This window comes from Paraburkholderia gardini (genome assembly GCF_907164545.1).
GTDB lineage: Bacteria > Pseudomonadota > Gammaproteobacteria > Burkholderiales > Burkholderiaceae > Paraburkholderia > Paraburkholderia gardini.
Genome location: NZ_CAJQZB010000024.1, coordinates 1 through 93,859 on the forward strand (window position 1 = coordinate 1; position 93,859 = coordinate 93,859).

Annotated in this window: 85 protein-coding genes; 48 read left to right on the forward strand and 37 right to left on the reverse strand. The window is 64.3% G+C overall.

The window, feature by feature from the left end; translation table 11 throughout:
* Positions 1-23 precede the first annotated feature (23 nt).
* Entirely contained in the window at positions 24-218 is a 195-nt protein-coding gene (locus tag LPA37_RS17160) for a zinc-finger domain-containing protein (RefSeq protein ID WP_090528136.1), read from the reverse strand.
* A 73-nt stretch (positions 219-291) separates the two neighbouring features.
* A complete protein-coding gene (locus LPA37_RS17165; protein ID WP_228983743.1) occupies positions 292-1,212 on the reverse strand; it encodes a branched-chain amino acid transaminase in 921 nt (306 codons plus the stop codon).
* Positions 1,213-1,522: 310 nt separating this feature from the next.
* Here LPA37_RS17165 and LPA37_RS17170 point away from each other — a divergent pair, with 310 nt between their 5' ends.
* From LPA37_RS17170 to LPA37_RS17210, 9 genes are all read left to right on the forward strand, one after another.
* Positions 1,523-2,269 carry an AzlC family ABC transporter permease gene (locus LPA37_RS17170; protein WP_228983737.1) on the forward strand — a complete coding sequence of 249 codons (747 nt, stop codon included), beginning with the start codon at positions 1,523-1,525 and terminating at the stop codon, positions 2,267-2,269.
* Positions 2,266-2,589, forward strand: a complete 324-nt coding sequence (locus LPA37_RS17175; protein WP_228983734.1) for an AzlD domain-containing protein — start codon at positions 2,266-2,268, stop codon at positions 2,587-2,589. Before LPA37_RS17170 ends, LPA37_RS17175 begins: the two co-directional genes overlap by 4 nt.
* A 219-nt stretch (positions 2,590-2,808) precedes the next feature.
* Positions 2,809-4,002, forward strand: coding sequence for a phosphoglycerate kinase (locus LPA37_RS17180; protein ID WP_228983731.1), 1,194 nt, complete (start codon positions 2,809-2,811; stop codon positions 4,000-4,002).
* Positions 4,003-4,420: 418 nt separating this feature from the next.
* A complete protein-coding gene (pyk, locus tag LPA37_RS17185; protein WP_228983730.1) occupies positions 4,421-5,857 on the forward strand; it encodes a pyruvate kinase in 1,437 nt (478 codons plus the stop codon).
* A gap of 176 nt (positions 5,858-6,033) precedes the next feature.
* Positions 6,034-7,098: a class II fructose-bisphosphate aldolase gene (fba, locus tag LPA37_RS17190; RefSeq protein ID WP_228983727.1), complete on the forward strand. Its 1,065-nt coding sequence runs from the start codon at positions 6,034-6,036 to the stop codon at positions 7,096-7,098.
* 131 nt (positions 7,099-7,229) lie between these two features.
* On the forward strand, positions 7,230-8,120 hold the full coding sequence (locus LPA37_RS17195; protein ID WP_228983726.1) for a phosphoribosylaminoimidazolesuccinocarboxamide synthase: 891 nt from the start codon (positions 7,230-7,232) through the stop codon (positions 8,118-8,120).
* Between the two features lie 30 nt (positions 8,121-8,150).
* A complete protein-coding gene (purE, locus tag LPA37_RS17200) occupies positions 8,151-8,669 on the forward strand; it encodes a 5-(carboxyamino)imidazole ribonucleotide mutase (RefSeq protein ID WP_228983725.1) in 519 nt (172 codons plus the stop codon).
* A gap of 86 nt (positions 8,670-8,755) precedes the next feature.
* Entirely contained in the window at positions 8,756-9,952 is a 1,197-nt protein-coding gene (locus LPA37_RS17205) for a 5-(carboxyamino)imidazole ribonucleotide synthase (protein ID WP_228983723.1), read from the forward strand.
* A 13-nt stretch (positions 9,953-9,965) separates the two neighbouring features.
* The gene (locus tag LPA37_RS17210) at positions 9,966-11,039 is read left to right on the forward strand and encodes an L-threonylcarbamoyladenylate synthase (RefSeq protein ID WP_228983720.1); all 1,074 of its coding nucleotides are present in this window, start codon (positions 9,966-9,968) and stop codon (positions 11,037-11,039) included.
* A gap of 67 nt (positions 11,040-11,106) precedes the next feature.
* On the opposite strand, the gene LPA37_RS17215 is transcribed toward LPA37_RS17210, so the two are convergent.
* Entirely contained in the window at positions 11,107-12,291 is a 1,185-nt protein-coding gene (locus tag LPA37_RS17215; protein ID WP_228983719.1) for an SGNH/GDSL hydrolase family protein, read from the reverse strand.
* A 170-nt stretch (positions 12,292-12,461) separates the two neighbouring features.
* Positions 12,462-14,003, reverse strand: coding sequence for a D-alanyl-D-alanine carboxypeptidase/D-alanyl-D-alanine endopeptidase (dacB, locus tag LPA37_RS17220; RefSeq protein WP_228983747.1), 1,542 nt, complete (start codon positions 14,001-14,003; stop codon positions 12,462-12,464).
* Between the two features lie 447 nt (positions 14,004-14,450).
* On the opposite strand from dacB, the gene LPA37_RS17225 reads away from it, so the two are divergent.
* The 7 genes from LPA37_RS17225 (at position 14,451) to LPA37_RS17255 (ending at position 21,077) form a co-directional block, all read left to right on the forward strand.
* Entirely contained in the window at positions 14,451-15,113 is a 663-nt protein-coding gene (locus LPA37_RS17225; protein ID WP_228983716.1) for a response regulator, read from the forward strand.
* A gap of 4 nt (positions 15,114-15,117) precedes the next feature.
* Complete coding sequence (locus tag LPA37_RS17230; RefSeq protein WP_228983712.1) at positions 15,118-16,419, forward strand: ATP-binding protein; 1,302 nt, start codon at positions 15,118-15,120, stop codon at positions 16,417-16,419.
* Between the two features lie 255 nt (positions 16,420-16,674).
* Positions 16,675-18,171, forward strand: coding sequence for a DegQ family serine endoprotease (locus LPA37_RS17235; RefSeq protein WP_228983711.1), 1,497 nt, complete (start codon positions 16,675-16,677; stop codon positions 18,169-18,171).
* 172 nt (positions 18,172-18,343) lie between these two features.
* Positions 18,344-18,838 (forward strand): carboxypeptidase regulatory-like domain-containing protein, encoded by a 495-nt coding sequence (locus LPA37_RS17240; RefSeq protein ID WP_228983710.1) that lies wholly within the window; start codon positions 18,344-18,346, stop codon positions 18,836-18,838.
* A 305-nt stretch (positions 18,839-19,143) separates the two neighbouring features.
* Positions 19,144-19,521: a DUF427 domain-containing protein gene (locus LPA37_RS17245; RefSeq protein ID WP_407672548.1), complete on the forward strand. Its 378-nt coding sequence runs from the start codon at positions 19,144-19,146 to the stop codon at positions 19,519-19,521.
* 32 nt (positions 19,522-19,553) lie between these two features.
* A complete protein-coding gene (locus LPA37_RS17250; RefSeq protein ID WP_228983709.1) occupies positions 19,554-20,300 on the forward strand; it encodes a CoxG family protein in 747 nt (248 codons plus the stop codon).
* Positions 20,301-20,432: 132 nt separating this feature from the next.
* Positions 20,433-21,077 carry a cysteine hydrolase family protein gene (locus LPA37_RS17255; RefSeq protein WP_229013192.1) on the forward strand — a complete coding sequence of 215 codons (645 nt, stop codon included), beginning with the start codon at positions 20,433-20,435 and terminating at the stop codon, positions 21,075-21,077.
* Positions 21,078-21,192: 115 nt separating this feature from the next.
* On the opposite strand, the gene LPA37_RS17260 is transcribed toward LPA37_RS17255, so the two are convergent.
* A complete protein-coding gene (locus tag LPA37_RS17260; RefSeq protein WP_228983704.1) occupies positions 21,193-21,840 on the reverse strand; it encodes a TetR family transcriptional regulator in 648 nt (215 codons plus the stop codon).
* Positions 21,841-22,283: 443 nt separating this feature from the next.
* Between LPA37_RS17260 and LPA37_RS17265 the strand changes: the two genes are divergently transcribed.
* From LPA37_RS17265 to LPA37_RS17275, 3 genes are read left to right on the forward strand one after another with little or no spacing between them, the layout of a single operon-like run.
* Positions 22,284-23,516: an efflux RND transporter periplasmic adaptor subunit gene (locus LPA37_RS17265; protein WP_228983702.1), complete on the forward strand. Its 1,233-nt coding sequence runs from the start codon at positions 22,284-22,286 to the stop codon at positions 23,514-23,516.
* 15 nt (positions 23,517-23,531) lie between these two features.
* The gene (locus LPA37_RS17270; protein ID WP_228983701.1) at positions 23,532-26,738 is read left to right on the forward strand and encodes an efflux RND transporter permease subunit; all 3,207 of its coding nucleotides are present in this window, start codon (positions 23,532-23,534) and stop codon (positions 26,736-26,738) included.
* A gap of 1 nt (position 26,739) precedes the next feature.
* On the forward strand, positions 26,740-28,263 hold the full coding sequence (locus LPA37_RS17275; RefSeq protein ID WP_228983699.1) for an efflux transporter outer membrane subunit: 1,524 nt from the start codon (positions 26,740-26,742) through the stop codon (positions 28,261-28,263).
* Between the two features lie 197 nt (positions 28,264-28,460).
* Here LPA37_RS17275 and LPA37_RS17280 read toward each other — a convergent pair whose 3' ends face one another.
* On the reverse strand, positions 28,461-29,897 hold the full coding sequence (locus tag LPA37_RS17280; protein ID WP_229013193.1) for a nucleobase:cation symporter-2 family protein: 1,437 nt from the start codon (positions 29,895-29,897) through the stop codon (positions 28,461-28,463).
* Positions 29,898-30,276: 379 nt separating this feature from the next.
* Here LPA37_RS17280 and LPA37_RS17285 point away from each other — a divergent pair, with 379 nt between their 5' ends.
* From LPA37_RS17285 to fghA, 3 genes are all read left to right on the forward strand, one after another.
* The gene (locus tag LPA37_RS17285; RefSeq protein WP_228983696.1) at positions 30,277-31,707 is read left to right on the forward strand and encodes a xylulokinase; all 1,431 of its coding nucleotides are present in this window, start codon (positions 30,277-30,279) and stop codon (positions 31,705-31,707) included.
* A gap of 67 nt (positions 31,708-31,774) precedes the next feature.
* The gene (locus tag LPA37_RS17290; protein ID WP_228984165.1) at positions 31,775-32,881 is read left to right on the forward strand and encodes an S-(hydroxymethyl)glutathione dehydrogenase/class III alcohol dehydrogenase; all 1,107 of its coding nucleotides are present in this window, start codon (positions 31,775-31,777) and stop codon (positions 32,879-32,881) included.
* A 16-nt stretch (positions 32,882-32,897) separates the two neighbouring features.
* The gene (gene fghA / locus LPA37_RS17295) at positions 32,898-33,743 is read left to right on the forward strand and encodes an S-formylglutathione hydrolase (RefSeq protein WP_229013194.1); all 846 of its coding nucleotides are present in this window, start codon (positions 32,898-32,900) and stop codon (positions 33,741-33,743) included.
* A 77-nt stretch (positions 33,744-33,820) separates the two neighbouring features.
* Here fghA and LPA37_RS17300 read toward each other — a convergent pair whose 3' ends face one another.
* The 3 genes from LPA37_RS17300 to LPA37_RS17310 are packed head-to-tail and all read right to left on the reverse strand — an operon-like array spanning position 33,821 to position 36,463.
* The gene (locus tag LPA37_RS17300) at positions 33,821-34,603 is read right to left on the reverse strand and encodes a metal ABC transporter permease (protein ID WP_228976825.1); all 783 of its coding nucleotides are present in this window, start codon (positions 34,601-34,603) and stop codon (positions 33,821-33,823) included.
* Entirely contained in the window at positions 34,596-35,519 is a 924-nt protein-coding gene (locus LPA37_RS17305; RefSeq protein WP_228976826.1) for an ABC transporter ATP-binding protein, read from the reverse strand. Before LPA37_RS17305 ends, LPA37_RS17300 begins: the two co-directional genes overlap by 8 nt.
* Entirely contained in the window at positions 35,516-36,463 is a 948-nt protein-coding gene (locus LPA37_RS17310; RefSeq protein WP_407672549.1) for a metal ABC transporter solute-binding protein, read from the reverse strand. Before LPA37_RS17310 ends, LPA37_RS17305 begins: the two co-directional genes overlap by 4 nt.
* A 381-nt stretch (positions 36,464-36,844) precedes the next feature.
* Here LPA37_RS17310 and LPA37_RS17315 point away from each other — a divergent pair, with 381 nt between their 5' ends.
* The 6 genes from LPA37_RS17315 to LPA37_RS17340 all read left to right on the forward strand — a co-directional run bounded on the left by LPA37_RS17315 (position 36,845) and on the right by LPA37_RS17340 (position 42,787).
* Entirely contained in the window at positions 36,845-37,627 is a 783-nt protein-coding gene (locus tag LPA37_RS17315; RefSeq protein ID WP_229013195.1) for an L-iditol 2-dehydrogenase, read from the forward strand.
* 67 nt (positions 37,628-37,694) lie between these two features.
* Positions 37,695-39,017 carry an ABC transporter substrate-binding protein gene (locus LPA37_RS17320; RefSeq protein ID WP_228976830.1) on the forward strand — a complete coding sequence of 441 codons (1,323 nt, stop codon included), beginning with the start codon at positions 37,695-37,697 and terminating at the stop codon, positions 39,015-39,017.
* Between the two features lie 113 nt (positions 39,018-39,130).
* The gene (locus tag LPA37_RS17325; protein ID WP_407672545.1) at positions 39,131-40,066 is read left to right on the forward strand and encodes a carbohydrate ABC transporter permease; all 936 of its coding nucleotides are present in this window, start codon (positions 39,131-39,133) and stop codon (positions 40,064-40,066) included.
* A complete protein-coding gene (locus LPA37_RS17330) occupies positions 40,063-40,926 on the forward strand; it encodes a carbohydrate ABC transporter permease (RefSeq protein WP_407672546.1) in 864 nt (287 codons plus the stop codon). Before LPA37_RS17325 ends, LPA37_RS17330 begins: the two co-directional genes overlap by 4 nt.
* The gene (locus LPA37_RS17335) at positions 40,923-41,612 is read left to right on the forward strand and encodes an HAD family hydrolase (RefSeq protein WP_228976834.1); all 690 of its coding nucleotides are present in this window, start codon (positions 40,923-40,925) and stop codon (positions 41,610-41,612) included. Before LPA37_RS17330 ends, LPA37_RS17335 begins: the two co-directional genes overlap by 4 nt.
* A 65-nt stretch (positions 41,613-41,677) precedes the next feature.
* Positions 41,678-42,787: an ABC transporter ATP-binding protein gene (locus LPA37_RS17340; RefSeq protein ID WP_229013196.1), complete on the forward strand. Its 1,110-nt coding sequence runs from the start codon at positions 41,678-41,680 to the stop codon at positions 42,785-42,787.
* Positions 42,788-42,899: 112 nt separating this feature from the next.
* Here the strand turns inward: LPA37_RS17340 and LPA37_RS17345 are convergent, their stop codons facing one another.
* The 3 genes from LPA37_RS17345 to dalD all read right to left on the reverse strand — a co-directional run bounded on the left by LPA37_RS17345 (position 42,900) and on the right by dalD (position 47,049).
* A complete protein-coding gene (locus LPA37_RS17345; RefSeq protein ID WP_228976839.1) occupies positions 42,900-43,883 on the reverse strand; it encodes a sugar-binding transcriptional regulator in 984 nt (327 codons plus the stop codon).
* Positions 43,884-44,027: 144 nt separating this feature from the next.
* Positions 44,028-45,509, reverse strand: a complete 1,482-nt coding sequence (gene xylB / locus LPA37_RS17350) for a xylulokinase (protein ID WP_229013197.1) — start codon at positions 45,507-45,509, stop codon at positions 44,028-44,030.
* A 145-nt stretch (positions 45,510-45,654) separates the two neighbouring features.
* Positions 45,655-47,049: a D-arabinitol 4-dehydrogenase gene (gene dalD, locus LPA37_RS17355; protein WP_229013198.1), complete on the reverse strand. Its 1,395-nt coding sequence runs from the start codon at positions 47,047-47,049 to the stop codon at positions 45,655-45,657.
* A gap of 683 nt (positions 47,050-47,732) precedes the next feature.
* On the opposite strand from dalD, the gene LPA37_RS17360 reads away from it, so the two are divergent.
* A complete protein-coding gene (locus LPA37_RS17360; RefSeq protein WP_228976845.1) occupies positions 47,733-48,665 on the forward strand; it encodes an AraC family transcriptional regulator in 933 nt (310 codons plus the stop codon).
* 85 nt (positions 48,666-48,750) lie between these two features.
* Here LPA37_RS17360 and kynA read toward each other — a convergent pair whose 3' ends face one another.
* The 3 genes from kynA to kynB all read right to left on the reverse strand — a co-directional run bounded on the left by kynA (position 48,751) and on the right by kynB (position 51,648).
* The gene (gene kynA / locus LPA37_RS17365) at positions 48,751-49,677 is read right to left on the reverse strand and encodes a tryptophan 2,3-dioxygenase (RefSeq protein ID WP_229013199.1); all 927 of its coding nucleotides are present in this window, start codon (positions 49,675-49,677) and stop codon (positions 48,751-48,753) included.
* 10 nt (positions 49,678-49,687) lie between these two features.
* Entirely contained in the window at positions 49,688-50,938 is a 1,251-nt protein-coding gene (gene kynU / locus LPA37_RS17370; RefSeq protein ID WP_228976849.1) for a kynureninase, read from the reverse strand.
* A gap of 74 nt (positions 50,939-51,012) precedes the next feature.
* Complete coding sequence (kynB, locus tag LPA37_RS17375) at positions 51,013-51,648, reverse strand: arylformamidase (protein ID WP_229013200.1); 636 nt, start codon at positions 51,646-51,648, stop codon at positions 51,013-51,015.
* A 130-nt stretch (positions 51,649-51,778) separates the two neighbouring features.
* Between kynB and LPA37_RS17380 the strand changes: the two genes are divergently transcribed.
* On the forward strand, positions 51,779-52,288 hold the full coding sequence (locus LPA37_RS17380; RefSeq protein ID WP_228976853.1) for an Lrp/AsnC family transcriptional regulator: 510 nt from the start codon (positions 51,779-51,781) through the stop codon (positions 52,286-52,288).
* A gap of 102 nt (positions 52,289-52,390) precedes the next feature.
* Here LPA37_RS17380 and LPA37_RS17385 read toward each other — a convergent pair whose 3' ends face one another.
* Entirely contained in the window at positions 52,391-52,900 is a 510-nt protein-coding gene (locus LPA37_RS17385) for a flavin reductase family protein (protein ID WP_228976854.1), read from the reverse strand.
* Between the two features lie 242 nt (positions 52,901-53,142).
* On the opposite strand from LPA37_RS17385, the gene msrA reads away from it, so the two are divergent.
* Positions 53,143-53,691, forward strand: coding sequence for a peptide-methionine (S)-S-oxide reductase MsrA (gene msrA / locus LPA37_RS17390; protein WP_228976856.1), 549 nt, complete (start codon positions 53,143-53,145; stop codon positions 53,689-53,691).
* A gap of 58 nt (positions 53,692-53,749) precedes the next feature.
* Here the strand turns inward: msrA and LPA37_RS17395 are convergent, their stop codons facing one another.
* Both LPA37_RS17395 and pdxH read right to left on the reverse strand, forming a co-directional pair.
* The gene (locus LPA37_RS17395; protein WP_228976858.1) at positions 53,750-54,964 is read right to left on the reverse strand and encodes an SAM-dependent methyltransferase; all 1,215 of its coding nucleotides are present in this window, start codon (positions 54,962-54,964) and stop codon (positions 53,750-53,752) included.
* A gap of 150 nt (positions 54,965-55,114) precedes the next feature.
* Positions 55,115-55,753, reverse strand: coding sequence for a pyridoxamine 5'-phosphate oxidase (pdxH, locus tag LPA37_RS17400; RefSeq protein ID WP_228976860.1), 639 nt, complete (start codon positions 55,751-55,753; stop codon positions 55,115-55,117).
* A 299-nt stretch (positions 55,754-56,052) separates the two neighbouring features.
* Between pdxH and tcdA the strand changes: the two genes are divergently transcribed.
* Entirely contained in the window at positions 56,053-56,934 is an 882-nt protein-coding gene (tcdA, locus tag LPA37_RS17405) for a tRNA cyclic N6-threonylcarbamoyladenosine(37) synthase TcdA (RefSeq protein WP_228976862.1), read from the forward strand.
* A 105-nt stretch (positions 56,935-57,039) separates the two neighbouring features.
* Here the strand turns inward: tcdA and trxA are convergent, their stop codons facing one another.
* Positions 57,040-57,888 carry a thioredoxin gene (gene trxA / locus LPA37_RS17410; protein WP_228976863.1) on the reverse strand — a complete coding sequence of 283 codons (849 nt, stop codon included), beginning with the start codon at positions 57,886-57,888 and terminating at the stop codon, positions 57,040-57,042.
* Positions 57,889-57,954: 66 nt separating this feature from the next.
* Positions 57,955-58,836, reverse strand: a complete 882-nt coding sequence (locus LPA37_RS17415) for a pirin family protein (protein WP_229013201.1) — start codon at positions 58,834-58,836, stop codon at positions 57,955-57,957.
* Positions 58,837-59,075: 239 nt separating this feature from the next.
* Between LPA37_RS17415 and LPA37_RS17420 the strand changes: the two genes are divergently transcribed.
* On the forward strand, positions 59,076-59,957 hold the full coding sequence (locus tag LPA37_RS17420; protein WP_229013202.1) for an EamA family transporter: 882 nt from the start codon (positions 59,076-59,078) through the stop codon (positions 59,955-59,957).
* Positions 59,958-60,068: 111 nt separating this feature from the next.
* Here the strand turns inward: LPA37_RS17420 and LPA37_RS17425 are convergent, their stop codons facing one another.
* Positions 60,069-61,601 carry an N-acetylmuramoyl-L-alanine amidase gene (locus tag LPA37_RS17425; protein WP_229013203.1) on the reverse strand — a complete coding sequence of 511 codons (1,533 nt, stop codon included), beginning with the start codon at positions 61,599-61,601 and terminating at the stop codon, positions 60,069-60,071.
* On the reverse strand, positions 61,583-62,140 hold the full coding sequence (gene tsaE / locus LPA37_RS17430) for a tRNA (adenosine(37)-N6)-threonylcarbamoyltransferase complex ATPase subunit type 1 TsaE (RefSeq protein ID WP_228976870.1): 558 nt from the start codon (positions 62,138-62,140) through the stop codon (positions 61,583-61,585). Before tsaE ends, LPA37_RS17425 begins: the two co-directional genes overlap by 19 nt.
* A 17-nt stretch (positions 62,141-62,157) precedes the next feature.
* On the opposite strand from tsaE, the gene queG reads away from it, so the two are divergent.
* The 3 genes from queG (at position 62,158) to xerD (ending at position 64,951) form a co-directional block, all read left to right on the forward strand.
* Positions 62,158-63,423, forward strand: coding sequence for a tRNA epoxyqueuosine(34) reductase QueG (gene queG, locus LPA37_RS17435; RefSeq protein WP_228976871.1), 1,266 nt, complete (start codon positions 62,158-62,160; stop codon positions 63,421-63,423).
* 89 nt (positions 63,424-63,512) lie between these two features.
* Complete coding sequence (locus LPA37_RS17440) at positions 63,513-63,983, forward strand: methylated-DNA--[protein]-cysteine S-methyltransferase (RefSeq protein WP_229013204.1); 471 nt, start codon at positions 63,513-63,515, stop codon at positions 63,981-63,983.
* A 32-nt stretch (positions 63,984-64,015) separates the two neighbouring features.
* The gene (gene xerD / locus LPA37_RS17445) at positions 64,016-64,951 is read left to right on the forward strand and encodes a site-specific tyrosine recombinase XerD (RefSeq protein WP_228977155.1); all 936 of its coding nucleotides are present in this window, start codon (positions 64,016-64,018) and stop codon (positions 64,949-64,951) included.
* Between the two features lie 16 nt (positions 64,952-64,967).
* Here xerD and LPA37_RS17450 read toward each other — a convergent pair whose 3' ends face one another.
* Complete coding sequence (locus tag LPA37_RS17450; protein WP_229013205.1) at positions 64,968-66,602, reverse strand: class I adenylate-forming enzyme family protein; 1,635 nt, start codon at positions 66,600-66,602, stop codon at positions 64,968-64,970.
* A gap of 68 nt (positions 66,603-66,670) precedes the next feature.
* Between LPA37_RS17450 and ybaK the strand changes: the two genes are divergently transcribed.
* Positions 66,671-67,162, forward strand: coding sequence for a Cys-tRNA(Pro) deacylase (ybaK, locus tag LPA37_RS17455; RefSeq protein ID WP_229013206.1), 492 nt, complete (start codon positions 66,671-66,673; stop codon positions 67,160-67,162).
* A gap of 145 nt (positions 67,163-67,307) precedes the next feature.
* A complete protein-coding gene (gene plsY, locus LPA37_RS17460; protein ID WP_229013207.1) occupies positions 67,308-67,946 on the forward strand; it encodes a glycerol-3-phosphate 1-O-acyltransferase PlsY in 639 nt (212 codons plus the stop codon).
* Between the two features lie 71 nt (positions 67,947-68,017).
* Here plsY and LPA37_RS17465 read toward each other — a convergent pair whose 3' ends face one another.
* Complete coding sequence (locus LPA37_RS17465; protein ID WP_228976878.1) at positions 68,018-68,503, reverse strand: YajQ family cyclic di-GMP-binding protein; 486 nt, start codon at positions 68,501-68,503, stop codon at positions 68,018-68,020.
* 249 nt (positions 68,504-68,752) lie between these two features.
* Between LPA37_RS17465 and murB the strand changes: the two genes are divergently transcribed.
* Positions 68,753-69,793 (forward strand): UDP-N-acetylmuramate dehydrogenase, encoded by a 1,041-nt coding sequence (gene murB, locus LPA37_RS17470; RefSeq protein ID WP_228976880.1) that lies wholly within the window; start codon positions 68,753-68,755, stop codon positions 69,791-69,793.
* Positions 69,794-70,008: 215 nt separating this feature from the next.
* Here murB and LPA37_RS17475 read toward each other — a convergent pair whose 3' ends face one another.
* Positions 70,009-71,235 carry an argininosuccinate synthase gene (locus LPA37_RS17475; RefSeq protein WP_228976882.1) on the reverse strand — a complete coding sequence of 409 codons (1,227 nt, stop codon included), beginning with the start codon at positions 71,233-71,235 and terminating at the stop codon, positions 70,009-70,011.
* Between the two features lie 117 nt (positions 71,236-71,352).
* Complete coding sequence (gene argF, locus LPA37_RS17480; protein WP_228976885.1) at positions 71,353-72,282, reverse strand: ornithine carbamoyltransferase; 930 nt, start codon at positions 72,280-72,282, stop codon at positions 71,353-71,355.
* 424 nt (positions 72,283-72,706) lie between these two features.
* On the opposite strand from argF, the gene LPA37_RS17485 reads away from it, so the two are divergent.
* The gene (locus LPA37_RS17485) at positions 72,707-73,048 is read left to right on the forward strand and encodes a DUF3579 domain-containing protein (RefSeq protein ID WP_228976887.1); all 342 of its coding nucleotides are present in this window, start codon (positions 72,707-72,709) and stop codon (positions 73,046-73,048) included.
* A gap of 256 nt (positions 73,049-73,304) precedes the next feature.
* Here LPA37_RS17485 and rpsT read toward each other — a convergent pair whose 3' ends face one another.
* Positions 73,305-73,583 carry a 30S ribosomal protein S20 gene (gene rpsT, locus LPA37_RS17490; RefSeq protein ID WP_228976889.1) on the reverse strand — a complete coding sequence of 93 codons (279 nt, stop codon included), beginning with the start codon at positions 73,581-73,583 and terminating at the stop codon, positions 73,305-73,307.
* A gap of 597 nt (positions 73,584-74,180) precedes the next feature.
* Between rpsT and murJ the strand changes: the two genes are divergently transcribed.
* Positions 74,181-75,731: a murein biosynthesis integral membrane protein MurJ gene (murJ, locus tag LPA37_RS17495; protein WP_228976890.1), complete on the forward strand. Its 1,551-nt coding sequence runs from the start codon at positions 74,181-74,183 to the stop codon at positions 75,729-75,731.
* The gene (locus LPA37_RS17500) at positions 75,728-76,579 is read left to right on the forward strand and encodes a SirB1 family protein (protein WP_228976893.1); all 852 of its coding nucleotides are present in this window, start codon (positions 75,728-75,730) and stop codon (positions 76,577-76,579) included. Before murJ ends, LPA37_RS17500 begins: the two co-directional genes overlap by 4 nt.
* Positions 76,580-76,697: 118 nt before the next feature.
* Here LPA37_RS17500 and LPA37_RS17505 read toward each other — a convergent pair whose 3' ends face one another.
* The 5 genes from LPA37_RS17505 to lpxK all read right to left on the reverse strand — a co-directional run bounded on the left by LPA37_RS17505 (position 76,698) and on the right by lpxK (position 80,709).
* Positions 76,698-77,456, reverse strand: coding sequence for a 3-hydroxyacyl-CoA dehydrogenase (locus LPA37_RS17505; RefSeq protein WP_229013208.1), 759 nt, complete (start codon positions 77,454-77,456; stop codon positions 76,698-76,700).
* Between the two features lie 184 nt (positions 77,457-77,640).
* Positions 77,641-78,303: an adenylate kinase gene (gene adk, locus LPA37_RS17510; RefSeq protein ID WP_228976896.1), complete on the reverse strand. Its 663-nt coding sequence runs from the start codon at positions 78,301-78,303 to the stop codon at positions 77,641-77,643.
* A 229-nt stretch (positions 78,304-78,532) separates the two neighbouring features.
* On the reverse strand, positions 78,533-79,342 hold the full coding sequence (gene kdsB / locus LPA37_RS17515; protein WP_228976898.1) for a 3-deoxy-manno-octulosonate cytidylyltransferase: 810 nt from the start codon (positions 79,340-79,342) through the stop codon (positions 78,533-78,535).
* A 163-nt stretch (positions 79,343-79,505) separates the two neighbouring features.
* Positions 79,506-79,712 (reverse strand): Trm112 family protein, encoded by a 207-nt coding sequence (locus LPA37_RS17520; RefSeq protein ID WP_228976900.1) that lies wholly within the window; start codon positions 79,710-79,712, stop codon positions 79,506-79,508.
* Positions 79,693-80,709, reverse strand: a complete 1,017-nt coding sequence (gene lpxK, locus LPA37_RS17525; protein WP_228976901.1) for a tetraacyldisaccharide 4'-kinase — start codon at positions 80,707-80,709, stop codon at positions 79,693-79,695. Before lpxK ends, LPA37_RS17520 begins: the two co-directional genes overlap by 20 nt.
* A 565-nt stretch (positions 80,710-81,274) precedes the next feature.
* On the opposite strand from lpxK, the gene xseA reads away from it, so the two are divergent.
* The 3 genes from xseA to LPA37_RS17540 all read left to right on the forward strand — a co-directional run bounded on the left by xseA (position 81,275) and on the right by LPA37_RS17540 (position 84,419).
* Positions 81,275-82,654, forward strand: coding sequence for an exodeoxyribonuclease VII large subunit (xseA, locus tag LPA37_RS17530; RefSeq protein WP_228977157.1), 1,380 nt, complete (start codon positions 81,275-81,277; stop codon positions 82,652-82,654).
* Positions 82,655-82,838: 184 nt separating this feature from the next.
* Positions 82,839-83,417, forward strand: coding sequence for a superoxide dismutase (sodB, locus tag LPA37_RS17535; protein ID WP_228976902.1), 579 nt, complete (start codon positions 82,839-82,841; stop codon positions 83,415-83,417).
* A gap of 189 nt (positions 83,418-83,606) precedes the next feature.
* The gene (locus LPA37_RS17540) at positions 83,607-84,419 is read left to right on the forward strand and encodes an alpha/beta fold hydrolase (protein ID WP_229013209.1); all 813 of its coding nucleotides are present in this window, start codon (positions 83,607-83,609) and stop codon (positions 84,417-84,419) included.
* A gap of 70 nt (positions 84,420-84,489) precedes the next feature.
* Here the strand turns inward: LPA37_RS17540 and clpP are convergent, their stop codons facing one another.
* Positions 84,490-85,140: an ATP-dependent Clp endopeptidase proteolytic subunit ClpP gene (gene clpP, locus LPA37_RS17545; RefSeq protein ID WP_228976904.1), complete on the reverse strand. Its 651-nt coding sequence runs from the start codon at positions 85,138-85,140 to the stop codon at positions 84,490-84,492.
* A gap of 203 nt (positions 85,141-85,343) precedes the next feature.
* Here clpP and LPA37_RS17550 point away from each other — a divergent pair, with 203 nt between their 5' ends.
* Positions 85,344-86,291 (forward strand): sigma-70 family RNA polymerase sigma factor, encoded by a 948-nt coding sequence (locus LPA37_RS17550; RefSeq protein ID WP_228976906.1) that lies wholly within the window; start codon positions 85,344-85,346, stop codon positions 86,289-86,291.
* A gap of 44 nt (positions 86,292-86,335) precedes the next feature.
* Here LPA37_RS17550 and LPA37_RS17555 read toward each other — a convergent pair whose 3' ends face one another.
* From LPA37_RS17555 to LPA37_RS17565, 3 genes are all read right to left on the reverse strand, one after another.
* Positions 86,336-87,610, reverse strand: a complete 1,275-nt coding sequence (locus tag LPA37_RS17555) for an EAL domain-containing protein (protein ID WP_228977162.1) — start codon at positions 87,608-87,610, stop codon at positions 86,336-86,338.
* Positions 87,611-87,882: 272 nt separating this feature from the next.
* Positions 87,883-89,319, reverse strand: a complete 1,437-nt coding sequence (gene mdtD, locus LPA37_RS17560; protein ID WP_229013210.1) for a multidrug transporter subunit MdtD — start codon at positions 89,317-89,319, stop codon at positions 87,883-87,885.
* Positions 89,320-89,498: 179 nt separating this feature from the next.
* A complete protein-coding gene (locus LPA37_RS17565; RefSeq protein WP_229013211.1) occupies positions 89,499-90,905 on the reverse strand; it encodes an aminotransferase-like domain-containing protein in 1,407 nt (468 codons plus the stop codon).
* A gap of 156 nt (positions 90,906-91,061) precedes the next feature.
* On the opposite strand from LPA37_RS17565, the gene LPA37_RS17570 reads away from it, so the two are divergent.
* Complete coding sequence (locus LPA37_RS17570; protein ID WP_228976911.1) at positions 91,062-91,397, forward strand: DUF2917 domain-containing protein; 336 nt, start codon at positions 91,062-91,064, stop codon at positions 91,395-91,397.
* A 162-nt stretch (positions 91,398-91,559) separates the two neighbouring features.
* On the opposite strand, the gene LPA37_RS17575 is transcribed toward LPA37_RS17570, so the two are convergent.
* A complete protein-coding gene (locus tag LPA37_RS17575) occupies positions 91,560-92,306 on the reverse strand; it encodes a GntR family transcriptional regulator (RefSeq protein WP_229013212.1) in 747 nt (248 codons plus the stop codon).
* Positions 92,307-92,519: 213 nt separating this feature from the next.
* Between LPA37_RS17575 and LPA37_RS17580 the strand changes: the two genes are divergently transcribed.
* Positions 92,520-93,365 carry an aldo/keto reductase gene (locus tag LPA37_RS17580; RefSeq protein ID WP_228976915.1) on the forward strand — a complete coding sequence of 282 codons (846 nt, stop codon included), beginning with the start codon at positions 92,520-92,522 and terminating at the stop codon, positions 93,363-93,365.
* The last annotated feature ends 494 nt before the right edge of the window (positions 93,366-93,859 follow it).

Here is a 93,859-nt window from a genome sequence, read left to right on the forward strand (position 1 = left end):
TGTCAGCCGCAATGCGGGCGTGCTCAGTGGCCTTTGACCACTTCGCCGGCGCGCAGCTTGTAGCGCGTGCCGCAATACGGGCAGCGTGCTTCGCCGTGCGTGACGTCGATGAAGACGCGCGGATGCGTGCTCCAGCGCGGCATCGACGGATTCGGGCAATACGCCGGCAGGTCTTTGGCCGACAGTTCGACCAGCGGCATTTCCTTGATTTCACTCATGAGGACGTTCTCTTTGTATTCGGATGAAAACGCGGCGCGCGATGCGCAGCCCGCGCAGGCAGTGAACGAAGGCTTAAACCCTGGTCAGCCAGTTCGCGTACTTCGTGCTCTTGCCGTTCACGATGTCGAAGAAGCCGGATTGCAGCTTTTCCGTGATCGGACCGCGCGCGCCCGCACCGATCGTGCGGTTATCGAGTTCGCGGATCGGCGTGACTTCGGCGGCCGTGCCGGTGAAGAACGCTTCGTCGCAGGTGTAGACCTCGTCGCGCGTGATGCGCTTTTCGATCACCTCGATGCCGGCGTCTTTCGCCAGCGTGATGACGGTGTCGCGCGTGATGCCGTCGAGGCACGACGACAGATCCGGCGTGTACAGCTTGCCGTTGTTCACGAGGAAGAAGTTTTCGCCCGAACCTTCCGACACGTAGCCGTCCACGTCGAGCAGCAGCGCTTCGTCGTAGCCGTCGGCGGTGGCTTCCTGGTTCGCGAGGATCGAGTTCACGTACCAGCCCGACGCCTTCGCGCGCACCATCGACACGTTCACATGATGGCGCGTGAACGACGACGTCTTCACGCGGATGCCCTTTTTCAGGCCGTCTTCACCGAGGTAAGCGCCCCACGGCCACGCGGCGATCGCGACGTGGATCGTGTTGCCCTTCGCCGACACGCCGAGCTTTTCCGAGCCGACCCAGATGATCGGGCGCAGATAGCACGATTCCAGCTTGTTCTCGCGGACGACTTCGCGCTGCGCGGCGGCGAGCGTTTCGTGGTCGAACGGGACGTCCATCTGGAAGATCTTCGCGGAATTCAGAAGACGCTTCGTGTGTTCCTGCAGGCGGAAGATCGCGGTGCCGCTGTCCGTCTTGTAGGCGCGCACGCCTTCAAAGACGCCCATGCCGTAGTGCAGCGTGTGCGTGAGGACGTGGATTTTGGCATCGCGCCAGTCGATGAGCTTGCCATCCATCCAGATCTTGCCGTCGCGGTCGGCCATTGACATACGATTCTCCAGGCGGTGCGTAATGAGGTATTCGGGGTGCCACAGCGACGACCCGGCCGGAACGCGCGGCGCAGGCTTACGGCAGGCGTAAGCCGGAATGCGTGGCGCGGAAAGCCAAAACACAGATCCGTCAAGCGGCGAAGTCCGTTATTTTAGCGTCTTTTGCACACGGAACGGGCATTCAGCCACCTTACGGACGCTATAATTCTGCGCACACATAAATCAGTTCCGGATGCGCCGGCGGAAGTTTTCCGACAGGCTGTGTCTTTTCTGCTGCGGCGGCGCATCGCGCGCCGGCCTGCCTCGTCCAATGTCTGCTCGCCTCTCTGAAGTTGATCGCCAGGCCTTTCGCCTGGGCCTGCGCGACTATTCGCCCACGCTCATGGCGATATTTTCATGGGGGCTCGTGACCGGCATCGCGATGAGCAAGTCCGTGCTGACGCTGCCCCAGGCGCTCGGCATGTCGGTGGCGGTGTATGCGGGTTCGTCGCAACTGGCGGTGCTGCCGCTCTTCGCCGCGAAGCTGCCGGTCTGGACGATCCTGCTCACCGCCGCGATGGTCAACACCCGCTTCGTGATCTTCAGCGCGGGTCTCGCGCCGCATTTCTCGTATCTGCCGCTGTGGCGGCGCATGCTGATCGGCTATTTCAACGGCGACATCATCTATCTGCTGTTCCAGAAGAAGAGCTTTCCGACCGGCTTCCAGCCTGGCAAGGAGGCGTATTTCTGGGGCATGGCGATTGCCAGCTGGGCGTCGTGGCAGGTCTCGTCGGCGATCGGCATCCTGCTCGCGAGCCTCTTCCCGGACAACTGGGGGCTCGGGCTCGCCGGCACGCTCGTGCTGCTGCCGATCATGGTGTCGGCGATCGTCACGCGTTCGACGGCGGTCGCGGTCGGCATCGCGGGTGTCGTTTCGCTGCTGGCGGTCGACCTGCCGTACCGGCTCGCGCTGCCGCTCGCGGTCATCACCGCGATCATCGCGGGCAGCATCACCGATTCGATCGTCGAGCGCGCCGACCTGCGCCGCATCCGCCAGCGCGCGGGAGATTCCCGATGACCACCACACAGATCTGGCTCGCCATTCTCGGCATGACGTTCGTCACCGCGGTGACGCGCGCGATGTTCCTGATCGGCGGCGAGCGAACGGTCCTGCCGGAGCGCGTGCAGCGCATGTTGCGCTACGCGCCGGCCGCCGCGCTGGCGGCGGTCGTGCTGCCCGACGTGGTGGAAACCAGCAACGGGCTGTCCTTCGGGCTGTCGAATCACGAGTTCTACGCCACGCTCGCCGGGCTCGGCTGGTATCTGTGGCGGCGCAGCATGATCGGCACGATTGTCGCCGGCATGGCAGTGTTCACCGTCCTGCGACTTGTTGCCTAGTGTCCGGACGTGGGAAATGCTGCGATGCCGCATCGCGTGACGTCCGCCCAAATGCTGGAGATTCGCAGCCACACGTCCAGGAACGTCACCGGTATCGGTTAAAATAGCCGTCTTCCGGATCACTGCGCGAAGCCGCGGCCGATGCCGCCGGCCCTGTCCTCATCATGTCGGGCAGGTTGCATTGTCCACCGCCTTCCAATCAACCCGCATCCCGACACCATGACCCAAGTGAAGCGTCTCACCGATCTGATCGCCGAAGGCAAGCTTGCCGGCCAACGCGTTTTCATCCGCGCCGATCTGAACGTGCCGCAGGACGATCACGGCAACATCACCGAAGACACCCGCATCCGCGCGTCGGTGCCCGCTATCCGCGACGCACTGGATGCCGGCGCGGCCGTCATGGTCACCTCGCACCTTGGCCGCCCGACGGAAGGCGAACTGAAGCCGGAAGACTCGCTCGCGCCGGTCGCGACGCGCCTCGGCGAACTGCTCGGCCGCGATGTGCCGCTCGTCGCGAACTGGGTGGAAAACGGCGTGAACGTCGCGCCGGGCCAGGTCGTGCTGCTCGAGAACTGCCGCGTCAACAAGGGCGAAAAGAAGAATTCCGACGAGCTCGCGCAGAAGATGGCGAAGCTCTGCGACATCTACGTCAACGACGCGTTCGGCACCGCGCATCGCGCCGAAGCCACCACGTACGGCATCGCGAAATACGCGCCGGTTGCGTGCGCGGGTCCGCTGCTCGCGGCTGAACTCGACGCGCTCGGCAAGGCGCTCGGCGCGCCGAAGCGTCCGCTGGTGGCGATCGTCGCCGGCTCCAAGGTGTCGACCAAACTCACCATTCTCGATTCGCTCGCCGGCAAGGTCGACCAGCTGATCGTCGGCGGCGGCATCGCGAACACGTTCATGCTGGCGGCGGGGCTGAAGATCGGCAAGTCGCTCGCCGAAGCGGATCTCGTCAACAATGCGAAGGCGATCATCGATGCCGCGAAGGCACGTGGCGCTTCGGTGCCGATCCCGACGGACGTCGTCACCGCGAAGGAATTCTCGCCGACGGCGAAGGCCGAAGTGAAGGCCGTGGCCGACGTAGAGGACGACGACCTGATCCTCGACATCGGCCCGGACACCGCGAAGGCGCTGGCCGCTCAACTGGAAAAGGCCGGCACGATCGTCTGGAACGGCCCGGTCGGCGTGTTCGAATTCGACCAGTTCGGCAACGGCACGAAGACGCTCGCTGATGCGATCGCGAAGTCGCCGGCGTTCTCGATTGCCGGCGGCGGCGACACGCTCGCGGCGATCGCCAAATACGGCATCCACGACAAGGTCAGCTATATCTCGACAGGCGGAGGCGCCTTCCTCGAGTTCCTCGAAGGCAAGACACTGCCCGCCGTCGAAATCCTGGAATCGCGGGCTTAACGTGGCAACGCGCTCCCCGACGAAATCAGCAAAAGGCCGGCCCACGCCGCGCACGACAGCCGCAGGGGAGCGCAGCGCGCGCTCCAGCAGCAAGCCGCTGGCATCGGCTCCGGCGCCAGCAGGCGCGCCGCACCAGCCAGCGGTGCAGGACCCCGCAGATGTTCTTGCGGTAACGGCGCAGCACAAACGCGCGCCAGCACAAACTGCGGCACCCGACACTGCCGCGCAGGCCGAATCCGGCACGCAGGCACCGCAGGCACAAGACACCGCGACATCGGCCACGCCCGATGCGCAACGCTCAAACAAAGCGACGCCAGCTCCAGCCGGCGCGCAACCCCCGGCAGCCGCTCGCGCGGCAACGCCAACGAATCCGACTCGCAGCGCTCAATCCAGCGAACCCATCCAGACGAGGAGACTCATGCATCGCGCCACCAAGATTGTCGCCACCATCGGCCCGGCTTCCAGTACGCAGGAAATCCTGCTGCAAATGATTCAGGCCGGATGCGATGTGGTGCGGCTCAACTTCTCGCACGGCACCGCCGACGACCATCGCCAACGCGCTGAGTTCGTCCGTGAGGTCGCGCGCAAGGCTGGCCGCGAAGTCGCCATCATGGCTGACCTGCAAGGCCCGAAGATCCGCGTGGGCAAGTTTGAGAACGGCAAGACCACGCTGATCGCCGGCAATTCATTCATCCTCGATTCCGCGTGCGAACTCGGCAACGACGACCGCGTCGGCCTCGACTACAAGGATCTGCCGCGCGACCTGAAACCGGGCGACGTGCTGCTGCTCAACGACGGCCTGATCGTCCTGAACGTCACGCGCGTGCTCGGCACCGAGATTCACACCACGGTGAAGATCGGCGGCGACCTGTCCAACAACAAGGGCATCAACCGCCAGGGCGGCGGCCTCACGGCGCCGGCGCTGACCGAAAAGGACATGGAAGACATCAAGACGGCCATGTCGCTCGGCGCGGATTTTGTCGCGGTATCGTTCCCGAAGAACGCCACCGACATGGAAATGGCCCGCCAGCTCGCCAATATCGCGGGCGCGCCTTACGGCATCAAGCCGAAGATGATCGCGAAGATCGAGCGTGCCGAAGCCATTCCGGCGCTGCAGGGCATCCTCGACGCGTCGGACGGCATCATGGTCGCGCGCGGCGATCTGGCCGTGGAAGTGGGCAATGCCGCAGTCCCGGCGCTGCAAAAGCGCATGATCCGTATGGCGCGCGAGTCGAACAAGTTCGTCATCACCGCCACGCAGATGATGGAATCGATGATCCACGCACCGGTGCCGACGCGCGCCGAGGTGTCGGACGTCGCGAACGCGGTGCTGGACGGCACGGATGCCGTGATGCTGTCGGCGGAATCGGCGGCGGGCAAGTATCCGGTGCAGACCATCGAAACGATGGCCGCGATCTGCGTGGAAGCCGAGAAGTCGGAAAACTCGGAACTGGACAAGGATTTCCTCGACCGGACGTTCACGCGTATCGACCAGTCGATCGCGATGGGTGCGCTCTTCACGGCGTTCCACCTCGGCGCGAAGGCGATCGTCGCGCTGACCGAATCGGGGTCGACCGCGCTGTGGATGTCGCGTCACTGGACGCACGTGCCGATCTTCGCGCTCACGCCGCGCACCGGCAGCGAGCGCGCGATGGCGCTGTACCGCAACGTGACGTCGCTGCATCTCGACACCAACACCGACCGCGACACGGCGCTCGCGCAGGCGCTCGAAGTGGTGGTCAGCAAGGGCTACGCATCGCATGGCGACATGGTGGTGCTGACGGTCGGCGAGCCGATGGGACAGGCCGGCGGAACGAACACACTGAAAATCGTGCGGGTGGGTGAACCGTACTGATCAGACTGGATGTATGCCCATCGGCGCGGCGGACAGGCCGCGTTCCCGGGAGAGGCGGCGCGCCCCTGAGCCCACGCTCAGGGAAGGCACGCACGGGAATGCGGCTTGCTTCGCGATAAAATCTCAAAAATTAGATGCCGACGGCACAGGTTTCGTTTCAATTAAGGAGTTTCACCATGCCTCTCGTATCAATGCGTCAGTTGCTGGACCATGCCGCCGAAAACGGTTATGGCCTCCCGGCATTCAACGTGAACAACCTGGAACAGGTGCAGGCGATCATGGCGGCGGCGGACAAGGTCGGCGCGCCGGTCATCATGCAGGCGTCGGCGGGCGCCCGGAAGTATGCCGGTGAGCCATTCCTGCGCCATCTGATCGAAGCGGCCGTCGAGTCATATCCGCATATTCCGGTTGTGATGCACCAGGATCACGGGCAGTCGCCGGCCGTGTGCATGGCGGCCATGCGCAGTGGTTTTACGAGTGTGATGATGGACGGTTCGCTCGAGGCGGACGGCAAATCGGTGGCGTCGTATGAATACAATGTCGATGTGTCGCGCAAGGTCGTGGAGATGGCGCACTCGATCGGCGTGACGGTCGAAGCCGAACTGGGCGTGCTCGGCTCGCTCGAAACGATGAAGGGCGACAAGGAAGACGGCCACGGCGCGGAAGGCACGATGACCCGCGAACAGCTGCTGACCGACGTCGAGCAGGCCGCCGATTTCGTGAAGCTCACGCAGTGCGACGCACTGGCGATCGCGATCGGTACCTCCCACGGCGCGTACAAGTTCACGAAGAAGCCGACGGGCGATATCCTGTCGATTCAGCGCATCAAGGAAATTCACCAGCGCATTCCGAATACGCACCTGGTGATGCACGGTTCGTCGTCGGTGCCGCAGGAACTGCTCGCGGAAATCCGCGAATTCGGCGGCGACATGAAGGAAACCTACGGCGTGCCGGTCGAAGAAATTCAGGAAGGCATCCGTAACGGCGTGCGCAAGATCAATATCGATACGGACCTGCGTCTCGCGATCACCGGCGCGATCCGCCGTGCGATGGCCGAAAACCCGTCGAAGTTCGACCCGCGCGACTACCTGAAGCCGGCGCGTGAAGCCGCCACGAAGGTGTGCGTGGATCGCTACGTGGCGTTCGGCTGCGAAGGCCAGGCCGCTAAAATCAAGCCGCTGTCGCTCGACAGGATGGCGGAGAAGTACAGGTCGGGCGACCTCCGGCAGGTGGTCCGCTAGGCTGTCCGTTCAGCACTGACCTGGTCATCCGGCCAGGTTGTTGTCAGATCGCCGTTCCCGCATGATCCGGGGAACGGCGTTTCCCTTTTGTTCCGGTCTCATTTTTGCCCTATTTCTAGCGAACTACGACGATGTCTACCCTTTACGAATCCACGCTCCGCTCGCTGCCGCTGCTCGGCCGCGGCAAGGTCCGCGACAACTACGCGGTGGGCAACGACCAGTTGCTGATCGTTACGACCGACCGTCTGTCGGCGTTCGACGTCATCATGGGCGAGCCGATTCCCAACAAGGGGCGCGTGCTGAACCAGATGGCCAACTTCTGGTTCGACAAGCTGAAGCACATCGTCCCGAATCACCTGACCGGCGTCGAGCCGGAAACGGTCGTCGCAGCGGACGAAGTCGAGCAGGTCAAGGGCCGCGCGGTTGTCGTCAGGCGTCTCGAGCCGATCCTGGTCGAAGCGGTGGTGCGCGGCTATCTGGCCGGCAGCGGCTGGAAAGACTACCAGGCAACGGGCGCCGTGTGCGGCGTCGAACTGCCGCCGGGCCTGCAAAACGCGCAGAAGCTGCCCGAGCCGATCTTCACGCCGGCAGCCAAGGCCGAAATGGGCCACCATGACGAGAACATCACGTACAACGAGATGGAACGCCGCATCGGCACCGAACTGTCGGCCACGATCCGCGACATCTCGATCCGGTTGTACAAGGAAGCCGCTGAATTCGCGGCCACGCGCGGCATCATCATCGCCGACACGAAGTTCGAATTCGGTCTCGACAACCACGGCAAGCTGTATCTGATGGATGAGGCGCTGACGGCCGATTCGTCGCGCTTCTGGCCGGCCGACCAGTATCAGGTCGGCACGAATCCGCCGTCGTTCGACAAGCAGTTCGTGCGCGACTGGCTCGAAACGCAGTCGTGGAAGAAAGAGCCGCCGGCGCCGAAGCTGCCCGACGACGTTGTCGCGAAGACGGGCGAAAAGTATCAGGAAGCGCTCGAACGCCTGACCGGGCAGAAGCTCGCCTGACGCCTCAGTCCCGATAAGGAAGTTCGTACGATGAGCGAAGCACAGACCGCCCACACGCACGCCGCGCCGCTCGTTGGCGTGCTGATGGGCTCCAGTTCCGATTGGGACATCATGAAACACGCTGTCGCGCTCCTTCAGGAGTTCGGCGTGCCCTACGAAGCGAAGGTCGTTTCGGCGCACCGTATGCCCGACGAGATGTTCGACTACGCGGAGCGTGCGCGCGAGCGCGGCCTGCGCGCGATCATCGCGGGTGCGGGCGGCGCCGCGCACCTGCCCGGCATGCTGGCCGCCAAGACCACGGTGCCGGTGCTGGGCGTGCCGGTCGCGAGCAAGTATCTGAAGGGCGTCGATTCGCTGCACTCGATCGTCCAGATGCCGAAGGGCGTGCCGGTCGCGACGTTTGCGATCGGCGAAGCCGGCGCGGCGAACGCGGCGCTTTTTGCTGTTTCGATCCTGAGCGTGAGCTCGCCTGAGTATGCGGACAAGCTTGCTGCATTCCGCGTGCGTCAGAACGAAGCTGCACATGCAATGGTATTGCCCGCGCTGTAAGCGCGAACCGATGTTTCCTGCCTGACCCCGGCCGTTGCGCATCAGATCCCTGGCTGCCTGCGCTGCGGCCGCTGCCGACCACTGAGATGAATTCAGATAACACACCGGTTTCACCGATTCTGCCTGGCGCCTGGCTGGGCATGGTCGGCGGCGGCCAGCTTGGCCGCATGTTCTGCTTTGCCGCACAGGCGATGGGGTATCGCGTCGCCGTGCTCGATCCGGACGAGAGCAGTCCGGCGGGCGCCGTCGCGGACCGGCATCTGCGCGCGGCGTACGACGACGAAGCGTCGCTGACCGAACTCGCCCGCCTCTGTGCGGCCGTTTCGACCGAGTTCGAGAACGTGCCCGCCGCGAGCCTCGATTTCCTCGCGCGTTATACGTTCGTCAGCCCGGCTGGCCGGTGTGTCGCGGTCGCCCAGGACCGCATTGCAGAGAAGCGTTTTATCGCCGCCGCGGGCGTGGCGGTCGCGCCGCATGTGGCGATCGAGTCGTCGGCCGCGCTCGAAGCGATCGAAGACGCGAAGCTCGAAGCCGTGCTGCCTGGTATTCTCAAGACAGCGCGGCTCGGTTACGACGGCAAGGGCCAGATTCGCGTGCGCAACGCCGGGGAAGTGCGCGAGGCGCATGCGTCGCTCGGTGGCGTGGCGTGTGTGCTGGAAAAACGGCTGCCGCTGAAGTTCGAGGTCTCGGCGCTGATCGCCCGCGGCGCGAACGGGACATCGGCGGTCTATCCGCTCGCGCAGAATACGCATCGCGACGGCGTGCTGTCGCACACGATCGTGCCGGCGCCGGACGCGAGCCCTTCGCTTGTCGAGCAGGCCCAGCAGGCCGCGTTGCAGATCGCCGCGAAGCTGGGTTACGTCGGCGTGCTGTGCGTCGAGTTTTTCATTCTGGAAGATGGCTCGCTGGTCGCGAACGAGATGGCGCCGCGTCCGCACAATTCAGGTCACTACACCGTCGACGCCTGCGCGACCAGCCAGTTCGAACAGCAGGTTCGGGCGATGACGGGCATGCCGCTCGGCGACACGCGCCAGCATTCACCGGCCGCGATGCTGAATATCCTCGGCGATGTCTGGTTCAAGGACGGTCCGAAGCGCGCCGCAGTCACGCCGCCCTGGCACGAAGTGGCGGCGATGCCGGCGGCGCGGCTGCATCTGTACGGCAAGGAAGAGGCGCGGCCGGGTCGCAAGATGGGCCACGTGAACTTCACCGCCGCGACGCTCGAAGAAGCACGCACGGCGGCGCGTGACTGTGCGCGCCTGTTGCACATCATCAAGAGCTGAGATCGCAGTCACGATGCTGGATCAACCGAAATCGCCGGATCAGGGCGTGCTGCCCGTCAGCGAGGCAGACATCGCGAACGCCGCGGCGTTGCTCGACGCGGGGGAACTCGTCGCGTTTCCGACGGAGACCGTCTATGGCCTCGGCGGCGATGCCGAAAGCGCGGATGCAGTCGCGCGTATTTACGCCGCGAAGGGACGGCCGGCGAATCACCCGGTCATCGTGCATCTCGCGCCAGGCGGCGATCCACGCTACTGGGTCGAGCACCTGCCTCCCGAAGCGCAACGGCTGATCGATGCGTTCTGGCCGGGTCCGCTCACGCTGATCCTGAAACGCGCGGCGCATATTCCGTCGGCGGTGAGTGGCGGGCAGGATTCGGTCGGGCTGCGTTGCCCGTCGCATCCGGTGGCACAGGCGCTGCTCGCCGCATTCAGCGCGCTGCGGGGTGGGCACGGTGGCGTCGCGGCGCCGTCGGCGAACCGGTTCGGTCATGTCAGTCCAACAACCGCGCAGCACGTGCGTGAGGAATTCGGTGATTCGATTCACGTGCTCGACGGCGGGTCGTCGGAAGTCGGCATCGAGTCGACGATTCTCGATCTTTCGCGTGGTTTTCCGGCGCTGCTGCGACCGGGCCGGGTAACGCCGCAGGATATCGCCGACGTGCTGGGCGAGATGCCGCGTCTTCCGGATGGTTCGGATGCCACGGCACCGCGCGCGTCGGGCACACTCAAGGCGCACTACGCGCCGCGCACGCCGCTCGCGCTGCTGCCGTTCGAAGCGCTGGAACCGATGCTCGAAGCACGTGCGACGGACGAGCGTGTGGCACTTGTCGCGCGAGTCTCGCGCGCCGGGAACTGGGCCGACGCTGACGGCGTGCATTTCGTCGCCGCGCCGGAAGATCCGCATGTTTACGCACGCGAACTGTACAGCCTGCTGCGGGCGCTGGATCGCGCGGACGTGTCGCGGATCCTGATCGAGAAGCTGCCGGATACGATCGAATGGATCGCGGTCAACGACCGGCTGGGCCGGGCCGCCGCGGCGTTCGAGGCGCAGGTCTGGACGCCCCGGTCCCACTCGTCGAACCAGTAAAAATGCCCGGCGCAACCGGGCCGGACATGATCGATCGGCAAGCGTGCCGATTGCTATTCCAGGACCATCACTTGCCGATGCCGTGCTGAGCGATTGCCTGCTCGACGGTCTGCGCGAACAGTGCATGCAGGTGCGTGGACGGATGGACTGAATCGGCAAACATGTACGTCTGATCCGCGCCGGCCACCGTGTAGGTTTGCGGCGAGCAGAACAGCGACGAACCAAACGAGCTGCCGAAGTCCGCGGCGGACTGACCCGGAGCGAGCACGCTCGGGTTTTGCTGGGCATAGGCCGTTGCCGACGCTTCCATCTTGCTCAGGGCACAACCCGTATCGGTGTTCGACACCGTGAAGCCCAGCGACTGGTAACTGGCGACCGACTGGTCGAGCCACGTGTACGCACTCACCAGAATCACCTGCGGGACATTGCCCAGATACTGTTTCAGCGCGTTGTTGTATGGCACGGTGAGCGAATCGAACAGCCCCTGGCCGGTCGGGCCGCTCTGCACACCTTCAGGCGTTGCCTTGAGATCGGGCACGTCGGACACGACCACGTGCGTCGCGCCCTTCGAAAGGATCAGTTGAACCGCGCCGACGAACTGCTGCGCGGCCAGGGTCATGCCGTCAGACGCTTGCTGCTGTGCCGCTGCCAGATCCGAGGGCTGGAGCGTGCCAGCCTGAACCGCCGCGGCCGTTTTCTGGATGACCGTGGCCCAGTAGAAAATGTCGTTCGCGCCGCCGTTGATCAGCACCAGCTGGTTCGCATTGAACGAGCCGTGTTGCGCGATGTATTGATTGACCTGGTCGGTGACCGGTACCGTGGTGGCCTGTGCGTAGGAAGGCAGTGGCGGGCTCGCATAGCCGATGCCCGGCTGCGTGCCGACGCGCGAACCACCCTGCGCATAACCCATGCCGCCCGTCGCGACCAGCGGCTGGCCGAAGCCGCCCTGGTTCGCGGCCGTTAGCGTATCGCCGTAGTACTCGGCAACCTTTTGCGTCCAGATTTCGCCCGGATTCGTCGTAAAACGGCCGCCGCCGAAATTGCCCTGAATGGCCGGCGCATACGTACCCACATCCGACAGGCTGTCGCCAAACGACACCACCTGCAGCTTCACACCGCCCGGCGGCGTGCTGCTCGCATTGTTGTCGCCGCCACCGCCACCGCAGGCGGCGAGCAATGCAAATGCCGCGCTCGCGATCGCGCACTGCGCGATCCGCGCGAATCCCCGATGTCCGATTTCGTTGTGCTTCATTTCGACTTCTTCTCCTCGAGCCCTGTCGTTGTCGTTTGATTGCATCGCGCGACGCAGGGCGGCGCGCGATGTGTGTCCTCGTGCGATTGTTTGAACCTGCGCGATGAACATTGTCCGACAGCGTACACGCTACCCGTGTAGGGGACGAACGGCTTCCGTAGAAGAATCCCTCAATGCCTGCCGCGCGAATGCGGGTTTTTCCTGGGCTTTGCACGGGGTGCGTCAGAGATATCTGACATCGGCCTGGACGGTCCCTGATAGATCCATTCCAGTAGTGCGTCGTGCGCGGCACGCGCGGCTTCGGCGTGCGGATCGTTGATGATGCTCACGACGACGTAGCTCGTGCCATCCGAAGAAGCCACATAGCCCGCGATCGCACGCACGTCGCGCAGCGTGCCGGTCTTGATGTGCGCGTTGCCGTTGACGGGCTGGCCGGTCAGGCGATTGCGCATCGTGCCGTCGACACCGGCAATCGGCAGTGAATCGACGAACACCTGGGCGACGGGGCTCGCGTTAGCCGACTGGAGGAGGTCCGCGAGCGAGATCGCCGGGATATGCTCATCCCGTGACAGACCCGAACCGTTTTCGAGCTGCAGATATTCGGTGGGCAGCGCGCTGCGATGCATGAACGTATCGATGGCGTCGACGGATTTTTCCGGCGTCGCGGGCGGCTTGTCGATCACCGCGCCGATCGTCAGGAACAGGTTGCGCGCCATCGTGTTGTTGCTGAACTTGTTGATGTCGCGAACGATGTCCGACAGCACGGGCCCGTGGTGAACGGCGACCTGTCTTGCCGTGACCGGCACGGCGCCTTCGCGTGTCGTGCCGTGGAACGTACCGCCGGTTTGCTGCCACAGCGCGAGAAAGCCGCCCGCGAAAAACGCGCTGTGGTCGAGCACGGCGACATTGACCGTGCGGTCGCCGCAGCGCACCGGGAAGTCGCCGCTAAACGTCGCGTTGACGGTGCCGTCCGGCATCGGCGTCACCGTCGGCGTAACGGCGGTCAGGTCGCCGCGGCACGGGCCGTTCGTCGCGCGCAGCTGGTTGTCGATCCGCAGTTGCGCGAGCGCGGGCAGCACGTCGATGGCAACGGTGCCGTCGGGCGAAGGCGACAACGAGAACGACAGCGACTTGAACGCGTACAGCAGCGGATCGGGGCCGACGTTGTACGGTGCGGTGGTGTCGTCGTCGAAGGGCGGCAGATCACGGGTCGACACATCGAAGAAACGCTTGTCGAGCACAAGCGCGCCGTCGATGCCGTTGATGCCCGAATTGCGGATCTTCTGCACGAGATCGATCAGTTCTTCAGGCACGAGCTTCGGGTCGCCGGTGCCCTGTATGTAGAGATCGCCGTGCAGCACGCCGTTGCCGTCAACGGTGCCATCCGCGAAAGCGCTCGTGCGCCAGCGATAGTCCGGGCCGAGAATCGAGAGGCCCGCGTAGGTCGTGACGAGCTTCATCGTCGAGGCGGGCATCATTGGTTTGCCCGCGTTGAGCGCGAGGATCGGCGTGCGGTCGCCGATCTTTTCGACGACCACGCTCACCGACGAAAGCGGCACGTGCGCGCGTGCGAGTCCGGCCATGACCGACGGCGGCAGCACCGTCGTGACGTTGACCGCGGGGTGCTTCGCCTTCGTGCGCGCGAAGGCGGGCGTGGGCGCCGCGACGCACGCGAGCGTCAGCCCGAGCACGGCGGCGCATGCGAAGCTCATGCGCGGCGAGCGGATGGTGCTTGCCACGCCCACGGCAGACGTCGGGCTTGCGCGCGACACGTGACGGAGGCCGGAACGCGAGACGGTCTCCGCTGCGCCCGGGCGGCATGACGTAGCGGTATCACGGGATGGAGCACGGCGCGGCGAAAGGCTGCGCGCAAATTCGAGGAGAAAAGCGGTCGTCATGCGAGAGAGTTGGGGTGAAGGCTTTTGTAAGGCTGTGTGTCGCGACATGCGGGCGGCCGGTCGAACAGCGAGCCGCGCGGCGTCGCGTAAAAGCGCTCATTGTAGAGACAAGCCGGGGTGCTGCGCGAAACGCCGGCATTACGCTGCCATCGCGACTGCTCGCGCTTCGCCCACGCGACGGAAGATAGAATGCGTGTTCACAAGGCGTGACTGAAACACAACTGAACCACGACCGAACCAGAAAACGTCAGGACGGGTGCCATGCGGATACTGCTTGTCGAAGATGACCGGATGATCGCGGAAGGCGTGCGCAAGGCGCTGCGCGGCGAAGGTTTTGCCGTCGACTGGGTGCAGGACGGCGAAGCCGCGCTCACCGCCGTCTCGGGCGAGCCCTACGATCTGGTGCTGCTCGACCTCGGCTTGCCGAAGCGCGACGGCCTCGACGTGTTGCGCACGCTGCGCTCGCGCGGCCTCGCGCTGCCGGTGCTGATCGTCACCGCGCGCGATGCCGTCGCCGATCGCGTCAAGGGCCTCGACGCGGGCGCGGACGACTACCTCGTCAAACCGTTCGATCTCGACGAACTCGGCGCGCGCATGCGCGCGTTGATCCGTCGCCAGTCGGGCCGTAGCGATTCGACGATCCGTCACGGTCTGCTCACGCTCGACCCGGCGTCGCATCAGGTCACGCTCGAAGGCGCGCCGGTTGCGCTTTCGGCACGTGAATTCGCACTGCTCGAAGCGCTGATCGCGCGTCCGGGCGCCGTGCTGTCGAAGAGCCAGCTCGAAGAAAAAATGTACGGATGGGGTGAGGAAATCGGCAGCAACACCGTCGAGGTCTATATTCATGCGCTGCGCAAGAAGCTCGGCGCGGATCTGATCCGCAACGTGCGCGGCCTCGGCTACATGCTCGCGAAGGAAGCCTGAACCGATGCGCTCGATTCGCCGTCAATTGCTCTTCTGGCTGCTCGCGATCGTGCTCACGGGCGTGTGCATCGCAGGCTGGCTCATCTATCGTCAGGCACTCGCCGAAGCGAACGAGCTCTTCGATTACCAGTTGCAGGAAATCGCCGGTGCATTGCCGTCAGAGTCGTTCTCGCAGGTGCTCGGCACACGCGATACCGGCGAGGAAGGCATCGTGCTTCAGATCTGGAATCGCAACGGCGTGCTGATGTATTACTCGACGCCGCGCGCGCCGCTTTCGCCGCGCGCCGAACTCGGGTTTTCGACGCAACGTACCGAGCGCGGCGACTGGCGTGTGTACGGCGCGATCGTCGGCGACAACGTCGTGCAGCTGGCGCAGCCGCTCTCGGTGCGAAACCGGCTCGCCGCGAACGTCGCGCTGCGAACGCTGTGGCCGCTGATCGTGCTGTTGCCGCTGCTCGGCGTTGCGGTGTGGGTCGTCGTCGGTCGCGGGCTGAAGCCGTTGCGGCGCGTGGCGGGCGCGCTCGACACGCGTCATCCCGAAGCGCTCGATCCGCTGCCTGACCAGCGTCTGCCGCTCGAAGTGCAACCGCTCGTGCGCGCGCTCAACGGACTGCTCGCGCGCCTTTCCGCCGCGCTCGATACGCAGAAAGCGTTCGTCGCCGACGCCGCGCATGAACTGCGCACGCCGCTCGCCGCCGTGCAGATCCAGACACAGCTTGTAGCCCGCGCGCGCGACGACGACACGCGTCACGAAGCGCTTGTCGATCTGCAGGCTGGCGTGACGCGCGCGACCCGTCTTGCGGAACAACTGCTCGCGCTCGCCCGCGCGGAACCCGATGGACACGCGGTGACGACTGCCTTCGATCTGCACGCGGTGCTCGACGAGTGCGTGGCGTCCCGCGTGCCGCTCGCGCAGCAGCGCAACATCGATCTCGGCATCGAGGCGACCACGCCGGCGTCGGTGACCGGCGAACCCGAAGCACTGCGCGTGATGCTCAACAACCTGCTCGACAACGCGACGAAATACACGCCAGAAGGCGGACGTGTCGACGTGAGCCTGAAGGTCGAGGAGGGACATCCCGTCGTGCGCATCGCGGATACCGGCCCGGGTATTCCTGTCGAAGAACGCGGCCGCGTGTTCGACCGTTTCTACCGCGTCGGCGCGGGTGTCGATCGTGTGCGCAGCGATATCGCGGGGAGCGGCCTTGGGCTTGCGATTGTCAGACGCATCGCGCTTCAGCATCACGCCGACGTGACGCTCGGCGAATCCGTTTCCGGCGGGCTGCTCGTGACAGTGCGGTTCTGACGGGCGCGTCTGGTCGACCGCGGTGCATGGGACCAGCGTAACGCGCATGGGGCCGGAGTAAGCGCTGAAGCGCCAACTCCGCCCGACACGCGAACTCTGGTCGACCGCGGTGCATGGGACCAGAGTAACGCGCTGAAGCGCGAACTCTGGTCGACAAAAAGGTTGTGCGGCCTTTTTCGAAATTAAGACTCCTTTAAGTGACGCCGCGTACGCTTCAAATCATTCAGAAGCGCACCTCTTTGTCAGGAGTACACGATGCAAGCGAAGACCCTCAAACGTAGCGCCGTCGCGATGGCGGTCGCAGTGGCACTGTCGGCGGGTTATGTGGCCGGTCACCGGAACGTGGCGCCGCCTGAAGTCATCGCGCCGGCGCAAGCTGCAATGATGCCCGCTGAAGCGGCCGCCAAAACCGGTATCCCGGATTTCTCCGGTCTCGTGGAAACCTACGGCCCGGCCGTCGTCAATATCAGCGCGAAGCACGTGGTTAAACACGTCGCGCAGCGCGGCGGCGGTAACGCCGGACAATTGCCGATCGACCCGTCCGATCCGTTCTACCAGTTCTACAAGCACTTTTTCGGTGGCATCCCCGGCGGCCCGGGCGCAGGCGGCGACGATCAGCCCGATGCGCCGAGCGCGAGCCTCGGTTCAGGCTTTATCGTCAGCAGCGATGGTTACATCCTCACCAACGCGCACGTCGTGGATGGCGCAAACGTCGTCACCGTCAAGCTGACCGACAAGCGCGAGTTCAAGGCGAAGGTCGTCGGCTCGGACAAGCAGTCGGACGTCGCCGTGCTGAAGATCGATGCGACCAGTCTGCCGACCGTGAAGATCGGCGATCCGCGCCAGAGCAAGGTCGGCCAGTGGGTGGTCGCGATCGGGTCGCCATACGGTTTCGACAACACGGTGACCTCGGGCATCATCAGCGCGAAATCGCGTTCGCTGCCGAACGAAAACTACACGCCGTTCATCCAGACCGACGTGCCGGTGAACCCGGGCAATTCGGGCGGCCCGCTCTTTAACCTGCAAGGCGAAGTGATCGGCATCAACTCGATGATCTATTCGCAGACGGGCGGCTTCCAGGGCCTGTCGTTCGCGATCCCGATCAACGAGGCCATCAAGGTCAAGGACGATCTCGTCAAGACCGGCCACGTAAGCCGCGGACGCCTCGGCGTCGCGGTGCAGTCGATGAACCAGACGCTCGCTGATTCGTTCGGCATGAAGACGCCGCAAGGCGCACTGGTGAGCTCGGTCGATGCGAGCGGTCCGGCGGCGAAGGCCGGTCTGCAGCCGGGCGATGTGATCCTGTCGGTCAACGGCTCGCCGGTGGAGGATTCGGCGGATCTGCCCTCGCAGGTTGCGAGCATGAAGCCGGGCACGGTTGCCGACGTGCAGGTATGGCGCAACAAGGCGACGAAGGACCTGAAGGTGACGATCGGCGCGCTGTCGGATGAGAAGGTGGCATCGGCGGATACGCCGGCGCAGGAGCAGGGGCGTCTGGGTGTTGCGGTCCGCCCGCTCACGCCGCAGGAAAAGAGCGGCGCGTCGCTGACGCATGGCCTGCTGGTGCAGCAGGCGGACGGTCCCGCCGCGAGCGCTGGCGTTCAGCCGGGCGACGTGATCCTCGCGGTCAACGGCAACCCGGTGACGACCGTCGACCAGTTGAAGCAGATGGTGAAAAAAGCCGGCAATAGCATTGCGCTGCTGATCCAGCGCGACGATGCGCAGATCTTTGTGCCAGTCGACCTCGGCTGATGTAAGAACTACCGTCGCCGGTTTTTTCTCCGGCTCGTCGGCCCGCCGGTCCATTGACTTTCGGGCCGCAGCCACATCGCGGCTGCGGTGTTTCAACAGCGCCCGGATGTTTCCGGGCACGGAGCTTGCGGCCGACAGTTTTCAGCACGAACCATAACAAGGAGCGATGCACATGAAAACACAGTGTACTCAGCGAAGGATCCTCACCGCGGCGGTCGCGGTGGCCCTGACGCTCGGCACCGCGACCGGCGCGTTCGCACAGGCGAGCGGTACTACCGGCGGCACGACGACGGACACCACGAGTGCCGGCAACGCAAACGGTGGCGGCCTGCCGCAGATCCAGCAGCAGGGCGACGTGTCGTTTACGTCGGGCGGTGTCGGCCTGGATGAATCGAAGGCGTTGCGGGCTGCGCAAAGCCAGTGGCCGCTGTCGTTGCGCTTCACGGGTCCGGGCTCCGACTTCCTTGCCGATGTCGAGGTGAAGGTGGTCGATGCACACGGCGCCAGCGTGCTGGACACGAAGTCGCGCGGCCCCTATATGCTGGTCAGGCTGCGCCCGGGCCGCTACACGGTCCATGCCACCTACAAGGACCGCGAACAGAGCAAACCGGTTTCGGTGACGGGCAAGGGCACAGCGCGCGCGACGTTCTCCTGGAACACACAGTAACGTAGCGTTTTGTTGCGTTGCACAAACGTTGCATGGAAGTGCGCGAGGATACGCAAAGGCCGCGCAAGCCGCCGAAGTTTCGCCGATAATGAAGCCACGGGCACGCCCGTGGCTTTTTCGTTTCGAAGCCGCGCAGCCTGCCGGAAAACGCATGCGCGGCAAGCGGATCGGCGGCGGATAGCCGTGGTGCTAGCGCGGGTTTCCACCGCATCTCGGAGCTGGACATGATGGACGACGCCCCGGCAGGCAATGCAAGTCCCGACCCGGACGACGCTACCGGCAAACCGTCAGGCAAGGACCCGGGCTTGCCGGGCGCCGCGCACGGCAGCCAGGGCGGCGGTCATCGCGTCGACGTCGCCACCAACCGGCATCGTGTGCGGGTCATCCATCTCGGCGTGACCGTGGCCGATACGCAGGCGGCGCTGACCGTCTCCGAAACAGGCCTTCCGGACGTGTTCTATTTTCCGCGTGCCGACGTCAACATGGCGCGGCTTGACCGTTCCACGCACACCTCCCGATGTCCGTTCAAGGGCGAGGCGTCCTACTATCATCTGCTGACCGAAGAGGGCGTGGTCGAAAACGCCGTGTGGACGTACGAGACGCCCATCGAGGCCGTCCAGCAGATCAAGGGCTATCTGGCGTTTTACACATCGAAGGTGGACCGCATCGATCAGACGTCGTGATCGGGCAGTGAGAGGCTCATGGGGAGGCCGACATGGAACTGAACGACGCGTTGCGGATTCCGCTGGCACCATCGGATGTGTGGGAAGCGTTGCAGGATCTCGCGCTGTTGCGCGCGAGCCTCGACAACTGCGAGTCGTTTGCTCGCACGCCCGGCGGTGAATACGTACTGACGATGACGGTACCGCTCGGGCCGCTGCGCGCGCATTACGACGTTCGCGCGCATATCGTCAGTCCCGACGGCGTGGAGCCGGCAACCATGCACCGGATGCTCAACTTCAAGGCGCGCGCACAAGGAGTCGGCGCGCTGCGCGGGCAGATGGAAGTGCGGCTGCGCGCGGACGACCACTGGATCGTCGGCTCGAAACATCCGCATACACGCATCGACTATTCGGTCTGGGCGACGCTCACCGGGCCGCTCTCGCAATTGCCCGTCCGCCAGATCGAGAACGCGCTGCATGATCTCGCCGACACGTTTTTCACCGAGTTCTGCGAAGTCGTGCAGGCCAAGCACGGCATGAGGCCGAACCGCGTGCATGGCACACCGGCGCGGCGTCAGCATGTGTTCCTGCGGCCGGTCAACCTGAGCGCGCTGGCGCGCCGCGCGCGGCCGCATGACCACGGCGGCGCGCTTACCGGTCGCGCGGCGAGCACGATACTCGGTACGCGCGCGCATGACCATCAGCATGATCCGCATGCCGTGCCGAACTGGGCATGGGCGGGGATGATCTTCTTCGTTGCGGTGCTGCTGTATCTGGCGCGGTGGTTCAGCCAGAGTTAGCCGTTTCCCGCGGCGCGGCGGTTTTCACACCGCCGCTTTGCCCGGGGTATTTCGATTCGCGGTGAATAGCACAGTGACTGGCCACGTAACAGCGCGACTGGCGGCGAGCCATCGAGACAAAGGAGTGTTGCCATGACCACACCGCGCCGTGCCCTGATCGTTATCGACGTGCAGAACGAATACGTAACCGGCGACCTGCCGATCGAATATCCGCCGGTCGAAACTTCGCTCGCGAATATCGGCCGGGCGATCGATGCGGCGCATGCCGCTTCGGTGCCGGTGATTGTCGTGCAGAACCTGGCGCCGGCGACGTCGCCGATTTTCGCAACCGGCTCCGAGGGTGCCGCGCTGCATGCGGTGGTGACATCGCGCGGGTATGACCACCAGATCACGAAGTCGCTGCCGAGCGCCTTCGCCGGCACCGATCTGGCCGACTGGCTCACGCAGCATCAGATCGACACGTTGACCGTGACCGGCTACATGACGCACAACTGCGACGCGTCGACCATCAACCATGCCGTGCATGCCGGGCTGTCCGTCGAATTCCTGCACGACGCGACCGGTTCGGTGCCGTACGAGAACAGCGCGGGCTTCGCTAGCGCCGGGGATATTCATCGCGTGTTCTGCGTCGTGCTGCAGTCGCGCTTCGCGGCGGTGGCGAGCACGGATCAATGGATCGACGCACTATCCGGCGGCAAGCCGCTCGGGCGCGGTTCGATCTACGCGTCGAACCAGAAAGCGCGTATCACGCAAGCTTCGGTGGCCGCTCCCTCGTAAATCTCGCGTCATTTGCAAGCTGTGGCGTCGCGCATGAAAAAGGCGGAAACCGTGAAGTTTCCGCCTTTTGCATTTCGCCTTTTGCATTCCGCCTCGCGCAGGACGCGACAGGCCTTCAACCGTTCGCGCCGCTTCTGCGTAGCGCGGGGCTGGTCCGCAGCGAATCGAACAGCGCATGGACCATCGATTCGGCATGTTCACCGTAATCGAACGCGCCAGGCAGAAACAGCATGTCGTGCAACGATCCGCTGATAAACGAGTGAATCATCGCAGTCGCGCGCGCCACGTCGAGATCGGCGGGCAACTGGCCTTTCGAGATCGCGTTGCGCAGGCCGCCCCTGATACTTTCCAGCCCATCGCGCATGTTGTTCTGGCAGCGCGCCATCACGGGGCCCATGTCCGCGACGAATTCGCATTTCATGAACAGGATGTCGAACACGCGCCGGCGGCGCGGATCGTTCGCCGTGTCGCGCAGACACACGATGCAGATATCGATCAGGCGCCCGACCGGATCGGGTTCCTCGGGATCGAGCGATGCAGCCTTCAGTTCGTCGAGCGGCAGCAGCACGCGGTCGAACATTTCCGTGAAGAGATCGCCTTTGTTCGCGAAATGCCAGTAGATTGCGCCGCGCGTTACACCGGCGGTCTGCGCGATATCCGCGAGCGACGTGCGCGATACGCCTTTTTCGAAAAAAACCTGTTCTGCGGCATCGAGGATGCCGTTGCGCGTCTCCTGCGCTTCTTCCTTGGTTCGGCGAACCATAACTGTCTGTCCTGCGTATGCGAGAGTGCGGGTTGTCCCGAATGTTATTAAGTGCGGCTGATGACAATCCATTCAATAGTCCGGCTATCTGGGAATTGATCTTGCCGCAACGGCACGCGAGACGTTGTAAACGGTCTTTTACGTGCAATCATGAATGTATATATAATAGCACCCCATCGATCGGATAGCCCAAGCCGTGTCGACCGGTTAATATCCGACACTGTTGTCTTTAAAAACGCTTGCGAATCGTCCGGAAGGGCGTCGCAGTGCGGCATTTCCCGGTTTGGCGCGCTTCTGTCAGGACTCCGCCCAGGTTGGCCAGGATTGCATGTGGAGTTGTCAGGGCTATCGATCAGGCGTCTAACGACGCATGTGTGCGCCGTCGTCCCCGGGGTAGGGATGCGCGCACTTTTTCATTCTCAGTCTTTGACAGAGGTCGCTCCATGCGCGTCGAACGGGTTCCATTCCGCTTAATCAGTGCCGCGACGGCTGCCGTAATTCTTGCAGCATGCGGTCAAAAACAATCAGCCCCTCCGCCTCAAACGCCTGAAGTCGGCGTCGTGACTGTCGAGCCACAGTCCGTCCCGGTCACCACCGAGTTGCCGGGCCGCACCAGCGCGTTTCTCGTCGCGGAAGTCCGCGCACGGGTGGACGGCATCGTGCTGCGCCGTGAATTCACGGAAGGCGCCGAGGTCAAGGCCGGCCAGCGTCTCTACAAGATCGATCCGGCACCGTATATCGCCGCGCTCGACAACGCGAAGGCCGCACTTGCCAAGGCGCAGGCGAACCTGGCCACGACCACCGCGCAGGCGAGCCGCTACAAGGTGCTCGTCGCGGCGAACGCGGTCAGCAAGCAGGATTACGACAACGCCGTGGCCGCGCAAGGGCAGGCAGCGGCAGACGTCGCCGCCGGCAAGGCCTCCGTGGAAACCGCGCAGATCAACCTCGGCTATACCGATGTCACGTCGCCGATCACGGGGCGCATCGGTATTTCGTCGGTCACGCCGGGCGCCTATGTACAGGCAAGCCAGGCCACGCTGCTATCGACTGTCCAGCAGCTCGATCCGGTCTACGTCAATCTGACGCAGTCGAGCCTCGACGGCCTGAAGCTGCGCCGCGAAATCCAGGAAGGCCGTCTGAAGACGAGCGGCATCAACGCCGCCAAGGTCACGCTGCTGCTGGAAGACGGCCGCCCCTATTCGGAAACCGGCAAGCTGCAGTTCAGCGACGTGACGGTCGACCAGACCACCGGTTCGGTGACGATCCGCGCCATCTTCCAGAACAAGGACCGTGTGCTGCTGCCGGGCATGTTCGTGCGCGCGCGCATCGAGGAAGGCGTGAACGAAAAGGCGCTGCTGGTGCCGCAGATCGGCGTGACGCATGACCAGAAGGGCCAGCCGACGGCGCTCGTCGTGGGTCCGGACGACAAGGTGTCGCTGCGTCAGCTGGTGGCCTCCACCACGTACCAGTCGAACTGGGTCGTCGAAAGCGGGCTGAATCCGGGTGATCGCGTGATCGTGCAGGGCACGGAAAAGGTCCGTCCGGGCGCGACAGTGAAGCCGGTCGCCGCGCAACTGCCGGCCACCCCCGCCTCCGGCGCCACGGCTCAAGGCGCACCAGCGGCCAGCGGTGCGCAGACGGCTCAGGCTGCCTCTGCTGCATCGGGCGCGCAATAACAGGGAGCCCGTTTCATGGCAAAGTTCTTTATCGATCGCCCGATTTTTGCGTGGGTGATCGCCATTATCCTGATGCTCGCGGGTGTCGCGTCGATCTTCACGCTGCCGATCGCGCAATACCCGACCATCGCGCCGCCGGCCGTGCAGATCAGCGCAACGTACCCGGGCGCATCGGCGAAGACGGTTGAAAACACTGTCACGCAGGTGATCGAGCAGCAGATGAGTGGTCTCGACCACTTGCTGTACCTGTCGTCCACATCGGACGATTCGGGTACGGCCACGATCACGCTGACCTTCGCGGCCGGCACCAACCCCGACATCGCGCAGGTGCAGGTGCAGAACAAGCTGCAGCTCGCCACGCCGCTGTTGCCGCAGGTCGTCCAGCAGCTCGGCACCAAGGTGACGAAGTCCAGCAGCAGCTTCCTGCTGGTGATGGCGTTCGTCTCCGAAGACGGCAGCATGAACAAGTACGACCTGGCGAACTACGTCGCGTCGCACATTCAGGATCCGGTCAGCCGTCTTGACGGCGTGGGCACGGTGACGCTGTTCGGCTCGCAGTACGCGATGCGGATCTGGCTCGATGCGGGCAAGCTGACCAACTTCGGTCTCACGCCGGTCGATGTGCAGACCGCGCTGCTCGCGCAGAACGTGCAGGTGGCGGGCGGCTCGCTGGGCGGCACGCCTTCGGTGCCGGGTCAGGTGCTGCAGGCCACCATCACCGAGGCCACGTTGCTGCAGACGCCGGAGCAGTTCGGCAACGTGCTGCTGAAGGTGAACCAGGACGGCTCGCAGGTCCGTATCAAGGATGTCGCGCGCATCGAACTGGGTGGCGAAAACTACAACTTCGACACGAAGTACAACGGTCAGCCGACGGCCGGTTTCGGTATCCAGCTGGCGACCGGCGCGAACGCACTGGCAACGGCGAAAGAGGTGCGCGCGAAGGTCGACGAACTGTCGAAGTACTTCCCGAACGGCCTCGTCGTGAAGTACCCGTATGACACGACGCCGTTCGTGCGCCTGTCGATCGAGGAAGTGGTCAAGACGCTGCTCGAAGGTATCGTGCTGGTGTTCCTCGTCATGTACCTGTTCCTGCAGAACCTGCGCGCCACGCTGATCCCGACGATCGCCGTGCCGGTGGTGCTGCTGGGCACGTTCGCGATCATGGGGCTCGTCGGATTCTCGATCAACACGCTGTCGATGTTCGGGCTCGTGCTGGCAATCGGGCTGCTGGTGGACGATGCGATCGTGGTGGTGGAAAACGTCGAGCGGGTGATGGCCGAAGAAGGGCTGTCTCCACGCGACGCGACCCGCAAGGCGATGGACCAGATCACGGGCGCGCTGATTGGCGTCGCGCTCGTGCTGTCGGCGGTGTTCGTGCCGGTGGCGTTCTCGGGCGGCTCGGTCGGTGCGATTTACCGGCAGTTCTCGCTGACGATCGTGGCGGCGATGGTGCTGTCCGTGCTGGTCGCGTTGATTCTGACGCCGGCGCTGTGCGCGACGATCCTGAAGCCGATTCCGCAGGGCCATCACGAAGAGAAGAAGGGCTTCTTCGGCTGGTTCAATCGCACGTTCGACAAAAGCCGGGACAAATATCACGTTGGCGTTCACCACGTGATCAAGCGTTCGGGTCGCTGGCTCATCATCTATATGGTGGTGATCCTCGCGGTCGGCCTGCTGTTCGTGAAGCTGCCGAAGTCGTTCCTGCCAGACGAAGACCAGGGCACGATGTTCGTGCTGGTGCAGACGCCGTCAGGCTCGACGCAGGAAACGACGGCGCGGGCATTGAAGGACGTCTCCGACTACCTGCTGAGTAGCGAAAAGAGCATCGTCGACGCGACCTTCACGGTGAACGGCTTCAGCTTCGCCGGCCGCGGCCAGAACGCGGGTCTCGTGTTCGTGCGGATGAAGGACTACGGCGAGCGCCAGCATTCGGACCAGAAGGTGCAGGCGCTGGTCGGCCGGCTGTTCATGCACTTCGCTGGCTACAAGAACGCAACGGTGTACCCGGTGAATCCGCCGTCGATTCCGGAACTCGGCACGGCCGCGGGTTTCGACTTCGAACTGCAGGATCGTGCGGGTGTCGGCCACGAGGCGCTGATGGCCGCGCGCAACCAGCTGCTCGGCATGGCCGCGAAAGACCCGACGCTCGCGCAGGTGCGACCGAACGGCCTGAACGACACGCCGCAGTTCAAGGTGAACATCGACCACGAAAAGGCTGCGGCGCTGGGCGTGTCGTTGTCGACGATCGACCAGACGTTCTCGATCGCGTGGGCTTCGCAGTTCATCAACAACTTCCTCGACGTCGACAGCCGGATCAAGAAGGTGTACCTGCAGGGCGACGCGCCGTTCCGGATGACCCCGGAAAACCTGAACGACTGGTACGTGCGCAATTCCGCGGGCGGCATGGTGCCGTTCTCGGCGTTCGCGACCGGTACGTGGACGTACGGTTCGCCGAAGCTCGAGCGTTTCAACGGTATTTCCGCGGTGGAAATCCAGGGCGCGGCGGCGACGGGCAAGTCGACCGGTCAGGCGATGAATGCGATGGAAGCCATCGCGGCGAAGCTGCCGGCAGGTATCGGCTACGAATGGACTGGCCTGTCGTTCCAGGAACGTCAGTCGGGTTCGCAGGCGCCGATCCTGTACGCGATCTCGATCCTCGTCGTGTTCCTGTGTCTCGCGGCGTTGTATGAGAGCTGGTCGATTCCGTTCTCGGTGATCATGGTGGTGCCGCTCGGCGTGATCGGCGCACTGCTGGCGGCCACGCTGCGCGGGCTCGAAAACGACGTGTTCTTCCAGGTCGGTCTGTTGACCACGGTGGGACTCTCGGCGAAGAACGCGATTCTGATCGTGGAATTCGCCCGCGAGTTGCAGCAGTCCGAAGGCATGGGTCCGATCGAGGCAGCGCTGGAAGCCTCGCGTCTGCGGCTGCGTCCGATCCTGATGACGTCGCTTGCGTTCATTCTCGGCGTGTTGCCGCTCGCGATCAGTAACGGCGCGGGCTCGGCGAGCCAGCACGCGATCGGTACCGGCGTGATCGGCGGGATGCTGACGGCGACGTTCCTCGCCATCTTCATGATCCCGATGTTCTTCGTCGTGATCCGTGCGAAGTTCGGCGGCGAGAAGGAAGACCCGGATGCTGCGATGGAACACTACAACCAGCACCATCCGCACGATCCGGAAGGCGGCGCGGGTGGCAACGGCTCGGGCAAGGAAGGGCACTGAGATGCAAAAACATTCTTTGATTGCAGTCGCGGTGGCGTTCCTCGCCGCGGGTTGCACGATGGCGCCGAAGTACGAGCGCCCGGCCGCGCCCGTTTCGGACGGTTTTCCGGCGGGCGGGGTCTACTCGACGCAGCCCGGCGCGACCGATAACGGCACGCGTAGCGCGAACGGCCAGGCGGCCACGGATATCGGCTGGCGCGATTTCTTCACCGATCCGCGCCTGCAACGTCTGATCGAGATCGCGCTGAAGAACAATCGCGATCTGCGCGTTTCGGTGCTGAATATCGCGGCATCGCGTGCGCAATACCAGATCACGCGCGCCGAACTGTTCCCGACGCTGGACGCCTCGGCATCGCAGAGCAAACAGCGCACGCCGAGGGATCTGTCGATTTCCGGTATCCCGATCACGAACACGTATTCGGTCGGGCTGAATGCGTCGTGGGAAATCGACTTCTTCGGTCGTATCCAGAGCCTGAAGGATCAGGCGCTGGCGCAATATCTGGCGACGGCGCAGGCGCGCAAGGCGGCGGAAATCGCGCTGGTGTCCTCGGTGGCGGATCAGTATCTGACGCTGCTTTCCACCGACGACCTGCTCAAGGTGACGGAAGGCACGCTGAAGACGGCGCAGGATTCCTACAACATCACGAAGCTGCAGTTCGACACGGGCACGGGTTCCGAACTCGACCTGCGTCAGGCGCAGAGCGTGGTCGAGCAGGCGCAGGCCAACCTGCAGGTGCAGGCGCGTCTGCGGGCGCAGGCCGAAAATGCGCTGGTCCTGCTGGTGGGTGAACCGCTCCCGGCAGATTTGCCGCCGGGCCTGCCGCTCAACGACCAGAATCTCCTCACGGATATTCCGGCCGGTCTGCCGTCGGATCTGCTGCAGCGCCGTCCGGACATCATCGAAGCCGAGCAGAACCTGCTCGCGGCCAACGCGAATATCGGGGCGGCGCGCGCTGCGTTCTTCCCGCAGATTTCGCTGACCGGCAACTTCGGTACGTTGAGTCCGACGCTCGGCGGCCTCTTCAAGGCGGGTTCCGCGGCGTGGGCGTTCGCGCCGCAGATCACGCTGCCGATCTTCGAAGGTGGCGCGAACAAGGCGAATCTCGATCTCGCGAACGTGCAGAAGAACATCCAGATCGCGCAGTACGAAAAGGCGATCCAGACGGCCTTCCGCGAAGTCGCCGATGGTCTTGCCGCGCGTGGCACGTACGATCAGGAAATCGCCGCGCGTGAACGCAATACATTTGCCGAGCAGCGACGTTTCGATCTGTCGGACCTGCGTTACAAGAACGGCGTGGACAGCTATCTTTCCGTGCTGACCGCGCAGACCGATCTGTACACGGCGCAACAGACGCTGATCAGCGCGCGCCTGCAACGTCTGACAAACCTTGTCGATCTGTACCAGTTCCTGGGCGGCGGGTGGATCGAGCGGGCGGGTGAGCAGCCGCGTCCGGCCGATGCGCCCGTCGATTACGGTGCGGCCAGCGCGCCGGCAGCGGCTTCGGCGCCGTCGTCGGCGGGGTGAAGCGGGTGGGTTGACTGATCCGGCGGTCCGTTGCGGTTGCCGCCGGATCGCGAGTAGTAAGCAGCAAAAAAATGCCACGGGGAAAACCGTGGCATTTTCAATTCTGGCGTCGCTTCGTCGCTTCGTCGCTTCGTCGCTTCGTCGCTTCGTCGCTTCGCCACCGCACCGCGCGACACCGGTCGCGCGGTGCGGGCCTTTCAGTGCGCGTCCGCGGGGCGCGCCTCGAAGTCGCTCGCGACGTGCAGGGAATCGTCGCGTGACGGTAGTTCGGCTTGCGCGCGGCCGTCGAAGTCGTGGCCCGCGCGCCGGATGGCGTTCTTCGCCGCACGCTCGCCCTTCACGCCGTTGAAGATCAGGTTCAGCACGACCGCCGATACGGCCGCCAGCAGAATCCCGCTATGCAGCAGCGGCGAGAGCGCGGGTGGCAGCTTCGAGAAGAACTGCGGCGACACGACCGGCACGAGGCCAAGCCCGATGCTTACCGCGACGATGAAGAGGTTGTGGTGATTCTTCACGAAGTCGACCTTCGAGAGCACCTTGATGCCGTTCGCCGCGACCATCCCGAACATCACGATGCCGGCGCCGCCGAGCACGAATGCCGGCACCGATGCGACCACCTGCGCCATCTTCGGAAAGAGGCCGAGCAGCACGAGGATCACGCCGCCCATCGCGCAGACAAACCGGCTCTTCACGCCCGTCACGCCGATCAGCCCGACGTTCTGCGAGAACGACGTATGCGGAAACGAGTTGAAGATGCCGCCGAGCAACGTACCGAGCCCGTCGACGCGCAGGCCGCGCACCAGCGTCTTCTGGTCCACCGGCCGGTCGACCATGTCGCCGACCGCGAGAAACATGCCCGTCGATTCGATGAACGTGACGAACATCACGGTCACCATCGTCGCGATCGAGAGCGGATCGAAGTGCGGCAAGCCGAAGTGGAACGGCATGACGAAGCCGACCCACGGCGCGGCCGTCACGCCATCCATGTTGACGCGCCCGAGCAGCGCGGCGATCACGAAGCCCGCGACGATGCCGAGCAGCACCGAAATATTCGCGACAAAGCCCTTGCCGAACTTGTTGATCAGCAGGATCAGCATCAGCACGACAAACGACAGGCCCAGATAGACGGGATTGCCGTAATCCGGATTGCCGACGCCGCCGGCTGCCCAGTTGATGCCGACTTCCATCAGCGAGAGCCCGATCACCGAAATGACCACGCCGACCACGACGGGCGGAAAAAACCGCAGCAGCTTGCCGATCGCCGGCGCGAGCAGAATGCCGACAATACCGGCGGCGATCGTCGAGCCGAAAATATCGAGAATGCCGAGCGACGGATTGGTGCCGATCGCGACCATCGGACCGACGGCGGCGAACGTGCAGCCCATGATCACCGGCAGACGGATGCCAAAGATCCACAGGCCGAGCGTCTGGATCAGCGTGGCGATACCGCAGGAAAACAGGTCGGCGCTGATGAGAAACGCGATCTGGTCTTTTGGCAGCTTGAGGGCGCTGCCGATGATCAGCGGAACGGCGACCGCTCCGGCGTACATGACGAGCACATGCTGAATGCCCAGCGCCAGCAACTGGCCGGCGGGCAGTCGCTCGTCGCACGGGTGAACCGTGTTCGATTGCATTTTGTCTCTCTCCACATCTCGTTTTCGGGATGACTCCAAGGTAGGGGGAACGAAAAGATGCAACAAGACCACTGTGGCCTATTCCGGGCTTCGCGGCGATCATATGCGCGCGGTACATTTGAAAGCCGCGCGAAATGCGCGCTCGCCGCAAACCGGCGCTCAGGCCCGTGGGGTGGAGTACCGCGCGAAGGCGGCCGCCGAAGCCCCTGTGCCGCAATATGTGTGAAAATCGATGAAGCGTATTCGGTGCAGCGCATAGTGTGATTTCGACGCGCCCATTCGTGTGGCCGGGTTAACCCGCGATTTGCGGTTTTGACGTAGCGGATGCGTAGCGCGGAAACCCACCCGTTTTCTCCTCTTTTTCGACCTTTCCTCGCCCATGCGTTTTCTTGGCATCGACCTCGGCACCGGTTCACTGAAACTTTCGACCGTCGATGAAGCAGGGCGCGAACGTGCGACAGCGAGCGTCGCGTATGCGATCGCGACGCCGCACCCCGGCTGGGCGGAAATCTCCGTCGGCACATGGTGGCGCGCGCTCTGCGAAGCGGCGGCGAAGCTGCCCGCCGCCGAGCGCGACGACGTTCACGCGATCGGCTTTTCCGGGCAGATGCACGGCGTCGTGCTCACCGATGGAGAGGGCCGCGCGGTGCGCCCCGCGATGCTGTGGCCCGATACGCGCGCGCTGTCGCTGCTCGATGCGTGGCCCGAGCCACAGCCCAATCCTGTTGCGCCCGGCATGGCGGGCCCGCTGCTGCGCTGGATCATGCTGAACGAGCCGCGCACCGTGGAAGCCACGCGCTGGGCCTTGCAACCGAAAGACTGGCTGCGCGTTGCGCTGGGCGGCGCGTTCGTCAGCGATCCGTCCGATGCGTGCGCGACCGCGCTCGCCGATCCGGCCGGCGTCTGGGATCGCGCGCTGCTGGAGCGTCTCGGCGTGCCGCACGCATGGTTCGCGCCGCTCGCGCCTTCGTACGCGCCGGGCGGCGTGCTCTCCGAGGAAGCCGCGCGCGCGTTGGGCCTACGTGCCGGCATCACGCTCGCGACGGGCGCAGCCGATACACCGTGCGCCGCGTTCGGCAGCGGTCTTGCAAACGATGGCGACGCGCTACTCACCACCGGTAGCGGCGGCCAGATCGTCGTGCTCGCGACCGGCGAGCCGGCCGCCGCGCGCGGGCTGCATCGCTATCGCGCGGCAACCGGTCACTGGTACCGGATGGCGGCGATGCAGAACGTCGGCGTCGCGCTCGAAGCGGTGCGCGGCTGGCTGTCGTACGAATGGGCGGACGCCTATCGCGATGCCTTCGCCGAGGACGCCGCGCCCGGCCTCACGTTCCTTCCGTATCTCACCGGCGAACGCTCGCCGTGGCTCAACCCGTCGGCGCGGGGTGGCTGGCTCGGACTCGCGCTCGGTCATTCGCGCGGCACGATGATGCGGGCGGCGTTCGAAGGCGTCGCGTTTTCGTTGCGTGCGGGTCTCGACGCGATCCGCCGCAGCGGCGCCGAAGTGACGACGCTGCGGCTCGCGGGTGGCGGCTCCGTCGACGCGCGCTGGCGGCAGATGCTCGCCGACGCGCTCGATGTCGAGCTGCACGCGGTCGATTGTCCTGACGCGGCGGGGCGCGGTGCGGCGATACTGGGCGGTCTTGCGAGCGGTCACTGGCACGCGTCGGACCTGGCGTCGCTGGCGCCGGCGACAACCCGCGTCGCGGGCCCGCGGGACGATCGCGCGCTGGCCGCACGTTATGCGCGCTTCCTTGATCTTTACGCGCGCGTGGAGGAGTGGTTTCCTGCTTCCGCCGCGCCTGACTGAGTTTGCAACATGTCGATCGAACCTGAGCGTCGATCGCCGCATCCACCGACTTTAAGGAGCATTCACAATGAAGACCAAAGCAGCCATCGCATGGAAAGCGGGCGCACCGCTGACGATCGAGGAAGTCGATCTGGAAGGGCCGCGCGCGGGTGAAGTGCTGATCGAGGTGAAGGCGACGGGCATCTGTCACACCGATTACTACACGCTCTCGGGCGCGGACCCCGAAGGCCTCTTTCCGGCGATTCTCGGCCACGAAGGCGCGGGCGTGATCGTCGACGTGGGCCCGGGCGTCGGTACGCTGAAGAAGGGCGATCACGTGATCCCGCTGTACACGCCAGAATGCCGCCAGTGCAAGTTCTGCCTGTCGCGCAAGACGAACCTGTGCCAGGCGATCCGCTCGACGCAGGGCAAGGGCTTGATGCCCGATGCCACGTCGCGCTTCTCGCTGGACGGCAAGCCGCTCTTTCACTACATGGGCACGTCGACGTTTTCGAACTACATCGTCGTGCCGGAGATCGCGGTGGCGAAGGTGCGTGAAGACGCACCGTTCGACAAGATCTGCTACATCGGCTGCGGTGTGACGACGGGCGTCGGTGCGGTCGTGTACTCGGCGAAGGTCGAGGCGGGCGCGAACGTCGTGGTATTTGGTCTCGGCGGTATCGGGTTGAACGTGATCCAGGGCGCCAAGATGGTCGGCGCGGACAAGATTATCGGTGTCGACCTGAACCCGGGGCGCGTCGAACTGGCCAAGAAGTTCGGCATGACGCATTTCATCAACCCGAACGAAGTGGAGAACGTGGTCGATCACATCGTGCAGCTGACCGACGGCGGCGCGGACTACTCGTTCGAATGCATCGGCAACACGAAGGTGATGCGCCAGGCGCTGGAATGCACGCACAAGGGCTGGGGCCAGTCGTTCATCATCGGCGTGGCGGCGGCGGGCGAGGAGATCAGCACGCGGCCGTTCCAGCTGGTGACGGGCCGGGAATGGAAAGGCTCGGCGTTCGGCGGCGCACGTGGCCGTACCGATGTGCCGAAGATCGTCGACTGGTACATGGAAGGCAAGATCAATATCGACGATCTGATCACGCACCGTCTGCCGCTCGAGCGTATCAACGAAGGCTTCGATCTGATGAAGAAGGGCGAGTCGATCCGCTCGGTTGTGCTGTACTGAGGCAACGGAGATCGCCATGCTCGAACTATTGTCTTCGCACGCGTGCTTCGGTGGCGTGCAGCGGTTCTATCGTCACGATTCATCGACGACTGGTCTGCCGATGCGCTTCTCCGTGTACCTTCCACCGCAGGCGTCGCATGGCAAGGTGCCGGCGCTGTTCTGGCTCGCCGGTCTCACGTGTACCGAGGAGACCTTCCCGATCAAGGCGGGCGCGCAGCGCTTTGCCGCGCAACATGGCATCGCATTGATCGCGCCGGATACGAGCCCGCGCGGCGCCGGCATCCCGAACGAAAGCGCGGCGTGGGACTTCGGCGTCGGCGCGGGTTTCTACGTCGACGCGACGCAGGAACCCTGGTCGAAGCATTTCCGCATGTACTCGTACGTGCGCGACGAGCTGCGCGAAACCGTGCTGACGAATCTCGCGATCGATGGCGAACGACTTGGCATTTTCGGTCACTCGATGGGTGGGCACGGCGCGTTGATGATCGCGCTGCGTAATCCGGAGATCTTCCGCTCGGTGTCGGCGTTCGCGCCGATCGCGGCGCCGTCGCGGTGTCCTTGGGGCGTGAAGGCGTTCACGGGCTATCTCGGCGAAGATCGCGGCGCGTGGCAGCAGTACGATTCGAGCGAACTGGTGGCGCGCGCTTCGCACCGGTTCGCCGAAGGCATCCTGATCGACCAGGGTTTGTCGGACCAGTTTCTCGCCGAACAGCTCAATCCGGATGTGTTCGAAGCGGCGTGCCGCGCCGCGGGACAACCGCTGACGCTGCGTCGGCATGAAGGCTACGATCACGGTTACTACTTCATCCAGAGTTTCATCGAGGATCATCTCGCGCATCACGCGAAGGTGCTGTTCGGGTAGGCGCCGCGTTCAGCCAGACGTGACAAAGGGACGCCGAATCATCTGCGGCGTCCCTTTGTTGCGGGCGAAACCGAAGGCTAGCGCTGGCGCAACAAACTCGCCCCGTATACCAGCGCAGCCAACGCGGTGATCCAGAAGCTCGTCGGCCAGTCGGTGTAGAAGGCGAGCGTGACGCCAAGCCACGCCTGCGCGAGCGCGAGCAGCGCGGCGAGAACGAGGCCGCTGGAAAGCCGCGTCGTGAAATTCTGCGCGGCCGCCGCCGGGCCCACCATCAGCGTGAACACCAGCAGCACGCCGACGATCTGCGTACACGCCGCGACGGCGAGCGCCGCGATCGCAAGAAACAGCACCGAGACGAGCCGCAGCGATACGCCTTTCGCTTCGGCGAGTTCCGGCTGCAACGACGCGAACAGCAGCGGCCGCATGATCGCCGCGAGCGCCAGCAGACTGACGATGCCGAGGCCGGTGAGCACCGCGAGCGTCGACGTATTCACGCCGAGCACGTTGCCGAACAGCAGCGCGGTGACCTGTGTCGCATACGCGGTGAAGAAGTGCAGGAACAGCAGGCCGAAGCCGAGCGCGAGCGAGAGAATCACGCCAATCGCGACGTCGCGTCCGGCCAGCCGCTCACCGAGCGCGCCCATGCCGACACCCGCGGCGAGCGTGAAGCCGATCATCCCCCAGATCGGCGAGACGCCGATCAGCACGGCGCCGGTCGCGCCGGTAAAACCGACGTGCGAGAGCGCATGGCCGGCGAACGTCTGCCCGCGCATCACCAGAAAATAGCCGACGATGCCCGCCAGCACCGCGACGATCCCCGACGCGGCGAATGCGTTCACCATGAAATCGTATTCAAACATCGTGCGTGTGTCCGTGCGTCTTTGCGTGTGAATGCGCATGTCCGTGGTCATGACCGTGCGCGTGGCCGCTGCCGTGGTCGTGGCCATGGTCGTCTTCGTGTTCGTGATCGTGTTTTTCGACTTCGACGTCGCCGGACATCACGAAGATGCGGCCGTTCACGCGCATCACGTCGATCGCCGAGCCATAGAGCCGCGACAGCACGGGCTTCGTGATCACTTCATCGACGGTGCCGAGCGCCGCCACGCCGCTGCCGAGATACAGCACGCGGTCGAGCGCGTGCAGCAGCGGATTCAGTTCGTGCGCGGAGAAGAGCACGGTGATGCCGAGTTCCTGCTGCACCCGCCGCACAAGTTCGACGACGTTTTTCTGATGATGCGGATCGAGGCTGATGAGCGGTTCGTCGAGCAGCAGCAGACGCGGATTGCCGAGCAGACATTGCGCAAGCAGCAGCCGCTGACGCTCGCCGCCCGACAGCTCCGACAACGGCCGCATCGCGAGTTCGCGCGCGCCGACCAGTTCGAGCACGCGATCGACTTCCTTGCGTGCCTTCGCGTTGTGATGCGGCAGGCCCCAGCGATGTCCATCGGCGGCCATCGCGACGAAATCGCGGCCCCGCACGCGGCGGCCGGCGAGCGCGCTGCGCGTCTGCGGCATATAGCCGATCGACGGATTGCCCCGTTCGACCGTCTCGCCCAGCACGCGGATCGCGCCGTTCGCGGCCGGCACGAGACCGAGCACCGCGCGCATCAGGGTGGTCTTGCCCGCGCCGTTCGGCCCGAGCACGCCGATGAACTCGTTCTGGTTCACGACGAGGCTCGCGTCGCTCAGGATCGCGCGGCCGCCCATCTCGAGCGTGACGCGATCGAGTTCGAGCACAGGTGCGGAGCCGCGCGGCGCGGCGCCAGTCGGTGTCATTGCGATTGTCCCTTTGCGTTGCCGGCAGCGTCGCCTTTTGCGAGCGCCGCGCCGAGGTCGTCGAGTTGCGACAGCATCCATTGCTGGAACGTCTTGCCGGCCGGCTGCGTCTCGGTGACGCTGACCGTCGGCACGTTCGACTGCTGCGCGAGCTTCAACATGCGTTTCGTGAGCGCCTCGGTTGCCTGGCTGTTGTAGATCAGTACGCGCACGCGTTTGCCACGCAGATCGCGCTCGAACGCGGCGATATCCGATGCGCTCGCTTCCGTGTCATTCATCGCGGCGAGCTGGAAACGCATGTTCCGCATGTCCAGACCGATTGCGTCCGACATGTAGCCAAAAACCGGCTCCGTCGCTGTGACGGGCGCGTGCGCATAGCTGGCGCGCAACGCGGCGATCTTCGCATCGACCGGCTTCAGCGAATCCAGAAACGTCGCGAGGTTCGCATCGTACGCCGTTTTGTTCGAAGGATCGGCGGCGACGAGCGCCGCGCTTACCGCGCGCGCCACCGCCGGCATCGTGCCGGGCGCGTACCAGAGATGCGGATTGTCGCCGCTCTTGTGGTCGGTGAGGTCCGCCGCGACGATCGTCGTGCGCTTCGTGTTCTTCGATGCGCCGAGCAGCTTCGTCATCCACGGATCGTAGTCGGCGCCGTTGTACACGACAAGGCTCGCGTTCTGCAACGCGCGTGCCGTCTTCGGGCTGGCCTCGAACAGGTGCGGATCCTGATCCGGATTGCTGAGGATGCTCACCACGCTCACATGATCGCCGCCCAGTTGACGCACGACATCGCCGTAGAAATTCTCCGCGGCCACCACTGGAATCTTCACGTCGGCGGCAAAGGCGGGATGGCCGGCCGCCAGCATGAGCGCGCCCGCTGCCAGACACGTCGATACGACGCGCGCGTGCCGCACGCGATTCCACAGCGAGCCAGGTGTTCTCATCATAGTCGTCGGGTCCTTGAAAGATGGGCGAGGGCGCGTGCAGGCGGACAGACAGATTCGAAGCCGACCTCATCCTGTCGCGAGTCGAGAATGATATAACATATCGCGAATTTTTTGGTATAGCGCGTTTGCTTGCGAGCTGTTCAGTGCGGGGAGAGCCAGGCTGGAGGCGGGTAAACACTGCCGCGTTGCAGCATCGAAATCCTGCATTGCGCCTTGACATGACCCATTGCGTATCCGATCATTCGATCACCAACAGAGCAATTGTTCGCGTAATGGGCGTTCGCTCACTGCGCGGAATGAAACAGCAACTGACCGCAATAAATTGCATGGGACCAGAGTAAGCGCTCAAGCGCTAACTCTGGTCGACAGGAGACAGCATTGAACGCGCGATTGCAGGACAAAGTGGCGATCCTGACTGGTGCAGGCAGCGGAATCGGCGAAGCAGTGGCCCGGCGCTATCTCGACGAAGGCGCGCGCTGCGTGCTCGTCGACGTGAAGCCCGCGAGCGGGTTCGCGCAGGCGCTGACGCAAAGCCACGGCGAGCGCGTGCTGACGGTTTCCGCCGACGTCACGCGGCGCGACGACATCGAGCGCATCGTGTCGGCTACGCTCGGGCGCTTTGGCCGCATCGACATTCTCTTCAACAACGCGGCGCTTTTCGACATGCGCCCGATCCTCGACGAATCCTGGGATGTGTTCGACCGTCTCTTCGCAGTCAACGTGAAGGGCATGTTCTTTCTGATGCAGCGGGTCGCGCAGCAGATGGTCGAGCAGGGGCAGGGCGGCAAGATCATCAACATGTCGTCGCAGGCAGGCCGCCGCGGCGAGGCGCTCGTGTCGCATTACTGCGCGACCAAGGCCGCCGTGCTGAGCTATACGCAATCCGCCGCGCTCGCACTCGCGCCGCACAAGATCAATGTGAACGGCATTGCACCGGGCGTCGTGGATACGCCGATGTGGACGGAGGTCGATGCCCTCTTCGCACGCTATGAAAACCGTCAGCCCGGCGAGAAGAAGCGTCTTGTCGGCGAAGCGGTGCCGCTCGGCCGCATGGGCGTGCCGGACGACCTGACCGGCGCGGCGCTGTTCCTGGCCTCCGCCGACGCCGATTACATCACCGCCCAGACGCTCAACGTCGACGGCGGCAACTGGATGAGCTGAACCAGCACGCTGTACCCATCCGCCAGAAGCATCACACGAAGAACGACTAATCCAGAAGGAGACAACCATGAAACCCGCCTTGCAGACCGCGCTCAAGCTATTCGGCGCCAGTGCGGCCGCGTGTGCCGCGTTGAACGCATCGGCCGCGACCGTCACGATCGCAGCCCTCAACAACCCGGACATGATCGAACTGAAGAAGCTCTCGTCGAACTTCGAGCAGGCCAATCCGGACGTCAAGCTGAACTGGGTGATTCTCGAGGAAAACGTGCTGCGCCAGCGCGCCACGACCGATATCACGACCAACAGCGGCCAGTTCGACGTGATGATGATCGGCACGTATGAAGCACCGCAGTGGGGCAAGCGCGGCTGGCTCGCGCCGATCTCGGGCCTCTCCGCCGACTACGATCTCAACGACGTCGTGAAGAGCGCGCGCGACGGCCTGTCGTACAACAACCAGTTGTACGCGCTGCCGTTCTACGTCGAAAGCTCGATGACGTTCTACCGCAAGGACCTGTTCGCGGCGAAGGGCCTGAAGATGCCCGACCAGCCGACCTACGACCAGATCAAGGAGTTCGCCGACAAGCTCACCGACAAGGCCAGCGGCACATACGGCATCTGTCTGCGCGGCAAGGCGGGCTGGGGCGAAAACATGGCGTACGTGACAACGCTCGTCAACACGTTCGGCGGCCGCTGGTTCGACGAAAAGTGGCACGCGCAGCTGACGTCGCCGGAATGGAAGAAGGCGGTGAACTTCTACGTCGACCTGCTGAAGAAAGACGGCCCGCCGGGAGCCAGCTCGAATGGCTTCAACGAAAACCTGACGCTGATGTCCTCGGGCAAGTGCGCGATGTGGATCGACGCGACGGTCGCGGCCGGCATGCTCTACAACAAGTCGCAGTCGCAGGTCGCCGACAAGATCGGTTTCGCCGCGGCGCCGACGGAAGTCACGCCGAACGGTTCGCACTGGCTGTGGTCGTGGGCGCTGGCGATTCCGAAGTCGTCGAAGCAGCAGGAAGCCGCGAAGAAGTTCATTTCGTGGGCGACCTCGAAGCAGTACATCGAGCTCGTCGCGAAGGATGAAGGCTGGGCATCGGTGCCGCCGGGCACGCGTCAGTCGACCTATGCGCGTCCCGAGTACCAGAAGGCCGCGCCGTTCGCGAGCTTCGTGCTGAAGGCAATTGAAACGGCGGACCCGAATCATCCGACCGCGAAGCCCGTGCCGTACACCGGTGTGCAGTTCGTCGGCATTCCGGAGTTCCAGTCGTTCGGTACGGTGGTCGGCCAGAGCATCTCGGGTGCCATAGCAGGCCAGATGACGGTCGATCAGGCGCTCGCAGCCGGTCAGGCAACCGCCGATCGCGCCGTGCGTCAGGCGGGTTACCAGAAGTAGAAGTAACCCGCGGTCAAAGCGCCGGCTGACGTTCACGCGTCAGCCGGAACGCAGCAGCTCAGCGGGCTGCCGGTGTCCTGCAGCCCGCGTACTACCAGACAGGTGGTCCGATCATGCGTCATCTGCGCCTTCCTCTCATGCAAGTTCATCCCCAGACCGAAAAGGAACGCGAGACCCGCAAGGCGGCGTCCGCACGCTGGCTGGTTTCGCCATCGGTTGCCGTTCTGGTGTTGTGGATGGTGATTCCGCTCGCGATGACGATCTGGTTTTCGTTCTCGCGCTACAACCTGCTCAATCCCGATCTGAAGGGTTTCGCGGGTCTGGACAACTACAAGTATCTCGCCACCGATCCGGCCTTTGGACCGTCGATCCTGATCACGCTGGAGCTGATCGGCTCGGTGCTGATCATTACCGTGGTCGGCGGAATCCTGATGTCGGTGCTGTTCGACCGCAAGTTCTACGGCATGGGCGTGGCGCGTCTGCTCGCCATCGCGCCGTTCTTCGTGATGCCGACGGTCAGCGCGCTGATCTGGAAGAACATGATCCTGCATCCGGTGTACGGTCTCGTCGCGCAAGGCATGCGCGCGATCGGTCTCACGCCGGTCGACTGGTTCGCCAACTATCCGCTGACCGCCATCGTGATGATCGTCGCGTGGCAGTGGCTGCCGTTCGCGTTCCTGATTCTCTTCACGGCGATCCAGTCGCTCGATCAGGAACAGAAGGAAGCGGCGCGTATCGACGGCGCCGGCCCGATCTCGATGTTCTTCTACATCACGCTGCCTCATCTGCGACGCGCGATCGCGGTGGTGGTGATGATGGAAACGATTTTCCTGCTGTCGATCTTTGCTGAAATCTATACGACGACGGGTGGCGGTCCGGGCACGGCGACAACCAATCTGTCGTACCTGATCTACTCGCTCGGGCTTCAGCAGTTCGACGTCGGGCTGGCTTCCGCTGGCGGGATTCTCGCGGTGGTGCTGGCGAATATCGTGTCGATCTTCCTCGTGCGTATGCTCGCGAAGAACCTGAAAGGGGAGTACGAAAAATGAGCCAGCTTGCTGCCACTTCCGCTGCACCTGCTTCGTCGATCAATTCGCCGATGGCGAAGCTTCGACGCAGCATCCCCGGCATCCTCGCATGGTTCATAGCGTTGCTGCTGTTCTTCCCGATCTTCTGGATGACGATCACCGCGTTCAAGACGGAGCAGCAGGCGTATTCGTCGTCGCTCTTTTTCACGCCGACGCTCGACAGCTTTCGCGAGGTGTTCGCGCGCAGCAATTACTTTGCGTTCGCATGGAATTCGATCCTGATTTCCGTGGGCGTGACGGTGCTGTGCCTGATCCTCGCCGTGCCGGCCGCGTACGCGATGGCGTTCTTCCCGACGCGCCGCACGCAGAAAGTGCTGCTGTGGATGCTGTCGACGAAGATGATGCCGTCCGTCGGCGTGCTGGTGCCGATCTATCTGCTGTGGAAAGACACCGGACTGCTCGACACGGTGTCCGGCCTTGTGATCGTCTATACGCTCATCAACCTGCCGATCGCGGTCTGGATGTCGTTCACGTACTTCGCTGAAATACCGCGCGACATTCTCGAAGCAGGACGGATCGACGGCGCGGCGACGTGGCAGGAAATCGTCTATCTGCTGATGCCGATGTCATTGCCAGGTCTTGCGTCGACGTCGCTGCTGCTCGTGATCCTGTCGTGGAACGAAGCGTTCTGGAGCATCAACCTGTCGAGTTCGAACGCCGCGCCGCTGACGGTTTTCATCGCTTCGTATTCGAGTCCTGAAGGCCTCTTCTGGGCCAAGCTCTCGGCGGCTTCGCTGCTGGCGGTCGCGCCGATCCTGATCGTCGGCTGGCTGTCGCAGAAGCAGCTGGTACGCGGCCTGACGTTCGGGGCGGTCAAATGACCGTGTCGACTCACGCGCTGATCTGCGATTGCGACGGTGTGCTGATCGACAGTGAAGCGATCGCCGCCCGGATGCTCGTGCACGAGCTGGAATCGCGCTGGCCCGACGCGGATGTCGCGCCTGTGGTGATGCCGCTGCTCGGCATGCGCACCGAGCACGTGCTCGATGCGACGGCCGCGCGTCTCGAGCGCACGCTGAGCGCCGCCGATATCGAAGCAATCCGCGAAGCGGTGAGCGCCGGCGCGATGGAAGCGCCGCTCGTCGAGGGCATCGTCGCGGCGCTTGGGCAGATTGCGCTGCGCAAGGCCTGTGCGAGCAACAGCAACACGGCCTACGTGCAGGCGGTGCTGGCGCGTACCGGGCTCGTCGAATTTTTCGGCGAGCGCGTGTTTTGCGCCGACAGCGTGGCGCACCCGAAGCCCGCGCCTGACGTCTATCTGGCGGCCGCGCGCGGTTTGAATCTGACGCCGGACGCATGTCTCGTCGTCGAAGACAGCGTGACTGGCGTGAGCGCGGCGAACGCGGCCGGCATGACGGTGATCGGCTTTATCGGCGGCGGCCACGCGAGCGAGGTGCAAATCGAGGCGCTGCGCGCAGCCGGTGCGGTACATGTGTTCGACGACATGCGACAACTGCCGGTATTCGTCACACAATGGATGGAGCGCGTCGCCATCGGCTCGCATTGATGCGAAGCGGCGCGCACGATTAACGTGAAAGTGGAAGCACCAGCAGCACCATCGGGAGACACATCATGGCAAGCCTGACCCTGCGCGACATCGCGAAGCGCTACGACGAAACCGAAGTGATGCGCAACATCAACCTCGACATCGCGGACGGCGAGTTCGTCGTATTCGTCGGCCCGAGCGGCTGCGGAAAATCGACGCTGATGCGCATGATCGCCGGCCTCGAGGACATCAGCAGCGGCGACCTGAACATCGACGGCGTGCGCGTGAACGACATTCCGCCGGCCAAACGCGGCATCGCGATGGTGTTCCAGTCGTACGCGCTTTATCCGCACATGACGCTGTACGACAACATGGCCTTCGGCCTGAAACTCGCCGGCACGAAAAAGCCGGAAATCGACGCAGCCGTACGCAACGCAGCGAAGATCCTGCACATCGACCATCTGCTCGACCGCAAGCCGAAGCAGCTGTCGGGCGGCCAGCGTCAACGCGTCGCGATTGGCCGCGCGATCACGCGCAAGCCGAAAGTGTTCCTGTTCGACGAACCGTTGTCGAATCTCGATGCGGCATTGCGCGTAAAGATGCGCCTCGAATTCGCACGCCTGCACGACGAACTGAAGACCACGATGATCTACGTGACGCACGATCAGGTCGAAGCCATGACGCTCGCCGACAAGATCGTCGTGCTGTCGGCGGGGAACATCGAGCAGGTCGGCAGCCCGAACCGCCTGTATCACGCGCCGGCGAACCGTTTTGTCGCGGGCTTTATCGGTTCGCCGAAGATGAACTTCTTCGAAGGCACCGTGCAGTCGGTGACAGCCGAGGGCGTGACGGTGCGCTACGACACGGGCGAAACGCAGCGCGTGGCCGTCGAGCCTTCGAAGGTGAAGGAGGGCGACAAGGTGACGGTCGGTATCCGGCCTGAACACACGCACGTGAATTCGGGCGAATACGGTGTTTCGGTGAAGACGATGGCGATCGAATCGCTCGGCGATGCGGCGTATCTGTATGCCGAATCGAGCGTGGCACCAGATGGCGTCATCGCGCGTATTCCGCCGCTGGAGCGCCATGAACGTGGCGAGACGTTGAAGCTGGGCGCCACGCCGGATCACTGCCATCTGTTCGATGCTGACGGTCAGGCGTTCGAGCGCAAGATCATCGAAGTGCTGGCGGCCTGACGCTTCGGGGTGCCTGCAGCGCGGTGTTCACTCCAGCCGCGCTGCAAGACCTGAACGGGCAACTGACTGCTGCGCCGTCTGCTGTCTCCCCGGCGGCGCGGCTTTTTTTGCGTTAGCGCTTGCGGCCGGTTTTGGCCGCCTCTTGTGTTCCCTCTTCCAGCGCCGCGCGCGCACAGCGCTCGTCGGTCACCAGACCCGACAGCCAGCCGCCCTTCAACGCCGCGATTACCGCATCGCGTTTGCGCTCGCCGCCGGCGAAGCCGATCGTCGGCCGTTTCGGCGGCGAATCCAGATAGAGGCTCGTGACGCGATTGCCGGTCGGCGAGACGACCCGCGCGCCCGATGCGCTGATCGGCAGCCCCAGCATTTCCGCCACCGCGCCGCGCTGAACCAGATCCTTCACTTCGGCCGACGTGATGAACCCGTCCTCATGCAGCGGACAGTCCGGCCCGATATTGCCGATTCCGACAAACGCGACATCCGCCGACCCCGACAGCGATTCGACGATGCGATACAGCCGGTGATTGACCCACTGCGCGCGCTCGGCTTCGTTATCGGCGATGAGCGGCGCGGGCAGCAAAAAGTGCTTGCCGCCGGTTTTCTCGGAGATATGCAGCGCGACGTCGTAGCGGTTCGACGAGCCGTCCTGCGCGATCGCGCCCACCATCGACACCAGCCGGTGCTGCGGCCGGTCGAGCTGCGCGATCTGGTCGACGGCGGCCTTCAGCGTACGCCCGCTGCTCACCGCGACGATCATCGGCTTTTCCTCGAGCAGATAGCGCTCCATCACCTGCGCGCCGGCGACGGCCAGCTTGCGGTCGATCTCTTCGGGCGTGTCGTCGTCGACCGGGACGATTTCGCAGAACGACAACCCGTAGCGCTTCGACAGCTGGTCGGCAAGCGCGAGGCAGTCGGCCAGCTGATGATCGACGCGCACGCGAATCAGGTTCTTTTCGACCGCGAACGCGACGAGCCGCTGCGCGACCGGGCGCGACACCTGAAGCTTTTCCGCGATCTCGTTCTGGGTGTTGCCCGCGACGTAATAGAGCCACGCGGCGCGGGTGGCGAGATCGAGTTTTTCGGTAGACCTGGACACGATGGATCTTTGACGTGAGCGGCTTGCGCCGCGTGACAGGGTTCGGTGCGGCGACGAACGGAAATCGGTCGCGCGCCGATGATAGCAGTCGTCTTTCTAAAACCAGTTGCGTGTCCAGACGCCGGACGCGCGCACATCAATGGCTCACGCCAGTGGCGCGCGCGCCGGATCGAAGAGCGGCCGCACATGCCGGTAGAGCGCGCGGTACGCGTCGAGCCGTGCGCGCAACGCGGCATGCCGTGCGGGGTCCGGTGTGAATTCGATTTCGACGGGCGGCTTCGTCAGCACGGTCGCTGGATCGCCGCCGGCTGCGAGCCAGCCGAGCCGGGCCGCGCCGAGTGCCGCGCCGGTTTCACCGCCGCCGTGCTTGCGCGTCGGTGTGTCGAGCGCGTCGGCGAGCAGTTGCGCCCAGTAGTTGCTGCGCGCGCCGCCGCCGATCAGCGACAGCGCGCGCGCTTCGGTGCCGGCGGCACGCAGCGCGTCGAGGCCATCGGTGAGCGCGAGCGTCACGCCTTCGAGCACGGCGTAGCCAAGCAGCGCGCGATCGGTCGCGTGCGTCATGCCGAAGAACACGCCCTGTGCGTACGGGTCGTTGTGCGGCGTGCGTTCGCCCGAGAGATAGGGCAGAAAGAGCGGCGCGGTAGCGAGCGCGTCGTGCGGAAGGGCGGCGACTTCGGCGAGCAGCGTCGGCTCGTCGGTCGATGTGAGCTTGCAGACCCAGCGCAGACAGCTTGCCGCCGAGAGCACCACGCTCATCTGATGCCAGCGATCAGGAATCGCATGACAGAACGCGTGTACCGCCGATGAAGGGTTCGGCCGGAACCGGTCGCCGACCACGCACAGCACGCCTGACGTCCCGAGCGACACGAAGCCGTCGCCCGGCTGGATCGCGCCGATGCCGATCGCGCTGGTCGCGTTGTCGCCTCCGCCGGCCGCCACCACGACGCCATCCTGCAGACCGAATTCGCGTGCCACCTGCGCCAGTAACGTGCCCGATGGCGCGCTGCCTTCGGCAAGCCGCGGCATCTGCGCGCGACGCATGTCGCACGCGGCGAGCAACGCGTCCGACCAGTCGCGCTTCGCGACGTCGAGCCACAGCGTGCCGGCCGCATCCGACGGATCGGACACTTTCTCGCCGGTGAGCATCAGACGCAGGTAATCCTTCGGCAGCAGCACGCAGGCCGTCTTGCGGAAGCGTTCAGGTTCGTGCCGCTGTACCCACAGCAGCTTCGGCGCGGTGAAGCCGGGCATCGCGAGATTGCCCGCTATGCGATGCAGCTCGGGCGCGCGTGCGGTCAGCTCGCCGCATTCGTCGACGCTGCGCATGTCGTTCCACAGGATCGCCGGGCGCAGTACGCGATCTTCAGCATCGAGCAGCACGGCGCCGTGCATCTGGCCCGACAGGCCGATGCCGCGAATCTGCGCGAATTCGTCGGGATGACGCGCACGCAGCGCGGCGAGCGCGGCGCGTGTGCCGTCCCACCAGTCGGCCGGATTCTGCTCGGCCCAACGCTGATGCGGACGCGAAACGGTGAACGGTGAGCCCGCGGTGCCGATCACGCGCCCGGTGGGTGCGAGCAGCAGGACTTTTACTTCGGACGTGCCGAGGTCGATGCCGAGATACATGGGCGCGGAACCTTCGTCATTGGGATGCGCTACTTTATCCGCACACGGCGGCCGTCGCCATGCGCATTAGACCTGGCTCGCGTGCATGCACCTCGAGACGGTGTTTCACCACGTGCTGTTGTGTCGATCCGTCGATCGCGCGTCGTCAGCCCCGCTTTGCGAGCCACGCATCGACGCGGCCCACGGCAGCCCGCAGCGCGTTTTCGAGCTTCGGTGTCTGCGCCATGCTGCCCCACAGGAGACGGTCGGCGCAGAACGCCTGTAGCGGGTCCGGCGCGGCGAAGAAACCGCGCGCGACGCTCTCGTCCATCACGCCGTCCTGATATGCGTACGGCAGCTTGCCAGCCTGCCAGCGGTCGAGGAAGCGGAAGAACAGCGCGGGCAGCATCGCGGTGGCCGCCGGTTCGACGCCGCGCGTGAAGCATTCCGCAAGCGTCGGCGCGATGAAGCCGGGAATCTTGGAAAAGCCGTCGGCGGCCACGCGCTGGTTCGTGTCCTGGATGAACGGATTGCTGAAGCGTTCCAGCACGACATCGCGATAGCGTTCGAGGTCGAGCGGGCTCGGCGTGAGACACGGGATCACGTCCTGCGTGACGTAGTCGTACGCGAACTTCTGGATATCGGTGTCGATCGTGCCTTCGTGGATATAGCGCAGCCCGACGAGCGTCCCCGCCCACGCGATGCAGCTGTGCGTCGCGTTCAGGATGCGGATCTTCGCTTCCTCGTAGGGCAGCACCGATTCGACCAGTTCCGCGCCGACCTTTTCCCACGCGGGACGCCCCGCACGAAAGTTGTCTTCGATCACCCACTGGATGAACGCTTCGCCCATCACCGGGCAGGCGTCGTTGAAGCCGGTTGCGGCGAGCACGCGTTCACGGACGTCGTCCGTGGGGCGCGGCGTGATGCGGTCGACCATCGAATTCGGCGAGCTCGTGTTCGCGTCGAACCAGGTTTTGAGCGTCGCGTCGCCGCGCCGGTCGAGAAACTCGCTCATGCCCGCGTGAAAACGCTCGCCGTTGCTGCGCAGGTTGTCGCACGACTGCAGCGTGACGGGGCCTGCATTGCGTTTCATGCGCGCTTCGAGGATCGCTGAGAGTGCGCCATAGATGGTCGTGCGGCCGCCTTTGAGGTCGGCGGCGAGATCGGCGTTGGCGGTGTCGAGGTGGTCGTGTTCGTCGAGGTAATAGCCGCCTTCGGTGACCGTGAACGCGATGATCCTGCAGGCCGGATCGGAACCGGCTTCGACGAGCCCGGTGAGATCGGCCGACCACGGCAGCACGCGTTCGATCGAGCGGATGGTTTCGTACGCACGCTCGCCGTGCGGCGTGACGGTTTCGAGCGTGTAGACGCCGTCCTGCGAGGCAAGCGCCTCCAGCACGGCGTTCATGTCGCCACGGATATTGCCGACGGTCAGCGACCACTGCGGCTCGCCGGCCGCGCGCGCTGCGTTGAGCCGGTGCAGATACCACGCCTGATGTGCGCGGTGAAACGATCCCGCGCCGATGTGCAGGATCACCTGGACGTTCGCGTCGCTGCTCATACTCGTCTCCTGTCGACCAGAGTTGGCGCTTTAGCGCCTTACTCTGGTCCCATGCAAGTTATTGCGGTCGACCAGAGTTGGCGCTTTAGCGCCTTACTCTGGTCCCATGCAAGTTATTGCGGTCGACCAGAGTTGGTGCAAAGCGCTTACTCCGGTCCCATGCAAGATGGTTGCTGTACTGGCGCGCACGTCTTTGAGCGTGCGCTTTTCTCGATGAGAGATCATTTGCTCTGTGTGTGAACGAATGATCGTATCCGGCGAATCGAAAGTCAAGGCAATGCGAGGCGCTTTCTGTGGCGCAGCGCGGCGTGAAAGGCTTTTCGCGCGTTGCCGGTAGCGGTGTGCAGTGCGCCAACGCAGCCGCCAGACTCTGGCTGCTGCGGTGCATCAAATTTGACCTTTTGCGGGTCAGTGCTTACCCCGATGCAAAAAAGTATCGGTAAACGGTTTCATTTTGAGTGGATAGAAACGCGGTTGACGTCTACTTTTCGCTATACAAGATGAAGTGTCGCGGCGCACTGTGCAGGAGGCACCCGCACAGGTCGCGGGCGCCCAACGTCCAATGGAGGAAGACACGGGATGATCGCGATCGCACCGGCATCGAAGGCCGTCCCCCGCCTGCAACGGAGTTTGCATGCGGCTGCTGCCGCATGAAGCGCACGCGACGTCATCAGGAGGGCTCCGTGCAACCCGATCTCGAACTGGTAGCCGTACGCCGCGACGAATCGTTCAAGGTGTGGTCGCACGGTTATCCATATCGCACCGTGCGCTGGCACTTTCACCCTGAATACGAGATTCACCTGATCACCGCGACGACGGGCAAGGTGTTCGTCGGCGATTACATCGGCAGTTTTGCGCCGGGCAATCTGGTGATGACGGGCCCGAATCTCCCGCACAACTGGGTCAGCGAAGTGCCGCGCGGCGAGACCGTCGAGCAGCGCTGTCTCGTGCTGCAGTTCGGCGCCGATTTCATCGCGAAGTGCATCGATACGTTTCCCGAGTTGAGGCACATCGAAACGATGCTCGAGGATTCGCGCTCGGGCCTGCTGTTCGACGAAGCCGCCGGTGAGGCCGCGAAGCCCGTGTTGACGGAACTGCTCCACGCGCATGGCTTCCGGCGCATCACGCTGTTCCTGCAACTGCTCGAACTGCTCGCGCAATGCACCGGGCGCAGGACGCTTGCGAGCGCGGCCTGGCAAACCGATCCGTCGGGCTATGCATCGACGCGCATCAATCACGCGCTGGCGTATATCGGCAAGAACCTCGCGCAGCCGATGCGCGAAGCCGATCTCGCGCAGCTTGCCGGACAAAGCGTCAGCGCGTTCTCGCGTTACTTTCGCCGCCATACCGGCCTGCCGTTCGTGCAGTACGTCAACCGTCTGCGCATCAACATGGCGTGCCAGCTGCTGATGTCGGACGAATTGAGCATCACCGATATCTGCTATCAGGTCGGCTTTAACAACCTGTCGAATTTCAACCGCCAGTTCCTGCTGCTGAAAGGGATGCCGCCGTCGAAGTTCCGCGCGTACCAGCAGCTCAATGCCGCAAGCGCCGTGGGGCCGGAAGCACCGCCGGCGAGGCCCGCTGAAACAGTGGCGTCGTTTGCCGCCGGGTGACCGTGCTCACCTCACACGATCCGGCGACGCTCCCGCAGACACCGGCCGGCGCGCGCTGCGAACGCTGAAGCGTTACTGCGCCGCTTCAAAGCACCGTGCGCACGTGCCACAGTTCCGGAAACAGTACGACGTCGAGCATCTTGCGCAGATACGGCGCGCCGCTCGTGCCGCCCGTGCCCTGCTTGAAACCGATGATCCGCTCGACGGTCGTCACGTGCCGGAAACGCCACTGGCGAAACGCGTCTTCCAGATCGACCAGCTCTTCGGCCATCTCGTACAGTTCCCAGTGCTGCGATGGATTGCGATACACCTCGAGCCATGCCGCTTCGACGGATGCGTCGTGCGTGGTGGGTTGCGTCCAGTCCCGTTCGAGCCGCACCGGATCGATCGCGAAACCGCGGCGCGCGAGCAGACGGATCACTTCGTCATAGAACGACGGCGCTTCGAGCGTGGCCTGCACTTCGGCGAGCACATCGGGGCGATGCACGTGAGGCTTCAGCATCTGCACGTTCTTGTTGCCGAGCAGGAATTCCAGCTGCCGGTACTGATACGACTGAAAACCGGACGACGCGCCCAGGTAAGGCCGCATCGCGGTGTATTCAGAGGGCGTCATCGTCGCGAGTACGCTCCACGCCTGCACGAGCTGTTCGAGGATGCGCGATACGCGTGCGAGCATCTTGAACGCCGGCGGCAGTCTGTCGCCATGCACGGAGGCGAGCGCGCCGCGCAGTTCGTAGAGCGCGAGCTTCATCCACAGCTCGCTTGTCTGATGCTGGATGATGAACAGCATCTCGTTGTGATCCGGCGAAAGCGGATGCTGCGCCGACAGGATCGATCCGAGCGACAGATAGTCGCCGTAACTCATCGACTTCGAGAAATCGAGTTGCGCGTCGTGCCAGCCTTCGGCGCTGGATGGTGGAACGTGGGGTGCATGGGCGCTCGTGGTCGTGCCATGTCCGAACGGACAGCCTTGCGAGGGTTCGTCGCCGGGCAACTGCATGTGATCGGTCATTGCGTGCTCCTCAGGTCACCGCGCCGCGCGTCGCGAATTCGGGCGCGCGCCAGGTTTCGTTCGCGAGCACGTCGCGCAGCGTTTCGACCGCGTCCCATACGTCGACGTAGCGCGTATAGAGCGGCGTGAAGCCGAACCGCAGCACGTGCGGTTCGCGATAATCGCCGATCACGCCGCGTGCGATCAGCGCCTGCATCACTTCGTAGCCGTTCGGATGCTCGAAGCTCGCATGCGAGCCGCGCTGCGCGTGCTCGCGCGGCGTGACGAGCGTCAGCGGAAATTCACCGCAGCGTGACTCGACGAGTGCGATGAAGAGATCCGTCAGCGCCAGCGACTTTTTGCGGATCGCCTGCATGTCGGTCTGCAGGAACACGTCGAGACCGCATTCGACGAGCGCCATCGAAACCATCGGCTGCGTGCCGCACAGAAAGCGGCCGATGCCGTCGTCCGGACGGTACGTGGGGTTCATTTCGAACGGCGCGCGATGTCCCCACCAGCCCGAAAGCGGTTGCGAAAACGCGTTCTGATGCTGCTCCGCGACCCACACGAACGCGGGCGAGCCGGGCCCGCCGTTCAGATACTTGTACGTACAACCGACGGCATAGTCCGCGTTCGCGCCGTTCAGATCGACCGGCACCGCGCCGGCCGAATGGGCGAGATCCCAGAGCGCAAGCGCACCCGCGTCGTGGATCATCTTCGTCAACGCGGGCATGTCGTGCATGTAGCCCGTGCGGTAGTTCACGTGCGTGATCATCGCGATGGCCGTGTCGTCGCCGAGCGCGGCGGGCAGCTCCGACGGATCGTCGATCAGACGGAGTTCGTAGCCGCGGTCGAGCTGTTCGATCAGACCTTGCGCGATATACAGATCGGTCGGGAAATTCGAGCGCTCCGATACGATCACGCGACGCTTCGGATCGCGACTGTGCTGCAGGCGCAGCGCCGCGGACAGCAGCTTGAACAGGTTGATCGAAATCGTATCGGTGACGACCACTTCGTTTTCCCCCGCGCCGATCAGCGGCGCGAGCTTGTCGCCGAGCCGTCGCGGCAACGCGAACCAGCCGGCGCTGTTCCAGCTGCGGATCAGGCCTTCGCCCCATTCGGCGGCGATGACGGTCTGCGCGCGCTGTGCCGCGGCGGCCGGCGCGACGCCGAGCGAGTTGCCGTCGAGGTAGATCGTCGCGGTGGGCAAGGCGAATTCGTCGCGCAATGCGGCGAGCGGGTCGGCGCTGTCCAGCGCCACGGCTTCTTCACGGGTATTCATGATGATCCAGTCAAAGGGTATTCGGATGAGTTAGCGCGCGGTGCGCCCAAACGCGATCCATCGGATTCAAGCGTTCAAAGAGCACGTAGCACGGCGCGTACCGGGCTCGCATCGAGTGTCGTGAATTTGAGCGGCAGCGCGATGAGTTCGTAGTCGCCTTCTTCGACGGCATCCAGCACGATGCCTTCGAGAATCGCCATCCGGTGCGCGCGGACGCGGTGATGGGCGTCCATCGTCTTCGATTCCTGCGGATCGAGCGAAGGCGTGTCGATGCCGATCAGCTGGACGCCGCGCGAAGCCAGCAGGTCGATCGTCTCCGGGGCCACCGCGCAGAACGCGCTGTCCCATGCGGTGACCGGCGCGCGCTCGTAGGTGCGCAGCAGCACGCGCGGCGGCAGCGTTTCACCCTGGTCCAGTGCGGCGGCGATGTGCGCGGGCGTGACCCGCGGCGCGGCGCCGATGCAATGAATCACGCGACACCGGCCGATATACGCATCCAGCGGCACGGCGCCGATCGCGACGCCTACGGCGTCGTAGTGCAGCGGCGCGTCGGTATGGGCGCCGGTATGCGGCGACAGTGTCATCCGCGCAACATTCACCGGCGAGCCGGCTTCCATGCGCCAGACACGCTCGATGCCGACCGGCGTATCGCCCGGCCAGACGGGCGTGGCGGGGTCGACCGGCGGGGTGATATCCCAGAGTCTGTTCATGTCTCCATCGTCATATCGATCCAATCCTGAAATGATAGGCGCGACCCCGCGAAATGTGATTGCGAAAAAATCACCTTCTTTGGCCTGTCCTGGAACATAATTTGAGATAAATGGGAAAGGGAGACCGAATATGAACGCGATCTCGCTCGACGCCACCGATTGCCGTATCCTGGCGGTGCTGCAGCATGAAGGACGGATCAGCAACCTCGATCTGGCAGAACGGATTTCGCTGTCCCCTTCCGCCTGTCTCAGGCGGTTGCGTCTGCTGGAAGAGCAGGGCGTCATCGAACGTTATCGGGCGTGCCTGAACCGCGAGGTGCTGGGCTTCGAGCTGGAAGCGTTCGTGCAGGTATCGATGCGCAACGACCAGGAGAACTGGCACGAGCGTTTCGCGGAGGCGGTGCGGGACTGGCCGGAGGTGGTCGGCGCGTTCGTCGTGACGGGGGAGAGCCACTATGTGCTGCGCGTGCTGGCGCACAACCTCAAGCACTATTCGGACTTCGTGCTGAGCCGGTTGTACAAGGCGCCCGGCGTGATGGATATCCGTTCGAACATCGTGCTGCAGACGCTCAAGGAAGATTCGGGCGTGCCGGTCGAACTGGTATCAGGCGCAAGCGCCGGCGTGGCAACGGCGAAGTAACCGCCGCGATGGCAGGAGCGGCATCCTCGTGCGGGCGGGCGGGGGTTCGTCTGGGTCCTGCGTTTGCAGCGACCAGGCTGGCAGGCCCGGCGCCCACGGCGCTCAGAGCGGTCCGAGAGAGTGGAAGCTGCCGTTCTGGAACACAAGCGGCTGGGTTTCGCCCGTCTGGTCGGTGAAACCGCAACGCTCCACTTCGCCGACGAAAATCACGTGATCGCCTTCTTCGTAGCGGCTGCGGTTGTGGCACTCGAACCATGCGATCGCGCCGTCGAGCACCGGCATGCCGGAGTCGCCGGCCGCGTGCGAGACACCTTCGAAGCGGTCGCCCTTGACGGTGGCGAAGCGCTTGCACAGGTCGAGCTGTGACGCCGCCAGCACGTTCACGACATAATGACTGTTCTCGCGAAACACCGGCATCGAAGCCGAGCGGGTCGCGAGGCTCCAGAGCACTAGCGGCGGCGTCATCGAAACCGAGTTGAACGAACTGGCGGTGATGCCGATGAGCTGGCCGGACGGCGCGCGCGTGGTGATCACCGTGACGCCGGTGGCGAACTGGCTGAGTGCGCGCCTGAACGCATCCTGGTCGAAATTGGGCGGGCTCGCGGGTTTCATCGGACGAGGGCTCCGGATGCGGGCAGTGCGAGCGGTGTGGACGGTACAGCGCGCCGGGCAGGAAAAATTGATTCGAAAGTCATGTAGAAAATTGGCGAATTGCCCCAATTCTATCGGAATCGCGGGCAGGCCAGCCGCGCACCTCTGCCGGCATACGCAAAAGCCGCCAGGCTGGACAGATTCCGCCGGAATCGCTGCGCGGGCGGCACGTACGGCGCGGCATTGAGTAAGGAGTGGTCAGCATGAGTCAGGCAAGCGAAACCGCCATCCTCGGCGGCGGATGTTTCTGGTGCCTCGAAGCGGTCTACCTGGGTGTCGACGGCGTGAACGCCGTGGAATCGGGCTACGCGGGCGGTCAGGTCGACCAGCCGACCTACGAGCAGGTCTGCGACGGCGACACCGGCCATGCGGAAGTGGTGAAGGTCGACTTCGATCCGTCGAAGATCAGCTATCGCGAGATTCTCGATATTTTCTTCGCGATCCACGATCCGACGCAGTTGAATCGCCAGGGCAACGATGTCGGCACGCAATACCGGTCGGTGATCTTCACTCACGCGGATGCACAGCGTGAGGTGGCGGAACAGGCGATCCGCGAGATCGCCGCCGAAGGCATTTACGACGGCAAGATCGTCACACAGGTACTGCCGCTCGACGGCAATTACTGGCCGGCCGAGGCGTATCACCAGAACTACTTCGCGCAGCATCCGGACCAGGGCTATTGCGCGTTCGTTGTCGCGCCGAAGGTCGCGAAATTCCGCCAGAAGTTCGCGCACCGCATCAAGGCGAGCTAATCTCCGGCACGGTTGCCCGTGACAGGCCCAGACCTGTCACGGCGCCCGCGTCAGCGCATCACTGCGGCCTGTCGTACATGTATCGCCGCGACCACTGCAGCGTTTTCGCGCTGCGACCGGCCTTGCGGCAGACCACCTGAAAGATCGAGACGTCGTCGTTTTCGAACGCGTATGCGCAACCCGCCAGGTATACGCGCCAGATGCGGAATTTCTCGTCGTCGACGAGACTGCGCGCGGCGTCCGCATGCGTTTCGAAATTCTCGGCCCAGATATCGAGTGTGCGCGCATAGTGCCGGCGCAGGCTTTCGACGTCGACCGCCTCCAGCCCGCCACGCTGCATCGCTTCGAGCGCGAGACTGATGTGCGGCAACTCGCCGTCCGGAAACACATAGCGGTCGATGAACTCGCCGCCACCGAGCGCCGTTTCGCCGCTGTCATAGTCGGTCGACGTGATGCCGTGATTCATCGCGATGCCGTCGTCGACGAGCAGATCGTGGATCCTCTGGAAATAGCCCGGCAGATTCTTGCGCCCGACGTGTTCGAACATGCCGACGCTCGTGATCCGGTCGAACTGGCCTTCGATGTCACGGTAATCCTGCAGGCGGATTTCGATCTGGTCTTCGAGCCCGGCGGCTTTCACGCGCGCCGTCGCGAGATCGAACTGGTTCTGCGACAGCGTCACGCCGGTGCACTTCGCGCCGAACTTCTGCGCGGCGCGCAGCACGAGCGCACCCCAGCCGCAGCCGATGTCGAGCAGACGCTGGCCCGGCTGCAACTGGATTTTCGTCAGGATGTGATCGATCTTCTTGATCTGCGCGGTGGCCAGGTCCTCATTGCCGTTCTCGAAGTACGCGCATGAGTACACCATGTTCTCGTCGAGCCAGAGCTGATAGAACTCGTTCGAGACATCGTAGTGATACTGGATCGCTTTCTTGTCGGACGTTTTCGAGTGACTGAAGTAGCGTCGCACGCGCGCGAGCTTGCCGGCGCTGGTCACCGTGCTGCGTGCGAGCGAATAGCCGATGTTGATGATGTCCGACAGCTTGCCTTCGATGTCGATCTTGCCCTTCACGTACGCCTCGCCGAGATTGTCGAGGCTCGGTTCGAGCAGATAGGGCAACGCCGTCGCGCTTTTCACGTGCAGCGTGACCCGGGGCGCGGCGAACTGTCCAAAGTCGTGCTGCTGGCCGTCCCACAGCACGAGACGTGCCGGCAGGTTGGCCGTGCTTCTTACATCTTCTGCCCACTGCGCCAGCTTCTTCTCCCAGAACATGTGATGTCTCCCGTGTCCAATGAAATCAAAGCAAAGCCTGTGGATCGCTGCATGTCGCGGCGTGCCTCCGATGCCGCATGACCACGCGATCCGGCCTGTCGACGCGGCCGCCCGGCGAGGGCGTTCCACGCACCGGCATTCGTTATGACGTCAAGGCGACAACCGCGCGATTTGCCAGTCGCCAGCGGTGGTGCGCGTAAATAGCAGACGGTCGTGCATACGTGACGGCCGTCCCTGCCAGAATTCGATAGCGTCCGGTATGAGCCGGTAACCGCCCCAGTGCGGCGGACGCGGCGGATCATCGCCAAAGCGTTCGCTGAAGTCGCGCTCGCGTGCTTCGAGCACGGTGCGGCTTTCAATTACCTGACTCTGTTCGGATGCCCAGGCACCGATGCGCGAACTGGCCGGACGGGACGCGAAGTACGCATCGCTTTCGGCTTCGCTCGTCTTGACGACGGTGCCCTCGATACGCACCTGGCGCTCGAGTTCGATCCAGTAAAAGAGCAGGCTGGCGCGCGGGTTCTCCGCAAGCGCGCGGCCCTTGCGGCTTTCGTAATTCGTGAAGAAGGTAAAGCCGCGCTCGTCCACGCCCTTGATGAGCACGATGCGCGCCGAAGGGCGGCCGTGACCGTCGACGGTCGCGAGTGTCATCGTGTTCGGCTCGGGGAGCTTTGCGTCGAGTGCCTGCGCGAACCACCTGTCGAACTGGCGGATCGGGTCGCGGTCGACATCGGCTTCGTCCAGCGAACCGAGTGAGTAATTCTTCCGGAGTTCGGCGAGGGTCGTCATGTTCTTATGCGAGCGCTACAGTGGGGTCAGTATAGCGAAGGAACGAAAAATCTGCGCTGCGTCCTGTCGACCAGAGATAGCGCTTTAGCGCTTACTCCGGTCCCATGCAGATGGTTGCCGCCAACGCGGCGACGCCGCATCCACAGGCAGGCGTGCCTCCGGCCGCCGACCTGAAAGCAGATGTTCAGGCAGAATACGGGCTGCGCTGTCCAGCCGAGGCATGGCCGCGCATCAGTCATATCAAGCCAGCTTCAAGCCGTGCAAGCAGGTAGAAGCCCGTATCCGTCAGGTCCCCGATCATGTCCACGCCGCACGCCACCGCTCCTTCCGACGCATTATCCGATGTTACTACCGGCATCGACGGCAGTGAATCCGCCGGTCACGCCAGGCGTTTCGGCGGCATCGCGCGGCTGTACGGCACGCCGGCGCTGGCGGCGTTCGAACGGGCGCATGTGGCGGTGATCGGCATCGGCGGCGTCGGGTCGTGGGCTGCCGAGGCGCTGGCACGCAGCGCCATCGGGACGCTCACGCTGATCGATCTCGACAACGTCGCGGAAAGCAACACGAACCGGCAGATCCACGCGCTCGACGGCAACTATGGCAAGCCGAAAGTCGAAGCGATGGCGGAGCGCATCAGGTCAATCAATCCGCGGTGCGACGTGCGTCTCGTCGAGGACTTTATCGAGCCGGACAATTTCGCGCCGGTGCTGGGCGGCGGCGGTTTCGACTTTGTCGTCGATGCGATCGACAGCGTGCGCACGAAGACCGCGCTGATCGCCTGGTGCGTCGAGCAGAAGCTGCCGCTTGTCACCGTCGGCGGCGCGGGCGGCCAGCTCGATCCGACACGCATCCGTATCGACGATCTTGCGCTGACGATCCAGGACCCGCTGCTCTCGAAAGTGCGCGCGCAACTGCGCAAGCAGCACGGTTTTCCGCGCGGCCCGAAGGCGAAGTTCAAGGTGAGTGCCGTGTATTCGGACGAGCCGCTGATCTATCCGGAAGCCGCCGTCTGCGATATCGACGAGGAAGCGGAGCACGTCACGACGTCGCCGGGACACACCGGGCCGGTGGGTCTCAATTGCGCGGGTTTCGGATCGAGCGTGTGCGTGACGGCGAGTTTCGGATTCGCCGCGGTCGCGCATGTGCTGCGCGCGCTCGCCCAGCAGGCAAACGGGAAATAGCCCGCGGCGCGAAGCGCCCGCGCGCACCGCACGCACAAAAAACGCGACCCGCGGGTCGCGTTTTTTCATCGTGCCGGCTGAACGCAAGCGCGCAGGCGCGGACGATCAGTTCAGCGCCGCGCTCAGCTTGCGTCGCCACTGTGCGACGAGTTCGTGCTGATGCGCCGCGAGATCGAACACGGACAGCATCGTCTTGCGGCCGATGTCCTCGCGGAACGTGCGGTCTCGCTGCACGATCACGAGCAGCTGCTCCAGCGCCTCGGCGTACTTGCGTCGCGCGATGAAGGCGCTCGCCAGATCGAAACGCGCTTCCAGATCGTCCGGTTGTGCGGCGACACGTGTTTCGAGCGCGTCGGTGGGCGGCAGGTCGGCGGCGGCGTCCACTGCGTCGAGTCGCGTCTTGATCGCGTTGAAGCGGGCGTCGATGCCCTGCGTTGTTTTCGGCGACAGCAGATCGACTTCGTTGCGCGCCTCGTCGAAGCGGTTCTGCGAGAGCAGCAGTTCGATCAGGTCGAGGCGTGCATCGTCGTAACCCGGATCGAATGCGAGCGCCGCTTTCAGGTGATCGTGCGCCTCTTCGAGACGCCCCTCAGCGATGGCGATCTGCGCGTGATTGCGTTCGGCATCCGCGGAATCCGGCACCAGGCGGTCGAGAAATTCGCGCAGCTGGCCTTCCGCCAGCACGCCGACGAACTGGTCGACCGGGCGGCCATCGGCGAACGCGATGACGTGCGGAATGCTGCGCACCTGAAAGTGCGCGGCGAGTTCCTGATTTTCATCGACGTTCACCTTCACGAGCGTCCATTTGCCCGCGTATTCGGCTTCGAGCTTTTCGAGCATCGGCCCGAGCGTCTTGCACGGGCCGCACCACGGCGCCCAGAAATCGACCAGCACCGGTGCCAGCGTCGAGCCTGCGATCACGTCTTTTTCAAAGGTGGCTAGCGTGGTATCCATTGCATCCTCGTCGGAAAAACTGTCTCGGGGGAAAATGGGGACGTTTATCCCGAATTCAATGCAGAGTTACTGCGCCTTGCGTTCGGGTAGCGGAATCCATTCCGTCTCGCCCGGCACATTACCCATTTCCTGGTTCGTCCACGCGGTTTTGGCACGCTCGATCTTCTCACGCGAACTCGCGACGAAATTCCATTCGATGAAGCGCTCGCCTTCGAGTTTCTCGCCGCCCAGCAGCATCACGGTCGCGCCGTTCGCGCTCGCGAGCGTGACCGTCTCGCCCGGCGTCAGCACGGCCATCTGGCCCGCTTCGAGCGACTCGCCGTCGATTTGCAGATCGCCTTCGACCAGATAGACGCCACGCTCGTCGTGTTCCGGCTCGAGTGCGAACGCGCTGCCCGCGTTGAACGTTGCGGCGACGTAGAGCGTGCCAGAAAACGTCGTCGCGGGCGACGTGTGACCAAACGCGGTGCCGGCGATCACACGCAGCGTGACGCCGTTGCGTTCGATCTGCGGCAGCGTCGCGGCGGCGTGATGCTCGAACGACGGCTCGTCGTCCTCGTGCGCGAGCGGCAGCGCGACCCACGTCTGGATGCCGTGCATCGTCAGGCCGCGGCCGCGGTCTTCGGCGGGCGTGCGCTCCGAATGCACGATGCCGCGGCCGGATGTCATCCAGTTCACGTCGCCGGGGACGATCTTCTGCTCCGAGCCGAGGCTGTCGCGATGCATGATCGCGCCTTCGAACAGATAGGTGACGGTAGCGAGGCCGATATGCGGATGCGGCCGCACGTCGAGTCCGACGTCGGGCGCGAGCGTCGCCGGGCCCATATGATCGAAGAAGATGAACGGCCCGATGAGCCGCGCGGCCATCGCGGGCAGCACGCGCCGCACGGTGAGACTGCCGACGTCGCGCAGATGGGGCTTGAGAACCGCTTTGATCGGGGAAGACATGGCGTGGGTTCCAGGCGTGTGCGTTTGAGGGGACAGGTGATTCTAACGCCCGCACGCGACCGGTGGCGGCTCGACTGAAACCCGCGCCGGTAGCGGCGCGCCCTGATGCGGTCAGAAAGCGCAGCCAGAAAAAGCGCAGGACTGGACATGTGGGACGCGCATCGCCCTGCGCTTTGCGCGGTGTGCTCCGTTACACTTCGAAGCTCACAGAGCGAAACCCGGAACGGGAGGAAGCTGGAATGTCGCCGAAGGACCTTTTACTGGCGCTGGTCGTCGTGGTTGCATGGGGTGTCAACTTCGTGGTGATCAAGGTGGGCCTGCATGGCGTGCCGCCGATGCTGCTCGGCGCGTTGCGCTTCCTGCTCGCCGCCGTACCGGCTGTCTTCTTCGTCAAACGTCCGCGGATCCCGTTGCGCTGGCTGTTCGCTTACGGCGCGACGATCTCCTTTGGACAGTTCGCGTTTCTGTTCACCGCGATGTACGTCGGCATGCCGGCCGGGCTTGCTTCGCTCGTGCTGCAGGCCCAGGCGTTCTTCACGCTGCTGTTCGCGGTGATGTTCCTGAACGAGCGCCTGCGGGTGCAGAATCTTGCCGGCCTGCTGATCGCGGCTGTCGGCCTTGCGGTGATCGGCATGCAGGGCGGCCATTCGATGACCCTCGCGGGTTTTGTGCTGACGCTATGCGCGGCGGTTTCGTGGGCGCTCGGCAATATCGTCACGAAGAAAGCAGGGAAGGTCGATCTGGTCGGGCTCGTGGTGTGGGCGAGCCTGATCCCGCCCGTGCCGTTTTTCGTGCTGTCGTATTGCCTTGAAGGACCGCAACGGATCGGGGCCGCGCTCACGGGTATCGGCGCGCAGTCGATTTTTGCGATCGTCTACCTTGCGTTCATCGCGACGCTGCTCGGCTATGGACTGTGGAGCCGCCTGCTGTCGCGCTATCCGGCCAGTCAGGTCGCGCCGTTCTCGCTGCTCGTGCCGATTGTCGGGCTGGCGTCGGCGTCGCTCTTTCTCGACGAGCATCTGTCGCAGGCACAGATTGTCGGCGCCGCGCTCGTGATGGCCGGCCTCGCCGTGAATGTGTTCGGCGGATGGGTCGTGCAAAGGTTCACGGCGGCGCGCTGAGCGCCGGATTGGCAGGCCCGCGTGCAGCGAGCGACTAAAGGCAACGCAACGCATAACGGCCGCACGAAGCGGCCGTTATGCGTTGCAGCGTGACGCCAGCAGAAAGAAGCGTTACGTCATGCGGTTTTTCGCGAGCGGCGGATTCGCCGCGAAATAACGTTTGATGCCGGTCAGGATCGCGTCGGCCATGCGGTCGCGATAGGCGTTGTCGTTCAGGCGCTTCTCTTCGTCCGGGTTGCTGATGAACGCGGTCTCGACGAGAATCGACGGAATATCCGGTGCCTTCAGCACGGCAAAGCCGGCCTGCTCGACCAATCCCTTGTGCAACCTGTTGATGTCGCCGATTTCCTTCAGCACGAAGTTGCCGTAGCGCATCGAATCGCGGATCTGTGCCGTGGTCGACATGTCGAAGAGCGCGCGGTTCACGGTGGCATCGTTCGACTTGATGTTGATGCCGCCGATCTGGTCCGATGCGTTTTCCTTGTTCGCCATCCATCGTGCGGCCGCGCTCGATGCGCCGTGCTCGGAGAGCGCGAACACCGAAGAGCCGCGCGCGGAAGGATCGGTGAACGCATCGGCGTGAATCGACACGAAGAGATCCGCACCGACGCGTCGCGCCTTCTGCACGCGCACGTTGAGCGGCACGAAGAAGTCGGCATCGCGCGTCATCATCGCGCGCATGTTCGGCTGCGCGTCGATTTTCGCGCGCAGTTTCTTCGCGACGTCGAGCGCGATGTGCTTTTCGTAGGTACCCGCGCTGCCGATCGCGCCGGGATCCTCGCCGCCGTGGCCCGGATCGATCGCGACCGTCAGGAGACGCACCGTGTTGCCCCTGCCGGACTTCGGCGTGGTGAAACTGTACGTGTCGTCGCCGCCATCGCCGCTGTCGTTGTCGCGCGCGATCGCAACTGGCGGCTGTGTCGGCTTCGGAACGGCCGGATGCGGCCCTGGTGCCGGCGAGAGATGCGCGGGCGGACGCGGCATATCTGGCGACGACGTCGAAGGCCCGCCTTCCTGCGCGTAACGCTGGAAGAACGCGTCGCTGTCGCTGAGCGGCGGCGTGGCTGGCCCGCTGAGCGTGGCAGGCGGCGCGTTGTTTTCGTTGAGCCGCTGTTCCTTGCGCTCGGTCTGCGCGAGGAGATCCATCAGCGGGTCCGGCGGGATCGCCGGATACAGGTCGAACACGAGCCGGTATTTATACGTGCCGACCGGCGGCAACGTGAACACCTGCGGCTTCACCGAGCCCTTCAGGTCGAACACCATGCGCACCACGTGCGGCTGGTATTGCCCGACGCGCACCGACTGGATCTGCGGATCGTTCGGCGTGATCTTCGAGACGAGATCGCGCAGCGCCTGGTCGAGATCGAGCCCATTCAGATCGACGACGAGCCGGTCGGGATCCTGCAGCAACTGCTGCGCGTTCTGCAGCGGCTGGTCTGATTCGATCGTGACACGTGTGTAGTCGCGAGCGGGCCAGACGCGCACGCCGAGCACCGAACTGGCCCACGCAAGACGCGGTGCGACGAGTCCGAGCACGAGCGTCGACGCGCCTGCACGCAGAATCTGCCGGCGTCGCCAGTTATGCGTGGCGGTAGCGGCCGATTCGATCGAGCGGAACGGTTTGATCAACATCTTTGGAGACATGCCTTTCCTGATTCGCTGAATGCGCGCGCGACGAGAAGGCGCCCTTCGCCCTCCACATCGAGCGAGAAGACGAGATCCGGCACGCCCAGCAGGGTGCCCGCGCGTTGCGGCCATTCGACGAGGCAGATCGCGCCGCTGTCGAAATATTCGCGAAAGCCCGCGTCGGCCCATTCGGCCGGATCGGTAAAACGATAGAGATCGAAGTGATACAGCTCAAGTTCCCCATCGGGCCTCTCGACCGCGTACGGTTCGACGAGCGTATAGGTCGGACTGCGCACGCGTCCGCTGTGACCGAGCGCGCGGAGTGTCGCGCGAACGAGCGTGGTTTTGCCCGCGCCGAGATCGCCCGTCAACTGCACCTGCAAGCCGTGAAATGCACGCGCGCCGCCGTGTTCGCCGGCGGCCTTGCGTACGCTTTCGATAGCGTGAGCGAAGCGCGCGCCGAAAGCGCTGGTGGCGGCTTCGTCCGCGAGCGCGAGGTGGCGTTCGAGCAGGACCGGAGCGGCGGGCGTGATGGCTTGATCGGGCTGGTCGGGCATTCTCGTAAAATGGCGTGATGAACCGAAGTCCGGAACCCCCAGAATCCTGCACGCCTGCGTCTGATGACGATGTGCGTGCCGTGCGTCATTTCGATGAAGCGGCGCTGGAAGCACTCGCGCAACGCATCAAAACGTGGGGCCGCGAACTCGGTTTCAGTGCAGTCGGTATCAGCGATACCGACCTCACGGCTGCCGAGGCGGGGCTCGCCGCATGGCTCGAAGCGGGCTGCCACGGCGAGATGGATTATATGGCGAAACACGGCATGAAACGCGCGAGACCGGCCGAGCTTGTGGCCGGAACGCTACGCGTGATTACCGTGCGAATCGCCTATTTACCCGCTGAAACGCTGACGGGAAAGCGCGTTGAAAGCCACACGGCCACTACATCGAATCTCGCCGGAAGCGCTGTGCAGACGGGCCCTTACGACTGGCGGGCGCAGGAAAACCAGCGCCTCGCGGACCCGTCAGCGGCGGTCGTCTCGATCTATGCGCGCGGTCGCGACTATCACAAGGTGATGCGTAACCGTTTGCAACAGCTCGCTGAAAAAATCGAAGCGCAGATCGGCGCGTTCGGCTTTCGCGTCTTCACCGATTCCGCGCCGGTGCTCGAAGTCGAGTTGGCGCAGAAGGCGGGCATCGGCTGGCGCGGCAAGCATACGTTGCTGCTTCAGCGCGACGCCGGCTCGCTGTTTTTTCTCGGCGAGATCTATGTCGATGTGCCCTTGCCGACCGATGCACAAACCGCGCCCGAACGCGCGCCCGAAACACCGGGTGCGCATTGCGGCAGCTGCACCCGCTGCATCGAGGCCTGCCCGACGGGCGCGATCGTCGAACCTTACAGAGTCGATGCGCGCCGCTGCATTTCCTATCTGACGATCGAACTGAAAGGCAGTATTCCCCAGGACTTGCGGCCGCTGATCGGCAATCGTGTGTATGGTTGCGACGACTGCCAGACGGTGTGCCCATGGAACAAGTTCGCGCAGGCCGCGCCCGTCGCCGATTTCGACGTGCGGCACGGCCTCGACCGCGCGACGCTCGTCGATCTGTTCGCGTGGAGCGCCGACGATTTCGACACGCGCATGCAGGGCAGCGCGATCCGTCGCATCGGCTACGAATCGTGGCTGCGCAATCTCGCGGTCGGCATGGGCAACGCGCTGCGTGCGGATCGCGCGAGCCTTTCCGCCGATGCACGCGTGGCGATCGTCGACGCGTTGCGCGAGCGCGCGGGCGACGCATCGGCCATCGTCCGCGAGCACGTGGAATGGGCGCTCGAAGCAGCGTAAAGTAGCGGCAATCCGGCGGGGCGCCGGCATTGCGATCAACCTTTGTGGACCCGGACGCGCACCGCACCTGTACCGGCAAGGAGGCCGTCATGTTCAATGCAGTCATGGATGCGCCGTTCGGCAAGGTCGGCATCCGCATCGAAGGCAATGCCGTGCGCGAGATCGTCTATCTACCCGACTCGATGCGCAACGTCGAGCCGGATTCGCCGCTCGCGAAAGAAGCGGTCGCGCAGATCGAGCGTTATTTCGCGCGCGCGTCGGCGACGTTCGATCTGCCGCTCGCCGATGTCGGCAGCGCGTTTCAGCGTCGCGTGTGGCAGGCGATCAACGATATTCCACCGGGCATCGTGCGCACGTATGGACAGGTCGCGAGACAGGTCGGCAGCGCGCCGCGCGCGGTCGGGCAGGCGTGTGGCGCGAATTATTTTCCGCTGGTGATTCCATGTCATCGTGTGGTTGCGTCGGGCAGTATCGGCGGATTTGCGAATCACGCCGACGACGGCTATTTCCGCAAGGTCAAACGCTGGCTGCTCGCCCACGAAGGTGTCCCTTACACATGACCGGCATGATCAGCACGGGCAGCACGAAAGGCATGAGCGAAACCATTCTCGAAGACCCACCCGTCGAATCGCCGCTCTTCGTCGCGAGCAGCGCATCCATCGACGCGTTCTGCGACGCCCTCTGGCTCGAACACGGTCTTTCGCGCAACACGCTCGATGCGTATCGCCGCGATCTGAAGCTCTTCGCCGGATGGCTGGCCGGCACGCGCAATGGCTCGCTGGATGCCGCGGGCGAAGCCGATCTGAACGCGTACAGCGCGGCGCGTCAGAAAGACAAGTCCACTTCAGCGAACCGGCGTCTCTCCGTGTTTCGCCGCTATTACGCGTGGGCCGTGCGCGAGCATCGCGCGAGCGCCGATCCGACGCTGCGCATCCGTTCCGCGAAACAGCCGCCGCGCTTTCCTTCGACGCTCACCGAAGCGCAGGTCGAGGCGCTCCTCGGCGCGCCCGATATCGACACGCCGCTTGGCCTGCGCGATCGCACGATGCTCGAACTGATGTACGCGAGCGGACTGCGCGTGACGGAACTCGTCACGCTGAAAACCGTGGAGGTGGGGCTGAACGAAGGTGTCGTGCGCGTGATGGGGAAGGGCTCGAAGGAGCGCCTGATTCCATTCGGCGAAGAAGCGCACGGCTGGATCGAACGCTATCTGCGTGAGGCGCGGCCCGCGCTGCTCGGCGCGCGCGCAACCGACGCGCTGTTCGTGACGTCGCGCGCGGAAGGCATGACGCGTCAGCAGTTCTGGAACATCATCAAGCGTCACGCGGCGGCTGCGGATGTGCGCGCGCCGCTGTCGCCGCACACGCTGCGTCACGCGTTCGCGACGCATCTGCTGAACCATGGCGCCGACCTGCGCGTCGTGCAACTGCTGCTCGGCCACACCGATATTTCAACGACGCAGATTTATACGCACGTCGCACGCGAGCGGCTGAAGTCGCTGCACGCGATGCATCATCCGCGCGGATAACGCCCTGGTTTCAGGCTCAAGCCAGCTCACGAAGGCGGTGCTTGAGAATCTTGCCCGTCGATGCAGCGGGTAATGCCGCGAGCACGCGCACTTCGGCGGGCCGCTTGTAAGGCGCGAGCCGCGCGCCGCACCATTCGATCAGCTCAGCCGGCGTGACCTTCGCGCCGGCCACGAGTTCGACGAACGCGACCACTTCCTCATTGCCCTCGACGGCGCGTCCGATCACCGCCGACTGCACGACATCGGGATGCGCGTTCAGCACGTGCTCGACTTCGGCCGGATAGACGTTGAAACCCGAGCGGATGATCAGCTCCTTGCTGCGCCCGACGATGGAGAGCGTGCCGTCCGCTTCCTCGCGTGCGAGATCGCCAGTCTTGAGCCAGCCGTCTTCGGTGACGGTGGCGCGGGTCTGCTCCGGGTTGCGGTAATAGCCGAGCATCACGTTCGGCCCGCGCACCCACAGCTCACCGATTTCGCCGTCCGCCGCCTCGACGCCGTCGAGCATCACGAACCGCACTTCCACGCCGGGAATCACCTGTCCGACCGATACGTCCGCGCGGGGCGCGTCGAGCATCGTCTGCGATACGGTCGGACTGCTTTCGGTCATGCCGTAGCCGTTGTGCAGCGGCACGCCGTACACGCTTTCGACGCGCGCCTTCAGCGCGGCGTCGAGCGGCGAGCCGCCCGAATACGCAAACCGCAGACGCGGCGCCGACCACGCGTGGCCGTGCATCTGCAGATGCTCGAGCAGCTTCGCGTGCATCGCCGGCACGCCCTGAAAAATCGACACGTTCTCGTATGCGAGCGCGCGCCGCACGGCTTCAGGTGTAAACCGCGACGCAAGCCGCACCGTGGCGCCCGCGTGCAGGCTGCCGAGACACACCGATGCAAGCCCGTATACGTGCGAAATCGGCAGCACCGCGTACACGACGTCGTCCGGGCCGACACGGCGCAGCGTGCTCGACATCGTCGCGATGAACATCAGGTTCCGGTGCGAGAGCATCACGCCTTTCGGCGTGCCGGTCGTGCCCGTCGTGTAGATGAGCGCGGCGCACTGCTTTTCGCTGGCGGCTTCGACGGGTTCCGCATGCACGTGCGCATCGGCGACGAACGACCATGTGCCGATGTCGATTGGCGTCGCGGTTGCCGGTGTGGCTTTGGCGCCATGGCGTTGTGCGTGATCGCGCGCATCGGACGACGCATCGACCGCGTACGCGATCACGCGCGGCGCTGCATGCGCGCGGATCGCGTCAAGCTCGGCCGCCGAAAGCCGCGCGTTCGACATGAGCGCCCAGGCGTCGAGTTTCGCGGTGGCGAACAGCAGCACCACCTGAACGATGCTGTTCTCCGCGACGATCATCACGCGGTCGCCCGCGCGCACCCCCAGCTCGCGTAACCGCGCGGCGGTTTCAATGACCGCGTCGACGAGTTGCTGGCGCGTGAGCTGGCGTGCGTCCTCGACCAGCGAGACACGATGCGGGTCGCGCGCCGCAGCCAGCGCCGGAATATCGGCGATGCGCGCGGGCAGGGCGGCGAGCAGCGCGGGAATGTCGAATGCGGGGGAATGTGGGGTGGTGCTGGCCGTCACGGCTGTCTCCTCGTCGCGCCGCAGCGCGCGGCGGCGGAATATTTTCGAACGATCGTGCCACATTCGCGTGGCGCGCACAATTCAGGTTTGAGCAAATGGCTGTCGCAGAGCGACGCCATTACAATGCGCCGATGAGCAAATCCAGACACGTCTCCGAAACGCCCGCGACGCAGTTTCTGCGACGTCACGGCGTCGCGTTCGGCGAGCATCCTTACGAATATGTGGACCACGGCGGCACGGCGGAATCCGCGCGCCAGCTGGGCGTCGACGAACATCACGTGGTCAAGACGCTCGTGATGGAAGACGAACACGCGAAACCGCTGATCGTACTGATGCACGGCGATCGCACCGTATCGACGAAGAATCTCGCGCGGCAGATCGGTGCGAAGCGCGTCGAGCCCTGCAAGCCGGATGTCGCGAGCCGGCATTCAGGGTATCTGATTGGCGGCACCTCGCCGTTCGGCACGAAAAAGGCGCTGCCGGTGTACGTCGAATCGACGATTCTCGAACTCGAGCGGATCTGGCTCAACGGCGGGCGTCGCGGGTTTCTGGTCAGCATCGCGCCGAAGGTCGTGACGGATCTGCTGCAGGCAAAGCCGGTGCAATGCGCGATCGACGAGTGACCACATCGACGCCGGCGCGTGACGTCCGCACGGGTTTCGCCGGCTGCGTTCGGTAGAATATGCACCTTCGTGTTCGCGCTGCACGGACAGTTTCGCTTTCGTAACCCCTTCGCCTTTCCGGCGCACTACAAAAAGAGTTCCCAGCATGGAAAACCTGATCGCCGCCGTCCTGGCTTATCTGATCGGCTCGGTGTCGTTCGCCGTGATCGTGAGCGCCGCGATGGGGCTCGCCGACCCGCGCTCGTATGGCTCGAAGAACCCGGGCGCGACCAACGTGCTGCGCAGCGGCAACAAGCTCGCGGCGATCCTGACGTTGCTCGGCGACGCGTTCAAGGGCTGGCTTGCCGTGTGGCTCACCAGCCACTTCGGCCCGCACTACGGCCTCGACGATCCGGCGATCGCGCTCGCCGCCATCGCCGTGTTCCTTGGCCATCTGTATCCGGTATTTTTCCGCTTCAAGGGCGGCAAGGGCGTGGCGACGGCGGCCGGCGTGCTGCTCGCGATCAACCCGGTGCTCGGCATCGCGACCATGCTGACGTGGTTGATCATCGCGTTCTTTTTTCGCTATTCGTCGCTGGCGGCGCTGGTGGCCGCTGTGTTCGCGCCGCTCTTCGACGTGTTCCTGTTCGGCGCGAACATCATCGCGCTGGCCGTACTGGCAATGAGCGCGCTGCTGGTCTGGCGTCATCGCTCGAATATCGCGAAGCTGCTCGCCGGCAAGGAAAGCCGCATCGGCGACAGGAAAAAGCGCAATGCGCCGCCGCCCGCGGGCAAGACGCATTGAGTTTTCCGGCGGCGTCGAGCCCGATGTGCCGCCGTGGCCTCTTCTGACGATGCCGTGGCGCCTCGCGCCGGCTAGTCGCGGAAGTTGTTGAAGTCGAGCGGCGTATCGGTGACGTCCTTGCGCAGCATCGCGATCGTGCCTTGCAGGTCGTCGCGCTTGGTGCCCGTCACGCGCACCGCGTCGCCCTGAATGCTCGCCTGGACCTTGATCTTGCTGTCCTTCACGAGCTTGACGATCTTTTTGGCGAGGTCGCCCGAGACGCCTTTCTTCACCGTGATGACCTGCTTGACCTTGTCGCCGCCGATCTTCTCGATCTTGCCGTAATCGAGAAAGCGCACGTCGACGTTGCGCTTTGCCATCTTCGACACGAGGACGTCCTTGACCTGCGTGAGCTTGAAGTCGTCGTCGGCGTAGGCGATGAGTTCGCGCTCCTTCTGCTCGACGCGGGCATCCGAGCCCTTGAAGTCGAAACGGGTGGAAATTTCCTTGTTGGACTGCTCGATCGCGTTCTTGACTTCGATCATGTTGGCTTCGCTGACAACGTCAAACGATGGCATTGCATTCTCCCAATAGTGCCGCGAGGCGGACGCGGCCGGCAGGCCGCGCGTGACGCACTCGCTATAATCACGAACCGGACGTCATTTTACCGACGCCGCTCCCATTTGCCCAAGGTCGTCGCGCAATAGTGCGCGGCGCAGCTTCACCGGTTTCCGCCTGATTTCCGTGCGTGCCGCGGGCCTGCACGGCGAGCCGATGCCGAAACCCCGCTCAACACGTACGTTTAACACGTTCACCCAGCAATCCCGATGCCTCAAGCCGCTTCCGCCTTATTTGTTTCGCATTTTCCGCTCAAGGCGCACAACACGTTTGGCTTCGACGTGGCGGCGCGCTATGCGTGCAGCATTGAGCACGAGACGCAACTCGCGGCCGCGGTGAACGATTCGCGCGTGGCCGCGTTGCCGCGACTGGTGCTGGGCGGCGGCAGCAACGTCGTGCTGACGGGCGACTTCGACGGACTGGTGCTGCTGATCGCGCTGCACGGGCGTCGTGTTGTCCGCGAAGACGACGCCGCCTGGTACGTCGAGGCGGCGGCGGGCGAGAACTGGCACGCGTTCGTCGCGTGGACGCTCGCGCGGGGCTTGCCGGGGCTCGAGAACCTCGCGTTGATTCCGGGGACGGTCGGCGCGGCGCCGATCCAGAACATCGGCGCGTACGGCCTTGAAATGTGCGAGCGCTTCGCGTCGCTGCGTGCGGTGGAGCTGGCGACGGGCGAAGCCGTCGAGTTCGACGCCGATGCGTGCCGTTTCGGTTACCGCGACAGTTTCTTCAAGCGTGAAGGGCGGGATCGCTTCGTGATTACGTCGGTGACGTTCCGTCTGCCGAAAGCGTGGGCGCCGCGGGCTGGATATGCGGATATCGCACGCGAACTGTCGGCACGCGGGTTGGGCCATGCCGCGCCGGATGCACAGGCGATCTTCGATGCGGTAGTCGCCGTGCGGCGGGCCAAACTGCCCGATCCGCTCGAACTGGGCAATGCGGGGAGCTTCTTCAAGAACCCGGTGATCGACAGCGCGCAGTTCGACGCCTTGCAGCAGCGTGAGCCGGATGTCGTGTCGTACCGGCAGCCGGATGGCAGCGTGAAGCTGGCGGCGGGCTGGCTGATCGACCGGTGCGGCTGGAAAGGACGGGCGATCGGCGCGGCGGCCGTGCATGACCGGCAGGCACTGGTGCTGGTGAATCGCGGCGGCGCGACGGGCGCGGACGTTCTGGCGCTCGCGCGGGCCATCCAGGCGGATGTGCTTGCGCGGTTCGGCGTGGGACTGGAGCCGGAGCCGGTTTGTTTGTAGCGCGTGCGTTGTACACGTGATGGGCGCGCTGCTCGGGTCACGCAAAGGATATGAAAAAGGGCACCTCATGGTGCCCTTTTTCGATGATGCGCGATCAGCGACGCATTGTTGCTCGATCTGCCTGAACCTCGCCGCGATGGCTTCGGTTCAGCTTGCGGCAGTCATTGGCACTTGCGCTTTGCGCTCAGCCTGACCACCGCGGGGCGCTGGCCTTTTTAACCGCGTTTGCGGCGCGCGTTCTCGGCGATCCGCATGCGCAGCGCGTTCAGCTTGATGAAGCCACCGGCATCGGCCTGGTTGTAGGCGCCACCGTCGTCGTCGAACGTCGCGATGTTCTTGTCGAACAGCGTTTCCTTCGAATCGCGCGCCACCACCGAAACGCTGCCCTTGTAGAGCTTCACGCGCGTCCAGCCGTTGACCTTTTCCTGCGTATGGTCGATCAGCACCTGGATGGCACGACGCTCCGGCGCCCACCAGTAGCCGTTGTAAATCAGCGAGGCGTAGCGCGCCATCAGGTCGTCCTTCAGATGCGCGACTTCGCGATCCAGCGTGATCGACTCGATACCGCGGTGCGCCTTCAGCATGATCGTGCCGCCCGGCGTTTCATAGCAGCCGCGCGACTTCATGCCGACATAACGGTTCTCGACCAGATCCAGACGGCCGATGCCGTGCTTGCCGCCAAGGCGGTTCAATTCCGTGAGCATCTCGGCCGGCGACAGGCGCTTGCCGTTCACTGCGACCGGATCGCCGTGTTCGTATTCGATGTCGATGTATTCAGCCTGGTCCGGCGCCTCTTCCGGTGAGACCGTCCAGCGCCACATATCCGGCTCGGCTTCTGCCTTCGGATCTTCGAGGTGGCGGCCTTCGAACGAGATGTGCAGCAGGTTCGCGTCCATCGAATACGGCGCGCCGCCCTGCTTGTGCTTCATTTCGATCGGAATGCCGGCCTTTTCGGCGTACGCGAGCAGTTTTTCGCGCGACAGCAGATCCCATTCACGCCACGGCGCGATGACCTTGATGCCCGGTTCCAGTGCGTAGTAACCGAGTTCGAAGCGGACCTGATCGTTGCCCTTGCCGGTCGCGCCGTGCGAAACGGCTTGCGCACCGGTCGCGCGCGCGATCTCGATCTGGCGCTTTGCGATCAGCGGACGCGCGATCGACGTGCCCAGCAGATACTCGCCTTCATAGATCGTGTTGGCGCGGAACATCGGAAACACGTAGTCGCGCACGAACTCCTCGCGCAGATCCTCGATGAAGATGTTGTCCTGCTTGATGCCCAGTTGCAGCGCCTTCTTGCGCGCCGGTTCCAGCTCTTCGCCCTGGCCGATGTCGGCCGTGAACGTGACGACTTCGGCGTCGTAGTTGTCCTGCAACCACTTCAGGATGACGGAGGTGTCGAGGCCGCCCGAATAGGCGAGCACGACTTTCTTGATATCGCTCATGGTGAACTCGTAGCTGGAAAAATGCGGGAAAACGGCGCGCGCCGGCTGATCCGGGCACGTAAAAACGCTATTTTGACACTAAACCGCGGGCGCGCCCGCGGTTTTGGGCCGGCACGCTCAGTGATTGAGCTTGCCGAGCAGCAGGAATTCCATCAGCGCCTTTTGCACATGCAGACGGTTTTCCGCTTCGTCCCACACGACGCTCTGCGGCCCGTCGATCACGTCGGCGCTGACTTCCTCGCCGCGATGCGCCGGCAGGCAGTGCATGAAAAGCGCGTCGGCATTCGCGCGCGCCATCATGTCGGCGTCGACGCACCAGTCGGCGAACGCCTGCTTGCGGGCTTCGTTTTCAGCTTCGAAACCCATGCTGGTCCAGACATCGGTGGTGACGAGATCGGCGCCCGCGCAGGCTTTGTTCGGATCGTCGAATTCCTGCCAGCTCGGCGCGCTCTCCGCCGCGACGAGCGCGCGATCGAGCTTGTAACCCGGCGGCGTGGAGATGCGCAGGTTGAACCCGAGAATGTGCGCGGCTTCGATCCACGTGTAGAGCATGTTGTTCGCGTCGCCGACCCACGCAACCGACTTGCCGCGAATCGGGCCGCGATGCTCGAAGTACGTGAAGATGTCCGCCAGCACCTGGCACGGGTGAAACTCGTTCGTGAGACCGTTGATGACCGGCACGCGCGAATTGTCGGCAAAGCGCTGGATGATGTCCTGGCCGAACGTGCGGATCATGATGATGTCGACCATGCGCGAGATGACCTGCGCCGCGTCTTCGATCGGTTCGCCGCGGCCGAGTTGCGTGTCGCGCGTGCTCATGAACACGGCGTGGCCGCCGAGCTGGAAGATGCCCGCCTCGAACGACAGGCGCGTGCGCGTCGAGTTTTTCTCGAAGATCATCGCGAGCGTGCGGTCGTGCAGCGGATGGTAAGTCTCGTAGTTCTTGAACTTGCGTTTCAGAATGCGGGCGCGCTCGAGCACGTACTCGTAGTCTTCCAGCGAGAAATCCTTGAACTGCAGATAGTGACGAATTTTCTTGGCGGTCATGAAACAAATACGGCGGTCTCACCCGGCAGAATTGCCGGACGGCGCCGCCGTCGTTTTGTGGTAACTCAATGCAGCATAAAGGATTTTGCCTGGTTTGACGAGTCGGCCAGACGGCCATATGAGAGCCTGCGAGGGCGTGCGGGGCATTCCGTATGCATGTGTCAGGAGGCTTGTGTGCAGTGCGGAACAACATCCGCTGCGCTATAATCTCAGGGTTTTCCCAAGCCCGGCAGGCAGGCGCCGAGCTTTCGGGACACGGCTCGCGCGTGGGGTCCACGCAATCCCTTTCGCGTGGTGTGCTCTCCGCCTGGCGGCGTGTTTCAGGGCGTCACGGCGCGGTTTGCACGCGTCGTCCCGGATCTTCAGGTAGCCGCAAGGGTCCACAGGCACGCACTTCCCAGGGCAGTCATACAGGAATCCCTACATGGCCGAAGTACCTCCAACCGAGTATTTCATTCAGGGCATCACGTCGAAAGGAAGGAAGTTCCGTCCGAGCGACTGGTCGGAACGGCTCGCCGGCGTCATGTCGTGTTTCGGTCCCGGCGCGAAGGGGCCGAATGCCCGTCTTCAGTACTCGCTCTACGTTCGTCCGACCTTGCTTGGTGATCTCAAGGTCGTCATTCTCGATTCGCGTCTGCGCGACATCGAGCCGATGGCTTTCGATTTCGTGATGAATTTTGCAAAAGACAATGATCTGGTCGTGACCGAGGCGTGTGAGTTGCCGGCGCATCACGGTACCCAGCAGAAGATCGCGCAACAGGCGTAGCGGCATTTGCAGGACAAGACCTCGCTGGCGCGACGAAGCGCGACAGGAGGCAGGGGCGCCAGGGCCCGAGCGAACAAAAACCCGCCGAAGCGGGTTTTTTTACGTCCGTCGCGCACTCAGTCGAGGGCGAGCAGGGGGCCGGAACATCGCCGCGCGGCGGGCATTGTTTGCGCGCGAATACAAAAAAGCCCGCCAGAGCGGGCTTTCATGATGCAGCGGAAACAGGAGGTAGCCCGCCGAAGCGAGCCGACCGGATTTACTGCGCTGCGGGCGCTTGCAGACCCTTGATGGCTGCAGCGAGGCGGCTCTTATGGCGAGCTGCCTTGTTCTTGTGAACGATTCTCTTGTCGGCGATGATGTCGATGGTCTTCGACGATGCCTTGAAGAGTTCAGCGGCCTTGGCCTGGTCGCCGGCGTCGATCGCCTTGCGGACTGCCTTGATCGCGGTGCGGAACTTCGAGCGCAGTGCCGAGTTGTGCGAATTGGCCTTGGCGGCCTGGCGGGCGCGCTTGCGTGCTTGTGCGGTATTTGCCATGACGGTTCCTTATCCTGTTCCTGTTTCCAGTGCCAGCCTTCAAGTGGGTTGGCGCTGCTTTGATCCGAACCTCTGGAAGCGATTGCCCAGAGGCGCAAAAGAGTTCGATTGAGTCCGATCCGGTCTGATTTCGAGAACGAAACCCAAGACCGGCAGATACGCGAAAGTGACAGAAAGCGCACCTGTTTCGGTTCGCACCCCGGTCGCCTCACGTCCGTCACATCATCCTGGCAACATGACTCCATGCATACGAAGACGTGATCCGACGGCCGAGCGAGCCTCGAAACCGGCGATTATAGCAACAAAATCAGGCATGTGGCAACGGAAATAGGCCGCCGTCCCTCGTGGCGCGTCGCTACTGGCTTGCGGACAAGCACCGCCCGCAGGCGCCTGCGGTTGTTGCACGGATGCCCGGCGGCGGGTGTAGTCTTCGCTCCGCTGTGCTCCGGAATGCCGGACAAACCGCGCACAAACCTCGGGCAAACCCCGCACCAGACGAATATTTCGCGAACGTCGCTAGCTGGAAACGGTCCGACTCGCGTTCCGGCTCGTCCCGTCGTCCGCTCATGTGAGCGGCACCCGTATAATAAGCGCCCCATGAATCTATTCCGAGCCCTGCTGACGGTCAGCGGATTCACGCTGCTGTCGCGCGTGACCGGCCTGGCCCGCGAGACGCTGATCGCCCGAGCGTTCGGCGCCAGCCAGTACACCGACGCGTTCTACGTCGCCTTCCGCATCCCGAACCTGCTGCGTCGTATTTCCGCCGAAGGCGCGTTTTCGCAGGCCTTCGTCCCGATCCTCGCCGAGTTCAAGAACCAGCAGGGTCACGACGCCACCAAGGCGCTCGTCGACGCAACGTCGACTGTGCTTGCCTGGGCGCTGGTCGTGCTGTCGGCACTGGGGATCGCGGGTGCGTCGTTTGTCGTGTACGTCGTCGCGTCGGGCCTCAGGGCCGACGGGCAGGCGTATCCGCTCGCCGTCGCGATGACGCGGATCATGTTCCCGTACATCGTCTTCATTTCGCTGACGTCGCTGGCGTCGGCGGTGCTCAACACGTACAAGAACTTTTCGCTGCCCGCGTTCGCGCCGGTGCTGCTGAACGTGGCGTTCATCGTCGCGGCGGTGTTCTTCGCGCCGCACATGAAGACGCCGGTGTACGCGCTCGCGTGGGCCGTGATCGCGGGCGGCGTGCTGCAGTTCCTCGTGCAGTTGCCCGGCCTGAAAAAGATCGACATGATGCCGCGCATCGGACTAAACCCCGTGCGCGCGCTCGCGCATCGCGGCGTGAAGCGCGTGCTCGCGAAGATGGTCCCGGCGATGTTCGCGGTGTCGGCGTCGCAGATCAGTCTCATCATCAATACGAACATCGCGTCGCATATCGGGCCGGGCGCCGTCTCGTGGATCAACTACGCCGACCGGCTGATGGAGTTTCCGACCGCGCTGCTCGGCGTCGCGCTCGGCACGATCCTGCTGCCGAGTCTGTCGAGGGCGCACGTCGACGCCGATCCACACGAGTATTCGTCGCTGCTCGACTGGGGTTTGCGCGTCACGTTCCTGCTTGCCGCGCCAAGCGCCATCGCGCTCTTTTTCTTCGCCGAGCCGCTGACGGCCACGCTCTTTCACTACGGCAAGTTCGACGGCCACTCGGTCGTGATGGTTGGCCGCGCGCTATCGGCGTATGGCGTGGGCCTGATCGGCCTGATTCTCATCAAGATTCTCGCGCCCGGTTTCTACGCGAAGCAGGACATCAAGACGCCCGTGAAAATCGCGGTGGGCGTGCTGATCGTCACGCAGCTTTGTAACTACGTGTTCGTGCCGATTTTCGCGCACGCCGGGCTTACGCTCAGCATCGGCCTCGGCTCGTGCGTGAATGCGGCGGCGCTCTTCGTGATGCTGCGCCGCCGCGGCATTTACATGCCGTCGAGCGGCTGGGCGCGCTTCTTCGTGCAACTGCTTGGCGCGTGTCTCGTGATGGCCGGCGTCATGCACTGGTTCGCGATCAATTTCGACTGGATCGGCATGCACGCCGAGCCGCTGCGCCGCATCGCGTTGCTGGGTGCGTGCCTCGTTCTGTTCGCCGCGCTATATTTCGGTATGCTCTGGTTGATGGGCTTCAAGTACGCGTATTTCAGAAGGCGGGTGAAGTGATCACGACGACGCGGGTTCTCGACTATTTCAGCACGCTCGTAGCCGAAGACGACAGCCTGCCGCTCACCGAAGCGGCTCTGTCGCTCGCGCAGGATGCGTACCCTGATCTCGACCTGACCGGCATTCTCGCCGAGATCGACGAACTGGTGCTGCGTCTGCGGCGCCGTATGCCGGAAGATGCCGATCTCAGGCAGAAAGTCGGCGTGCTGAACCGCTTTTTCTTCCGCGAGCTGGGTTTCGCCAGCAATCTCAACGACTATTACGACCCCGACAACAGCCATCTGAACATGGTGCTGCGGCGGCGTCGCGGCATTCCGATTTCGCTCGCCGTGCTGTATCTGGAGATGGCGAGCCAGATCGACGTGCCCGTGCGCGGCGTATCGTTTCCCGGCCACTTCCTGCTGCGCGTGACGACGCCCGACGGCGACGTGATGCTCGATCCGACAACCGGGCATTCGCTGTCCGAATCGGAGATGGTCGAGATGCTCGAACCGTATGTCGCGAAAGCCGGGGAATCGGTCGGACGCGCGCTGCGCATGTTGCTGCAACCGGCCACGCGCCGCGAGATCATCGCGCGCATGCTGCGCAATCTGAAGAGCACCTATCTGCAGACCGAACGCTGGCAGCGGCTGCTCGCGGTGCAGCAGCGTCTCGTGATCCTGCTGCCGGAAAACATCGAGGAAGTGCGCGATCGCGGCTTCGCGTATGCGCGGCTCGATTACCTGCGCCCGGCGCTGGAAGATCTCGAACGCTATCTCGGCGATCGTCCGGATGCGGAAGACGCGACCGTCGTCGAGTCGCAATTGCACGAGCTGCGTCAGCGCACGCAGCATAACGACCGGGATTGAACGCAGCGAGCTGCGTTTTGCAATGGCACAAAAAAACGCCTGCGATGAAAATTGCAGGCGTTTTTCGTTGTAGCTGGCATGGCGGCGTAAAACAGGGCGCCGCGCCGCGAGAGGAAGATTACTTCGGCTGCATCCGGATCGCGCCATCCAGCCGGATCACTTCGCCGTTGAGCATCGGATTCTCGAGAATCTGTTTGACGAGCATCGCGTATTCCGCCGGTTTGCCAAGGCGCGGCGGGAACGGCACCATGGCGCCGAGTGCGTCCTGCACGTCCTGCGGCATGCCGAGCAGCATCGGCGTTTCGAAGATGCCCGGCGCGATCGTCATCACACGGATCGCATTACGCGACAGGTCGCGCGCGATCGGCAACGTCATGCCGACGACGCCGCTCTTCGAAGCCGCGTACGCCGCCTGACCGATCTGTCCGTCGAACGCGGCCACCGACGCCGTGTTGACGATCACACCGCGTTCGCCGTTTGCGTTCGTCTCGTTCTTCGACATCGCCGCAGCCGCGAGGCGGATCATGTTGAACGTGCCGATCAGATTGATCGAGATGGTTTTGACGAAGGAATCGAGCGGATGCGGTCCGTCCTTGCCCACCGTCTTGATGGCGGGCGCGACGCCCGCGCAGTTGATCAGGCCGCGCAGCGTGCCGGCCTGCGTGGCGGCACCGACCGCCTGGGTCGCGTCGTCTTCGCGGCTGACGTCGCACTTCACGAACACGCCGTCCAGTTCCCTCGCAAGCGCGTTGCCGGCGTCCACGTTCAGGTCGGCCAGCACGACCTTGCCGCCGTTTTCAACGATGAGGCGCGCGGTAGCCGCGCCGAGGCCCGATGCACCACCGGTGATGAGAAATACGTTGTCGCGAATGTCCATGACAGCTCCTGTTACTCCGGTCGTTGACCGCTCGAATTGGGATGGGGTTGACGGGCGATTGTAGCCGCTGAAAATTCCGTTGCCACTCCCCGAGCCGGGTGGGTGGCTGCACGGCTGAACGCAGCCGCGTGGGCAATAAAAAACCCGCCATGGCAGCGGGTTTTCCAGCGACGTTCGAACGTGCTTACTTCAGCGCGTCGAACACGCGCGCGCGGATTTCGTCCACGGCGCCGAGGCCTGAAATGCGACGGTAAGCCGGCGCCTTCAGACCGTTTTCGGTACCGCGGCTCGCCCAGTCGTTGTAGTACTGGATCAGCGGCTTCGTCTGCGCGACGTACACGTCGAGGCGCTTTCTGACGGTTTCTTCCTTGTCGTCGTCGCGCTGGATCAGCGGTTCGCCGGTGACGTCATCCGTGTTCCCGACTTTCGGCGGATTGAACTTCACGTGATACGTGCGGCCCGACGCAGGATGCATGCGGCGACCGCTCATGCGCACGATGATCTCGTCGAACGGGACATCGATTTCCAGCACGTAGTCGATCGCGACGCCGGCCTGCTTCATGGCTTCGGCCTGCGGCAGCGTGCGCGGAAAACCATCGAACAGATAGCCGTTCGCGCAGTCGGGCTGGCGCAGACGTTCCTTCACGAGGTTGATGATGAGTTCATCGGTGACGAGTTCGCCTGCATCCATGAAGCGCTTTGCTTCGAGACCGAGCGGCGTGCCGGCCTTGACGGCCGCACGCAGCATGTCACCCGTGGAAATCTGCGGGATGCCGAACTTTTCCTTGATGAAGTTTGCCTGGGTGCCCTTTCCCGCGCCGGGGGCGCCCAACAGGATCAAACGCATGGTGATATCTCCAGATCTATGTGAATTCTGTGGTGGCGCGAGGCAGACGGAAGGTCGACAAAACTTCGCTCAGCCGGTTTCTGAAACCCGCGCGCAATGCGGCGGCCTGTCTCGCGCAGCACGTCGTGAACGACGGCGCTGCAAGACTGCCAGCGGCAGAAACGGGGGAAACCCTGACGAAGAATGGCTCCGGGCGGCTCGCGCAACCGTTTGATTATGCCATGGGTTTTTATGCTCGCGACCCGAATAACGCCTGTACGCGCGCGAGATCGGCCGGTGTATCGACGCCGGGCAACGGCGCGTCCTGCGTGACGAGCACGGCAATGCGCTCGCCATGCCACATCGCGCGCAACTGTTCGAGCGCCTCGGCCTGTTCGATCGGCGAAAGCGTGAGCGTCGGGTACGTACGCAGAAATTTCGCGCGATACGCATAGAGGCCGATGTGCCGGTAGACGTGCGCGAGCGCGGGCGGTGCGGGCATCGTGGCGACATCGGGCCAGTGTGGCTGATACGCGTCGCGCGCCCATGGAATCGGCGCGCGCGAGAAGTAGAGCGCGACGCTTCGCGCGTCGAGCACGACCTTCACGACGTTCGGATTGAAGACTTCGGCGGGATCGATAATCGGGTGCGCCGCGGTGGCGATCGCGCAGCCGCTGTTCGCGGCCAGATGCGACGCAACGCCGCGCACGAGTGCCGGGTCGATCAACGGCTCGTCGCCCTGTACGTTGACGACGATCGTGTCGTCGCTCCAGCCGAAATGCGCGGCGACTTCGGCGAGCCGGTCCGTGCCCGACGGATGATCGGCGCGCGTCAGCATCGCTTCGATCCCATGTTCGCGGGCGACGTCGAGCACCGCTTGCGCGTCCGACGCGATCAGCACCTGCTGCGCGCCCGATTCGAGCGCGCGTTCGGCGACGCGCACGACCATCGGCTTGCCGCCGATATCGGCGAGCGGCTTGTTCGGCAGACGCGTGGACGCGAGCCGCGCCGGCACAACGGCGATGAACGGCGGGGCAGCGGGACGGGGAGATTCAGTCATGGGACGGATTTGACGGCTCGTGAGAGCCCGCTGCGCACCCGGCGTTCGATACTCTCGAAGCGGCAAGCCGGAAGCGCAAGGATACGGGCGTGAAGGAGGGGCGAGCGGGGACAGCGTGCAAGGCGCCCGAAAGCGCCGCGATCACCCAGGCGTGAGCCGGGCGTTACGAGTCCGATGCGGGACCGGCCGGGTCGACCAGCGTGCCTTCGACGGTTTGACGTGCTTCGTCGACCAGCATCACGGGAATGCCGTCACGGATCGGATAGGCCAGCTTGTCGGCGTTGCAGATCAGTTCCTGCGCGGCGCGATCGTAGCTGAGCGGGCCCTTGCAGATCGGGCAGACGAGAATTTCAAGCAGGCGAGCGTCCACGGACTTTCTCCACGACTAAAGCGATAAGGCGGTGATCCAGCGCGGCTTCGACCGGGACAACCCAGATCCGCGCATCATGCCAGGACCCCAATTTTACCGCATCCTTTTCCGTGATCAGGATGGCGTCGGCATCGACGTCGGCGAAAGGATTCGTGGCGTACGCGTAATGATCGGGCAACGCGCGCGTGACGGGCGACAGGCCGGCGGCGCGCAGCGTCGCGAAAAAGCGCTCCGGTGCGCCGATGCCGGCGGCGGCCAGCACACGGTCGCCGGCGAACTGCGCAAGCGGCCGGCGCAGCGCAGGGCGCTCGAGATGCCATGCGTCGCCAGGCGTGAGCTCGAGCGCGAACGTGTCAGGCCACGCAGGCAACGTGCGGTCATAGGGATTGTTGATGAGCGTGGCGTCCCGCTGACGCGACAGCGGCTCGCGCAACGGCCCCGCCGGCAGCAGGAAGCCGTTGCCGCCCAGCCGGTGATCGAACACGACAAGCTCGACGTCGCGCGCGAGCCGGTAGTGCTGCAGGCCGTCGTCGCTCACGATGATGTCGACATCGGTGTGCGCCGAGCACAACGCTTCGGCTGCGGCCACGCGATCGGGACATACCCAGACGGGCGCGCCCGTGCGGCGCGCGATGAGGAGCGGCTCGTCGCCCGCAAGCTGTGCCGGCGAAGCCGGCGTGACTGGCGTGGCACGCGTGATCTTCGCGCCGTAGCCGCGTGAGACGATGCCCGGTGTGAAGCCCGCGGAACGCAGCGCATCGACGAGCGCAATCACCGTCGGCGTCTTGCCGGTTCCGCCGACCGTCACGTTGCCCACCACCACGACTGGCACCGCGATGCGCACGCTTTTCATCCAGCCGAGCGCAAACGCGGCACGACGCGACGCGGCAATGGCGCCGAACAGGCAGGCAAGCGGCGTCAACGCCCAGGCGAGTGGGCCGCGGCGTTGCCATTCCAGCGCCAGACGCGCTTCGATCCGGGATTTCAGTCCGCTCATGAACGGACCGCCGTAACGGAACGCATGGCGGGCGAGGTACGCGGGAAGGACGGGACAGGCAGCAACGCAGGTTCTCCGGGCGGTGAACGGGATAGACGGCGACCAGCCGGTCGAGCCAGGCACCGCGCGCGGCGGCGACATGCAGCGAGAGGAACGGGAGGAGCAGGAACCGTTCGACGCCGGCCGGCAACGAGATGCTTCGGGAAGCCGGCACTCTAGCGTGCGAGCGGCGTACGCCGCAAGTCAGCCAGCGCGGAACGTGTCCGCGGCAATCGTCAAAACGGCGCATGCACACCTGTGGATAACTTTGTGGAGAACCCGCCTGCCATCTCCTGCAAAGGGCCGCCAGGCTCGCCACGCATCGGCAAGGCTTACTCTTTTGGAGATATAAAACCCATAATAATCAAACGCATGCTACGAATTCACGGCCTTCCCGGCGAGGCTGGCCAACGCGGACGCACGAGAGTGCGCCAATGTGGACACTTCCCACAATCTGCACAGTGCGCTGGACGCGAATAGCCAGTCGGTCTATCGTCTGTCCGGCCTGCCAACACTCATTCCTGGTATGAATCCCGAAAGCCCATTTGCATCATCGTCGCCGCCTGGCGGCGAGGTCGTCGTGCCGGTATCGGCGCTGAACCGCGCGATCGGCACGATGCTCGAACGTTCGTTTCCGCTCGTCTGGGTGGCTGGCGAAGTGTCCAATTTCACGCGCGCCGCCAGCGGGCACTGGTACTTTTCGATCAAGGATGCGCAGGCGCAGATGCGCTGCGTGATGTTCCGCGGCCGCGCGCAGCATGCCGAATTCACGCCGCGCGAGGGCGACCGCATTGAAGTGCGCGCGCTGGTGACGATGTACGAGCCGCGCGGCGAGCTGCAACTGAACGTCGAAGCGGTGCGGCGTACCGGTCAGGGCCGTCTGTACGAAGCGTTCCTGAAGCTGAAGGCGCAACTCGAAGCCGAAGGTCTTTTCGCGCCCGAACGCAAGCGCGCGCTGCCGCCGCATCCGCGCGCGATCGGCATCGTCACATCATTGCAGGCTGCCGCGTTGCGCGACGTGCTGACGACGCTTCAGCGCCGCGCGCCGCATATTCCGGTGATCGTCTATCCGGCGCCCGTGCAGGGCGCGGGCGTGAGCGCGAAACTTGCGGCGATGGTCGAGGCCGCGAACGCACGGCGCGAAGTCGATGTGCTGATCGTGTGTCGCGGCGGCGGTTCGATCGAAGACCTGTGGGCGTTCAACGAAGAAGTGCTCGCGCGCGCGATTGCTGAAAGCGCGATGCCGGTGGTGAGCGGCGTGGGCCATGAAACCGACTTCACGATCGCCGATTTCGCGGCCGACGTCCGTGCGCCCACGCCGACGGGCGCGGCCGAACTCGTCAGCCCGCAGCGCGCGTTGCTGCTGCGCGATCTCGATCACCGTCACGCCACGCTCGCACGCGGCTTCGGCCGCATGATGGAGCGCCGCGCGCAGCAACTCGACTGGCTGGCGCGCCGTCTCGTCTCGCCAGCCGAAAGGCTCGCGCGGCAACGCATGCATCTGCATCAGCTTTCGGTCAGACTGGCCTCGGCGGGCGCGCGGCCGGTGCGTGACGCACGCGGGCGCTTCTCGCTCCTGCAGATGCGCTGGCAGCGCTGGCGTCCCGATCTCGCCGCACATCATGCGAAAGTGACCGGGCTCGCTGAACGCCTCGAACGCGCGCAGCAGCGTCTGTACGAACGGCAGTCGGCGCGCGTCGCGACGCTCGGTGCGCGGCTCGAGGTGTTGAGCCCGCAACGCACACTCGAGCGGGGCTATGCGGCATTGCTCGATGCGCAGAACGGTCGTGCGCTGCGCGCGCCGTCGGCGCTGAAACCGGGGCGGCGGCTCACCGTGCATCTCGCCGAAGGCTCCGCCGACATCGCGCTTTCCGACGTGCAGCCGCGCCTTACTGAAGGCTTTTGATATCCGTACTTTTGACCTCGTCACACGCGTTGCACGAGCATGTTTTACGCTACATCTGCTGCGTGTTCGCGCGATTCCCGCCATAAAGACCGGCGGTTTGCACGGTTATTCCTGGTCGCCTACAATCGAGTGCTCTACAGCGTTATCCGCAGACTCCCCATAACACGATACAAGGAACGCAATCATGGAACATACGCTCCCGCCGCTGCCGTTCGCAAAGAACGCGCTCGCTCCGAACATGTCGGAAGAGACGCTCGAATTTCACTACGGCAAGCATCATCAGACCTATGTGACCAACCTGAACAAGCTGATCCCTGGCACCGAGTTCGAGAATCTGCCGCTTGAAGAGATCGTCAAGAAGTCGTCGGGTGGCGTGTTCAACAACGCAGCGCAAATCTGGAATCACACGTTCTTCTGGAACAGCCTGTCGCCGCAAGGTGGCGGCGCGCCGACCGGCAAGCTCGCTGACGCGATCAACGCGAAGTGGGGTTCCTACGACAAGTTCAAGGAAGAATTCACGAAGGTGGCAGTCGGCACGTTCGGTTCGGGCTGGGCATGGCTCGTGAAGAAAGCCGACGGCTCGCTCGATCTGGTGTCGACCAGCAACGCCGCAACGCCGCTCACCACGGACGCAAAGCCGCTCCTGACGATCGACGTGTGGGAACACGCGTACTACATCGACTATCGCAATGCGCGTCCGAAGTTTGTCGAAGCGTACTGGAACATCGTGAACTGGGAATTCGCCTCGAAGAATTTCGCGTAAGCGCACGATGTAGCCGACGATATCGTCCAGCGCGTGGCGCCCAGGTCCTGGCGTCACGGCCAGATGCCAGACGGTATTGAACATGAAAGCCCTCCAATGCGAGGGCTTTCTGTTTTTTGAGCGGCGAGCATGTTCGCCGAACCGGTGGCATCCTCCTGAAACGTCCACCGTACATCGAGCCCGACCAACATGGAAGCTGACGACGACCTCAAGCACTTCGAAGCGCACGGCGCGGCGCCGCTACCCGTCGCGGGCGATCAAGGCAGCGTGGACAATGACGGCGCCCGCATCTGGTACGCGACATATGGCGCCGGCGCACCGGTGATCCTGCTGCACGGCGGCCTCGGTCATAGCGGCAACTGGGGCTATCAGGTGCCGGCGCTGGTGAGTGCCGGTCACCGTGTGGTGCTGATCGACAGCCGTGGCCACGGACGCAGCACGCGCGATGCGAAGCCCTACCTGTACGAACGGATGGCCACCGACGTGCTCGCCGTCATGGACGCATTGCAACTCGACAAAGCCGCTCTGACCGGATGGAGCGACGGCGCGTGCACGGCGTTGATTCTCGGCATGCAGGCGCCCGAACGGGTAGCGGGTGTGTTTTTCTTCGGCTGCAACATGGACCCCGGCGGCACGAAGGAATTCGTGCCCACGCCTGTGATCGACCGATGTTTCAGCCGGCATCGCCAGGACTATGAACACCTTTCGCCGACGCCCGATGCGTTCGACGCGTTTGTCGACGCGGTGAGCGAAATGATGCGCACGCAACCGGACTACTCCGCGGACGATCTCGCAAAAATCCGTGTTCCGGTCACGATCGTGCAAAGCGAAAACGATGAGTTCATCAAGCAGGAACATGCCGAATATCTCGCGCGCAGCATCCCCGGCGCGGCACTCGTGATGCTGCCAGGCGTAAGCCATTTCGCGCCGCTGCAAAGACCGGACCTGTTCAACGACGCAGTACTGACGTTCGTCGACAAGGTGTTTTCATCGCGCGCGTGAGCATCCCCGGCGCGCGGCTGGCGCAGACCTTCAAGGTCGTCAAACCATCCGCGCCCGATCGCTTCACCCGTCACATGTCGTTGCGCTTCGCCTCGATGGGCAGCGCGGTTCGCGTTGTCAGTACGTCGTCGATCAGGCCGTAGCGTTGCGCGTCTTCGGTGGACATGAAGTTGTCGCGGTCGGTGTCCTTTTCGATCTGCTCGATGCTCTGGCCGGTGCGCTCCGCCAGTAGCGCGTTAAGACGTTCGCGCAGATACACCACTTCCCTTGCCTGAATCTCGACGTCGGCCGCCGTGCCCTGGCTGCCGCCCGACGGCTGGTGAATCATGATGCGCGCGTTCGGCAGCGCGTAGCGCTTGCCGCGCGCCCCCGCGGCGAGCAGAAACGTCCCCATGCTGGCCGCGAAACCGGTACACAACGTCGACACGTCGGGCTTGATGAACTGCATCGTGTCGTAGATCGCCAGACCGTCGTACACCGAGCCGCCCGGCGAGTTGATGTAAAACGAAATATCCTTGTCAGGGTTCTCGGATTCGAGAAACAGCAACTGCGCGACGATCAGGCTCGCCGACTGGTCGTTCACCGGCCCGACCAGAAATACGATCCGCTCGCGCAGAAGCCGGGAATAGATGTCGTAGGCGCGTTCGCCGCGGCCGGACTGTTCGATGACGGTCGGCACGAGGCCCAGACCGGAAAACGATGGGGGAGGCAGGTATGACATGCGTTCCTCTTGCGGTGGTGGACGAAAACGGCGCAAGACTGGCGTTGCGCCGAAGACTGTCTCGATGACGCAGGCGCCGCGTGGCGCGTGACAGAATTTATTTTTGCGAGGCGCTGTCACACCTTCGCCTGCTGGTTCGTCCAGCAGGACGGGGCGCATTTCAGGTGCCGAAGTGTTTTCTCCACGATGACGGAGCATCACGCATGACGAAAGACGAAATGGACAAGGTCGCGACGTTCGCGGCATCTCGTGGAAAATTGATGTCGCTCGCGTACCGGATGCTCGGCAGTCGTGCCGAAGCCGAGGACGTCGTGCAGGACGCGTGGCTCAAATGGCATCTCGCCGACGCCGGCACCGTTCGCACGCCCGCAGCCTGGCTTACGACGATCACCGTGCGTCTTGCGATCGATCGCCTGCGGCATCTGCGCATGGAGCGCCAGTCGCGGGCGACGGGCTGGCTGCCGGAGCCGTGGCTCGACGGCATCGCGCCTTCGGCGGAAGACGAGGCGCTGCGATCGTCGGCGATGTCGTACGGGTTGCTGTTGCTGCTCGAACGGCTCACGCCCGACGAGCGCGCGGCCTTCGTGCTGCATGAAGCGTTCGATTGCGACTACGCGGATATCGCGCGGATGATCGGCAAGTCGGTGGCGAACTGCCGGCAGATCGTCCATCGCGCGAAACTGCGGTTGCAGCGCGAAGGCGACGGGCGTCGTGCAGACCGCAAGCCAGAACCAGTCGTCGATCCGTCCGCGCATGCGCAGGTGGTCGAGCGGTTGCGTGCGGCGATCGAGGCACAGGATCGCGCGCAGTTGCTGCGCCTCTTCACGGAAGACGCAGTCGTGCTGGGCGACGCGGAAGAGGTCGATGCGGGCGCGGCAATCGCGTCGGCGCGCTGGGTGGATCAGGTGTCGTCGTCCGTGCATGCAGCCGGGGCGGTGACGATCAACGGCATGTCAGGCGTCGCGCTGCTGTCCGCGAATGGGGCGATTACCGGGCTTGTGGACGTCGCGGGTGTGAGCGACGGACGCATCGTGTGGCTCTGCGTCGTGTCGTCGGCGGGGAATCTTCGTGAGGTGAACGCGACGTGGGGCGCGCGCGCGGTGATGCGTCTGCTAAAGCGCATCGGCCGCGCTGAACCGGTGATGTGCTGATCGATCGACGGACCGCATGTCGCCGCCGTGTCGCGCCGCATCGCTTAATTGCGGTGCGCGGCGACTTCCCAGTTGATGTCGACGCACAGCACCTGCAACCCGCGTGCTGTTTCCGCGGCAATCGAAGCCGTGACGCACAGGTGCGCCTCGTTGATCGACAGATACGGCGGCGTTAGCTGGACCTGACCCGGCTCGCGGACGGCCGCGATGAAATAGGGCCGGCGCTCCCAGCTCGCGCCCTCTGAGTGCAGCAGCGGACGGAAGCGCTTCGCGCGCTGTGAGGCGCGTCCCGGCGGCAGGACGTTGTCGCCGATCTGGCGGCCCGACGCATCGAGCAGGAAGCAGCGCGCGGTTTCGCCGAGCGCGAGCAGCGACGCCGTCGCGTGGGTGACCGTTTCGCCCGCGCAAAGCTGGGCGCTGGCCGTTTCGAGCGCCTCGACGTACGGCGCGAGGCGCGCGACCTGAGCATGCTTGCGCGCCGAAACACGCTCACGCAACGCGGCCGAGAGCGCATCCATCAGACCGGCCGCGGTTTGCGGCTTCACCGGATCGACGCTCGGGCCCGCGAAATACGCGCCCTGCACGAAATCGACGTTGCACTCGAGCGCGATCAGCGCATCGCGTTCAGTGGAAAGGCCGCCCATCAGCACCAGCTGCCCGGACTCGTGCAGCATCGAAACGAGGCCCGGCAACACGCGTTCGATATGCGAATGCTCGCTCGCCTGCGCAAGAATGCAGCGGTCGAGCGTGACGATGTCGGGGCGCAGCTGCCACACGCGATCGATGTTCGAATGCTTCGCGCCGAAGCCGTCGAGCGCGATCAGGAAACCGGACTTGCGCAGCGCATCGATGATTTCGGCGAAGCGCGTCGTCTCGCCGCCAGCCTGTTCCGACACTTCGAGCACCACGCGCTGCGGCGGCAGGCCGAGCGCCTTCAGCCCTGCGAGCAGGGCGTCGCCGTAGCTCGTGTCCATCAGCGCCGCGGGATGCAGGCTCAGGAAGAGCCACTCGTCGTGGCTGTCGAATGCGTTGAAGTTGCCGAGATGCAGCGATTCCGCGAGCCGGCCAAGCTCCAGCAGATCGCCGCGCCGCGCCGCCTGCGTGAAGACTTCGTGCGAGGGCACGTGGCGCGCCTGTTCGTCGCGCGCGCGCAGCGACGCGTGATAACCGATCGCGCGACGGTGCGACACCGAAAACACCGGCTGGAACACGCTGAAGACGGTATAGCCGCCGTACAGGACGGTTCGACGTGCACCTTCGTCGCCTGCCATCGGACGCGGCGGCTGGAAGCCGGGAGGATCGAGGTCGATCATGCTCATCATATCGGTCGTGTTGTGATCAGCCGCTGCGCGTAGCCGCCGAAAGTACAAGTTTACAGGATAGGACAGCAAGAAGCATGCGCATGGCGAAATCGTCGCTGGCGCATGGCGGTTACGGCCCGGTCCGCACTTCGGAGCCGCCTCACGCACGGCGATGGTGCGCCCGACGCCCTGCGGCGGCTAACGTCGCGCCGGGAAGCACCATTGGGCACCAGCGGGCATCATCGCGCCGCGCGGTTTTCAGCGTTGCGCACAGGGGCGAAACCACGGCGTCAGGTGCGTTCGGACGGATCGGCTTTCTTCGCCGACGCGCGGATTTCCGGTGCGAGTTGCGCGAAGATCCACGCCGATCCCGCCGTGATAATGCCGACGCACAGGAACGTCGCGTGAAACGCCGGCAGCGAGCTGGCTTGCGTCACGCGCGGCAGCAGGCCGGTGAAGGTCGCGAGCAGCGCGCCGGCGACGGTGACGCCAAGACTCATCGACAGCATCTGCACGAGCGAAAACAGGCTGTTGCCGCTGCTTGCGCCGCCCGTGCCGAGGTCCTTCAGCGTAAGCGTATTCATCGCGGTGAACTGCATGGAGTTGACGCCGCCGAAGAACGCGAGCTGCACGAGCCGCAACCACAGCGGCTGGTTGACGCTCGTCAGCGAGAAGCTCGCCATCGCAAGACCGACGAGCACGGTGTTCGTCACCAGTACACGGCGGTAGCCGTACTTCGTGATGAGCCGCGTCGCGAGCTGCTTCGACGACATGCCCGCCGCCGCGACCGGCAGCATCATCAAGCCGGCCTCGAACGCGCTGTAGCCGAGGCTCACCTGCAACAGCAGCGGAATCAGATACGGCATCGCGCCGCTGCCGATCCGCGCGAACAGGTTGCCGAGCAGGCCGACGCTGAACGTGTGGATCCTGAACAGATCGAGCGAGAAGATCGGTTGCGGCTCACGCACCGCATGCAGCCCGTAAGCGACAAAACACGCGAGGCTCAGAATCAGCAGCACGAGCACGGTGGCGTGCTGGATGCCGAACTCCGTGCGCCCGTCGAGCGCGAACGAAATCGCGAGCATGCCGCCGATCAGCAGCAGATAACCCTTCAGGTCGAATTTCGCGGTATCCGGGTTGCGGCTGTCCGGCATGAAGATGGCCGTCGCGATACAGCCCGCGATGCCCACCGGCACGTTGATCAGAAAGATCCAGTGCCACGAGGCGATTTTCACGAGCCAGCCGCCGAGCGTCGGGCCAATCAGCGGTCCGATCAACCCCGGAATCGCGACGAAAGAAAGCGCCGGCAGATAGCGTTCAGCGGGAAACGTGCGCAACACCGCGAGCCGCCCGACGGGCAGCAGCATCGCGCCACCGACGCCCTGCACGACACGGAATATCACCAGCTGGTTCAGCGTGTGCGCGTTCGCGCAAAGGAGTGAGCCGACGGTGAACACGAAGATCGCGCTCATGAACACGTGGCGGGTGCCGAGCTTGTCGGCGAGCCAGCCCGACACTGGAATCATGACCGCCATCGTCAGCGAATAGGCGATCACCACCGACTGCATGCGCAGCGGCAGTTCGCCGAGGCTCGTCGCCATCGCGGGGAGCGCGGTGTTGACGATCGTCGCGTCGAGCGTCTGCATGAAAAACCCGATGGCGACCAGCCACAACATGACGGTGAGGGTTTTCGGCGATGGCGCGGACGCGGTACGGACGGTTGACATGAGGGCAGGCAGGCGCGCGTGCGCGTGCGAAGGGGCTGGGCGAGGAGCGGCCATTCTACCGGCAGACGGGCAGGCGCCGCCGCGAACCGGGCAGGGCCGGGGTGATCCCACGGTCCTGCGGGCGTGCGGCACGGTGTGGCTGTGCGCTGCCGGACGCCCGCTGCGTGAGTGCTTGCGCGTCAGTCCGGCAGCGCGGCGGCGGCGTCGAAAAACGCCCGCGCGCGCGGGTCGTGCGTGAACGCGGCGTTCACGCGGATCCACGGGCTCGGCTCCGCGTTCGGGCGGAAGTAGCTTCCTGGCGCGACCGTCACGCCAAGCGGTCCGCCACACTCGACGAGCCGCGCCGCATCCGCGACGTGCGGCACGCGCGCCCACACGAATTTGCCGCCAAGCGGCTTGTCGAACAGCTCCCAGCCGCTGTCTTCGAGCGTCTGCACCGTGAGCCCGAGTGCGTCGCGCATCCGGCGGCGCAGGCGCTCCAGATACTTGCGATACATGCCGCGCTCCAGCAGCGCGACGGCCACCGCTTCGGCGAAACGCGAGCCGCCGATGCTCGTCAGCATTTTCACGTCGGCGAGATCCTTGACGATCGCCGGGCTCGCGACGAGATAGCCGATGCGCAGCGAAGACGACAGCGTCTTCGACAGCCCGCCCACGTACACCACGTGCTCCAGCTGGTCGAGCGTGGCGAGGCGGTCGGTCGGTTCGGCCTGGAAATCCGCGTAGATATCGTCTTCGATGATCGTGAACTGATGCTCGCGTGCCAGTTGCAGCAGACGAAACGCGACGGGCGGCGAGACCGTCGTGCCGGTCGGGTTGTGGAACACCGTGTTGACGAAGAAGAGGCGCGGACGGTGCTCCTTGAGCATCGCCTGCATCACGTCGAGGTCGGGGCCGTTGCGCGTGCGCGGAATGCCGACGAGCCGCACGCCATGCAGCTTCAGCAGGCCGTTCAGGTTGTAGTAGCCGGGATCTTCGACGAATACCGTGTCGCCGGCTTTCAGCATGTAGCGCATCAGCATGTCGAGCGCCTGGCTCGCGCCGTTCGTGATCAGGATCTGCGACGCATCCACCGGGATGCCGAGCTGCGCGATGCGTCCCTGCAGATGGTCGCGCAGCGCCGCGTTGCCAGGCGGCGTGGCGTAATCGATCAGACTCGAGCTGTCGACGCGCGACACATGACGGACCGCCTGGGCGATGCTCTCCATGTCGCGCCACGCTTCGGGAATGAAGCCGCTGCCGAGCTTCAGCGATTCGCCCGGATGGTTGAACTGCTGGAGGATGTGATCCGACTCTTCGTCCGCGCGGCGCGGGTCGGACATGCCCTGACCCGCCAGCATCGCGCGCGAGCGTTCGGCGACGTAAAAGCCCGAGCCGTGCCGCGAATCGATGAAACCCTGCGACACGAGCCGGTCGTACGCCTCGATCACGGGGAAGCGGCTGATCTGGTAATCGGCGGCGAACTGGCGGATCGACGGCAGTTTCGCGCCTGGATGCGCGACGCGCGAACGGATCCACGTCTGCACGCCATTGACGATCTGCTCCGTGAGCGGCACGCCGTTGTCACGGTCGAGTTCGAGTTTCATACCGCCTCATGGTTCGGTGTACGGTTCGGGTTAACCGCTACTGTCTGACTTTTCGACTGTACAGTTTCGATGAAACTGTCTGGAAGTGTGCATGGGGTTCCGGTCGCCGCGCCGCAATAATGACTCAACCATAAAGCCGTTTCAAGGAGCACTGCGATGCGCGAAATCCGTACTTTCGAACTGGAACATGACGAGCCGGCGACCGCATGGCGCGTCGCCGAACCGCTCATCCTGAAGGTGATGGCGGGGCAGGTGTGGCTCACGATCGATGGTGATCCGGAGGATTACTGGCTCGCTCCCGGTGCAACCTTCGAACTGCGGCGTGGCGCCCGCGCGTGGGTCAGCGCCGGGCCGGACACTGCACGTGTCGCACTGACGGTTGCCGGCTGCGCGCTGCACGAGCGCACGTTCCCCGCGAGCGCATCGCTGCTGTTCAGGCTGTCCGGGCGCTCGCTGCGTGACTGGATGCCGCGCTGGTTCGCCGCGGTTTGAACGTCGGCCGCCAGCCGTAGGCGGTGCAGGAAAGCTCCCGCAGGAAAGGGGCATACGTTTTGCCGGTTTGCGGTCGTCGAATGGGGCGCCCGGTCGACGCGGCCGCCGGTGCCGGCCGGCACCGGCGAAGCGCGCTGGACATCGCGCGCAACCTGATCGCGCCTACTTGCGAAGCTCCGCGACGAAGTCGTAGTAATCGTTGCGGCAGTAGGTATCGGTGAGTTCGATCGCGCGCTGGTCGGCGGTGTAGCCGACGCGCGTGATCAAAAGCAGCGCCTCGTTCCGCGCGATGCTCATCTGGTGCGCGATTTCCTCGCTGGCGTTGACCGCGCGGAAGTGCTGCAACGCGCGCACGATCGAGAGACCGCGCTGTTCGAGATAGCTGTACAGCGAATCGCCGATCGCCTGCGGATCGGGAATCACCGACGAAGGAAACGTCGAATTTTCGACCGCCATCACGATGCCGTCCGCGAGCCGCAGACGTCGCAGACGCGTCACCGCCGCGGCCGGCGACAACCCCAGCTGGATCACCTCGTCGCGATTGGCGGGCTGGATCTCACGTGACAGCCACTGCGAACTCGGCGTGAAGCCGCGACGGCGCAGCATTTCGCTGAAGCTCGACAGACGCGACAGCGGATCTTCGTAGCGCGGCGTGATGAAACTGCCCGCGCCCTGGGTGCGCCGGATCAATCCCTGTTCGACCAGCAGCGCGATCGCCTTGCGTGCCGTGATGCGCGAGACGCCCAGCGCATCCGACAGCACGCGTTCGGAGGGCAATGCTTCGCCGGCGTTCCAGCGGTTCTCATGGATCGCGTGACCGAGTTTGCGGGCGAGTTGCAGGTAGAGCGGTGTGTCGTTTTCCGGGTCCGGGCGCAGGTTGCGCCAGCGGTCTTCCGAGGCAGAGTTCATGTGACGGACGCAAGAAGGGCAAGCGGCAATTCTATGTCATTGGCGCGTTCGCGTTATAGCGGGCTTTTGCGAGGGCATCTGTTCGCGGTTTCGTGAGCGGATACACTCGTTCAAATGAGGCTCGTCGCGCGCGCCTGTCTGCCTGCTCACCTGCCGGGTTGCTGGTGGCGTCGCGCGGCGTACGCCGGGGAAACCCGCACACAAGGAGCAATCATGTCGAATGAGATCGCAAGCGTGAGCCTGCCCGACGGCGAACGCATTCCGAAGCTGGGGCAGGGCACGTGGGAAATGGGCGAACAGCCGTCGCGCCGCGCCGCCGAGATCGCCGCGATACGCGAAGGCGTCGACCTCGGCATGACACTCATCGACACGGCCGAAATGTACGGCGACGGCGCGACGGAATCGCTGCTGGGCGAAGCGTTGCATGGCGTGCGCGACGACGTGTTTCTCGTCAGCAAGGTCTATCCGCACAACGCGAGCCGTCGTGGCGTGCAGGCGGCGTGTGAGCAGAGCCTTCAGCGTCTGAAGACCGATCGCATCGATCTGTATCTGCTGCACTGGCGCGGCTCGGTGCCGCTCGCGCAGACCGTCGAAGGTTTCGAGGCGCTGCGCCGCGCGGGCAAGATTCGTCACTGGGGCGTCAGCAATTTCGACACCGACGATATGGAAGAACTCTTTTCCGTGCCCGGCGGTGACGCGTGCGCGACGAACCAGGTGCTCTACAACGTCGCGCGACGCGGACCCGAGTTCGATCTGCTGCCGTGGCTCGCGGAACGTTCGATGCCAGCCATGTCGTACAGCCCGGTCGATCACGCGCGTCTTCCGAAGCGCTCACCGCTCGACGACATTGCCGGTGCGCGTGGTGTGTCGGTGTTTCAGGTGGCGCTCGCGTGGGTGCTGCGCCGGCCGGAGGTATTCGCGATTCCGAAGTCAGGCCGCATCGAGCATGTGCGCGACAACCGGCGTGCGCTGGACCTGCAACTCACTGTCGATGAACATGCCGCCATCGATGCGTATTTCCGGCCGCCACGCAGCAAGCGGTCGCTCGAAATGCTGTGACGCTCGTGCACACGCGGCGCGGCGTGCTTCAGATATGGACGCTGGCTGTGTGCATCGAGAAGACGCGTTGCATCAACTGCACGCGTGGCGTGAAGCTGCGAGAAAAATCGCGGAAAGATATCCGGCCCGGGCGACGACGCCCGACCGGGGGATCGCGACGTCGCCGCCTGCACAGGCACGGACCGACAGGGTTTTGAATCGTTTCGGATATGCGGAACGGCGCGGGGGCGCCGTTCCGTAGCTGTGGATCTAACGTCCGTTGCCACCACCTCTACCACTGCCGCCGGAGCTGCCGCCATAGCCACCGCCGGAGCCGCTACCTCTGCCGAAACCACCGCCAAACCCACCGCCGGGACCACCAGCACCGAAGCCCCCGCCAGGGCCGCCAGCGCCGAAGCCACCACCAGGGCCACCGGCGCCGAAGCCGCCGCCGTGACCGCCGCTGCTGGCACCACCGCTGCTGCCACCGCCGCCACAACCACAGCCGCCGCCAC

Bases quoted from the DNA above. Each gene is read 5' to 3' on its own strand.
- LPA37_RS17160 (WP_090528136.1), bottom strand. From the start codon at position 218: ATGAGTGAAATCAAGGAAATGCCGCTGGTCGAACTGTCGGCCAAAGAC.
- LPA37_RS17165 (WP_228983743.1), bottom strand. From the start codon at position 1,212: ATGTCAATGGCCGACCGCGACGGCAAGATCTGGATGGATGGCAAGCTC.
- LPA37_RS17170 (WP_228983737.1), top strand. From the start codon at position 1,523: ATGTCTGCTCGCCTCTCTGAAGTTGATCGCCAGGCCTTTCGCCTGGGC.
- LPA37_RS17175 (WP_228983734.1), top strand. From the start codon at position 2,266: ATGACCACCACACAGATCTGGCTCGCCATTCTCGGCATGACGTTCGTC.
- LPA37_RS17180 (WP_228983731.1), top strand. From the start codon at position 2,809: ATGACCCAAGTGAAGCGTCTCACCGATCTGATCGCCGAAGGCAAGCTT.
- pyk (WP_228983730.1), top strand. From the start codon at position 4,421: ATGCATCGCGCCACCAAGATTGTCGCCACCATCGGCCCGGCTTCCAGT.
- fba (WP_228983727.1), top strand. From the start codon at position 6,034: ATGCCTCTCGTATCAATGCGTCAGTTGCTGGACCATGCCGCCGAAAAC.
- LPA37_RS17195 (WP_228983726.1), top strand. From the start codon at position 7,230: ATGTCTACCCTTTACGAATCCACGCTCCGCTCGCTGCCGCTGCTCGGC.
- purE (WP_228983725.1), top strand. From the start codon at position 8,151: ATGAGCGAAGCACAGACCGCCCACACGCACGCCGCGCCGCTCGTTGGC.
- LPA37_RS17205 (WP_228983723.1), top strand. From the start codon at position 8,756: ATGAATTCAGATAACACACCGGTTTCACCGATTCTGCCTGGCGCCTGG.
- LPA37_RS17210 (WP_228983720.1), top strand. From the start codon at position 9,966: ATGCTGGATCAACCGAAATCGCCGGATCAGGGCGTGCTGCCCGTCAGC.
- LPA37_RS17215 (WP_228983719.1), bottom strand. From the start codon at position 12,291: ATGAAGCACAACGAAATCGGACATCGGGGATTCGCGCGGATCGCGCAG.
- dacB (WP_228983747.1), bottom strand. From the start codon at position 14,003: ATGAGCTTCGCATGCGCCGCCGTGCTCGGGCTGACGCTCGCGTGCGTC.
- LPA37_RS17225 (WP_228983716.1), top strand. From the start codon at position 14,451: ATGCGGATACTGCTTGTCGAAGATGACCGGATGATCGCGGAAGGCGTG.
- LPA37_RS17230 (WP_228983712.1), top strand. From the start codon at position 15,118: ATGCGCTCGATTCGCCGTCAATTGCTCTTCTGGCTGCTCGCGATCGTG.
- LPA37_RS17235 (WP_228983711.1), top strand. From the start codon at position 16,675: ATGCAAGCGAAGACCCTCAAACGTAGCGCCGTCGCGATGGCGGTCGCA.
- LPA37_RS17240 (WP_228983710.1), top strand. From the start codon at position 18,344: ATGAAAACACAGTGTACTCAGCGAAGGATCCTCACCGCGGCGGTCGCG.
- LPA37_RS17250 (WP_228983709.1), top strand. From the start codon at position 19,554: ATGGAACTGAACGACGCGTTGCGGATTCCGCTGGCACCATCGGATGTG.
- LPA37_RS17255 (WP_229013192.1), top strand. From the start codon at position 20,433: ATGACCACACCGCGCCGTGCCCTGATCGTTATCGACGTGCAGAACGAA.
- LPA37_RS17260 (WP_228983704.1), bottom strand. From the start codon at position 21,840: ATGGTTCGCCGAACCAAGGAAGAAGCGCAGGAGACGCGCAACGGCATC.
- LPA37_RS17265 (WP_228983702.1), top strand. From the start codon at position 22,284: ATGCGCGTCGAACGGGTTCCATTCCGCTTAATCAGTGCCGCGACGGCT.
- LPA37_RS17270 (WP_228983701.1), top strand. From the start codon at position 23,532: ATGGCAAAGTTCTTTATCGATCGCCCGATTTTTGCGTGGGTGATCGCC.
- LPA37_RS17275 (WP_228983699.1), top strand. From the start codon at position 26,740: ATGCAAAAACATTCTTTGATTGCAGTCGCGGTGGCGTTCCTCGCCGCG.
- LPA37_RS17280 (WP_229013193.1), bottom strand. From the start codon at position 29,897: ATGCAATCGAACACGGTTCACCCGTGCGACGAGCGACTGCCCGCCGGC.
- LPA37_RS17285 (WP_228983696.1), top strand. From the start codon at position 30,277: ATGCGTTTTCTTGGCATCGACCTCGGCACCGGTTCACTGAAACTTTCG.
- LPA37_RS17290 (WP_228984165.1), top strand. From the start codon at position 31,775: ATGAAGACCAAAGCAGCCATCGCATGGAAAGCGGGCGCACCGCTGACG.
- fghA (WP_229013194.1), top strand. From the start codon at position 32,898: ATGCTCGAACTATTGTCTTCGCACGCGTGCTTCGGTGGCGTGCAGCGG.
- LPA37_RS17300 (WP_228976825.1), bottom strand. From the start codon at position 34,603: ATGTTTGAATACGATTTCATGGTGAACGCATTCGCCGCGTCGGGGATC.
- LPA37_RS17305 (WP_228976826.1), bottom strand. From the start codon at position 35,519: ATGACACCGACTGGCGCCGCGCCGCGCGGCTCCGCACCTGTGCTCGAA.
- LPA37_RS17310 (WP_407672549.1), bottom strand. From the start codon at position 36,463: ATGAGAACACCTGGCTCGCTGTGGAATCGCGTGCGGCACGCGCGCGTC.
- LPA37_RS17320 (WP_228976830.1), top strand. From the start codon at position 37,695: ATGAAACCCGCCTTGCAGACCGCGCTCAAGCTATTCGGCGCCAGTGCG.
- LPA37_RS17325 (WP_407672545.1), top strand. From the start codon at position 39,131: ATGCGTCATCTGCGCCTTCCTCTCATGCAAGTTCATCCCCAGACCGAA.
- LPA37_RS17330 (WP_407672546.1), top strand. From the start codon at position 40,063: ATGAGCCAGCTTGCTGCCACTTCCGCTGCACCTGCTTCGTCGATCAAT.
- LPA37_RS17335 (WP_228976834.1), top strand. From the start codon at position 40,923: ATGACCGTGTCGACTCACGCGCTGATCTGCGATTGCGACGGTGTGCTG.
- LPA37_RS17340 (WP_229013196.1), top strand. From the start codon at position 41,678: ATGGCAAGCCTGACCCTGCGCGACATCGCGAAGCGCTACGACGAAACC.
- xylB (WP_229013197.1), bottom strand. From the start codon at position 45,509: ATGTATCTCGGCATCGACCTCGGCACGTCCGAAGTAAAAGTCCTGCTG.
- dalD (WP_229013198.1), bottom strand. From the start codon at position 47,049: ATGAGCAGCGACGCGAACGTCCAGGTGATCCTGCACATCGGCGCGGGA.
- kynA (WP_229013199.1), bottom strand. From the start codon at position 49,677: ATGACCGATCACATGCAGTTGCCCGGCGACGAACCCTCGCAAGGCTGT.
- kynU (WP_228976849.1), bottom strand. From the start codon at position 50,938: ATGAATACCCGTGAAGAAGCCGTGGCGCTGGACAGCGCCGACCCGCTC.
- kynB (WP_229013200.1), bottom strand. From the start codon at position 51,648: ATGAACAGACTCTGGGATATCACCCCGCCGGTCGACCCCGCCACGCCC.
- LPA37_RS17380 (WP_228976853.1), top strand. From the start codon at position 51,779: ATGAACGCGATCTCGCTCGACGCCACCGATTGCCGTATCCTGGCGGTG.
- LPA37_RS17385 (WP_228976854.1), bottom strand. From the start codon at position 52,900: ATGAAACCCGCGAGCCCGCCCAATTTCGACCAGGATGCGTTCAGGCGC.
- msrA (WP_228976856.1), top strand. From the start codon at position 53,143: ATGAGTCAGGCAAGCGAAACCGCCATCCTCGGCGGCGGATGTTTCTGG.
- LPA37_RS17395 (WP_228976858.1), bottom strand. From the start codon at position 54,964: ATGTTCTGGGAGAAGAAGCTGGCGCAGTGGGCAGAAGATGTAAGAAGC.
- pdxH (WP_228976860.1), bottom strand. From the start codon at position 55,753: ATGACGACCCTCGCCGAACTCCGGAAGAATTACTCACTCGGTTCGCTG.
- tcdA (WP_228976862.1), top strand. From the start codon at position 56,053: ATGTCCACGCCGCACGCCACCGCTCCTTCCGACGCATTATCCGATGTT.
- trxA (WP_228976863.1), bottom strand. From the start codon at position 57,888: ATGGATACCACGCTAGCCACCTTTGAAAAAGACGTGATCGCAGGCTCG.
- LPA37_RS17415 (WP_229013201.1), bottom strand. From the start codon at position 58,836: ATGTCTTCCCCGATCAAAGCGGTTCTCAAGCCCCATCTGCGCGACGTC.
- LPA37_RS17420 (WP_229013202.1), top strand. From the start codon at position 59,076: ATGTCGCCGAAGGACCTTTTACTGGCGCTGGTCGTCGTGGTTGCATGG.
- LPA37_RS17425 (WP_229013203.1), bottom strand. From the start codon at position 61,601: ATGTCTCCAAAGATGTTGATCAAACCGTTCCGCTCGATCGAATCGGCC.
- tsaE (WP_228976870.1), bottom strand. From the start codon at position 62,140: ATGCCCGACCAGCCCGATCAAGCCATCACGCCCGCCGCTCCGGTCCTG.
- queG (WP_228976871.1), top strand. From the start codon at position 62,158: ATGAACCGAAGTCCGGAACCCCCAGAATCCTGCACGCCTGCGTCTGAT.
- LPA37_RS17440 (WP_229013204.1), top strand. From the start codon at position 63,513: ATGTTCAATGCAGTCATGGATGCGCCGTTCGGCAAGGTCGGCATCCGC.
- xerD (WP_228977155.1), top strand. From the start codon at position 64,016: ATGAGCGAAACCATTCTCGAAGACCCACCCGTCGAATCGCCGCTCTTC.
- LPA37_RS17450 (WP_229013205.1), bottom strand. From the start codon at position 66,602: ATGTGGCACGATCGTTCGAAAATATTCCGCCGCCGCGCGCTGCGGCGC.
- ybaK (WP_229013206.1), top strand. From the start codon at position 66,671: ATGAGCAAATCCAGACACGTCTCCGAAACGCCCGCGACGCAGTTTCTG.
- plsY (WP_229013207.1), top strand. From the start codon at position 67,308: ATGGAAAACCTGATCGCCGCCGTCCTGGCTTATCTGATCGGCTCGGTG.
- LPA37_RS17465 (WP_228976878.1), bottom strand. From the start codon at position 68,503: ATGCCATCGTTTGACGTTGTCAGCGAAGCCAACATGATCGAAGTCAAG.
- murB (WP_228976880.1), top strand. From the start codon at position 68,753: ATGCCTCAAGCCGCTTCCGCCTTATTTGTTTCGCATTTTCCGCTCAAG.
- LPA37_RS17475 (WP_228976882.1), bottom strand. From the start codon at position 71,235: ATGAGCGATATCAAGAAAGTCGTGCTCGCCTATTCGGGCGGCCTCGAC.
- argF (WP_228976885.1), bottom strand. From the start codon at position 72,282: ATGACCGCCAAGAAAATTCGTCACTATCTGCAGTTCAAGGATTTCTCG.
- LPA37_RS17485 (WP_228976887.1), top strand. From the start codon at position 72,707: ATGGCCGAAGTACCTCCAACCGAGTATTTCATTCAGGGCATCACGTCG.
- rpsT (WP_228976889.1), bottom strand. From the start codon at position 73,583: ATGGCAAATACCGCACAAGCACGCAAGCGCGCCCGCCAGGCCGCCAAG.
- murJ (WP_228976890.1), top strand. From the start codon at position 74,181: ATGAATCTATTCCGAGCCCTGCTGACGGTCAGCGGATTCACGCTGCTG.
- LPA37_RS17505 (WP_229013208.1), bottom strand. From the start codon at position 77,456: ATGGACATTCGCGACAACGTATTTCTCATCACCGGTGGTGCATCGGGC.
- adk (WP_228976896.1), bottom strand. From the start codon at position 78,303: ATGCGTTTGATCCTGTTGGGCGCCCCCGGCGCGGGAAAGGGCACCCAG.
- kdsB (WP_228976898.1), bottom strand. From the start codon at position 79,342: ATGACTGAATCTCCCCGTCCCGCTGCCCCGCCGTTCATCGCCGTTGTG.
- lpxK (WP_228976901.1), bottom strand. From the start codon at position 80,709: ATGAGCGGACTGAAATCCCGGATCGAAGCGCGTCTGGCGCTGGAATGG.
- xseA (WP_228977157.1), top strand. From the start codon at position 81,275: ATGAATCCCGAAAGCCCATTTGCATCATCGTCGCCGCCTGGCGGCGAG.
- sodB (WP_228976902.1), top strand. From the start codon at position 82,839: ATGGAACATACGCTCCCGCCGCTGCCGTTCGCAAAGAACGCGCTCGCT.
- LPA37_RS17540 (WP_229013209.1), top strand. From the start codon at position 83,607: ATGGAAGCTGACGACGACCTCAAGCACTTCGAAGCGCACGGCGCGGCG.
- clpP (WP_228976904.1), bottom strand. From the start codon at position 85,140: ATGTCATACCTGCCTCCCCCATCGTTTTCCGGTCTGGGCCTCGTGCCG.
- LPA37_RS17550 (WP_228976906.1), top strand. From the start codon at position 85,344: ATGACGAAAGACGAAATGGACAAGGTCGCGACGTTCGCGGCATCTCGT.
- LPA37_RS17555 (WP_228977162.1), bottom strand. From the start codon at position 87,610: ATGAGCATGATCGACCTCGATCCTCCCGGCTTCCAGCCGCCGCGTCCG.
- mdtD (WP_229013210.1), bottom strand. From the start codon at position 89,319: ATGTCAACCGTCCGTACCGCGTCCGCGCCATCGCCGAAAACCCTCACC.
- LPA37_RS17565 (WP_229013211.1), bottom strand. From the start codon at position 90,905: ATGAAACTCGAACTCGACCGTGACAACGGCGTGCCGCTCACGGAGCAG.
- LPA37_RS17570 (WP_228976911.1), top strand. From the start codon at position 91,062: ATGCGCGAAATCCGTACTTTCGAACTGGAACATGACGAGCCGGCGACC.
- LPA37_RS17575 (WP_229013212.1), bottom strand. From the start codon at position 92,306: ATGAACTCTGCCTCGGAAGACCGCTGGCGCAACCTGCGCCCGGACCCG.
- LPA37_RS17580 (WP_228976915.1), top strand. From the start codon at position 92,520: ATGTCGAATGAGATCGCAAGCGTGAGCCTGCCCGACGGCGAACGCATT.